101 protein-coding genes, 1 tRNA gene and 1 riboswitch (2 of these 103 running past the window's edge) are annotated in these 112,679 nt (G+C 70.4%); of the genes, 42 read left to right on the forward strand and 60 right to left on the reverse strand.

Features of this window, described 5'->3' with window-relative positions; translation table 11 throughout:
• The 3 genes from ACH4U7_RS29845 to ACH4U7_RS29855 form a co-directional block, all read right to left on the reverse strand.
• Positions 1-1,506, reverse strand: partial view of a protein kinase family protein gene (locus tag ACH4U7_RS29845; RefSeq protein ID WP_398530897.1) — the 5' portion only. The gene continues 210 nt to the left of window position 1, outside the view; only the first 1,506 of its 1,716 coding nucleotides appear in the window; the start codon lies at positions 1,504-1,506; its stop codon lies beyond the left edge, outside the window.
• Positions 1,507-1,616: 110 nt separating this feature from the next.
• Positions 1,617-4,016 (reverse strand): murein biosynthesis integral membrane protein MurJ, encoded by a 2,400-nt coding sequence (murJ, locus tag ACH4U7_RS29850; protein WP_398530898.1) that lies wholly within the window; start codon positions 4,014-4,016, stop codon positions 1,617-1,619.
• Positions 4,017-4,064: 48 nt separating this feature from the next.
• Positions 4,065-6,464, reverse strand: coding sequence for a DUF6049 family protein (locus ACH4U7_RS29855; protein ID WP_398530899.1), 2,400 nt, complete (start codon positions 6,462-6,464; stop codon positions 4,065-4,067).
• Between the two features lie 179 nt (positions 6,465-6,643).
• Here ACH4U7_RS29855 and ACH4U7_RS29860 point away from each other — a divergent pair, with 179 nt between their 5' ends.
• Positions 6,644-8,134, forward strand: a complete 1,491-nt coding sequence (locus ACH4U7_RS29860) for a CCA tRNA nucleotidyltransferase (RefSeq protein ID WP_398530900.1) — start codon at positions 6,644-6,646, stop codon at positions 8,132-8,134.
• Positions 8,135-8,155: 21 nt separating this feature from the next.
• On the opposite strand, the gene ACH4U7_RS29865 is transcribed toward ACH4U7_RS29860, so the two are convergent.
• From ACH4U7_RS29865 to ACH4U7_RS29875, 3 genes are all read right to left on the reverse strand, one after another.
• Entirely contained in the window at positions 8,156-9,487 is a 1,332-nt protein-coding gene (locus tag ACH4U7_RS29865; protein WP_398530901.1) for an MFS transporter, read from the reverse strand.
• Positions 9,488-9,644: 157 nt separating this feature from the next.
• On the reverse strand, positions 9,645-10,727 hold the full coding sequence (locus ACH4U7_RS29870; protein ID WP_398530902.1) for an inositol-3-phosphate synthase: 1,083 nt from the start codon (positions 10,725-10,727) through the stop codon (positions 9,645-9,647).
• 50 nt (positions 10,728-10,777) lie between these two features.
• Positions 10,778-11,506 carry a PadR family transcriptional regulator gene (locus ACH4U7_RS29875; protein WP_398530903.1) on the reverse strand — a complete coding sequence of 243 codons (729 nt, stop codon included), beginning with the start codon at positions 11,504-11,506 and terminating at the stop codon, positions 10,778-10,780.
• 356 nt (positions 11,507-11,862) lie between these two features.
• Between ACH4U7_RS29875 and ACH4U7_RS29880 the strand changes: the two genes are divergently transcribed.
• Together ACH4U7_RS29880 and ACH4U7_RS29885 are read left to right on the forward strand one after the other, a co-directional pair.
• Positions 11,863-14,532: a transglycosylase domain-containing protein gene (locus ACH4U7_RS29880; RefSeq protein ID WP_398530904.1), complete on the forward strand. Its 2,670-nt coding sequence runs from the start codon at positions 11,863-11,865 to the stop codon at positions 14,530-14,532.
• Positions 14,533-14,775: 243 nt separating this feature from the next.
• Entirely contained in the window at positions 14,776-16,260 is a 1,485-nt protein-coding gene (locus ACH4U7_RS29885) for a glycosyltransferase family 87 protein (RefSeq protein ID WP_398530905.1), read from the forward strand.
• 112 nt (positions 16,261-16,372) lie between these two features.
• On the opposite strand, the gene ACH4U7_RS29890 is transcribed toward ACH4U7_RS29885, so the two are convergent.
• The 3 genes from ACH4U7_RS29890 to ACH4U7_RS29900 all read right to left on the reverse strand — a co-directional run bounded on the left by ACH4U7_RS29890 (position 16,373) and on the right by ACH4U7_RS29900 (position 19,039).
• Positions 16,373-17,404: an alanine racemase gene (locus ACH4U7_RS29890; protein WP_089507390.1), complete on the reverse strand. Its 1,032-nt coding sequence runs from the start codon at positions 17,402-17,404 to the stop codon at positions 16,373-16,375.
• 81 nt (positions 17,405-17,485) lie between these two features.
• A complete protein-coding gene (locus tag ACH4U7_RS29895; protein WP_398530906.1) occupies positions 17,486-18,604 on the reverse strand; it encodes a lipid II:glycine glycyltransferase FemX in 1,119 nt (372 codons plus the stop codon).
• A gap of 117 nt (positions 18,605-18,721) precedes the next feature.
• Positions 18,722-19,039, reverse strand: a complete 318-nt coding sequence (locus ACH4U7_RS29900) for a hypothetical protein (protein WP_385630399.1) — start codon at positions 19,037-19,039, stop codon at positions 18,722-18,724.
• A gap of 230 nt (positions 19,040-19,269) precedes the next feature.
• On the opposite strand from ACH4U7_RS29900, the gene rpsF reads away from it, so the two are divergent.
• From rpsF to rplI, 4 genes are all read left to right on the forward strand, one after another.
• Positions 19,270-19,560 carry a 30S ribosomal protein S6 gene (gene rpsF, locus ACH4U7_RS29905; RefSeq protein WP_030827724.1) on the forward strand — a complete coding sequence of 97 codons (291 nt, stop codon included), beginning with the start codon at positions 19,270-19,272 and terminating at the stop codon, positions 19,558-19,560.
• Between the two features lie 82 nt (positions 19,561-19,642).
• Complete coding sequence (locus ACH4U7_RS29910; protein WP_398530907.1) at positions 19,643-20,230, forward strand: single-stranded DNA-binding protein; 588 nt, start codon at positions 19,643-19,645, stop codon at positions 20,228-20,230.
• Positions 20,231-20,334: 104 nt separating this feature from the next.
• Positions 20,335-20,571, forward strand: coding sequence for a 30S ribosomal protein S18 (rpsR, locus tag ACH4U7_RS29915; protein WP_003978893.1), 237 nt, complete (start codon positions 20,335-20,337; stop codon positions 20,569-20,571).
• A gap of 18 nt (positions 20,572-20,589) precedes the next feature.
• Positions 20,590-21,036 carry a 50S ribosomal protein L9 gene (gene rplI / locus ACH4U7_RS29920; protein ID WP_385630396.1) on the forward strand — a complete coding sequence of 149 codons (447 nt, stop codon included), beginning with the start codon at positions 20,590-20,592 and terminating at the stop codon, positions 21,034-21,036.
• 178 nt (positions 21,037-21,214) lie between these two features.
• On the opposite strand, the gene ACH4U7_RS29925 is transcribed toward rplI, so the two are convergent.
• Complete coding sequence (locus ACH4U7_RS29925) at positions 21,215-22,555, reverse strand: MATE family efflux transporter (RefSeq protein ID WP_398530908.1); 1,341 nt, start codon at positions 22,553-22,555, stop codon at positions 21,215-21,217.
• Between the two features lie 475 nt (positions 22,556-23,030).
• On the opposite strand from ACH4U7_RS29925, the gene dnaB reads away from it, so the two are divergent.
• Positions 23,031-25,745: a replicative DNA helicase gene (dnaB, locus tag ACH4U7_RS29930; protein ID WP_398531029.1), complete on the forward strand. Its 2,715-nt coding sequence runs from the start codon at positions 23,031-23,033 to the stop codon at positions 25,743-25,745.
• Positions 25,746-25,772: 27 nt separating this feature from the next.
• Here the strand turns inward: dnaB and trxA are convergent, their stop codons facing one another.
• Together trxA and ACH4U7_RS29940 are read right to left on the reverse strand one after the other, a co-directional pair.
• Positions 25,773-26,111: a thioredoxin gene (gene trxA / locus ACH4U7_RS29935; RefSeq protein ID WP_398530909.1), complete on the reverse strand. Its 339-nt coding sequence runs from the start codon at positions 26,109-26,111 to the stop codon at positions 25,773-25,775.
• A complete protein-coding gene (locus ACH4U7_RS29940; protein ID WP_398530910.1) occupies positions 26,108-26,563 on the reverse strand; it encodes a MerR family transcriptional regulator in 456 nt (151 codons plus the stop codon). The genes trxA and ACH4U7_RS29940 overlap by 4 nt, the downstream gene beginning before the upstream one ends.
• 115 nt (positions 26,564-26,678) lie before the next feature.
• Here ACH4U7_RS29940 and ACH4U7_RS29945 point away from each other — a divergent pair, with 115 nt between their 5' ends.
• Together ACH4U7_RS29945 and ACH4U7_RS29950 are read left to right on the forward strand one after the other, a co-directional pair.
• On the forward strand, positions 26,679-28,085 hold the full coding sequence (locus ACH4U7_RS29945; RefSeq protein WP_398530911.1) for a serine hydrolase domain-containing protein: 1,407 nt from the start codon (positions 26,679-26,681) through the stop codon (positions 28,083-28,085).
• Between the two features lie 210 nt (positions 28,086-28,295).
• Entirely contained in the window at positions 28,296-29,573 is a 1,278-nt protein-coding gene (locus ACH4U7_RS29950) for an SGNH/GDSL hydrolase family protein (RefSeq protein WP_398530912.1), read from the forward strand.
• A 3-nt stretch (positions 29,574-29,576) separates the two neighbouring features.
• Here the strand turns inward: ACH4U7_RS29950 and ACH4U7_RS29955 are convergent, their stop codons facing one another.
• Positions 29,577-30,029 carry a GNAT family N-acetyltransferase gene (locus ACH4U7_RS29955; protein ID WP_398530913.1) on the reverse strand — a complete coding sequence of 151 codons (453 nt, stop codon included), beginning with the start codon at positions 30,027-30,029 and terminating at the stop codon, positions 29,577-29,579.
• Positions 30,030-30,039: 10 nt separating this feature from the next.
• Positions 30,040-30,528, reverse strand: coding sequence for a MarR family winged helix-turn-helix transcriptional regulator (locus ACH4U7_RS29960; RefSeq protein ID WP_398530914.1), 489 nt, complete (start codon positions 30,526-30,528; stop codon positions 30,040-30,042).
• A gap of 143 nt (positions 30,529-30,671) precedes the next feature.
• Between ACH4U7_RS29960 and ACH4U7_RS29965 the strand changes: the two genes are divergently transcribed.
• Positions 30,672-31,895 carry an MFS transporter gene (locus tag ACH4U7_RS29965; protein WP_398530915.1) on the forward strand — a complete coding sequence of 408 codons (1,224 nt, stop codon included), beginning with the start codon at positions 30,672-30,674 and terminating at the stop codon, positions 31,893-31,895.
• Positions 31,896-32,009: 114 nt separating this feature from the next.
• Here ACH4U7_RS29965 and ACH4U7_RS29970 read toward each other — a convergent pair whose 3' ends face one another.
• Complete coding sequence (locus tag ACH4U7_RS29970) at positions 32,010-32,618, reverse strand: DUF2269 family protein (RefSeq protein WP_398530916.1); 609 nt, start codon at positions 32,616-32,618, stop codon at positions 32,010-32,012.
• A 117-nt stretch (positions 32,619-32,735) separates the two neighbouring features.
• Here ACH4U7_RS29970 and ACH4U7_RS29975 point away from each other — a divergent pair, with 117 nt between their 5' ends.
• From ACH4U7_RS29975 to ACH4U7_RS29985, 3 genes are all read left to right on the forward strand, one after another.
• Entirely contained in the window at positions 32,736-33,368 is a 633-nt protein-coding gene (locus ACH4U7_RS29975; RefSeq protein WP_398530917.1) for an HAD family hydrolase, read from the forward strand.
• Positions 33,369-33,701: 333 nt separating this feature from the next.
• Positions 33,702-35,279 carry a globin domain-containing protein gene (locus ACH4U7_RS29980; protein WP_398530918.1) on the forward strand — a complete coding sequence of 526 codons (1,578 nt, stop codon included), beginning with the start codon at positions 33,702-33,704 and terminating at the stop codon, positions 35,277-35,279.
• A 217-nt stretch (positions 35,280-35,496) separates the two neighbouring features.
• A complete protein-coding gene (locus ACH4U7_RS29985; protein ID WP_398531030.1) occupies positions 35,497-36,378 on the forward strand; it encodes a pyridoxamine 5'-phosphate oxidase family protein in 882 nt (293 codons plus the stop codon).
• Positions 36,379-36,436: 58 nt separating this feature from the next.
• Here the strand turns inward: ACH4U7_RS29985 and ACH4U7_RS29990 are convergent, their stop codons facing one another.
• From ACH4U7_RS29990 to ACH4U7_RS30010, 5 genes are all read right to left on the reverse strand, one after another.
• The gene (locus ACH4U7_RS29990; RefSeq protein WP_043490839.1) at positions 36,437-36,922 is read right to left on the reverse strand and encodes an NUDIX domain-containing protein; all 486 of its coding nucleotides are present in this window, start codon (positions 36,920-36,922) and stop codon (positions 36,437-36,439) included.
• 42 nt (positions 36,923-36,964) lie between these two features.
• Positions 36,965-37,861, reverse strand: a complete 897-nt coding sequence (locus tag ACH4U7_RS29995; protein WP_398530919.1) for a LysR family transcriptional regulator — start codon at positions 37,859-37,861, stop codon at positions 36,965-36,967.
• A gap of 255 nt (positions 37,862-38,116) precedes the next feature.
• Positions 38,117-39,316, reverse strand: coding sequence for a cystathionine gamma-lyase (locus ACH4U7_RS30000; protein WP_398530920.1), 1,200 nt, complete (start codon positions 39,314-39,316; stop codon positions 38,117-38,119).
• Positions 39,313-39,906 (reverse strand): low molecular weight protein-tyrosine-phosphatase, encoded by a 594-nt coding sequence (locus ACH4U7_RS30005; protein ID WP_398530921.1) that lies wholly within the window; start codon positions 39,904-39,906, stop codon positions 39,313-39,315. The genes ACH4U7_RS30000 and ACH4U7_RS30005 overlap by 4 nt, the downstream gene beginning before the upstream one ends.
• Before the next feature lie 24 nt (positions 39,907-39,930).
• Positions 39,931-40,311 (reverse strand): phage holin family protein, encoded by a 381-nt coding sequence (locus ACH4U7_RS30010; protein WP_358637692.1) that lies wholly within the window; start codon positions 40,309-40,311, stop codon positions 39,931-39,933.
• 66 nt (positions 40,312-40,377) lie between these two features.
• On the opposite strand from ACH4U7_RS30010, the gene ACH4U7_RS30015 reads away from it, so the two are divergent.
• From ACH4U7_RS30015 to ACH4U7_RS30025, 3 genes are all read left to right on the forward strand, one after another.
• Positions 40,378-40,695 carry a cupin domain-containing protein gene (locus ACH4U7_RS30015; RefSeq protein ID WP_014177917.1) on the forward strand — a complete coding sequence of 106 codons (318 nt, stop codon included), beginning with the start codon at positions 40,378-40,380 and terminating at the stop codon, positions 40,693-40,695.
• Positions 40,696-40,872: 177 nt separating this feature from the next.
• Positions 40,873-41,091: a DUF5326 family protein gene (locus tag ACH4U7_RS30020; RefSeq protein WP_358637690.1), complete on the forward strand. Its 219-nt coding sequence runs from the start codon at positions 40,873-40,875 to the stop codon at positions 41,089-41,091.
• A gap of 530 nt (positions 41,092-41,621) precedes the next feature.
• On the forward strand, positions 41,622-42,059 hold the full coding sequence (locus ACH4U7_RS30025) for an SsgA family sporulation/cell division regulator (protein WP_043487236.1): 438 nt from the start codon (positions 41,622-41,624) through the stop codon (positions 42,057-42,059).
• 115 nt (positions 42,060-42,174) lie between these two features.
• On the opposite strand, the gene ACH4U7_RS30030 is transcribed toward ACH4U7_RS30025, so the two are convergent.
• Positions 42,175-43,530 (reverse strand): YibE/F family protein, encoded by a 1,356-nt coding sequence (locus tag ACH4U7_RS30030; protein ID WP_398530922.1) that lies wholly within the window; start codon positions 43,528-43,530, stop codon positions 42,175-42,177.
• 69 nt (positions 43,531-43,599) lie between these two features.
• Positions 43,600-43,743, forward strand: a riboswitch (TPP riboswitch).
• Here ACH4U7_RS30030 and thiC point away from each other — a divergent pair.
• Positions 43,737-45,491, forward strand: coding sequence for a phosphomethylpyrimidine synthase ThiC (gene thiC, locus ACH4U7_RS30035; protein ID WP_398530923.1), 1,755 nt, complete (start codon positions 43,737-43,739; stop codon positions 45,489-45,491). Its footprint overlaps the riboswitch before it by 7 nt.
• Positions 45,492-45,572: 81 nt before the next feature.
• Here thiC and ACH4U7_RS30040 read toward each other — a convergent pair whose 3' ends face one another.
• From ACH4U7_RS30040 to ACH4U7_RS30050, 3 genes are all read right to left on the reverse strand, one after another.
• A complete protein-coding gene (locus tag ACH4U7_RS30040) occupies positions 45,573-46,577 on the reverse strand; it encodes a MerR family transcriptional regulator (protein WP_398530924.1) in 1,005 nt (334 codons plus the stop codon).
• A gap of 6 nt (positions 46,578-46,583) precedes the next feature.
• Positions 46,584-47,252: a HEAT repeat domain-containing protein gene (locus tag ACH4U7_RS30045; protein WP_398530925.1), complete on the reverse strand. Its 669-nt coding sequence runs from the start codon at positions 47,250-47,252 to the stop codon at positions 46,584-46,586.
• Positions 47,253-47,475: 223 nt separating this feature from the next.
• Positions 47,476-48,525, reverse strand: a complete 1,050-nt coding sequence (locus tag ACH4U7_RS30050) for a BRO family protein (protein WP_398530926.1) — start codon at positions 48,523-48,525, stop codon at positions 47,476-47,478.
• A gap of 160 nt (positions 48,526-48,685) precedes the next feature.
• Here ACH4U7_RS30050 and ACH4U7_RS30055 point away from each other — a divergent pair, with 160 nt between their 5' ends.
• Genes ACH4U7_RS30055 through ACH4U7_RS30065 form a run of 3 tightly spaced genes read left to right on the forward strand, consistent with a single transcriptional unit; the run spans position 48,686 to position 50,205 of the window.
• On the forward strand, positions 48,686-49,231 hold the full coding sequence (locus tag ACH4U7_RS30055; RefSeq protein WP_398530927.1) for a TIGR03086 family metal-binding protein: 546 nt from the start codon (positions 48,686-48,688) through the stop codon (positions 49,229-49,231).
• A gap of 36 nt (positions 49,232-49,267) precedes the next feature.
• Entirely contained in the window at positions 49,268-49,762 is a 495-nt protein-coding gene (locus tag ACH4U7_RS30060; protein WP_398530928.1) for a MarR family winged helix-turn-helix transcriptional regulator, read from the forward strand.
• Positions 49,759-50,205: a MarR family transcriptional regulator gene (locus ACH4U7_RS30065; RefSeq protein ID WP_398530929.1), complete on the forward strand. Its 447-nt coding sequence runs from the start codon at positions 49,759-49,761 to the stop codon at positions 50,203-50,205. The genes ACH4U7_RS30060 and ACH4U7_RS30065 overlap by 4 nt, the downstream gene beginning before the upstream one ends.
• Positions 50,206-50,222: 17 nt before the next feature.
• On the opposite strand, the gene ACH4U7_RS30070 is transcribed toward ACH4U7_RS30065, so the two are convergent.
• The 3 genes from ACH4U7_RS30070 to ACH4U7_RS30080 all read right to left on the reverse strand — a co-directional run bounded on the left by ACH4U7_RS30070 (position 50,223) and on the right by ACH4U7_RS30080 (position 53,981).
• Positions 50,223-51,194, reverse strand: coding sequence for a hypothetical protein (locus ACH4U7_RS30070; protein WP_398530930.1), 972 nt, complete (start codon positions 51,192-51,194; stop codon positions 50,223-50,225).
• A gap of 192 nt (positions 51,195-51,386) precedes the next feature.
• Entirely contained in the window at positions 51,387-52,649 is a 1,263-nt protein-coding gene (locus ACH4U7_RS30075) for a metallophosphoesterase (protein ID WP_398530931.1), read from the reverse strand.
• A 231-nt stretch (positions 52,650-52,880) separates the two neighbouring features.
• Positions 52,881-53,981, reverse strand: a complete 1,101-nt coding sequence (locus tag ACH4U7_RS30080) for a LacI family DNA-binding transcriptional regulator (protein WP_398530932.1) — start codon at positions 53,979-53,981, stop codon at positions 52,881-52,883.
• A gap of 481 nt (positions 53,982-54,462) precedes the next feature.
• On the opposite strand from ACH4U7_RS30080, the gene hisC reads away from it, so the two are divergent.
• The 5 genes from hisC (at position 54,463) to ACH4U7_RS30105 (ending at position 63,128) form a co-directional block, all read left to right on the forward strand.
• Complete coding sequence (hisC, locus tag ACH4U7_RS30085; RefSeq protein ID WP_398530933.1) at positions 54,463-55,542, forward strand: histidinol-phosphate transaminase; 1,080 nt, start codon at positions 54,463-54,465, stop codon at positions 55,540-55,542.
• Between the two features lie 240 nt (positions 55,543-55,782).
• Positions 55,783-57,384: a cytochrome ubiquinol oxidase subunit I gene (locus tag ACH4U7_RS30090; RefSeq protein ID WP_398530934.1), complete on the forward strand. Its 1,602-nt coding sequence runs from the start codon at positions 55,783-55,785 to the stop codon at positions 57,382-57,384.
• 28 nt (positions 57,385-57,412) lie between these two features.
• A complete protein-coding gene (gene cydB / locus ACH4U7_RS30095) occupies positions 57,413-58,420 on the forward strand; it encodes a cytochrome d ubiquinol oxidase subunit II (RefSeq protein WP_398531031.1) in 1,008 nt (335 codons plus the stop codon).
• Positions 58,421-58,442: 22 nt separating this feature from the next.
• Complete coding sequence (gene cydD / locus ACH4U7_RS30100; RefSeq protein WP_398530935.1) at positions 58,443-62,063, forward strand: thiol reductant ABC exporter subunit CydD; 3,621 nt, start codon at positions 58,443-58,445, stop codon at positions 62,061-62,063.
• Between the two features lie 252 nt (positions 62,064-62,315).
• Positions 62,316-63,128, forward strand: coding sequence for a hypothetical protein (locus ACH4U7_RS30105; protein WP_398530936.1), 813 nt, complete (start codon positions 62,316-62,318; stop codon positions 63,126-63,128).
• 91 nt (positions 63,129-63,219) lie between these two features.
• On the opposite strand, the gene ACH4U7_RS30110 is transcribed toward ACH4U7_RS30105, so the two are convergent.
• The gene (locus tag ACH4U7_RS30110) at positions 63,220-64,137 is read right to left on the reverse strand and encodes a Cof-type HAD-IIB family hydrolase (RefSeq protein ID WP_398530937.1); all 918 of its coding nucleotides are present in this window, start codon (positions 64,135-64,137) and stop codon (positions 63,220-63,222) included.
• A gap of 53 nt (positions 64,138-64,190) precedes the next feature.
• Here ACH4U7_RS30110 and ACH4U7_RS30115 point away from each other — a divergent pair, with 53 nt between their 5' ends.
• From ACH4U7_RS30115 to ACH4U7_RS30125, 3 genes are all read left to right on the forward strand, one after another.
• Positions 64,191-65,099: an LLM class flavin-dependent oxidoreductase gene (locus ACH4U7_RS30115; RefSeq protein WP_398530938.1), complete on the forward strand. Its 909-nt coding sequence runs from the start codon at positions 64,191-64,193 to the stop codon at positions 65,097-65,099.
• Between the two features lie 174 nt (positions 65,100-65,273).
• Positions 65,274-66,185 carry a zinc metalloprotease HtpX gene (htpX, locus tag ACH4U7_RS30120; RefSeq protein WP_398530939.1) on the forward strand — a complete coding sequence of 304 codons (912 nt, stop codon included), beginning with the start codon at positions 65,274-65,276 and terminating at the stop codon, positions 66,183-66,185.
• A gap of 6 nt (positions 66,186-66,191) precedes the next feature.
• The gene (locus ACH4U7_RS30125; protein WP_398530940.1) at positions 66,192-66,782 is read left to right on the forward strand and encodes a hypothetical protein; all 591 of its coding nucleotides are present in this window, start codon (positions 66,192-66,194) and stop codon (positions 66,780-66,782) included.
• Positions 66,783-66,814: 32 nt separating this feature from the next.
• On the opposite strand, the gene ACH4U7_RS30130 is transcribed toward ACH4U7_RS30125, so the two are convergent.
• Complete coding sequence (locus ACH4U7_RS30130; protein WP_398530941.1) at positions 66,815-67,027, reverse strand: DUF397 domain-containing protein; 213 nt, start codon at positions 67,025-67,027, stop codon at positions 66,815-66,817.
• The gene (locus ACH4U7_RS30135) at positions 67,011-67,853 is read right to left on the reverse strand and encodes a helix-turn-helix domain-containing protein (RefSeq protein ID WP_398530942.1); all 843 of its coding nucleotides are present in this window, start codon (positions 67,851-67,853) and stop codon (positions 67,011-67,013) included. Before ACH4U7_RS30135 ends, ACH4U7_RS30130 begins: the two co-directional genes overlap by 17 nt.
• 117 nt (positions 67,854-67,970) lie before the next feature.
• Between ACH4U7_RS30135 and ACH4U7_RS30140 the strand changes: the two genes are divergently transcribed.
• From ACH4U7_RS30140 to ACH4U7_RS30150, 3 genes are all read left to right on the forward strand, one after another.
• Positions 67,971-68,453: a hypothetical protein gene (locus ACH4U7_RS30140; RefSeq protein ID WP_398530943.1), complete on the forward strand. Its 483-nt coding sequence runs from the start codon at positions 67,971-67,973 to the stop codon at positions 68,451-68,453.
• 151 nt (positions 68,454-68,604) lie between these two features.
• On the forward strand, positions 68,605-68,775 hold the full coding sequence (locus ACH4U7_RS30145; RefSeq protein ID WP_398530944.1) for a hypothetical protein: 171 nt from the start codon (positions 68,605-68,607) through the stop codon (positions 68,773-68,775).
• Positions 68,772-69,029 carry a hypothetical protein gene (locus tag ACH4U7_RS30150; RefSeq protein WP_398530945.1) on the forward strand — a complete coding sequence of 86 codons (258 nt, stop codon included), beginning with the start codon at positions 68,772-68,774 and terminating at the stop codon, positions 69,027-69,029. Before ACH4U7_RS30145 ends, ACH4U7_RS30150 begins: the two co-directional genes overlap by 4 nt.
• Before the next feature lie 1,030 nt (positions 69,030-70,059).
• On the opposite strand, the gene ACH4U7_RS30155 is transcribed toward ACH4U7_RS30150, so the two are convergent.
• From ACH4U7_RS30155 to ACH4U7_RS30165, 3 genes are read right to left on the reverse strand one after another with little or no spacing between them, the layout of a single operon-like run.
• Complete coding sequence (locus tag ACH4U7_RS30155) at positions 70,060-74,538, reverse strand: putative T7SS-secreted protein (RefSeq protein WP_398530946.1); 4,479 nt, start codon at positions 74,536-74,538, stop codon at positions 70,060-70,062.
• Positions 74,538-75,059, reverse strand: a complete 522-nt coding sequence (locus ACH4U7_RS30160; protein ID WP_398530947.1) for a hypothetical protein — start codon at positions 75,057-75,059, stop codon at positions 74,538-74,540. Before ACH4U7_RS30160 ends, ACH4U7_RS30155 begins: the two co-directional genes overlap by 1 nt.
• Positions 75,046-75,456, reverse strand: a complete 411-nt coding sequence (locus tag ACH4U7_RS30165) for an SseB family protein (RefSeq protein WP_398530948.1) — start codon at positions 75,454-75,456, stop codon at positions 75,046-75,048. The genes ACH4U7_RS30160 and ACH4U7_RS30165 overlap by 14 nt, the downstream gene beginning before the upstream one ends.
• A 699-nt stretch (positions 75,457-76,155) precedes the next feature.
• Between ACH4U7_RS30165 and ACH4U7_RS30170 the strand changes: the two genes are divergently transcribed.
• From ACH4U7_RS30170 to ACH4U7_RS30185, 4 genes are read left to right on the forward strand one after another with little or no spacing between them, the layout of a single operon-like run.
• Positions 76,156-77,346 carry an ABC transporter ATP-binding protein gene (locus ACH4U7_RS30170; RefSeq protein WP_398530949.1) on the forward strand — a complete coding sequence of 397 codons (1,191 nt, stop codon included), beginning with the start codon at positions 76,156-76,158 and terminating at the stop codon, positions 77,344-77,346.
• Positions 77,336-78,235 (forward strand): ABC transporter permease, encoded by a 900-nt coding sequence (locus ACH4U7_RS30175; RefSeq protein WP_398530950.1) that lies wholly within the window; start codon positions 77,336-77,338, stop codon positions 78,233-78,235. Before ACH4U7_RS30170 ends, ACH4U7_RS30175 begins: the two co-directional genes overlap by 11 nt.
• On the forward strand, positions 78,232-79,158 hold the full coding sequence (locus tag ACH4U7_RS30180; RefSeq protein WP_398530951.1) for an ABC transporter ATP-binding protein: 927 nt from the start codon (positions 78,232-78,234) through the stop codon (positions 79,156-79,158). Before ACH4U7_RS30175 ends, ACH4U7_RS30180 begins: the two co-directional genes overlap by 4 nt.
• A gap of 26 nt (positions 79,159-79,184) precedes the next feature.
• Positions 79,185-79,913, forward strand: a complete 729-nt coding sequence (locus ACH4U7_RS30185; protein WP_398530952.1) for an ABC transporter permease — start codon at positions 79,185-79,187, stop codon at positions 79,911-79,913.
• 13 nt (positions 79,914-79,926) lie between these two features.
• Here the strand turns inward: ACH4U7_RS30185 and ACH4U7_RS30190 are convergent, their stop codons facing one another.
• A complete protein-coding gene (locus ACH4U7_RS30190; RefSeq protein WP_398530953.1) occupies positions 79,927-80,169 on the reverse strand; it encodes a hypothetical protein in 243 nt (80 codons plus the stop codon).
• Positions 80,170-80,288: 119 nt separating this feature from the next.
• A complete protein-coding gene (locus ACH4U7_RS30195) occupies positions 80,289-81,839 on the reverse strand; it encodes an MFS transporter (RefSeq protein ID WP_398530954.1) in 1,551 nt (516 codons plus the stop codon).
• Between the two features lie 139 nt (positions 81,840-81,978).
• Between ACH4U7_RS30195 and ACH4U7_RS30200 the strand changes: the two genes are divergently transcribed.
• Together ACH4U7_RS30200 and ACH4U7_RS30205 are read left to right on the forward strand one after the other, a co-directional pair.
• Positions 81,979-82,983: an Lrp/AsnC family transcriptional regulator gene (locus ACH4U7_RS30200; protein WP_398530955.1), complete on the forward strand. Its 1,005-nt coding sequence runs from the start codon at positions 81,979-81,981 to the stop codon at positions 82,981-82,983.
• Between the two features lie 214 nt (positions 82,984-83,197).
• Positions 83,198-83,647, forward strand: a complete 450-nt coding sequence (locus ACH4U7_RS30205) for a phospholipase (RefSeq protein ID WP_398530956.1) — start codon at positions 83,198-83,200, stop codon at positions 83,645-83,647.
• Here ACH4U7_RS30205 and ACH4U7_RS30210 read toward each other — a convergent pair.
• From ACH4U7_RS30210 to ACH4U7_RS30250, 9 genes are all read right to left on the reverse strand, one after another.
• A complete protein-coding gene (locus ACH4U7_RS30210) occupies positions 83,631-84,458 on the reverse strand; it encodes a Cof-type HAD-IIB family hydrolase (RefSeq protein WP_398530957.1) in 828 nt (275 codons plus the stop codon). The genes ACH4U7_RS30205 and ACH4U7_RS30210 overlap by 17 nt on opposite strands.
• The gene (serS, locus tag ACH4U7_RS30215; protein WP_398530958.1) at positions 84,455-85,732 is read right to left on the reverse strand and encodes a serine--tRNA ligase; all 1,278 of its coding nucleotides are present in this window, start codon (positions 85,730-85,732) and stop codon (positions 84,455-84,457) included. The genes ACH4U7_RS30210 and serS overlap by 4 nt, the downstream gene beginning before the upstream one ends.
• A 641-nt stretch (positions 85,733-86,373) precedes the next feature.
• Positions 86,374-87,309: a prephenate dehydratase gene (gene pheA, locus ACH4U7_RS30220; RefSeq protein ID WP_398530959.1), complete on the reverse strand. Its 936-nt coding sequence runs from the start codon at positions 87,307-87,309 to the stop codon at positions 86,374-86,376.
• A 67-nt stretch (positions 87,310-87,376) separates the two neighbouring features.
• Positions 87,377-88,702, reverse strand: a complete 1,326-nt coding sequence (efeB, locus tag ACH4U7_RS30225) for an iron uptake transporter deferrochelatase/peroxidase subunit (RefSeq protein WP_398530960.1) — start codon at positions 88,700-88,702, stop codon at positions 87,377-87,379.
• Positions 88,699-90,672: a copper resistance CopC/CopD family protein gene (locus ACH4U7_RS30230; protein WP_398530961.1), complete on the reverse strand. Its 1,974-nt coding sequence runs from the start codon at positions 90,670-90,672 to the stop codon at positions 88,699-88,701. The genes efeB and ACH4U7_RS30230 overlap by 4 nt, the downstream gene beginning before the upstream one ends.
• Positions 90,673-90,678: 6 nt before the next feature.
• Positions 90,679-91,164, reverse strand: a complete 486-nt coding sequence (locus tag ACH4U7_RS30235) for a copper chaperone PCu(A)C (protein ID WP_398530962.1) — start codon at positions 91,162-91,164, stop codon at positions 90,679-90,681.
• Entirely contained in the window at positions 91,161-91,820 is a 660-nt protein-coding gene (locus ACH4U7_RS30240) for an SCO family protein (protein WP_398530963.1), read from the reverse strand. The genes ACH4U7_RS30235 and ACH4U7_RS30240 overlap by 4 nt, the downstream gene beginning before the upstream one ends.
• Positions 91,821-91,908: 88 nt before the next feature.
• Positions 91,909-92,667: a YcnI family protein gene (locus tag ACH4U7_RS30245; RefSeq protein ID WP_398530964.1), complete on the reverse strand. Its 759-nt coding sequence runs from the start codon at positions 92,665-92,667 to the stop codon at positions 91,909-91,911.
• A gap of 100 nt (positions 92,668-92,767) precedes the next feature.
• Complete coding sequence (locus ACH4U7_RS30250) at positions 92,768-93,574, reverse strand: hypothetical protein (protein WP_398530965.1); 807 nt, start codon at positions 93,572-93,574, stop codon at positions 92,768-92,770.
• Positions 93,575-93,775: 201 nt separating this feature from the next.
• Here ACH4U7_RS30250 and ACH4U7_RS30255 point away from each other — a divergent pair, with 201 nt between their 5' ends.
• Positions 93,776-94,264, forward strand: coding sequence for an ATP-binding protein (locus tag ACH4U7_RS30255; RefSeq protein ID WP_398530966.1), 489 nt, complete (start codon positions 93,776-93,778; stop codon positions 94,262-94,264).
• On the opposite strand, the gene ACH4U7_RS30260 is transcribed toward ACH4U7_RS30255, so the two are convergent.
• The 3 genes from ACH4U7_RS30260 to ACH4U7_RS30270 form a co-directional block, all read right to left on the reverse strand.
• Positions 94,230-95,996, reverse strand: coding sequence for a PLP-dependent aminotransferase family protein (locus ACH4U7_RS30260; RefSeq protein WP_398530967.1), 1,767 nt, complete (start codon positions 95,994-95,996; stop codon positions 94,230-94,232). The genes ACH4U7_RS30255 and ACH4U7_RS30260 overlap by 35 nt on opposite strands.
• 125 nt (positions 95,997-96,121) lie before the next feature.
• Positions 96,122-97,636, reverse strand: a complete 1,515-nt coding sequence (locus tag ACH4U7_RS30265; RefSeq protein WP_398530968.1) for an aminopeptidase P family protein — start codon at positions 97,634-97,636, stop codon at positions 96,122-96,124.
• Positions 97,637-97,749: 113 nt separating this feature from the next.
• Positions 97,750-99,201 carry a PP2C family protein-serine/threonine phosphatase gene (locus ACH4U7_RS30270; RefSeq protein ID WP_398530969.1) on the reverse strand — a complete coding sequence of 484 codons (1,452 nt, stop codon included), beginning with the start codon at positions 99,199-99,201 and terminating at the stop codon, positions 97,750-97,752.
• A 572-nt stretch (positions 99,202-99,773) separates the two neighbouring features.
• On the opposite strand from ACH4U7_RS30270, the gene ACH4U7_RS30275 reads away from it, so the two are divergent.
• Positions 99,774-100,448 carry a bifunctional DNA primase/polymerase gene (locus ACH4U7_RS30275; RefSeq protein WP_398530970.1) on the forward strand — a complete coding sequence of 225 codons (675 nt, stop codon included), beginning with the start codon at positions 99,774-99,776 and terminating at the stop codon, positions 100,446-100,448.
• A 677-nt stretch (positions 100,449-101,125) separates the two neighbouring features.
• Here ACH4U7_RS30275 and ACH4U7_RS30280 read toward each other — a convergent pair.
• The 3 genes from ACH4U7_RS30280 to ACH4U7_RS30290 form a co-directional block, all read right to left on the reverse strand.
• Positions 101,126-102,094: a DUF5926 family protein gene (locus ACH4U7_RS30280; protein WP_398530971.1), complete on the reverse strand. Its 969-nt coding sequence runs from the start codon at positions 102,092-102,094 to the stop codon at positions 101,126-101,128.
• A 193-nt stretch (positions 102,095-102,287) separates the two neighbouring features.
• A complete protein-coding gene (locus ACH4U7_RS30285) occupies positions 102,288-102,956 on the reverse strand; it encodes an ATP-binding protein (RefSeq protein ID WP_398530972.1) in 669 nt (222 codons plus the stop codon).
• A gap of 65 nt (positions 102,957-103,021) precedes the next feature.
• A complete protein-coding gene (locus ACH4U7_RS30290; RefSeq protein WP_398530973.1) occupies positions 103,022-103,855 on the reverse strand; it encodes a glycerophosphodiester phosphodiesterase in 834 nt (277 codons plus the stop codon).
• Between the two features lie 216 nt (positions 103,856-104,071).
• On the opposite strand from ACH4U7_RS30290, the gene ACH4U7_RS30295 reads away from it, so the two are divergent.
• Positions 104,072-105,637: a trypsin-like peptidase domain-containing protein gene (locus ACH4U7_RS30295; protein ID WP_398530974.1), complete on the forward strand. Its 1,566-nt coding sequence runs from the start codon at positions 104,072-104,074 to the stop codon at positions 105,635-105,637.
• Between the two features lie 45 nt (positions 105,638-105,682).
• A tRNA-Ser gene (locus ACH4U7_RS30300) sits at positions 105,683-105,769 on the forward strand.
• A gap of 151 nt (positions 105,770-105,920) precedes the next feature.
• Here ACH4U7_RS30300 and ACH4U7_RS30305 read toward each other — a convergent pair.
• From ACH4U7_RS30305 to ACH4U7_RS30350, 10 genes are all read right to left on the reverse strand, one after another.
• Positions 105,921-107,324 (reverse strand): tyrosine-type recombinase/integrase, encoded by a 1,404-nt coding sequence (locus tag ACH4U7_RS30305; RefSeq protein ID WP_398530975.1) that lies wholly within the window; start codon positions 107,322-107,324, stop codon positions 105,921-105,923.
• A gap of 67 nt (positions 107,325-107,391) precedes the next feature.
• Positions 107,392-107,586 (reverse strand): helix-turn-helix transcriptional regulator, encoded by a 195-nt coding sequence (locus tag ACH4U7_RS30310; RefSeq protein ID WP_398531032.1) that lies wholly within the window; start codon positions 107,584-107,586, stop codon positions 107,392-107,394.
• A gap of 374 nt (positions 107,587-107,960) precedes the next feature.
• On the reverse strand, positions 107,961-109,502 hold the full coding sequence (locus ACH4U7_RS30315) for a YfjI family protein (RefSeq protein WP_398530976.1): 1,542 nt from the start codon (positions 109,500-109,502) through the stop codon (positions 107,961-107,963).
• Positions 109,499-109,693, reverse strand: coding sequence for a hypothetical protein (locus ACH4U7_RS30320; RefSeq protein ID WP_398530977.1), 195 nt, complete (start codon positions 109,691-109,693; stop codon positions 109,499-109,501). Before ACH4U7_RS30320 ends, ACH4U7_RS30315 begins: the two co-directional genes overlap by 4 nt.
• Before the next feature lie 152 nt (positions 109,694-109,845).
• Positions 109,846-110,751: a DNA primase gene (locus ACH4U7_RS30325; protein ID WP_398530978.1), complete on the reverse strand. Its 906-nt coding sequence runs from the start codon at positions 110,749-110,751 to the stop codon at positions 109,846-109,848.
• A gap of 88 nt (positions 110,752-110,839) precedes the next feature.
• Complete coding sequence (locus ACH4U7_RS30330) at positions 110,840-111,208, reverse strand: hypothetical protein (RefSeq protein ID WP_398530979.1); 369 nt, start codon at positions 111,206-111,208, stop codon at positions 110,840-110,842.
• Between the two features lie 8 nt (positions 111,209-111,216).
• Entirely contained in the window at positions 111,217-111,900 is a 684-nt protein-coding gene (locus ACH4U7_RS30335) for a hypothetical protein (RefSeq protein ID WP_398530980.1), read from the reverse strand.
• Between the two features lie 41 nt (positions 111,901-111,941).
• Positions 111,942-112,256 carry a hypothetical protein gene (locus ACH4U7_RS30340; protein ID WP_398530981.1) on the reverse strand — a complete coding sequence of 105 codons (315 nt, stop codon included), beginning with the start codon at positions 112,254-112,256 and terminating at the stop codon, positions 111,942-111,944.
• 43 nt (positions 112,257-112,299) lie between these two features.
• The gene (locus ACH4U7_RS30345) at positions 112,300-112,491 is read right to left on the reverse strand and encodes a hypothetical protein (protein ID WP_398530982.1); all 192 of its coding nucleotides are present in this window, start codon (positions 112,489-112,491) and stop codon (positions 112,300-112,302) included.
• 86 nt (positions 112,492-112,577) lie between these two features.
• Positions 112,578-112,679: the 3' portion of a hypothetical protein gene (locus tag ACH4U7_RS30350; protein ID WP_398530983.1), read on the reverse strand. It continues 45 nt past the right edge of the window; the window shows 102 of its 147 coding nt (coding positions 46-147); its start codon lies off the right edge, out of view; the stop codon is at positions 112,578-112,580.

The following is a 112,679-nucleotide window of genomic DNA, read 5'->3' on the forward strand; positions in this document are numbered from 1 at the left end:
AACCTCCACCTTCTGCCCCGCACGATAGAAGTCGACCTCGACGCTGGAAACGTTCTTGGCACTGCCGAGATCGACGATGATGCCGCTGCCATCCTTGCGTGGGCCCAGGTTGCCGAAGTTCGGGTAGTTGTAGAACTCCTTCGTCACCCAGGCGGTGCCTTCCTTGCTGTCGATAGCGGCGCCGACCTCGTCCGCAGCGAACGGCGCGCTCAGCGGTGAGAACTCCGTGGCGCTTTCGATGGCGAGGGTTTTGTACGCGGGCTTCTTGGCCCTGCCGTCGTCCTTCTGCCCAGCGGTCTTGCTCGGGCCGGACTTCTTCTCCTCCTTGAGGAGGGTATCGGCGAGCTGCCAGCTGCCGAGGCCGAGGGCCGCGATCAGCAGGGCCGAGACGGTCCACTTGAGGGCTTTGCCGGTGCGGCTCTGCAGCGGGGGCGGAGGCGGCACGGGGACGGCCGGGCCGGTGGCGGGGGACTGGCGGCCGTGGTGCGGCGGCCGGCCGTAGACGCCCTGCTGGTACGTGGTGCGCTGAAAGGCGTCCGGGGCAGTGAAGGCAGGCTCCGGCGGGCGGATCCGCGGCATGGCGGCGACGGCCTTGGAGAGCTCTTCGGGGGTGGTGCAGGGCTGGTCCTGCCGGGAGGCGGTGGCGCCGTCGTTGACGAGCGCGCGCATCGCCAGCTCGGACAGGCCACGGTGGACCCCCGCGCGGACCTGGTCGGGCGCGATCAGGCCGACGCCCTTGGGCAGCCCGGACAGGCCGTAGGCGTCCCTCTCGTACGGCCAGCGCTGGGTCAGGGCGGCGTACAGCAGCGCGCCGATGGCTTCGGTGTCGGTGCGCTGCGGGTGGTCGGAGCTGATGCCGCGCAGGGCGGCCATGACGGCGAGGCCACGGATGCGGTACTGGCCCGATTCGGTGCGCAGCACGGAGCCCGGGTTCAGCCGCAGATGCGCGAGGCCTTCGCGGTGGGCCGCGGCCATGGCCTGGGACACCTGGCTGACGAGCTGGTAGGCGTCATGCGGCTCGAGCGGCCCGGAGGTGAGTACGGCGGTGAGTTCGGTGGCGTCGGGAAGCCACTCGTGGACCACGTAGACGAGGTCGTTCTCCTCGACGGCGTCGAGGACTTGGACGAAGCGGGGATCACCGAGCAGCGCCGCCGAACGGGCGGCGGCCAGCACCGGGCGGGCCCGCGGATGGTCGGCCGGCAGCACATGGACTCCGACAGCGCGGCGAAGTTTCTCGTCCACGGCACGCCAGCTGCTGAATCCGTCCAGACGGGTGACGCATTCCTCCAGGCGGTAGCGTCTGGCCAGCTTGTGGCCGCTGTGCAGCTCGGGGGCGCTCGTATCGGCCGCGGCGCCCTTGGTGTCGGTGCCCGCGGCCTGCGCTTCCTTTTCGGCTTTCGTTTCGGTTCCCACCCCGTCGGACGTGGCCTTGCCCGCCTCGGCGGTCAGCGGCTCATCTCCGCTGTTGTCGGCCACGTCGACGGCAGCCGTGCTCCGTTCCGCCACCGTCGTTCCTGCCTCCCCATCCGTTGCGCCTACTCCGAGCCAAGACAATTGTGCCCACAGTCCGCCGCTATGCACGACACACGGTGGCAGACGATGGTTGTGCTGAACGATCAGCGACCAAGTCGTCCGCGGACCATACCGACCATGGCGGTCAGCTCTTCAATGCGCATCCGTTTCGCCGCAATGTAGAAGACCGCGATAAGAACGAGACCGCCACCGGCCAGAGCCGCTAGAGATCCAGCCACGCCGGAGCCCACGGCCCCGGTGATGACGTAGGCGGCCGCTCCGCCGATGAGGGCGGCCGGGATACCGGCTCCCACCAGACGGGTGTAGGTGCGGACGACGTGCCGACCGTCCAGATCGCCGCCCAGCTGCTTGCGGAGGCGCTTCCAGGCCACGCCCACGCCGATGGCGTAGGCCAGGCCGTAGGAGGCGGCCATGCCCGCCACGGCCCAGCGGGCGGGGAGAACGAGGTAGGAGAGTGCGGAGGCGGCGGCGTTGACGGCGGCGACGATCACCGTGTTGTAGAAGGGGGTGCGGGTGTCTTCGTAGGCGTAGAAGCCGCGCAGGACGACGTACTGCACCGAGAACGGGATGAGTCCGAGACCGAAGGCCATGAGGATGTAGCCCATGGAGCGGGCCTGTTCGGTGCCGGAGGAGCCGAACATCAGGGTGCACATGGGGATGCCGAGCGCGACGAACCCGAGGGCGAGCGGGACGATGGCGACGGCGGAGGTGCGCAGGCCCTGTGAGATGTCGTCGCGGACCGCGCCGGTATCCCCGTCGTGCGCCGCGCGCGAGATCCGGGGCAGCAGGGCGGCCATGACGGAGACGGTGATGATCGCCTGCGGCATACCCCAGATGAGCTGAGCGCTCTGGTAGCCGAGGAGGCCGGTGCCGGGGTAGCCCTGGTTGTCGGCCTTCGCGCCGGCCGCGGTGGCGAGCCGGGTCACCACGACGTTGCCCGCCTGGTTGGCGAGCACGAACAGTACGGTCCACTTGGCGAGCTTGGCGGCCTTGCCCAGGCCGTGGCCGCGCCAGTCGAAGCGGGGCCGGAAGCGGAAGCCGGCCGCACGGAGATAGGGGAACATCGCCAGCGCCTGGACGGTGAGGCCGAGGAGGGTGCCCACGCCCAGCAGCCGGACCCCTTCGTCGGTGATGTTGGTGACGCCCAACTCCGAGGAGCTGAAGGTGCCGAACACCCAGATGAACATGGCGAAGCTGGCGATGACGACGATGTTGTTGAGGACCGGGGTCCACATCATGGCGCCGAAGCTGCCGCGGGCGTTGAGGATCTGACCGACCACGACGTGCACGCCCATGAAGAAGATGGTGGGCAGGCAGTAGCGGGCGAAGGTGACCGCCACCTCGTTGGCCTGGGGATTGCCTGCGATGGACGGCGAGAGCATGCGGACGAGGGTGGGGGCCGCGAACACCGATACCGCGACGAGGACCGCGAGGACGACCATCACCAGGGTCAGCAGGCGGTTGGCGTAGGCGTCGCCGCCGTCCTCGTCCTCCTTCATGGAGCGGACGAGCTGCGGGACGAAGACGGAGTTGAGGCCGCCGCCCACGGTGAGGAAGTAGATCATCGCGGGCAGCTGGTAGGCGACGGCGTAGGTGTCGCCGAGGGTGGCCGCGCCGATGGCGGCGACGATCACCAGCTGGCGGACGAATCCGGTGAGCCGGGAGACCAGCGTGCCGGCCGCCATCACCGCGCTGGACTTGAGCAGGTTTCCCGCGCGGCCGCCCGAGCGCTTCTTCTCCGGCTCGGCCGTCTCAGGCTCGGCCACCGCCGCGGCCGCCCCCGCGGGGGCGGCCGGCTGGGCGGGAACGGGGCCGGGTGGTCCGGACAGCGGCGCCTGCCCCTGCGGGGACCCCGCGGGCGGATACCCGGCCGGGGGCTGCTGCTGGGGGCGCTGGGGCTCGTAGGGCTGCTGGTCGCGGAAGAGGTGCGCGAAGGCGTCCGGCTGCTGCTGTTCCCCGGCGGCGTAGCCGGCCTGCGGGCCGGTACCCAGATACTGCGTGGCCTCGATGTCGCCGCCGTACTGCTGGTGGGCGGGGCCCTCGGGGGCGGCGGCCTCGGCCGACCACAGCCGCGGATCGTGCCCCTGCGGGGGCGCGGGCTGCTGCTGGTAGGGCTGCTGGTAGCCGCCGGACTGAGGCTGGTGGTACGCGCCCTGGCCCTGGTCGTACAGCGGATCCGTCAGCGGGTCCGTCAGCGGGTCGTGGCCGTAGGAGTCCTGGCGCGCGGCGTAGGGGTCCTGCGCCGTGTACGGGTAGGGCGTGAACGAACCGGTGACGTACGGATCCTGCATATAGGGGTCCTGTACGTACGGCAGCTGGCTGTACGAGATGTCGCGGGGGTCCCCCAGATACGGATCCTGCTGATGCGGCTCCGGTCCGTAAGGGCTCTGGTGGGCGTACGGGCCGCTCTGCGGCGGCGGTACCCGGCCGGCGGGGTCGTTGCCCGCGCCCTGGCCGCGATCACCGTCATACGGCGCGTTCATCGCTACCCCACCTCATAGTCCGCTGCGGCCGGTCGGCCAGGCCATTGCTCAATGGTCCACTTTCTCACCTGAGCCGGAGGGGCCAGCGCTTTGCGATCCGGTGTCCGGCGCCGGGTCACTCGCCTGCCCGGGCACCAGGGTGTGCGGGCGCTCCCCCTCGCCGGGCTCGGTCGGCTCGTCCTCCGCCGCCTCTCCGTCCTGCTTCTCGCCGTTCCCCGCAGCGTCTTCGTCACTCCTGGCGGCGGACCGCTTGCGCTGGAGGTAGATCCGGATCCCGGCGAGAACGAGCAGCAGCACCCCGCCCGCGATCACCAGAATGACCGTGGACGTGATTTCGGTGACATTCACCTTGAACGACATCTCAGGGCCGTATGCCTGGCCGTCCACGGTGTACAGCTGGGCTGTCACCCAGGCGCGTCCGTTCGCGTTGGCTGTGGTGCCGAACTTCACCGACTGGCTGTGTCCACCCTGGACCGTGACCACCTGGGGGTCGCTGACCTCCAGGCGGTTGCCCTGCTGGGACCGGAGGACCAGCCGCAGCTCGACGGGTTGCAGCAGGTTGTTCTGGACGGTGACCGGAATCGTGGCGCTGCGCCCGGACAGGGTCATGTCCGTCTTGTTGATGAGGCGCACCTTCTCCGTGAGGTCCTGGAGGTAGGCCTGGACGGAGTCACGGAAGCCGGTCGAGCCTCGCAGGTCTTGGCGCCACGAGGTGGAGATCTCCCGCATGATCGCGGCGCCGAACGGGGTGACCACGCGGTCCTTGGCGGTGAGGATCACCTCGAACTTGTCGAGGGCGGCCTGGGTCAGCCGGATCTTCTCGAATCCGTCGGTGGGCAGCTCCTGGCGGCGCAGCGCGGCCGGGTACGAGCGGGCGGCGGGTACCCGGTGGGTGGCGAGCGGGTCCGGCTGGGCTTTGGCGGCCTGCCCCAGGCTGAGCGGCTGTGTCCAGCTTCCGGACAGGCCGTTCAGGGCCGCCGCCATGGCCTGCGCCTGGCTGGTGGTGGGCATCCGCTGCGGAGCCACGACGATGCTGCGCTGCTTGTCCGGCGCCTGCAGGGTGATCATCTGGGTCTGGGCGAGGAACTTCTGGACGGCCAGCGTGGCGTTCTCCGCCCGCGTCATGTCGCCCATGAAGGCGGTGGACAGCCGTGCGTCCGCGACCACCGCCGTGTTGCCTCCGCCGATCTGGCGGGCCGCGGTGGGGGTGTACGGCAGGCTGCTCGTCTCGCGCAGGCTGTCGCTGCGGGCGATGATGTTGTGCGCGCCGGCGGAGGTGGCAACGTCCACGATCGAGGAGTCGATCGCGCCGTTCACCGGCCAGGCGAAGTCCGTACGGGGCTTCACATGGAGAACGGTGTCCACGGTCGTCGAGGCGAGCGCGGTGGCGGTCTGGAGGTGGCTGAGGGCGCCCGTGTTCTTGCCGCGGTGCGCGAGCGAGGCGAGGTCGGGATCGGCGAAGGGCAGGGCCACCACCTGGTGTCCCTCGACGGCCTGCTGCAGGTCGTTGAGCCACTGCTTGGCCACGGCCTGGCCCCGGCCGTCCGTCGTCTCGTTCTCCGTCTGGCTCTGGACCTCGTACGGCTTGGTCATCGCGTCGACCGTGGCGAGCAGGTCCGGGTCGATCACCCAGGTGACCGGCAGGTTCTTACCGAGCGCCACGAGCTGCTGCAGCCGTCCGCCGGGGGCGAGCTCCGCCGTGAGGTCGTCGTTCTGGAAGATCGGCGTCTGCTGCTCATTGGCGCCCGTACCCGTCCGGGCGGCCAGGTGGGTGGAGGAGATGAGCGGCCACAGGAAGGTGAGCTTGCTCTTCTTGGTGGCGGCGGTCGGCTGCCAGGGCAGGAAGGTCCGCTCGATGCCCATCACCTGCGGCCAGGGCTGGCTCCGCGACTGGCCGGTGAGGGTGACACCGAGCTGATAGACGCCGTTCTCGCCGAGGGGGAGTTCCTTGACCGGTATGGAGAGGGTGAAGTCACGGCTGATGCCGGCGCGGAGGTTGCCGATCTTCTGCTTGTACTTGTCGGAGACCTCGGTGCCGTCGAGGCCGATTTCATAGCCCTTCCGCTTGGCGGCCGTATCGATGTCGTTGCGGCCGTTCATGGTCGGGCCGACCGTGAGGCCGACGGAGGAGGTGTTGATCGTCGAGCTGCCGTGGTTGGTGACGGTGCCGCTGACGGTGAGCGTGTCGTTCTTGGACGGTGTGGTGGGAGTGAGCGAGTCGATGGCGACGTCGACGGTGCGCGAACCGGTGGCCTTGGCCTGAGCCGGGGCGGTCTGCTGGGTGGGCGTGGTCCGGGCCGGGGCGGTCTGGGCGTGGGCACCGGGAGCCGCCGGGATCTGCAGCACACCCGCGAGCACGGGCGCGGCGGTGAGCAGCGCTGCCGTGCGCCGCAGCCAACGACGGGCGCGAGCGGAAGTTGTCCCCTGGAGCTCTGCCGGCTCGGCCACGCGCTCGCCCGTCCCTCGTCGTCAGTGATCGTCAGTCGTCCCGCAAAATGCGTCCACGAAATGGTAACGATGCCCGCTGTGATGAAGTGCTGTGGAGGGCTCCACAAGATCGTCACCGGTTCGATGCGTCGGGTCGGCGAGGAGGCTCCGGGGCGTGCGGCCACGTACCCTGTTCTGTTGTGCCGAACGCCAACACTGACAGCCACTACCCGCAGTCGAACAACGAGCTCAGCCAGGTGCAGCGCCGCGCCGTGGGCGAGCTCCTGCGGGTGTCTCCCGTAGCCGACGACCTCGCCCGCCGCTTCGAGGCGGCCGGGTTCGGCCTTGCCCTGGTCGGCGGATCGGTACGGGATGCGCTTCTGGGCCGTCTTGGTAACGATCTGGATTTCACCACGGACGCACGTCCGGAGGACGTGCTGAAGATCGTCCGTCCGTGGGCCGACGCGGTCTGGGAGGTCGGCATCGCCTTCGGTACGGTCGGCTGCCGTAAGGAGGGCGGGAACGGAAACGGGTCGAGTCAGAGCTTCCAGATCGAAGTCACGACTTATCGGTCAGAAGCGTACGACCGTACGTCGAGGAAGCCCGAGGTCTCGTACGGCGACTCCATCGACGAAGACCTGGTCCGTCGGGACTTCACGGTCAACGCGATGGCCGTCGCGCTCCCGCGGAAGGAATTCATCGACCCGCACAACGGCCTGGAAGACCTCGCCGCGAAGGTGCTGCGCACACCCGGCACCCCTGAGGAGTCCTTCTCCGACGACCCGCTGCGGATGATGCGCGCCGCGCGCTTCGCGGCCCAGCTCGACTTCGATGTGGCGCCCGAGGTGATCGCCGCGATGAAGGCGATGGCCGGGCGGATCGAGATCGTCTCGGCGGAGCGGGTACGTGACGAGCTCAACAAGCTGATCCTGGCCGCCCGCCCCGTCAAGGGGCTGCGGCTCCTGGTCGACACCGGGCTCGCCGACCATGTCCTCCCGGAGCTTCCGGCGCTGCGCCTGGAGCGTGATGAGCACCACCGTCACAAGGATGTGTACGAGCACACGCTGACCGTGCTGGAGCAGGCCATCGCCCTGGAGAAGGACGGGCCCGATCTGGTGCTGCGGCTGGCGGCCCTGCTGCATGACATCGGGAAGCCCAGGACGCGCCGCTTCGAGAAGGACGGCCGGGTCTCCTTCCACCACCATGAGGTGGTGGGCGCCAAGATGACCAAGTCGCGGATGACCAAGCTCAAGTACTCCAACGAGCTGGTGAAGGACGTCTCCCATTTGGTCGAGCTGCACTTGCGCTTCCACGGCTATGGCACCGGCGAATGGACGGACTCGGCGGTACGGCGCTATGTACGGGACGCGGGACCGCTCCTGGAGCGGCTGCACAAGCTGACCCGCTCGGACTGCACCACGCGTAATAAGAGGAAGGCCGGCGCTCTGTCGCGCGCATACGACGGGCTGGAGGAGCGCATCGCGCGGTTGCAGCAGCAGGAGCAGCTGGATTCCATCCGGCCGGACCTGGACGGCAACGAGATCATGAAGATTCTCGGGATCGGACCGGGCCCGCAGGTCGGCAAGGCGTACAAGCATCTGCTGGAGCTGCGCCTGGAGCACGGCCCCATGGGGCGGGACGACGCAGTCGCAGCGCTCCAGGACTGGTGGGCGGCTCAACCCCAGGAGTGACGCAGCCCCAGGGCTGACGCATCAGGTTTCACGTGAAACATCGGTCCGCTTCGCCTCGCGCTCGCCATGTTTCACGTGAAACATGGCGACGAGGGCGGTTGCCGCGTAGAGCATGGCCACCAGGATCACCAGGGTGACCGAGCGTCCGTCGGGGGGCAGCGTCAGTGCGGCGACCGCTGCTCCCCCGACGAAGGCCGCATTGAAGAGCACGTCGTACAGGGAGAAGATCCGGCCGCGGAAGTCGTCGGCGATCGAGGACTGCACCACGGTGTCGGTGGCGATCTTGGCGCCCTGGGTGACGAGGCCGAGAACGAAGGCGGCGGCGAGCATCGGAGCCGGTTCGAAGAACAGCCCCAGCCCCGGCACCAAAACGGTCGCCGCCGCCGCGCACGTCACCATCCAGCGCAGTCGGCCGTCCGAGTCGGAGGCAGGGCTCAGCCGGGCCACCGCCCCGGGCGTGACCACCGCCGCCGTGAAGAAGCCCGCGCCCGAGATGGCCACGGCGAATCCCAGGAGTGCCAAGCCCTCCGACTCGGTCTTGGCCCATGCGTATCGGCAGAGCATCAACATCATCACCGTCAGCGCGCCGTAGCAGAAGCGCATCGCTGTCATCCCCGCCAGAGCCACCGTGGGGTCTCGGCGCTCCAGGAGATGGCGCACACCGGCGACCAGGCCGCGTACGGTGCTCAACAGGGCCGCACGCAGACGCGGCTGGAGCGCCGACGGGTCGGGCCCCAGCAGTCCGGGCGCCATCCTCAGCGCAGCGATCGCGGCGCTGAGATAGAGCGCCGCGCCCATCAGGACCACAACGGCGTCCGACGACGCGCCGTACGGGACCGCGATGCGCACGACGAGGGCCAGGGCGCCGCCAAGGGTGGCCGCGAGCGTTCCCGCGGTCGGGGACAGGGAGTTGGCCATGACCAAGCGCTCCTGGCTGTCGACGACGCGCGGCAGCGAGGCGGAGAGCCCGGCCAGTACGAAGCGGTTGACGCCCGTGACCGACAAGGCGGAGACGTAGAAGAGCCAGTCGGGAACCTGCGCGAGGATCAGAACGGCCGTCCCGGCGGCCAGTGCGGAACGCAGGGCGTTGCCGTGGAGAAGGACCTGGCGGCGGCGCCACCGGTCCAGCAGGACCCCGGCGAAGGGGCCCAGCAGGGAATAGGGGAGCAGGAGGACCGCCATCGCGGAGGCGATCGCCGCGGCCGAGGTCTCCTTCTCGGGAGAGAAGACCACATGGGCGGCCAGCGCGACCTGGTAGACGCCGTCGGCCGTCTGGGACAGCAGGCGAACGGCCAGAAGGTGCCGGAAGTCGCGCAGCTGTAGCAGTACGCGGAGGTCACGCACAACGGGCATGGCGCCAGCCTCACACACCACACGGGCCTCCGGGTGGATTACCCGGAGGCCCGTGATCAAGCCGTGTTAACGCACAGCGCTTTGTCTCGCTCAGCGCACAGCGCTTTGTCTCGCTAGCGCGGCGCCTTGTCTCGCTAGCGCGCGGCGCCTTGTCTCGCTAGCGCTCGACTTCACCCTTGATGAACTTCTCGACGCTCTCCCGCGCCTGGTCGTCGAAGTACTGCACCGGCGGCGACTTCATGAAGTACGAGGAGGCCGAGAGGATCGGGCCCCCGATGCCGCGGTCCTTGGCGATCTTCGCGGCGCGCAGCGCGTCGATGATGACGCCCGCGGAGTTCGGGGAGTCCCACACCTCGAGCTTGTACTCCAGGTTCAGCGGGACATCGCCGAACGCGCGGCCCTCGAGCCGGACGTAGGCCCACTTGCGGTCGTCCAGCCAGGCCACGAAGTCGGACGGGCCGATGTGCACGTTGTCGGCGCCCAGCTCGCGGTCCGTGATCTGGGAGGTGACGGCCTGCGTCTTGGAGATCTTCTTGGACTCCAGACGCTCACGCTCCAGCATGTTCTTGAAGTCCATGTTGCCGCCGACGTTCAGCTGCATGGTGCGGTCCAGGACCACACCTCGGTCCTCGAACAGCTTGGTCAGCACCCGGTGCGTGATCGTGGCACCGACCTGCGACTTGATGTCGTCTCCGACGATCGGCACGCCCGCCTCGGTGAACTTGTCCGCCCACTCCTTGGTGCCGGCGATGAAGACCGGAAGCGCGTTGACGAAGGCGACCTTGGCGTCGATGGCGCACTGGGCGTAGAACTTCGCGGCGTCCTCGGAACCCACCGGGAGGTAGCAGACCAGAACGTCGACCTGCTTGTCCTTGAGGATCTGGACGACGTCGACCGGGGTCTCCTCGGACTCGTCGATCGTCTGGCGGTAGTACTTGCCCAGACCGTCGAGGGTGTGGCCGCGCTGGACGGTGACACCGGTCGAGGGCACGTCGCAGATCTTGATGGTGTTGTTCTCGCTGGCGCCGATCGCGTCGGCGAGGTCGAGGCCGACCTTCTTCGCGTCCACGTCGAACGCGGCCACGAACTCCACGTCACGCACGTGATAGTCGCCGAACTGGACGTGCATCAGACCCGGCACGCGGGTATCCGGGTCGGCGTCCTTGTAGAACTCGACGCCCTGCACCAGCGAGGCGGCGCAGTTGCCCACGCCGACGATGGCTACACGAACCGAACCCATTCCGGTTGCTCCCTGTGTGTACTCGACGAAGCCCTGCGGGATGCGGGGCCTCACTTGGCGGTGTCATCGGACGGATCCGGCCGGGAACCACCCCGGTGCCGGGGCAGGCCGCCCGTATCTCCTGACTGGTCCTGCTCTCCTGGCGGGGCCAGCTCGGGTGACCGGTCCAGCTCCTGCTCCTGAGACCGGTCCTGGCCCGCGGGTCCGTCGCGCTGATCGCGCCCGGCCCGCTCGCTCTCAATCAGCTCGTTCAGCCAGCGGACTTCACGCTCCACCGACTCCATGCCATGCCGCTGCAACTCGAGGGTGTAGTCGTCGAGCCGCTCACGGGTACGGGCCAATGAAGCGCGCATCTTCTCCAGGCGCTCCTCGAGGCGGCTGCGCCGCCCCTCCAGGACCCGCATCCGCACATCCCGCGACGTCTGCCCGAAGAAGGCGAAGCGGACGCCGAAGTGCTCGTCCTCCCACGCGTCCGGGCCGGTGTGGGCGAGCAACTCCTCGAAGCGCTCTTTCCCCTCCGCCGTCAACCGGTAGACGATTTTCGCGCGGCGGCCGGCGAGCGTCGCCGCGAGAGCTTCCTCGGGTGCGCTGCCGGGTTCCTCGATCAACCAGCCATTGGCGACCAGCGTCTTGAGGCATGGATAGAGGCTGCCGTAACTGAACGCACGGAACACCCCAAGCGAGGTGTTGAGGCGTTTCCGCAGCTCATAACCGTGCATCGGGGACTCGCGGAGCAGGCCGAGGACGGCGAACTCAAGGATGCCCGAGCGTCTGCCCATTCCCGCCTCTCCTGTCTCCCAGTCCTTTATGCCGAGCTGATGTATCGGCTCGATACATCCAGACGATAGAACCGTGATCCTGCTGGGAACAAGGGGAGCCATGGTGAACGGCGTCACATCATCAATTCGTGGGACGCGAACTGACTGTTATGGAGTGAAGATCACGCCTTCGCGGGTTTTGACCGTGCGTACTCTGTTCGCCATGCACAGCACTGGGAACCAAGCGACGCCCGCAGGCGTCCTCGTCCTGGATGCAGTGTGCCCGGTTGCCGGTGGCGGCCGGAGCGCACATCGGGGGGACCGGAAGCCACCTGCCGCTTTCAGGCGATAGCGCCTGCCCGAGGAGTAGTCGTTCCATGAGCGAGCACCGTCGCAAGCCGCCGCAGCCACAGAGCGGCGGACGAGCAGCGGCCCGGCGCGCCGCGCAGCAGTCTTCAGGCCGCCGCGCGGCCCAGCCGCATAGCGCCACCGGGTCGGAATCCGCCCCGCACGGGGAGGAGCGTCCTTATGGCGGCCGGGCCGAAGCCCGGCGCGCCGCACAGCGCGGCACCAGCCGCAGACGAGGAGCCGATCCCGATGCCGGGGGCGCGGGCCGCGGTGGCCACGGCGGCGGCCGGCGTGCCGGCGGCGGTCGCGGCCGCGGAGCGGGGGGGGATGGGCGCCCCGCGAAGAAGCGCTTCATCGACTACCCGCGAGCGGGCAAGGACGGTTTCCGGCGCTGGGTCCCCTCCTGGAAGCTGGTGACCGGTACCTTCCTCTTCTTCTTCGCGATGCTCCTCGGCGCCGTGGGCATCGGGCTGTGGCTGGTGGAGGTGCCCACGGCACAGGCCGCCTCCCAGGTCGAGAAGAACGTCTACTACTGGGCGGACGGCAAGCAGATGGTGGTCTCGGGTGGCGGTGACTTCAACCGCCAGATCGTGCCCATCAGCGAGATCCCCGAGGAAATGCAGAACGCGGTGATCTCCGCGGAGAACGCCAGCTTCTACGACGACGCCGGCGTCGACCCGATGGGCATCGCGCGCGCGGTCGTGAACATGGCCAAGGGCGGGGCCACGCAGAGCGGTTCCACCATCACCCAGCAGTTCGTGAAGAACACCTACCTGGATCAGTCGCAGACGCTCACGCGCAAGGTCAAGGAGTTGTTCATCTCCGTCAAGGTCGGCGCGACCATGGACAAGGACGACATTCTCGCCGGCTATCTGAACACCGCGTACTACGGGCGGGGCGCCTACGGCTGCCAGGCGGCGGCCCGCGCGTACTACGACATCGACTGCAAGGACCTGGATCCGAGCCAGAGCGCCTTCCTCGCCGCGACCCTCAACGGCCCCAACCTCTACGACCCGGCCGGCGGCTACGGCCCCGCCGCGAGCAAGGAGGCGAACACCAAGCGGGCCAAGGCGCGCTGGGAGTGGATCCTCAAGCGCGAGGTCGAGGTGGGGAGGATGAAGGAGGCCGACAGGCAGAAGGCGGGAGAGAAGTTCCCGATGCCCCGGGAGCCGAAGGTGGCGACGAACAAGGAAGGCCAGATCGGTTATCTCACCGACCTCGCCGACAACTACATCATCGCGAACACCAAGATCACCAAGAACATGCTGGACAAGGGTGGCTACCAGATCCACACCACCTTCGACCGCAAGAAGATGGACCAGCTCGAGACGGCCGTGAAGAAGGTGACCAAGGAGAACATCAAGCCGGATGTGCGTGACGAGGACAAGTACGTGCAGTTCGGCGGGGCCTCGGTGGAACCCAAGACGGGCAAGATCGTCGCCATATACGGTGGCAAGAACGCCCTGGAGCACTACACCAACAACGCCGACTACACCGGCGTCCAGGTGGGCTCCACCTTCAAGCCCTTCGTGCTGGCCGCTGCCATGAGAGACGGCGTGCGCGACAAGGAGGGGGAGCGCGAGCAGCCCGACTCGATGCGTACCCCCGTCTCCCCCAACAGCGTCTACGACGGCGACAACAAGCTGACGCTGCGGGACTACAACGGGACCGTCTGGCACGACAAGGACGGCAAGGAGTGGCACCAGCGGAACGACGGTGACGAGGACCGGGGCAAGATCACCCTGCGCACCGCGATGCAGTGGTCGGTGAACACCCCCTTCATCCAGCTCGGCATGGACGTCGGCACCGACAAGGTGCAGCAGGCGGCGCTCGACGCGGGTCTCAATAAGGACCAGCTGGCCTCGATCACCCCGACGTTCTCCCTGGGCACCTCGGCCCCCAGCGCCATCCGGCTCGCCGGTGCGTACGCCACCTTCGCGGCCAGCGGCAAGAAGGCCGATCCGTACTCGATCGACTCGATCGAGTACAAGGGCCGGGAGGTCTACAACCACGAGGGCGACGCGAAGCTCACGACGGCGTTCGACGCGAACGTGGCCGACAACGTCACCAGCGTCCTGGAGAACGTCGTCGAGAAGGGCACCGGTACCTCGGCGCAGATCGGCCGTCCCGCCGCGGGCAAGACCGGCACCACCGACGAGAACAAGTCGGCCTGGTTCTCCGGCTACACCCCGCAGCTGTCCACCGCGATCGGTATGTGGCGGGTGAACGACAAGGCCAAGAAGCAGGAATTCCTCTCCATGCGCGGCGTGGGCGGCCAGAAGACGATCCACGGAGCCTCGTACCCGGCCGAGATCTGGGCCGACTACATGCGCGAGGCGATGAAGGGCAAGGAAGTCGTGAACTTCCCGAAGCCCGGCCCGATCGGCAAGAAGGTCTTCGGCGACGGAGCGAGCCCGACCCCGCCGCCCTCCACGACCACCACGGAGCCCCCGTCCGAGACGCCTTCCGAGTCCCCGACCGAGACGCCGTCCTCGGAGACGCCGACCAACAGCCCGTCCCCGACGCAGACCTGTGACCCGCTGGACATCAGCTGCAACAACAACGGCGGAGGCAACGGCAACGGAGGAAACAACGGCGGAGGCAACGGAGGCAACGGAGGCCCGGGCGGCGGCTCCAGTACGCCGACCACGGAGCCCCCGAGCAGCGACAACGGCGGCTGGTTCGGCGGAGGCGGCTGAGCCCTCCGGCGAGCGACCCTCGCCCCACCACGCGGCGGCCGCGCCGGAGCGTCACTCGCTCCGGCGCGGCCGCCGCCGTTGTTCTCCGGGTCCTGGCCCGCATGGGCCTTCCCAGGGGTCTCCAGGGCCCTCCCCGGCCCTCCCCTGGCCCTTCCTGGGCCCTTCCTGGGCCCTTTGCTGTCCGGGGCTCTGGGGGGGGCGGGCCTCACGGCCTTCGCCCGGCTCGTACGGCAGGATGGGTCCATGACGAGCGTGCGCAGGGACCCGGGGGCCGAGCCCGTACGGCCGACCGCCGAAGACGCGGTGGCGGCGGCCGGCAGCGAGCTGATCGGCGGACCGGCCGGGCGCCGGGCGCTGCTCGGGGTCAGCTGGTGGACGCCGGTGCGGATCATCGCGCTCGTCGCCATTGGGATGTTTGCCCTCGGCATGGTGCAGAAGGTGCCCTGTTACAACGGCGGCTGGTTCTTCGGAGCCACCACCCAGTACACCCACGCCTGCTACTCCGATATGCCGCACCTGTATGCGGGCCGCGGCTTCGCGGAGAACGTCGTTCCGTACTTCGACCGCATACCGGGCGCCGCGGACGGGATGGACTACCTGGAGTATCCGGTCCTCACCGGCCTCTTCATGGAGGTCGCCGCCCGGCTCACCCCGCACAGCGGATCCCTCCAGCACCAGGAGCAGATCTACTGGATGGTCAACGCGGGCATGCTCATGGTCTGCGCCGCGGTCGTCGCCGTCTGTGTCTCTCGTACGCACCGCCGCCGCCCCTGGGACGCCCTGCTGGTCGCCCTCGCCCCCGCCTTCGCGCTCACCGCGACCGTCAACTGGGATCTCTTCGCGGTCGCGCTCACGTCCGCCGGCATCCTGATGTGGTCGCGCAGCCGTCCGCTGGCGGCGGGCATCCTGCTGGGGCTGGCGACCGCCGCGAAGTTCTATCCGGTGCTGCTGCTCGGGGCGCTGCTGGTGCTGTGCCTGCGGGCCGGCCGGCTGCGCGCCTTCGGGACGGCGCTGGGCGGGGCGCTGGGGGCCTGGCTCGTCGTGAACGTGCCGGTGATGATCAGCAGCCGCGGGGGGCTGCACATCCGCGAGGGCTGGCTCACCTTCTACACCTTCAGCCGGGACCGGCCCGTCGACTTCGGCTCCATCTGGCTGGTCGTCTCCCAGCGCACCGGGGACCCGCTCGACAACGTCAATGTGTACGCCACGCTGCTGATGGTGCTGGCCTGCGCCGGCATCGCAGCGCTCGTCCTGTGCGCGCCGCGGCGTCCGCGCCTGGCGCAGATCGCGTTCCTGATCGTCGCCGCCTTCGTGATCACCAACAAGGTCTACTCGCCGCAGTACGTGCTGTGGCTGATCCCGCTGGCGGCCCTGGCCCGGCCTCGGTGGCGCGACTTCCTGGTGTGGCAGGCGTGCGAGGTGATGTATTTCCTCGGGATCTGGATGTACCTCGCGTACACGGGCAGCGGCGACCAGCACCGTGGGCTGCCGCCTGAGGGGTACCAGCTGGCGGTGATCGCCCATGTGCTGGGGACGCTGTACCTGTGCGCCCTGGTCGTGCGGGATGCGCTGGTGCCCGAGCGGGACGTGGTGCGCCGGGACGGGTCGGACGACCCGTCGGGCGGCGTGCTGGACCGGGCCCCGGACGCGTTCGTCCTGGGGGAGGCGCGGCACGCGGCGGCGTACGAGGGGCCGGCGCGGGTGGAGTGGGGCGTCAGACGCGAGTGAGCTCCCGCCGGACGGGACGAGAACCGCGAAGGGCCCGAAGCCGCGATCGTCGCGTGGCTTCGGGCCCTGACCGTTGTGGCCTGTGCTGTGTGCGGGGGCTGTGCCGGGTGGCTCAGCGGTCGACCAGCCGGTCGAACTGGGTCGTGGTGTGCCGCAGGTGGGCCACCAGCTCGTCGCCCACCTGCGGGGGCGCTACATCGCCCGGTACGAACAGGATGGACACCTGCATATGCGGCGGCTCGGCGAACCACCGCTGCTTGCCCGCCCACACGAACGGCGAGAGGTTGCGGTTGACGGTCGCGAGCCCGGCGCGGGCGACGCCCTTGGCCCGCGGCATCATGCCGTGCAGGGCCTTGGGGGCCTCCAGCCCGACGCCGTGGGAGGTGCCGCCCGCCACGACCACCAGATAGCCGTCGGAGGCCGTCTTCTGCTGGCGGTAGCCGAAGCGGTCGCCCTTGGCGACCCGGGTGACGTCGAGCACCGCGCCCCGGTACTGGGTCGAGTCGTGGTCGCCGAGCCACAGCCGGGTGCCGATGCGGGCGCGGAACCGGGTCTGCGGGAACTGCTGCTGCAGACGGGCCAGCTCCTCGGACTTGAGGTGGCTGACGAACATGGTGTGCAGCGGCAGCCGGGCGGCGCGCAGCCGGTCCATCCAGGCGATGACCTCCTCGACCCCGTCCAGTCCGTCGGTGCGGTCCAGGGGGAGGTGGATGGCGAAGCCCTCCAGCCGGACGTTCTCTATCGCGGCGTGCAGCTTCGGAAGGTCCGCCTCCGAGACGCCATGGCGCTTCATGCTGCTCATGACCTCGATGACCACGCGCGCGTTCACCAGGCCGTACACCCCGTCGACCGACGAGACCGAGCGGATCACCCGGTCCGGCAGCGGCACGGGTTCCTCGCCCCGGCGGAAGGGGGTGAGCACCAGCAGGTCACCGCTGAAGTAATCCTTCATCCGGGCGGCCTCGTACGTGGTGCCCACCGCGAGGATGTCGGAGCCGATGCGGCTGGCTTCCTCGGCCAGCCGCTCATGGCCGAAGCCGTACCCGTTGCCTTTGCAGACCGGGACTATGCCGGGGAACTGCTGGATCACCATGTGCTGGTGCGCCCGCCAGCGCGCGGTGTCGACGTAGAGGGTGAGCGCCATTGGCCGGTCCCGGAACCTTTCTCGTGGCCGCGGTGTATTGGAGGTATGCAGCGTAGGTGGAGAGTCGAGAAATCGGGAAAGTCAGCGTCGCGACATGTAGATGTCCAGCGCCTTGTGCAGCAGCTTGTTGAGGGGGAAGTCCCACTCGCCGAGGTATTCGGCCGCCTCACCGCCGGTGCCCACCTTGAACTGGATGAGGCCGAACAGGTGGTCGTTCTCGTCCAGCGAGTCGCTGATGCCCCGCAGGTCGTAGACGGTGGCGCCCAGCGCGTAGGCGTCGCGCAGCATGCGCCACTGCATCGCGTTCGAGGGCCGGACCTCGCGCTTGTGGTTGGCGGAGGCGCCGTAGGAGTACCAGACATGGCCGCCGACGATCAGCATGGTGGCGGCGGCGACGGCCTCGCCCTCGTGAATGGCGAAGTACAGCCGCATCCGGTTGGGGTCCTCGCTGTTGAGGGCCTGCCACATGCGCTGGAAGTAGCTGAGCGGGCGGGGGCGGAAGTGGTCGCGCTCCGCGGTGATCTCGTAGAGCCGCTGCCACTCCGCCAGATGCTCGTACTGGCCCTGGACGACCTCGACGCCGGCCTTCTCGGCCTTCTTGATGTTGCGCCGCCACAGCTGGTTGAAGCCCTTGTGGACATCTTCCAGGGAGCGGTTCTCCAGGGGCACCTGGAAGACGTACCGTGGCTGGACGTCACCGAAGCCGGCCCCGCCGTCCTCGCCCTGCTGCCAGCCCATGCGGCGCAGCCGGTCGGAGACCTCGAAGGCCCGAGGCTCGATGAAGGTGGCCTCGATATCGCGCAGCCGCTTGACATCCGGGTTCTGGATGCCGGACTTGATCGCGGCGGCGTCCCAGCGGCGGATGATGACCGGCGGGCCCATCTTCACCGAGAAGGCGCCCTGCTGCTTGAGGTGCGAGAGCATCGGGCGCAGCCAGTCCTCGAGGTGCGGCGAGTACCAGTTGATGACCGGGCCCTCGGGCAGATAGGCGAGATAGCGCTTGATCTTGGGCAGCTGCCGATAGAGGACGAGGCCGACGCCGACCAGCTGGCCGCTGGCGTCGAACCAGCCGAGGCTCTCCGAGCGCCACTCCGTCTTGACGTCCGCCCATGCCGGGACCTGCATGTGGCTGGCCGCGGGCAGGCTCTGGATGTACGCCAGATGCTGCTCTCGGCTGATCGTCCTCAGGGTCAGGCTCATGCGGGGCGCTCCTCGGCAGGTTTGTCCCCATGGTCGGGGCTCCGGCTCTCGCGCCGAAGCCTACTGCGACAAGGGAGCGCCCCGTTTGGGCCCGGGGGCAAGGGACCGGGCCTGAGCTCAGCCCAGCACACCGCCGAAGAGGCCGCCGTGTGCCATGCCGAGATAGAAACCGACGCCTGCTGCGCCGAGCCCGATGATCAGCAGGAAGCGCTCCCCGGTGGTCGCGGAGATCAGCTGTCCCCACAGTCCGGTGATGATGCCGGCCAGGCCCATCCACGAGCTGACCAGGTGGAGATGGGGGAAATGAGCGGTGATGAACGCGATCACGCCGATCAGCAGGGTCGCCGCGGCGAAGGAGTTCTCGACGGGATGGGGCTTGCCGTCGGTGTCGAGGAAGGAGAGGAGTCCGTGGTGCGGTCGTGCTGCCTGTGCCATGGGGCACCTCCGTATAGGCGCATATGGCAAAGCGGCGAAAACTGTAACGCCGCTCACACCCGATGTGTACAGATTGCGGCGGCAGGCGGCCGGATTTCAACCCGGCGGCGGTCGGCGGGTAGTGTGTACCGTCCGCGGTGGTGTCTGCGCAGACGCCGAAGCGGTACGCATCACGACCCTCCTGCCACGGATCGACCGTGGCCGCTGAGTCCAAAGGAGGTGGGTTCCACATGCGTCACTACGAGGTGATGGTCATCCTCGACCCCGATCTCGAGGAGCGCGCTGTCTCCCCGCTGATCGAGAACTTCCTTTCCGTCGTCCGTGAGGGCAACGGCAAGGTCGAGAAGGTCGACACCTGGGGCCGTCGTCGTCTCTCGTACGAGATCAAGAAGAAGCCCGAGGGCATCTACTCGGTCATCGACCTGCAGGCCGAGCCCGCGGTCGTCAAGGAGCTCGACCGCCAGCTGAACCTGAACGAGTCGGTCCTCCGGACCAAGGTCCTCCGTCCCGAGACCCACTGACCGCGTAAGCGTTCAGCGGTCATCGGGCCGAATCGCAACGAGTAGCAAGCAGCCCAGCAGTACCCGCCGAGAGGTTCCCCCAATGGCAGGCGAGACCGTCATCACGGTCGTCGGCAATCTCGTCGACGACCCCGAGCTGCGCTTCACCCCGTCCGGTGCGGCGGTCGCGAAGTTCCGTGTCGCGTCCACTCCCCGTACGTTCGACCGGCAGACCAACGAGTGGAAGGACGGCGAGAGCCTCTTCCTCACGTGCTCGGTGTGGCGTCAGGCCGCGGAGAACGTCGCCGAGTCGCTCCAGCGTGGTATGCGCGTCATCGTGCAGGGCCGGCTGAAGCAGCGGTCCTACGAGGATCGCGAAGGGGTCAAGCGCACGGTCTATGAGCTGGATGTCGAAGAGGTCGGCGCCAGCCTGCGCAACGCCACGGCGAAGGTCACCAAGACCACCGGCCGCGGCGGCCAGGGTGGATACGGCGGCGGCCAGCAGGGCGGTGGCGGTGGCGGCTGGGGCGGCGGCCCCGGCGGCGGCCAGCAGGGCGGCGGCGGGGCTCCGGCCGACGACCCGTGGGCGACCAGCGCCCCCGCCGGCGGCCAGCAGGGCGGTGGCGGTGGTGGCTGGGGCGGCGGCTCCGGCAACTCCGGCGGCGGCTACTCGGACGAGCCGCCCTTCTAGGCCCGGATGTGCTGTTTCACGTGAAACCGCTGTTTCACGTGAAACGGTGCCCGGTCTGGTCAGGGCGACCAGCACAAACTTCTTGATCACACTGGAGAGAGACAATGGCGAAGCCGCCTGCTCGCAAGCCTAAGAAGAAGGTTTGCGTGTTCTGCAAGGAGAAGATCTCCTACGTCGACTACAAGGACACGAACCTGCTGCGGAAGTTCATTTCCGACCGCGGCAAGATCCGTGCCCGCCGGGTCACCGGCAACTGCACCCAGCACCAGCGTGACGTCGCCACGGCCGTGAAGAACAGCCGCGAGATGGCGCTGCTGCCCTACACCTCCACCGCGCGATAAGGGAAGGGTGACCGAGTCATGAAGATCATCCTCACCCACGAGGTCTCCGGCCTCGGCACCGCCGGCGACGTCGTGGACGTCAAGGACGGTTACGCCCGTAACTACCTGGTCCCCCGTGGTCTGGCGATCCGCTGGACCAAGGGTGGCGAGAAGGACGTCGAGCAGATCCGCCGCGGTCGTCGCATCCGCGAGATCGCCACGATCGAGCAGGCCAACGAGGTCAAGTCGCAGCTCGAGGGCGTCAAGGTGCGCCTGAAGACCCGCGCCGGTGACGCCGGCCGTCTGTTCGGCTCCGTCACCCCGGCCGACATCGCTTCGGCGATCAAGGACGCGGGTGGCCCCGAGGTGGACAAGCGCCGGATCGAGGTGGCCGCCCCGATCAAGACCCTGGGCGCTCACCAGGTGTCGGTGCGTCTGCACGCCGAGGTTGCCGCCAAGGTGGGCGTCGAGGTCGTCGCCGCCTGACGGATGCTCCCCCAGCTACCGCTGGGAGGTTCCCCCTCCCAGCTACCGCTGGCGGGGCACCTCCAGCGGTAGCTGGGGGAGCTCGCTGTACAGCACGACTGAGGGCCGCGACCCACGCCGGGGTCGCGGCCCTCAGTCATCTCCCCGGTCTCTGTAACGATCTCTGCCGGTCGGCGGCCTAGCCGCGCACCGCGCCGGTGACGATCCAGCGGCCCGAGCGGGTGCGCACCCACAGGGTGACCAGCCGGACCGTCATCATCAGCGCCATGGTCCACCACAGGGCCGTCAGGCCACCGCCGAGCGAAGGCACCAGCAGCGCGACCGGGGCGAAGACGGCCAGGGTGACGATCATCGCCCCAGCCAGATAGGCACCGTCCCCCGCACCCATCAGCACCCCGTCCAGGACGAAGACGACCCCGGACACCGGCTGGATGAAGGCCGTCACCAACAGGGCGGGCAGCAGGGTGTCCCGTACCGCAGGGTCCGAGGTGAACAGCGGGATGAACAGCGGGCGGGCCGCGATGACCAGCAGCCCGAGCACCACCCCGGAGGCGATGCCCCACTGGACCATCCGGCGACAGGCGGCGCGCGCCCCCTCGGCGTCGCCCGCCCCCAGATAGCGCCCGATGATCGCCTGGCCGGCGATCGCGATGGCGTCCAGGGCGAACGCCAGCAGGGTCCACAGGGAGAGCACGACCTGATGGGCGGCGATCTCGTCGTCGCCGAGGCGGGCCGCCATCACGGTCACGATCAGCGTGATGGCGCGCAGGGCCAGGGTGCGGACCAGCAGCGGCACCCCTGCCTGGGCGCAGGTTCGTATCCCGGCCAGGTCCGGGCGCAGCGTGGCGCCATGGCGCCTGGCGCCCCGTACGACCACGGCGAGATAGACGGCGGCCATGGCGCACTGGGCGATCACGGTGCCCCAGGCGGAGCCCGCGATGCCGAGTCCGGCGCCGTAGACCAGGGCGGCGTTCAGGGCGCCGTTGGCGATGAAACCGCCGATAGCGACGTACAGCGGGGTCCGGGTGTCCTGGAGACCGCGGAGCACACCCGTGGCGGCGAGCACGACCAGCATCGCGGGGATGCCGAGCGAGCTGATGCGCAGATAGGTGATGGCATGGGGGGTCGCGGTGCCCGAGGCGCCGAAGAGGCCGACGAGCTCCGGGGCGGTGGGCAGGGTGACGGCGATGACGGCGCCGCCGAGGAGGAGGGCGAGCCAGATACCGTCAAGACCTTGGCGGAGCGCTCCGGCCAGATCGCCGGCGCCGACGCGGCGGGCCACGGCCGCCGTGGTGGCATAGGCGAGAAAGATGAAGATGTTGACGGCGGTGGTGAGAAGGGCGGCGGCGACGCCGAGCCCGGCGAGCTGCGGGGTGCCGAGGTGGCCGACGATGGCGCTGTCGACCATCACGAAGAGGGGTTCCGCCACCAGTGCGCCGAAGGCGGGGAGGGCGAGCGCGACGATCTCGCGATCGTGTCGCCGGGCGGTCTTCCGCTCGGTCGCGGGGGCCAGAGTCATGAGGGCAATCTAATCTTCCACAGGTAAGAGACACAACCCAATCTCATCCCTTACATGCGAGGTGACGGGGCGATCTCCTCTGCGCCGTTTGTCGTGATCTTGATCCAGGTGGAGAAGTTTTTCTCCTGCACAGCCCCTGGATGAAGAAAGCGCAGGTCAGGGCCGTAAGTCTGGGGTGATTGTGTGTTTGTCCACAGCGCTGTCCCCCGACCCGTGCACAGGATCGCGGGACTTCTCCACAGGATGGCCCCCGTCATCCACACACCCTGTGGATAACCAAGTTGGCTGAGGAGGGAGAGGGGCCTACCGTGGTCCGGCGCCCGCCGCCTGTTCCGGCCTGGATTCCACCGAACCCGCTGCGCCGGAACCGGAAGTTGGGCGCCCTGTTTGTCATAGCCGTGGCGTAAGAAAGAGACGCGCGGTGAGGTCCGCACCGCGGACGGGAGGAGGTGGCGGGGTGAGCATGCCCGAGCCCATGGACGACCCCTGGGCGGACTCCGGCCCGGTCGACCGGTTCCCTTCCCCTCGGTTCCGTCGCGGCGAAGGCGGCCGCGGCCGTGATGAACAGCATGAGCGCGGCCGGGAGTCGGGCGCCTGGGAGGGGGCGGGCTTCGAGCGCGTTCCGCCACAGGACCTGGACGCCGAGCAGTCGGTTCTGGGCGGCATGCTGCTGTCCAAGGACGCCATCGCCGATGTCGTCGAGGTCCTCAAGGGCAACGACTTCTACCGCCCCGCCCATGAGACGGTCTACCAGGCCATTCTCGACCTCTACGCCAAGGGCGAGCCGGCCGACCCGATCACGGTCGCCGCCGAGCTCACCAAGCGCGGCGAGATCGCCCGCGTCGGCGGCGCCTCGTATCTCCACACCCTCGTCCAGTCGGTCCCCACCGCCGCCAACGCCGAGTACTACGCCGAGATCGTCCATGAGCGCGCGGTGCTGCGCCGCCTGGTCGAGGCCGGCACCCGCATCACCCAGATGGGATACGCGGCGGACGGCGATGTGGATGAGATCGTCAACAATGCCCAGGCGGAGATCTACGCCGTCACCGAGCAGCGCACCAGCGAGGACTATCTGCCGCTCGGCGACATCATGGAGGGCGCGCTCGACGAGATCGAGGCCATCGGCTCCCGCAGCGGCCAGATGTCCGGCGTGCCCACCGGCTTCACCGACCTGGACGCGCTGACGAACGGGCTGCACCCCGGCCAGATGATCGTCATCGCCGCCCGCCCGGCGATGGGCAAGGCGCTGGCGCTCGATACGCCGCTGCCCACCCCCACGGGGTGGACCACCATGGGCGAGGTGCGGTCCGGTGACTATCTGCTCGACGCATCAGGGCAGCCGACGCGGGTAGTGGCCACCACCGACGTGATGACGGGGCGGCCGTGCTACGAGGTGGTTTTCGACGATGGCACGACTGTCGTTGCCGATGCGGACCATCAGTGGCTCACCGACACCCGGGCCTCGCGCAGGTCTGCCCAGGCCGCCGAGGCCCAGCACCATGGCCACCGCACTCAGCGCACCTTCGCCTCGGTCAAGACCACCAAGGAAATCGCCGCGACCCTGCACTGCGACACGGCTGATGGGCGCAAGAACCACTCCGTGACGAACGCGGCTCCTCTCGAGCTGCCGCATCGGGAGCTGCCTGTTCCGCCGTACACGCTGGGTGCATGGCTGGGCGACGGCAGCAGCGACGCGGCGAGGATCACGTCGGCGGATCCAGAGGTCGTGCGGCGCATCGAGGAGGACGGCTTCGAGGTGAGACGTCTGGGGTCCTCCATCACCTATGCCCTCAGGCTCTCTGTCCACAAGCCCGAGCTGCTCGAGCGGTCCTGCGTGGTCTGCGGCAAAGCCTTCGTCCCCAAGCTCGCCCACGTGAGGAGTTGCGGGCGCTCGTGCGGGGGGAGAGCGAGGTTCGTCTCCGCTCCGGTGTCGCATACGACGTGTGTGGACTGTGGTGAAGCATGTTTCTCTCCCTTCTCGGAGCCTCGCTGTGCCCCATGCACCAGGAAGCACGGCAGCCTCCATACGCGGCTGCGGGACATGGGTCTCCTCGGCAACAAGCACATCCCGCAGGAGTACCTGCGCAGCTCCATCGCCCAGCGCAGGGAACTGCTCGCCGGGCTCCTTGACACCGACGGAACCGTGACGAACACCGGGTCTGTTCAGTTCACCGTCACCAACAAGGCGTTGGCCGAAGGCTTCCGTGAACTGCTCGTCAGCCTCGGCTACCGCTGCGGCGTGCGGAGGAAGCCGGTCAAGGGTCGCTCGGAGAAGACCTCCACCGCCTACCGGGTCAACTTCACACCGACCGACGACGTGTTCGGGTTGGAGCGGAAGCGGCGCACGCATGAGGAGCGCAGGCGCCCGGGCACCCCGAAGCTGAGGCAGCGGTTCATCACTGACGTCCGGGAGATCGAGAGCGTCCCGGTCCGCTGTGTCCAGGTGGACAACCCGGATCATCTCTATCTGGCCACGCAGTCGATGGTGCCCACGCACAACTCCACCCTCGCCCTGGACTTCTCACGCGCCTGCTCCATCAAGAACAACATGCCCAGCGTCATCTTCTCCCTGGAGATGGGGCGCAATGAGATCGCCATGCGTCTGCTGTCCGCCGAGGCGCGGGTGGCGCTGCACCATATGCGGTCCGGAAGCATGACGGACGAGGACTGGACGCGGCTGGCCCGCCGTATGCCCGATGTGTCCGCCGCGCCCCTCTACATCGACGACTCCCCGAACCTGTCGATGATGGAGATCCGGGCCAAGTGCCGCCGTCTCAAGCAGCGCAACGATCTGCAGCTGGTGGTCATCGACTATCTCCAGCTGATGCAGTCCGGCGGCGCGCGGCGCCCCGAGAGCCGCCAGCAGGAGGTCTCGGACATGTCGCGAAACCTCAAGCTGCTGGCCAAGGAGCTGGAAGTCCCGGTCATCGCGCTCTCACAGCTGAACCGTGGACCCGAGCAGCGCACCGACAAGAAGCCCATGGTCTCGGACCTGCGTGAAAGTGGTTCCATCGAGCAGGACGCCGACATGGTCATCCTGCTGCACCGGGAGGACGCGTACGAGAAGGAGTCGCCGCGCGCGGGCGAGGCGGACCTGATCGTGGCCAAGCACCGTAACGGCCCGACGGCCACGATCACGGTCGCCTTCCAGGGGCACTACTCGCGCTTCGTGGACATGGCCCAGACCTGACCGCTCAGGCCCGGTGCCCCAAAGCGGCTAGATCACGTCGGCCAGCTCCTCCAGCAGCCGCCGCTTGGGGCGGGCGCCCACCATCGACCGCACCGGCTCACCGTCCCGGAACACCATCAGCGTCGGCATGGACAGCACGCCGTACGCCGTCGTGGTGCCCGGATTGGCGTCCACGTCCAGCTCGACCACCTTGAGCCGGTGCGCCTCCTCCCGCGCCACCTCCGCCAGCACCGGCGCGATCATCCGGCACGGCGGGCACCACGAGGCCGTGAACTCCACCAGCACCGGCAGCCCGGACTCCAGCACCTCCCGCTGGAAGGTCTCGTCCGTGACCGTGACCACTCCCGTGGTCCGAGTCGACGTCATCCTGCTCTCCTCTCCGTCGCTTCGTCTCCGTCATACGGGCCCAGCTCGCAGCGCGGGTCGGGTCCCCCCGGTGCCGTCGCCGCGGCATCCAGGGAGGCCATCGCCCGCTCCGCTTCGGCGAGCTGCGCCCCGACCTGCTGCCGTACGCCGTTCAGATGCGCGATGCACTCGTCCAGCTCGGCCAGCTTGCGGCGGTACACCGCGAGCGAGGCCGGGCAGGAGTCGCCCGCGGGGTGCCCGGCGCGCAGACACTCCACGAACGGCCGGGTCTCCTCCAGGCCGAAGCCGAAGTCCCGCAGCGTCTGTATCTGCCGCAGCAGCCGCAGGTCGTCCTCGTCGTACGCCCGGTATCCGTTGCCCGCGCGGCGCGCGGGCAGCAGCCCGAGCGTCTCGTAGTAGCGCAGCGTGCGGGTGGTCGTACCCGCCCGTTCGGCCAGCTCTCCGATCCGCATGGCCACGACGGTAGACCTTGACGCCGACGTCAATGCCAGGGCTGGTCAACTGGCCTGTGGAACCGACCGGTCGGACATGGGTCGCGGGACATGGCGCGGCACATAGGGTGCGGGCATGACCGCGCCCATGGATGAGACCGCACAGCCCCTGCCCGCCACTCGCCGCGCCCTGCTCCGCCGGGTCGCCGTCGCCCAGACCGAGGGCCGCGCGCCGTCCCTCGTGGGCGCGGTGGTGCGGGACGGGCAGCTGTGGTGGGTGGGGACGCGCGGGGAACTGGGCAGGCGCACGCCCGATGCCAACACCCAGTACCGCATCGGGTCGCTCACCAAGACCTTTGTGGCGGTGCTGGTGATGCGGCTGCGCGACGAGGGGCTGCTGTATCTCGGCGACCCGCTCTCCCGCCACCTGGACGTACCGGAGGCCGGGGACGCGACCATCGCCCAGCTGCTCTCCCACACCTCGGGCCTGGCGGCGGAGGCCCGCGGCCCCTGGTGGGAGCGCACGCCCGGCGAACTGCGCCCCGAGACGGCCGACATCTTCGGGGAGCGCCCGCTGCGCCACCCCGCCGGCCGCCGCCACCACTACTCCAACCCCGGCTTCGCGCTGCTGGGCGCGCTCGTCGAGCGGCTGCGCGGCGCGCCCTGGGACGAGGTGCTGCGGCGTGAGGTGCTGGAGCCGCTGGGGATGGCGCGCACCTCGCCGCTGCCCCAGCCCCCGCACGCCGAGGGCTGGGCGGTGCACCCCTGGGCGGATGTGCTGCTGCCCGAACCCGCCGTGGACACCGGCCGGATGGCCCCGGCCGGGCAGCTGTGGTCGACGGCGGCCGACCTGGCCCGGTACGCCGCCTTCCTGATGGACGGGGACGAACGGGTGCTGGACCCCCGGACGCTGGCCGAGATGCGGGCCCCGGCGGCCGCCCCCGAGGACGACGACTGGGACGCCGGCTATGGCCTCGGCATCCAGCTGACCCGCCGCGACGGCCGCCTCCTCATCGGCCACACCGGTTCCATGCCGGGCTTCCTGGCCGCCCTGTGGGCCGGCCCGGAGGACGGGCTGGCCGGGATCGCGCTGGCCAACGCCACCTCCGGGCCCACGGTCGGTGCCGTCGCCGCCGACCTCGTACGGATCGCGGCCGAGCACGAGCCCCCCATGCCCGCGCCCTGGCGCCCGCTGCCCGAGGCCGATCCGGAGCTGGTGGCCCTGACCGGGCCCTGGTACTGGGGCCCCACCCCCTTCCTGCTGCAACTGCGCCCCGAGCGGGGGCTCGAGCTGCGCCCGCTGAACGGGAGGGGGCGCGGCTCGCGGTTCCGGGCGGAGCCGGACGGCACCTGGACCGGGCTCGACGGCTACTACGCGGGGGAGACGCTGCGCGTGGTGCGGGGCGCGGGCGGCGGTCCGTACGGCGGGGCGGACAACGTCCACCTCGATCTGGGCACCTTCGTCTTCACCCGGGAGCCGTATGAGGCCGATGGCGCGGTGCCGGGCGGGGTGGACCCGCAGGGGTGGCGCCCGGGGGCGTGAGCCCGCCCGGGGGCGTGAGGCGCGCCCCGGCTCCGGCCCGTGCCTGAGACTGCCCGTGCCTGAGACCGGCCGTGCCTGAGACTGGCGGTGCCTGACCCTGGCGGTGGTACGCATCGGCGGGGGCTGGGTGGGCCCCGCGCACCGCCACAGGCTGATCTCCGTACACACGTCCGGCGGCCCCGCGTCCGCCACGTCCGAAGGAGATCCGCCATGCGCTCTTCAGCGCTGCGCGTCGGTGCGTCCCTGCTCGCCCTGACCGCGGTCATGGCCGCCTCAGGTCCGGCCACCGCCCGAACCGCGACTGACCGGCCCGGGAGCGCCCGGCCCGGGACCACCTGGTCGGCGGGGTGGGCGGCGCCCGTCCAGCGTCCCAGCGAGGGCTTCGAGGAGAACTGGGCCCTCAAGGGCTTCGCCGACCAGACCGTGCGCCAGGTCGTGCGGGTGACCGGCGGTGGCACCGCGGCCCGGATCAGGCTGTCGAATCTGTACGGCAGCGAGCCGCTGCGCATCGCGGGCGCGACCGTCGCCCGGACCGCGGGCGGCGCGTCGGTCGAGGCCGGGAGCGTGCGCAGGCTGACCTTCGGGCACCGGCGGTCGGTGACGATCCCGGCGGGCGGCGAGACGGCCAGCGACGCGGCGCCGGTGCGCGTGGCGCCCTTCGAATCGCTGACGGTGACGCTGTACTTCGCGGAGCCGACCGGTCCGTCCACGTTCCACGCCCAGGCGTATGCGAAGAGCTACCGCGCGGAGGGCGACCACGGCGCAGACCGTACGGGCGCGGCCTTCACCGCGTACACCCACTCCTGGTACTACCTCTCGGACGTGGAGCTGGCCGGCGGGGGCGCCGGACGGCGCGGCTCCGTGGTCGCCTTCGGCGACTCCATCACCGACGGCTTCGGCTCGACCTCAGACGCCAACAGCCGCTGGCCGGACCTGCTGGCGGAGCGCCTGGCGGCGGCCGGCACCCCGCGCCCGGTCCTCAACTCCGGGATCGGGGGGAACCTGCTGCTGCACGACTCGCCCTGGTACGGGGACCGGGCGGGCGCCCGGTTCCGGCGCGATGTGCTGGACAAGCCGGGCGTCAGGTCGGTGATCCTGCTGCAGGGGCTCAACGACATCGGGTTCAGCGAGGTGGATCTGCCCACCTACAAGCCCAATCCGCAGGTCTCGGCCGAGCAGGTGATCGCCGGCTACCGCGAGCTGATCGCGCGGGCCCACGCCAGGGGGGTGCGGGTCGTGGGCGCGACGATCCTGCCCTTCAAGGGCGCCGAGTACCACACGGCGCGTTCCGAGGCGAAGCGCGCCGCGATCAACGAGTGGATCCGCACCTCAGGCGAGTTCGACGCGGTGGTCGACTTCGCCGAGGTCATGGCCTTGGCGTCGGATCCGCTGGCGCTCGACCCGGCGTACGACAGCGGGGACCACAAGCACCCCAACGACGCGGGCTACCGGCGGATGGCCGAGGCGATCGACCTCGGCGCGCTCTGAGTCCTAGAGCGTGAGCTTGAATCCCACGTGCGAGGCCTCGAAGCCGAGGCGCTCGTAGAAGCGGTGGGCGTCGGTACGGGTCGCGTCCGAGGTGAGCTGCACCAGTACGCAGCCCTCGCGGCGCGACTCGTCGACGGCCCACTGGATCAGCTGGGTGCCGAGCCCGCCGCCGCGCTCGTCGGCGTGGATGCGGACGGCCTCGATGATCGAACGGGTGGCGCCGCGCCGGGACAGGCCGGGGATGACGGTGAGCTGGAGGGTGCCGACGGTACGGCCGTCCCGTACGGCGACGACCAGACGCTGGCCCGGGTCGCGGTCGATCCGCTCGAACGCCGCCTGGTAGGGGGCCAGGTCGTCCGGGGACTCGCGCCGGGCGCCGAGCGGATCGTCGGCCAGCATGGCCACGATGGCGGGTATGTCGTCGGCGGTCGCCCGGCGGATCTCGAAGTCGCTCATGGCGGGCAGCCTACGCGGGGGCCCACAGCCCTTCGACGGCCGCGACCAGCGGGGCCAGCTCGGGCCGTGCGGCGGCGTCCTGGAGGGCGTCGCGCAGTGCGGCGTCGTTGGTGGGGCGGGCCTGGTCGAGCAGTTCCCGGCCGGCCGAGGTGACGTTGGTGTAGATGCCGCGGCGGTCGTCCGGGCAGATGTAGCGGGACAGCAGCCCGCGGTCCTCCAGCCGGGTGACCAGGCGCGTGGTGGCGCTCTGGCTGAGGACGACGGCGTCGGCGAGCTGGCGCATCTGGAGATGCCCGCCCGGGCCGTCGTGCTGCTCGCTGAGCACGTTGAGCACCGAGAACTCGCGGACGCTCAGCTCGTGCCGGGCCTGCAGCGCGCGCTCGACGTGGGTCTCGATGCGGCCGTGCAGCGAGGACAGGGCGCACCAGCCCTGGGCGAGGGCCCGCCCGCCGGGCAGCGGCTCCTCCGGGGGCGGCGCGTCGGTCGGCGCATCCGGCATGGGTCCCCTCCTTGGGTGTGGTGCCCCCAGGGTAGTCCACTCGACGAAAAAGTCGGCGCTTGCAAGTAAAGCGCGTCTGCAATTATTGTCGACGCGTTCAAAGCTTCCATGCAATCGTCCGCTCGTTCTGAGGACCCCCCGACATGCCCCTCGCCCTGCTGGCGCTCGCCATCGGCGCCTTCGGTATCGGCACCACCGAATTCGTGATCATGGGACTGCTGCCCGAGGTGGCGGACGAGTTCCATGTCTCCATCCCCACCGCCGGATACGCGACCACCGGCTACGCCCTCGGCGTCGTCGTCGGCGCTCCGCTGCTGACCCTGCTCGGCACCCGGCTCACCCGCAAGCAGATGCTGACGACGCTGATGGGGCTGTTCATCGCGGGCAATCTGCTCTCCGCGTTCGCCCCCGCCTTCCTTCTGCTCCTCGCCGGGCGGGTGCTCGCCTCCTTCGCGCACGGCGCCTTCTTCGGCATCGGCGCGGTGGTCGCCGCCGACCTGGTCGCCCCGCACAAGCGGGCCCAGGCCATCGCCACCATGTTCACCGGCCTGACCGTCGCCAACGTCATCGGCGTACCCATGGGCACCTGGATCGGCCAGACCTTCGGCTGGCGCGCGTCCTTCCTCGCCGTCGCCGGCCTCGGCGTGCTCGGCCTGGCCGGCATCGCCGCCCTCGTACCCAGCACGCCCGGCCCGGCCGCCGCCCGCCTCGGCCAGGAGCTCGCGGCCTTCCGCAATCCACAGGTGTGGCTGGCGATGATCATGACCGTGCTCGGCTTCGGCGGGGTCTTCGCCGCCATCACCTACATCACGCCGATGATGGTGGACGTGGCCGGCTACCCCGGCTCCGCCGTGACCTGGCTGCTCGTCCTCTTCGGCCTCGGCCTGGTCGGCGGCAACCTGATCGGCGGGCGCTACGCCGACCGGGCGCTGATGCGGATGCTGTACCTCACCCTCGGCGGACTCGCCGTCGTCCTCGCCGCGTTCGGCTTCACCGCCCACAACAAGATCGCGGCCGCCGCCACCCTCGTCCTGGTCGGAGCCTTCGGCTTCGCGACCGTGGCCCCGCTCCAGAAGCGGGTCATGGACCAGGCCCCGGACGCGCCGACGCTCGCCTCGGCCGCCAACATCGGCGCCTTCAACCTGGGCAACGCCCTGGCCGCCTGGCTCGGCGGGATCGTCATCTCCGCCGGAATGGGCTACACCGCGCCCAACTGGGTCGGCGCCCTGATGGCCGCGGCCGCCCTCGGCACCGCCGTCCTCTCGGCCACCCTCGAACGGCGCACCGCACGCACCGGGCGGATCGTCGCCGCGGGCGGGTTCTCCGCCGCCGACGAGCCGAGGGAGGACGCGACAGCCGTACGCTGACCCGCCCGCCCGTCGCCCACCACCACCCTCAACGGAGGCGCTACGCGCCCAGCCCGCCCGCCCGTCGCCCACCACCACCCTCAACGGAGGCGCTACGCGCCCGCGGCCCGCTCGTCACGCCCGCGAGCGGGCCGGGGAGCGGCTTGCCGTTCGGCGGCCGGACCGCGCTCCGGCCCCGGCCTTGTCCCCGGCTCCGGCTCCGGCTCCGGCTCCGGAGGAACGGCGTCCGGCCTGCCACCGACGGCCGCGCGCCGTCAGCCCCCACGGCTTGAGGACCGAGATGGCGGTGAGGAACAGATAGACGCCCAGCGCCACCGAGGGCGCGATGACGAGATCGGCGGTGGACGGCACGGCCCGCCCCGCCGAGGCATCGCCCGCGGCCGACGCGATCTCGGCCCGCAGCGCGAAGACGGACGCGCCGACCGCGGGCACCGTCAGCCAGAACTTGATGTACACCCAGCGGTACCGGGCCAGCCCCCAGGGCGTCCCGAGCGACAGCGCCACCCCGCTCAGCAGGGACGCCAGGCTGATCGGCGCGATCAGCCAGTCGCCGAAGATCTTCATGGCGCGATAGGCGGCCTCGGCGGTGTCAGCCGATCCGGAGGCCGCCCCAGCGATGCCCAGCGCGAGCAGACAGAGGGTGAGCCCGAGCCAGCCGACGGAGACGACGACATGGACGACGAGAAGGGCCCTGCGGGCGGGCCGCGAAAGGTTCGGCTGCATTCCTCCACGGTCGTCCGCGGCGCTCCGTACCGCGTCTGACGGCGGGAGTATCCGCGCGTACTCCCGCCGTACTCCCGCCGTACGCCGTGCCGCTCAGGGCCCCTAGGCTCAGCTTCCATGACCAGACTGCATCTGTTCGATCTGGACGGGACGCTCATCCACGGCTCGGCCGCCGCCGTCGAGATATCCCGTCAGCTCGGGGTGGAGCCGGAGATAGCCGAGCTGGAGCGGGCGTTCGCGGATGGGGAGCTGAGCACCGCCCAGTTCGCGCAGCGGGCCTGTGCGCTGTGGGGGGAGCTGACGGAGCGGCATGTGGCGGCGGCGTTCGCGGGGGCGCCGTGGCTGGTGGGGATCCGTGAGGTGTGGGCGGACATCCGGGGGCGTGGCGAGCGCTGTGCGGTGATTTCGCTCTCTCCCGGCTTCTTCGTGGAGCGGCTGCTGGAATGGGGCGCGGACGCCGCGCGGGGGTCGCGCTGGCCGGCCGTGCCGTTTCGGGAGCCGCTGGAGCCGGAGGGCATCCTCACTCCGGCGGCGAAGGTGCGCATCGCCGATGAACTCTGTGCGAGGTTCGGTCTGAGCAGGGAGGACTGTGTCGCTTACGGCGATTCGATGTCGGACGCGGAGCTGTTCGCCGTGGTGCCGGTCTCGATCGCGGTCAACGCCGACCACCATGTGAGCGAAATCGCATCGTGCGGCTATACCGGCCGCGATCTGCGGGAGGCCTACGAATTGGCTGGTAACTACCGGTAATTACGATGGTTCCCGGGTGTAACGAAGCCGCGGGACTTGGGGCTTGTTAATTCATCCGGGCCCGGTAGGGTCGGGTCCGGGTTCTGCGCGGCGGCTGTGTCGCGGGGCTACATCGGGGCAATCCAGCCTAACGGAACACGGGTGCCGTTACCTGGAGTTCCGGCTATGTGTCCTGTCCGGCGAACAAGCATGGCATGCTGCCCATGGAGAAGTACGGGGCGGGCCGTCCGGACCAATCTCATCTCAACCAGTGGAACAGAGCGGGGAATTGCGGGCACATTCCGGCTTCGGAAGTGCGAAGACCGACAGAAAGATGTTCGAGGCGAGGCAACCATGGACGCTCCGACCACCACGCCGTCGGCCGGCAACGACGGTACCGGCGGAAACAGTGGCGACTGGGGCTGGTTCACCCCGAGCAAGAAGCGGGACGAGGACGCTTCCCCGGGCACGGACCAGGATGACGGTCGGCGGGCGCCAAGCCGCCCGGTGAGCCCGATACGGCCGGTCGGCACGGGCGCCGGCCGCCGTACCCCGCCTCCGCCCCCGGCGCCGCCCGTGCACGTCGCGCCGCCCCCGGCACAGACCGCGCCGCCCCCACCCCCGCCCGGGGCCGGGGCGCCGCCGCCCTCCGACGAGTGGCGGAGACCCGCCCGGCGGGACCACGCCCCGCCCGTCGACGCCCGGCAGCCCGCCGTACGGGAGCACGAGGAGCACCAGCGCCCCGACGAGGCGCCCGGCGGGCAGGACGTACGGCCGGCGGGCTCGTTCTCCGAGGACCCCACCGCCTCGCCCGACGCGATCCTCATCCGCCGCACGATGGCCGAGATCGAGCCCATCTCGGACAAGGTCACCTCGTACTTCTACGCGCTGCTCTTCGTCCAGCACCCCTATCTGCGCCCGCTGTTCCCCGCCGCGATGGACGCCCAGCGCGACCGGCTCTTCAGGGCCCTGCTGACCGCGGCCAAGCTGGTGGACGACCCGGACATCCTCACCGAGTACCTTTCGGGGCTCGGCCGCGGCCACCGCAAGTACGGCACCCAGCCGGAGCACTACCCGGCCGTCGGCGAGTGCCTGATCGGCGCGCTCACCCGCTATGCGACCGGGACCTGGAGCGATGAGGCGGAGGGCGCCTGGGTCCGGGCGTACACCGCCATCTCGCAGATCATGATCGACGCGGCGGCCGAGGACGAGCTGCGCGCGCCCGCGTGGTGGCAGGCCGAGGTGGTCGGCCATGAGCTGCGCACCAAGGACATCGCGGTCGTCACCGTGCGCCCCGACCAGCCGTACCCTTTCCTCGCCGGCCAGTACACGTCCCTGGAGACCCCCTGGTGGCCCCGGGTGTGGCGGCACTACTCCTTCGCCTCGGCGCCCCGCCCGGACGGTCTGCTGTCCTTCCACGTCAAGGCGGTTCCGGCCGGCTGGGTGTCCACGGCGCTGGTGCACCGCGCCCGCCCCGGCGATGTGATCCGCCTCGGCCCCCCGGCCGGCTCGATGACGGTCGACCACTCCACCGACAACGGCCTGCTCTGCCTGGGGGGCGGCACCGGCATCGCGCCGATCAAGGCCCTGGTCGAGGACGTCGCCGAGCACGGCCGCAACCGCCCGGTCGAGGTCTTCTACGGCGCCCGCAGCGACCACGACCTCTATGACATCGACACCATGCTGCGGCTGGCGCAGGCCCATCACTGGCTCTCGGTCCGCCCGGTCGTCTCCGACACCCCGACGAACGGGCTCAGCGGCCGACTCCCGGACGCCGTCCGCCAGTACGGCCCGTGGAACACGTACGACGCCTACCTGTCCGGCCCGCCCGGGATGATCCGCAGCGGTGTGGACACCCTGCGAGGCATCGGGATCCCGTCCCACCGCATACGGCACGATTCGCTCGAAGAGCTCGTCGTGGCGGGGGAATAGCGGGGCGACTGCAACAGGGCGGGGGGCCTTGACGCAGTAGTGACTAGTGAGGAGCAGGGGACTGGGGGCCGGGAGAGCAGTGCATCACTGACTCGAGCGATCGCAGGATGAGGGACAAGTGAGCGTGGACGACGTCGAGCACGAGAGGGCGACGACGGAGACGACGGCGAGGGCGGCGACGGCATGGACCGCGCCGGCCGACGCCCCCACGGCCGATATGGACCGTACGAGACGTCCGGGCAGCGACGGCGAACACCGGCTGCAGCGGCGCCTGGACACGGGCGACCGCGCCGACCGCTTCTACGACGAGCAGGTGCTGGACCGGCTCAACGACCGGATGCGGGAGTTCGTCGGCCGCCAGGAGATGTTCTTCCTGGCGACGGCCGACCGGCACGGCGAGTGCGACAGCACTTTCCGGGCCGGACCGCCCGGCTTTCTGAGGGTGTTCGACGACCAGACCCTGGCCTACCCCGAATACCGGGGCAACGGCGTCCTGGCCAGCCTCGGGAACATCGAGGAGAACCCCCACCTCGGCATCCTGATGATCGACTTTCTGCGCGACCGGATCGGTCTGCACATCAACGGCCGGGCACGGGTGGTGGAGGACGCCGAGATGCGCGCCACCCACCCCGGGCTGCCGGTCGACCCGGTGCCGGGGCGGCGGGCCGTGGTGTGGGTCGAGGTGACGGTCGAGGAGGCGTACATCCACTGCGCCAAGCACATCCCGCATCTCCAGAAGGCGCCCGCCCAGCGGCGGGTCGCGGCCAGGGTTGGCGCCAGGGCCGGCGCCGTGGACGGCGGCACGGATGGCGGCTTGGACGGGAGCTTGGACGGCGGCGGCGTCGCCGACCGGGACCGTGACGACTGGGGTACGGACGACTTCAAGCGCAAGGGCGGCGACTTCTTCGGCGCCGCCGCCGACGTACGCGAGGGCCGGCGCAGGCCCGTGGCCGGCCGGGAGCCGGAGCCGGAGGCCGACCACGGCTCGGGGCCCGCGCGCCCCGAGGAGTGGCAGCAGGAGGCCGAGCGGGTGCTGGCCAGGGCGCGGGAGCGGGCACCGGAGGGGGCTGGGCAGCCGTTCAGCGGCTGGTTCCGGTAGCCGACGGCTGTCGGCAGCCGCTTGTTGCCGTAGTGGCCGCTTTGGTGGGGCGGCGGGGTCAGCCCAGGTCGTCGGCGAGCAGCGCCAGCACACCTTCGATGTTCGCGTCGAGATACGCGCGCAGCGACGGCGGCACCACCCCCACCGAGGCGATCCCCGCCCGGGTGAACGGGACGCGCACCACTTCGTACTCCCCGCAGGGCTCGTCCACCTCCGGGCCGTGCCGCCGCGACAGGTCCATGGACCCCAGCCGGCATACGAAGAAGTGCTGCACCTTCACACCGGGCGAGGACTCGTCGGGGTGCGGGACGGTGTCGACGAAGGCGGGCACCACGTCCGTCACCTTCGCGCCGAGCTCCTCGTCGACCTCGCGGTGCAGCGCGTCGACGACCGTGGCGTCCTCGGGCTCCACTCCGCCGCCCGGCGTGATCCAGTACGGCTCCTCGCCCGGCTTGGTGCGCTTGATCAGGACCAGCCGGGGCTCGGGGCCGCCGTCGAGCAGGATGGCGCGGGCGGTGCGCTTGACCACAGGTCGTTCGGTCATGGTGGAGATCTGCCGCATGCGTCGCCCGGTGAAACCCCATACTCACCAGTCAACAGCGGCGCGCAGCAGCCACTCGTGCGCCCGCGCGATATGCGGCAGGGCGAGCGCACCGTTCCGGATCACCAGGAAGTACGTGCGCAGCGGCGGCACCGGCGGGTTGAGCAGGGCGACGATCTCCCCCGCGTCCAGCGCGTCCATGCACAGATAGCGCGGCAGGACGCCGAGCCCGACGCCCTCCACGACACAGGTGAGCACGGCCCGCAGATCGGGGGCGATGACGGTGCCCGCGGTGATCGGCGGGGTGTCGAAGACGGCCGACCAGTAGCGGGTGATCAGCGGCAGGCTCTCATGGACCTCGACGACCGGCAGCCGCTCCAGCGCGCTGACGCCCTTGACCTGTAACACCGCGGGGCCGCCGAGCCGGGCCGCCCAGCGCGGCGCGGCGACCAGCACATGTTCCTCGTCGCACAGCGGGGCGGCGGTCAGCAGCCGGCCGCGGGGCCGGGCGGTGGTGACGGCCAGGTCGTGGTGGCCGGCGGCCAGCCCCTCGAACAGTTCCTCCGCGCTGCCGAAGGCGCAGCGCACCGCAAGACCCTGGCTGATGAGCGGGGCGAGGGCGGGCAGGACGCGCAGCGCGGTGAACTCCGGGGGGCCGGCGAGATGCAGGGTGCGGTTGGCGGAGCTGTCGTCGAGCCCGGCCTCGGCTATCTCCAGCAGCGCGTCGAGGTGGGGCGCGGCCTTGTGGGCGAGCTCTTCGCCGACGCTGGTGGGGACGACCCCGCGCGCGGTGCGCAGAAACAGCGGGCGGCCCAGCTGACGCTCGAGGGTGCGGATCTGGCCGGTGACGGCGGGCTGGGAGAGCCCGAGCAGAACGGCGGCACGGGTGAACGACCCGGCCCGATGAACCGTGACAAATGTGCGTAAGAGGGCCAGATCCATGCGGTTCCCCTCCGCTCGACGCACCCCCGCCGCAGGCCAACTATAAATATGCCGATAGGTCCATGTCGCTACTGTGATTGGACACTGACGCTGAGTCAACTAGCCTTGTTCAAGCGGTTCTCCATGAGGGAACCGGGGCGTCTCAAGCCACGAGGGGGGAGGCTTGAGACGCCCGCCCGGTATGGCCTGATTCCGAGGGGCGCGCGGTCGGCCGCAGCCACCTCCGTCACTGCCGTCGCCCCTGCACCGCGCCCCTTACTTCATCGAGGCTTCATCGAGTGCCCGCAGCACATCCGCGATCAGGTCGTCCGGGTCCTCGGCGCCCACCGAGAAGCGGATGAAGCCGTCCGGCACGGCGTCGCCGCCCCACCGCCCGCGCCGCTCGGCCGTGGACCGTACGCCGCCGAAGCTGGTCGCGTCGTCGACCAGGCGCAGCGCGGCCAGGAAGCGATCGGCGTGCTCCTGGCCGGGGAGGACGAAGGACACCACGCAGCCGTAGCGCCCGCCGCGCATCTGCGCCGCCGCGACGCGGTGCGCGGGGTCGGTCGGCAGCCCGGGGTGGCGCAGCCCGGTGACCTCGGGGCGCTCGCGCAGCGCCTCGGCCAGGGCGAGCGCGGTCCGCGCCTGGCGGTCGACGCGCAGCTGGAGGGTGGCCAGGGAGCGGTGCGCGAGCCATGCCTCCATCGGGCCGGGGATCCCGCCGGCCATCTTGCGCCAGGCGCGTACGGAGGCGGCCAGCCCCGGGTCGCGGCAGGTGACATAGCCGAGCAGGACATCGCCGTGGCCGGTGAGCGCCTTGGTGCCGCTGGCGACGGAGAAGTCCGCGCCGAGATCGAGGGGGCGCTGGCCGAGCGGGGTGGCCAGGGTGTTGTCGACGGCGACCAGCGCGCCCCGCTCGTGGGCGGCGTCGGCCAGCCGGCGGATATCGCATACGTCCAGGCCCGGGTTGGCCGGGGACTCGATCCACAGCAGCTTCACAGGCCGCGGTTCGTCAGGTCCGTTATGGGGGCCGCCGCCCGCGTCCGGCGCGCCGTCCAGGAGGGGCAGCTGGGCGTCGCCGCCGGTGGGTGCGGTGCGCACCTCGATGCCGTAGCCCCTCAGCCGCTCGCCGAGCGGGGCCAGGAGCTGATACCCGTCGGAGGGCAGGACGGCCGCGTCGCCCTGCCCCAGCTGGGACAGCAGCACCGCGGAGATCGCGCCCATGCCGGAGGCGAAGACCACCGTCTCGGCGTCGGCGTCCGGCGATTCCAGCTCGCTGATGGCCCGCTCCAGCCGGGTCCAGGTGGGGTTGGCGTCCCGGCCGTAGGTGTACGGGCCCTGGTGGACGTCGGCGTCGCCGGGCAGGTGGTAGTGGGCGGCGAAGGCCGGGCCCGGCAGGGTCGGCTCGTACGCCTCGGGCTCGGGCAGCCCGGCCCGTACGGCCCGTGTGCCGTCGCCCGTGTGCTTGCTCGTCATGCGGTCTCTTCAGGGGCGGTCGGTGTGACGGAAGTAACAGGGGTGGCTGGGGCGGCCGGTGCGGGGGTGTCCCGGGCGGCGAGGGCCTTGCTCACCGCGTCCAGCAGCCCTTCGCTCGCCGCCTCGATCATCTCCAGGCACGCCTCGAAGTCGTCCGGCCCGCCGAAGTACGGGTCGGGCACGTCCAGGGCGGCCGGTGCGTCCGGGTCTGTGTCCGGGTCTGTGTCCGGGGCGTATTCGCGCAGCAGCCGCACCTTCGCGGCGTCCTCGGGCGTCGGGGCGAGGGCGCGCAGCTCCCGCAGATGGCCGCTGTCCAGGGCGATCACCAGGTCGAGGGTGGAGAACCACGTGGACTGGAACTGCCGGGCGGTGTGGTTCTGCTCATAGCCGTGGGCCGTGAGCGCGGAGATGGTGCGCCGGTCCGCCCCGTCGCCCTCGTGCCAGGGGCCGGTGCCCGCGCTGTCCACCTCGACAAGACCGTCGAGCCCGGCTTCCTCGGCGTATGCGCGGAAGACGGATTCGGCCATCGGCGACCGGCATATGTTGCCGGTGCAGACGAAGCAGACGCGGTAGGGCGACGGGGCTCTCATGCGTCCCATCATGCTGGACGGCGCTCAGTCCTTGTCATCGGGCAGGACGACATGCAGGGCCCAGGCGACGATGGAGATGATCAACGCGCCTATGACGGCCGTCCCGAAGCCCTCGACATGGAAAGCCAGGTCGAACTTGTTGGCCAGCCAGGAGGTCAGCAGCAGCATCAGGGCGTTGATCACCAGGGTGATCAGCCCGAGGGTGAGAATGAACAGCGGAAAGGCCAGCAGTTTGACCACTGGTTTGACCACGACGTTCACCAGGCCGAACACGAGCGCCACAAGAATGAGCGTGATCGCCTTGCGGCCGGCGTTCTCGCCGTTCAGCGTGATGTCCTTGAGGAGCCAGATGGCCACCCAGAGGGCGCCCGCGTTGGCGATCGTCTTGACGAGAAGATTCTTCATGGTTGAGATCGTCGCAGAACAGGCCCCGCGCTGGGCAGGGCCGGGGAGCAAGGGGCGGAGAGGCGAATGAAGGCGTTCCGGCTGGACGAGCTGGAGGCGGAGCGTGCCGCGAACGACGGCGCGTATCTGCAGTTCCTGCGCGAGCGGAACATGTCCGTCGGGCTGTACGCGCTGGACGCGGGCCAGACCGATCCACAGCAGCCGCACGGCCAGGACGAGGTGTATCTGGTGGTGAGCGGGCGGGCGTCGATCACGGTGGGGATGGAGACCACACAGGTGGCGCGCGGCAGCGTGGTGTACGTACCGGCCGGTGTGGCGCACAAGTTCCACCACATCACGGAGGACCTGCGGGTCATGGTCGTCTTCTCCCCGCCGGAGAGCTGACTCTCCGACTGGGAGCTGATGCGCCCGCCCCGCGTCCCGTAGGGGTTCGGTCAGGGGAGGACGGGGGACGCGGGGCCCGTGTTCGCTTGTCGGCCGTCCTAGCATCGAAGGCGGGGAGCGGACCGGCGCCAAGGCCGGTCCGGACCGACTCGCTCAGCGAAGAAAGCAGGGACCGACGTGGCGACGAAGGGCATATTTCAGGGCTTGCCGTGGTGGGTGACATGGGTCGCGGTTCCGATCCTCGTGCTGGCCGTGTTCGGCGGGCTGATCGTGAGCGTGGTCGGCTTCGTGGTCAATCTGGTCTTCAAGGCCCTGCTGCTGGTGGCGCTCGTCGCCGGTCTGATCTACCTGGTGCGGAAGTTCAGCTCGTCCTCGTCGTCCCGCGGCGACTGGTGACCTCTCGCGGCGGCTGTGCCGCCGCGGGGCTCGGGTACGCCGCGTGGGGGATACGCGCGTTCCAAACCTCAGCTTGACGGCACCGTTCCGGTTAGAGTTCGAGTGCTCGACGTCTCCCGTTCCGGGCGTCTGCCTCGCAACACACCCCGGGGGTGCCTGTTGACGAAAGCGATCATGGCCGCGGCCGGTGAACCGGCTCCGAACTCCCACGTCATAGGCCGGCGCCGCCCCGCCCGGCCCGGCGAGCGGATGCGCCCGCCCGCGCCGATTTTCTTGATCGCAGCCGCGCGAACAGCCGCGGCAACTCTGGCCATTTCCAGTCCCTCACATGAGGCAAACCGACTCCGCCCCGCAGTCGAGTCGCTACGCTCCAGAGTCGGCCGAGATATCAGCACCCTCTCAATCCCTATCAATATCTGAAAATTCACTTCTTATGGCCCGCTGGAGCTAGGCGGACCATGGCGTCAAGAGGCCAGGCCGTTCAAACCTGGCCATTCGCAATCAACTCGGGGCGGCGAACGATGCGTGACATGCGTGACACAGTCCAGGCAGAAGTGACGATGACCTTCCTGGTCTCCCAGGACCTCTCCTTCCGGATCCCGGTCGAGCTGTCCTATGACAGCAGCGACCCGTACGCAGTCGAGATCACCTTCCATCTGCCCGGCGACGCGCCCGTCAGCTGGGCCTTCGCCCGGGAGTTGCTACTGGACGGATTGAGTAAACCCTCGGGTGAGGGCGATGTGCGCATCGCCCCCGCCTCACCGGAGGGGCTTTCGGACGTCTTCATCAGGCTCCAAGTGGGGGCCGAGCGGGCGCTGTTCCGGGCCGGCGCCGCCCCGCTGGTGGCCTTCCTGGACCGTACGGACCGGGTGGTTCCGTTCGGCCAGGAGCAGGCGGCCTGCGATCCGGTCGGCGACCTGGACGCGGAGCTCGACCGGATCCTCGCGGAGGACCGGTACGCCGGCTGACGCGGGCACCCCTTTTTGAGGGCTCGGTTCTCCCCCAGCTACCGCTGGGAGGTGTCCCCCGTTTCAGGGCTCGGCTCTCGCCCGGCCACCGCCGGGAGGTGCCCCCCGCCGGGGCTTATCGCCCGCGCGCCCGGCGCCGCCGTCCGCGCCCGGCCCGGCCCCCGTGGCCCCCCTGCTCCGCGCCGCCCTGTGGCGCGCGGTCCGCGGAGACCACGAGCGCGGCAAGCGCGGTGGTCACCGGCACCGAGGCGACGAGGCCGATGCTGCCCACGAGCGTCCGTACGATCTCCTCCGCGACGATCTCGCTCGTCGCCACCGCTCCCACTCCGCTGTCCGCGATCGAGAACAGGAGCAGCAGCGGCAGCGAGGCGCCCGCGTACGCGAGCACCAGGGTGTTCACGACGGACGCGATATGGTCCCGTCCGATGCGCATCGCGGCCGCGTACAGCTTGCGCCAGCCCGCCGTGGGGTCCGCCTCCCTGAGCTCCCACACCGCGGAGGTCTGGGTGACGGTCACGTCGTCCAGCACCCCCAAAGACCCGATGATCACCCCGGCCAGCAGCAGACCGCGGATCTCGATATTCGGATAGAGGCCGTGGACCAGCCCCGTCTGGTCGTCGGTGTTGCCCGTCAGGCTCGCCCAGCCGATGAACAGCGAGCCCAGCAGGCCGATCAGCAGCAGTGAGATGAGCGTGCCGAGCACGGCGACCGATGTACGCGCCGTCAGCCCATGGCACATATAGAGCGCGATGAGCATGATCGCGCTGCCCCCCACGATCGCGACGACCAGCGGGTTGGAGCCGTCGAGGATCGCCGGGAGGATGAACAGCGTCAGCACCCCGAAGCTGACCGCGAGCGCCACCAGCGCGAAGACGCCGCGCAGCCGCCCGACGACCACGACCGCGAGCGCGAACAGCCCGGCGAGCAGCGCCATGGGCAGCGCCCGGTCGACGTCCGAGACGGAGTACTGCAGATTCTTGGGCGCCTTGGGCGCGTACGCCAGCTTCAGCTTCTGACCGGCGTCGTACTTGCGGGACGCGTTCGGCTGGACGATTTCTTCAAACGTGCGGCCTTTGTCCTTACCTGAGGTGACCTCGATGGTCGCCTTCTCGCAGATGGTGTCCTTGCCGGATCCGCCGGCCGCGCCCGCCGCGTTCTCCTGGTCAGCGGCATCCTGCCCCGGCTCGGTGGGCTGCTGCGGCTGGGCGTTGACGTCGGCGCAGTTGACCTCCTCGACCTTCACCACCCGCCCGGCCACGGTCTGCTGGTCGAAGCCGAGCCCGCTGCGCTCATGGGCCTTGTGGTCGGGCGTACCGCCCGGCCACAGCACGATCAGCCCGGCGACGACGGCCGCGGCGAAGGGGATGAGGACCGCCGCGATGACCTTGCGGAGGTGGGCGGAGACAGGCGTGGCCGGGCCGTGGCTGTGCGAATGTCCGGGCGCATGGCTCTCCTGCGATGTCGAGGTCACCGTCAGATCATCGCAAGAGCGAGGGCCCTCTGTTCAGCGCCGCCGGACAACCGTTAGCGTGGGTGACACCTTTGCAATCGCGGGAGCTCGGAGCACCGGGCTGAGAGGGCGCTGATTGTGTCGGCCCGGGGACGGCTCCCGGGCCCCATGCTGCGCCGACCGCTGAACCTGTTACCGGGTAATGCCGGCGTAGGGAGTGGGTCTCAATGACTCTGCAGGATGCACATACGCCCGAAATGCGCGAGTTTGGCTGGCATAAGGGATATGTCACCGGCTCGCGACCGGACCTTCAGGTCCCGGTCCGCCGAGTGCACCTCACCAATGGCCAGGACGTCACGCTGTACGACACCTCCGGCCCGTACACCGACCCCCAGATCGAGACAGATGTCCGCCGCGGCCTCGCGCCGCTGCGGCAGAACTGGATCCTCGCCCGCGGCGACACCGAAGAGTACGCGGGCCGCCCCGTCCGCCCCGAGGACGACGGCATCAAGCACACCACGCCGCGCGGCGGGCTGCGCAACCTCGACGCGGTTTTCCCCGGCCGCCCCCGCCAGCCCCGCCGGGGCCGGGACGGCGCCGCCGTGACCCAGCTCGCGTATGCGCGCCGGGGCGAGATCACCGCGGAGATGGAGTACGTGGCGCTCCGCGAGCACGTCTCCCCCGAGGTGGTCCGCGAGGAGATCGCGGCCGGCCGGGCGGTCCTTCCGGCCAACGTCAACCACCCGGAGATCGAGCCGATGATCATCGGCAAGCGATTCCTGGTGAAGGTCAACGCCAACATCGGCAACTCCGCCGTCACCTCCTCCATCGAGGAGGAGGTCGAGAAGATGACCTGGGCGACCCGCTGGGGCGCCGACACGGTCATGGACCTCTCCACCGGCCGCAATATCCACACCACCCGCGAGTGGGTGCTGCGCAACTCCCCCGTCCCCATCGGCACGGTGCCGCTCTACCAGGCGCTGGAGAAGGTCGACGGCAAGGCCGAGGAGCTGACCTGGGAGATCTACAAGGACACCGTCATCGAACAGGCCGAGCAGGGCGTCGACTACATGACGGTGCACGCGGGCGTACGACTGCCGTACGTCCCGCTGACCGCCCGCCGCAAGACCGGCATCGTCTCGCGCGGCGGCTCCATCATGGCGGCGTGGTGCCTGGCCCACCACAAGGAGTCGTTCCTCTACACCCACTTCGAGGAGCTCTGCGAGATCCTCGCCGCGTACGACGTCACCTACTCGCTCGGCGACGGACTGCGCCCCGGCTCGATCGCCGACGCCAACGACGAGGCGCAGTTCGCGGAGTTGCGCACGCTCGGCGAACTCAACCGGATCGCCAAGCGGCACAACGTCCAGACGATGATCGAGGGCCCGGGCCATGTCCCGATGCACAAGATCAAGGAGAACATCGACCTCCAGCAGGAGATCTGCGAGGAGGCCCCCTTCTACACCCTCGGCCCGCTCACCACCGATATCGCCCCCGCCTACGACCACATCACCTCGGGCATCGGCGCGGCGATGATCGCCTGGTGGGGCACGGCGATGCTCTGCTACGTCACGCCGAAGGAGCACCTGGGCCTGCCCGACCGCGACGACGTCAAGACCGGCGTCATCACGTACAAGATCGCCGCCCACGCGGCCGATCTCGCCAAGGGCCACCCCGGCGCCCAGGAGTGGGACGACGCCCTGTCCGACGCCCGCTTCGAATTCCGCTGGGAGGACCAGTTCAACCTGGCCCTCGACCCGGACACGGCCCGCTCCTTCCACGACGAGACGCTGCCGGCGGAACCGGCGAAGACGGCGCACTTCTGCTCCATGTGCGGGCCGAAGTTCTGCTCGATGAAGATCAGCCAGGACATCCGGCGCGAGCACGGGGGCGCCATGGACGCGGCCGAGGCCGGGATGGCGGAGAAGGCGAAGGAGTTCGCAGAGGCGGGGCACCGCGTCTACCTGCCTGTTACGGACTGATCTTCTGGCGTCTCAGCGCCTTCTTGTCGGTGGGGACCAACAGCAACTGGTCCCCACCGACAGGGCCACGGGAAAGATCCATCATCGTGCGTCGCGCATCGTGAGAATGTAGGCCGCGGTAAGCGCGACGACACGGTCTTCGTCGTGTGACAGATCCGCGAGGGCACGTGACGCTGTGATTCCCGGGATATCCGCGAGCGCCTGTGTCAGCCGTCGACGTGCGGACGATTCGGTGACGCCGTGGGCAAGACTCTCCACGAGCCGGGTGGCGATCTGATCCGCCAACGCCGGACGACTCGCCAGCGCGCTCAGCGCATCGGCCGCATCGACGTCGTTCGCGTCCTCGACGACCATGTCGATGAGCGTCGGGACCGCATCGGCCACTCCACGTGCCCCGAGCGCCATGGCCGCACACCTGCGGACCACGATGTCGGGGTTCGTGAGGGCGTCCTGCAGCAGTGCGGTCGCCTTACGGCTCGGAATCTCAGCGACGCACTGGACGGCACGTTTCCGCACCTCGGCCGCTGGTGAGTCAAAGCCCTCGGCCAGCAGCGCCAATCCGCCATCGCCCGATTGCGCCAAAGCCCATCGAAGGGCTCCGGCGACATTCGCATCCGTCTCGTTCAGGGCTGCCTCGACCAGTGCTTCCGTTGGCACCGGAACCCCATCGACTGAGGACAGGGCCGCGCGCTGGCGCTTCCCAGCGCTCTCCGAACCCAACGCCTGGAGGAGTGCGACGATCCGGAGGACGTCTTCCCACCCGTCGGGTTCCGCGGCACCGATCCGACGCAGCCGTGTGAGCAGCTCCGTCTCAGCTGCGATGCGTTCTCGCGTCTGGCGGATGAGGTCGTCGACGAGATCCGAGGGCATGAAGCCGGGATCATCGAGCGCGCGCCTGACGTCACGCAGCGACAGCCCCAAGGACCGCAGGCTCTCGATATGGAAGATGCGCCGGATGTCCTGGTTGGAGTACTCGCGATAGCCGGCGCCGGTACGATCCGTCGGCCGCAGCAGGCCGAGCGATTCGTAATGCCTGAGCATGCGGGCGCTGACTCCGGACCGTCGGGCCACATCACCGATCAGCACTGCCCATCACCCCTTCTGGCTGGTCGGGCCGAGGGCAACAGCGCGCTTCGCCTCCTCGATCGCGAATTCGAATCCGGCATCCGGGTTGCGCAACAGCCGTTCCGTGGCGACCGCGTGCGTGCGCACGCGAGGGTCGAGATCCGTCATCGCGGTGCACAGAGCTGACAAGATTACGTCACCGAGCGCGATCAGTGCCCGGCTGAGGCTCAGCTGTGTCTCACGCTCGCCGCGCCCGAGCTGTGTCGCCAACGCTGCGGCCAACTCGGCCTTTTCATCCGCGGGTACGAGTACGACCGCTGCTCGCCAAGCGGCCCGCGCCACCTCGTCGTCGGCGTCGAACAGAAGCTCCCGTGTGATCGCCGGCCACGTCTGCGGATCCGCGATCTTGGACAGCGTGTGCAACGCCTGGCTTCGCCCCTGCGCACGCTTCGAGTGGAGTTCTTTGAGGAGCCTTGGCACTGTCAGTGACGGTGAGTGGCGGGTGAGCGCCCACGTGAGCATTTCGCGCACGTAGAACTCGGGCTCGATCGCGCATCGCTCGATGAGCTTGTCGACGAACCCCGGGTCAGGGGTCGTGCCGACCGCCAGCGCCGCCCGCAGCCGTACCTGCGAGCGGCTGTCCTCCAGCGCCTGGAGAGCTCGAGTCGTATCCGTGTCCTGACTTCGCACGGCCATCGGGACCACCTCCTTGGCTGGAGTGAAGCCCTTGTCACTGTGTCAAGGTCAAGCGGGCAGTTCGCGGCGGCGGGCGGGCAATCGCGTATATCTGTCGATCGCGGACTGAGGGGCGGTAATGTGCGGGGGCCCGAAGCCGCAACTTCGGATTGCGACTTCGGGCCCCTGTGCCGTGTTTGTGCGGTGGGCTACTTCAGGACGTACACCGGAGCGCCGTCCGGAGTCACCCCAGTCTGCCGGATGCAGCCGCGCTTCTGCAGCATGCGCGGGGCGTCATGCACACGGTGATAGGTGAGCCCGTGTTGGACGCGATGGTGCCCAGCGGATACAGACATTCGCCCTGGGCGATGATCGCGGGCAGGATATACAGGGCCACAGCCCAGATGTCGGCGGTGACGACGAGGTTGCGCTCACGCCATCCGGCGATCACCGAGGCCGGCGTCACCGTCTTGGGCGGCTCGGGCAGGTCCCGTCGGTCGGGTGTGCGGTCGGCGAGCCGGTTGATCGCCACGGGGATCTCACTCATGCACTGCATCAGCGCATGAGCGGCGGTCTGTCCGGCGGCGATCGAATCCCGCTGGGCGGCGGTGGACTCGCGGATCGCCTCGATCATCTCGCGCTGAACGCGCTCCGCTTCGCGCTGCGCTTCGAGGGCTTCCCGCTGTGTCTCCACGGACTTCCGCATCATCTCGATGCTCTCGCGGCGCAGCTCCTGGGTCTCGCGCTGCATGGCGAGCATCTGCGCATCCATGTCGAGGTTGTGCTCCTCGAGCCGGACGATGGCGTCGGCGACGTCCTTCGGCATGGCGTAAGCGGTGGGGGCGTCCGGGGTGGTGGGCTGTACTTCGGCCTTCTCGAGCTCGTACGAGCCATGCTGCTGAACGGCGACCACGACGTCGGTCACCCAGTTCTTGAAGGGCTCGGACTCCGGCTTGGTGCAGCCGTTGACCAGTCGGATGAGGCCTTGCAGATTCACCATCTGCATAGACTTCTTGAGTCCGTGACCTGCAATTTTGCGCGAAGCGTCTAGGCCATAGACGCTTTGCGCAAGATCTCCGAGACTTACGCAACCTTCGGGGACGTGCCAGGTGATTGCCTGACGGGTGTTCGTGTAGCCCAGGTCTTTGGCCACATCGACTGCCGGGAACCAGTGGGTCCCGTCCGGCAGCGTGATTCGCCGAACCCGGGCTCCGGTCGCCGCGTAGACGAAGTCGTTGATGTCGATCGCGTCCTGCTTGCCCGCCGGGGTCGGCGGAATGTTTTGTGTGCTCATGAAAGCATCACCTCCATGACGGACGTTATGCATCCCAGTACGCAAACAACCCACGATTAAGGGCGAGTTCGCCCAAAAGGTGGGGAGTGAACCATTCCGCTGGCGCGAGATCACAGGCCCTGAACCACAGACTCTGAACCGCCGACTCCTGGAGCAGCCAATGGACAACCGACACGCACTCCGCGTCGTCAACGCCCAGTTCGCCGAAATCCTCAGCAAAGCGAAGGAGGAGGACTGGGAGCTGCCCACCCCCTGCAGTGAATGGAGCATCCGCGATCTGGTGGGCCATGTGATCGGCGGGCACGTCATGGCGACCTCTCTCCTGACGGGTGAGGAGCTTGTCGCCGCGCCCGGTGACACCGTCGAGGTGTGGGCGGCGCGGGTGGAGCGGGCGGCGGAGGGGGAGGGGGTGTTGGAGCGGGTGGTGCGGCATCCGGTGTTCGGGGAGCTGAGCGGGGACGCCGCCGTGATGATCCGCTGGGGGGATGTGTGCGTGCATGCCTGGGACCTGGCCCAGGCCCTGGGCGTGGACTTCGTGCCGGAGCCGGGGCTGGCCGAGGCCGCGTTGGAGTGGCTGGTGCCGTTCGGGTCGGCGCTCAGCGCCTCGGGGAGGTTCGGGGAGGGGGCCGATCCGGGGCCCGGGGCCGATGCGTTCGCGCGGGTGCTCGCGATCACCGGGCGGGGTGCTCGGCCCACGGGAGAATAGTAGCCATGTACATAATGGCCATGTATTGTATTCGGTGTGAGTTCAGCAGCTGAGAGCGCCACGGCAGGGTTCCTGGTCTGGCGCTTGTCGATGAAGTGGCGGGTGGCCGTCGACCGGGCGGTCGCACCGCTGGGCCTGACCCATGCCCAGTACTCGTTGATGGCATCGCTCTACGGCATGTCGCGCTCCGGGCTGCGGCCCAGTCAGCGTCGGCTCGCCGACCACACAGGGCTCGAGCCGTTGTACGTTTCCAAGCTCGCCCGCGCCCTGGAGGCCGCCGGGCTCGTCGCCCGCACCCGGGACCCGAGCGATCCACGCGCCATGCAGCTGTCGCTCACCGAGCAGGGGCGCGATGTCACACGCCGCGCGATCACGGTGGTCCAGGGTCTGCTGGACCAGTTGCTGGAGCCGCTCGGGGGGCAGGACAGCGCGCGCACACGGCAGTTCAACCGCGAGCTGGCGACCCTGCTCGACGTACCTCTTGACGCACCTCTTGATCCGCACACCGAGAACGACAAGGAGCAGTCATGACCACCACCGCACCCACGGTCAATGGCCGAGCCATAGCCTTGGCGCACTATGCCGGGCGTGCCCTCGTGGAGGGCGTGCTGGCTCGCCACGGCGCCACGTTCCACCAGAGTGTGACACTCGTGGCCGTCGTGCGCGCGGGCGAGTCCATCGGCCGGGAAGAGCTTGTCGGCGATGTCACCGGCTCACTGAAGACCGACGAGTCGGTCGTGCGCGGCGTGATCGAGGAGCTGACGGTCGCGAAGCTGCTGGAAGAGGACCCGGCGGAGGTGTCCCGGGTGCGGCTCACGGACGCCGGACGGGAGCTGTACGAGAGCACCTCCGCCGAGACCGCCGAGATCTCCGCCCGGCTGTACGCCGGGATCCCGGCCGAGGACCTTGCCGTCGCGGGCCGCGTGTTGGCGCTGGTCACGGAGCGCGCGAACGCCGAGTTGGTCAGCGCCTGAGGTTCAGGAGACGCGGCCTAGTCGGGCTGGTGTTCCGGGCCGCCGTAGTCCGGGCTGGTGAAGTCCGGGCTGCTGAAGCGGGGGCGGGTCTTGGGGACGTCGCCTTCCGTGGAGAAGCCGGGGCGGCTGTAGCCGAGGTGAGGCGTGCGGCCGGTGGCCTCGGACCGGCTGGGGGCGTAGGTCGACGAGGGGCGCGTCGGGGAGGACGCGGGGGGCGGGGCCGGGGAGGTGTGGGCGCCGTCGGCGGCCGCCGGGTCGGCGAGCGCGTCGCGCAGGAAGGGCACCACGCCTCGCTCCAGCAGCGCCAGCCGCCAGGCTTCTCTGGTGCGGTCCACCTCTTCCCGCTGCGCGCTGCGCGCGCTGCCCCGGATCGCGCCGGTGCCGTTGCGCATCGCGGTGAGCAGAAGGCCGACGGCGGCGATCAGCAGGCCCGCGGCGGTGAGCGCGGCGAACAGCCAGCCCGCCGTGACCATCGGCTGGGCTATCGATGGTGTGGGGTTGAGCAGGTGCAGCAGATAGCCGGCGAGGAGAAAGATGACCGCCGCCGTGCCGGCCAGGACCGGGGCCAGGACGGAGAGTACGGCGACGAGTCCCGCGCCTGACGCGGCGTCTCCCACTGTGGCGGCGAACCCGCCCGTGGTGGTCGCCGCGCCCACGGTCGTCGCCACGCCCGGTACCTCGCCCGCCGTGCCGTCCCGTTCCATATCCGTAGCGGTGAACTCGTCGCCCACGGTGTCGGGCCAGCCGGACGGCGCCGGTTGGCGCAGCTTCTCGCGGGCGGTCACATAGTGGTGGTATTCGTCGGCCGCGCACGCCGCTATGGCCGCCGCGGCGTTCATGGCCATGGTGCGCAGCTGCTCGGTGCTGAGCCGCTGCCCGACGCCGCTGAGGTCCGCGCGGCGGTCCGCGGTGCGCAGCGCCTCGTCGAGAACCCGCTCGAACTCCGGGCGGTCCTCGATCAGCAGGTGCGGAGCGGTGTTCATGTGCATCCCCCGATGCTCCGTAGGGCCTTGGTGCCGGCTGTCACCGGGCAGTGGGGCGGAAACGGAGGAGAGCCTGCTACGGATAAGCCGATGGTAGAGCCGATCCGGCGCGGGGTGACAGTAGGTTTCCCGAATTCGCTCCGCGTCGGTGAAACTGTCTATCTTCCCCGCGCGGCGTGGTATGAATCCTAGGAATCCTCAGACATTCAGCGGGAGTTGGACGACCAACAGCTTTCCGGCCATTGTGACGCCGCCGTCCATGGCGACCGCGAGGTTGTCCGCGTAGACGTGCGGGCCCTCGACGGTCGGCGCGCCGCCGTCCTCGTCGTCCTCGGAGCCGACCTCGCCGAGGAGATACGGAATCGGGCTGTGGCCGTGGACGATGCGCTGCCCGCCGTAGGTGTCGAGCAGTTCGCGGACGGCCAGGGGGCCGGCTTCCTCGTCGCGGAAGGCGAACCGCTTGGTGAACTTGCGGAACAGGTCCCAGCACTCGTCGGCGTCGCTGCGCTGCAGCGTCTCGGTCACGGTGTCGTTGACGGCCTCGATGGAGTCGCCGTATTCGAGGTAGGCGGTGGTGTCGGAGTGCACGAGCAGATGGCCGTCCTGCTCGGTCATCGCGTCGAGCCGGGACATCCACTGGAGGTGGTGGTCCTCGAGCCGTTCCATGTCGGTGCGCTGGCCGCCGTTGAGGAGCCAGGCGGCCTGGAATGAGGCGGTGCCGGCGCCGGAGTTGACGGGGGTGTCGCCGAAGCGTTTGGCGCCGATGAGCAGCAGTTCGTGGTTGCCCATCAGGGCCTTGCAGTAGCCGCCGGCGGCCGCGGCCTCGGCGGAGAGCTGCATGACCAGGTCGATGACGCCGATGCCGTCGGGGCCGCGGTCGGTGAAGTCGCCGAGGAACCAGAGCCGGGCGTTGCCCGCGGACCAGCTGCCCTTGGCGTCGATCAGCCCTTGGGCGGCCAGCGCCTCGCGCAGCTCGTCGAGGTAGCCGTGCACATCGCCCACCACGTACAGCGGGCCGGGCCCGTCGTCCTCGGGCGCCTGGGAGCGCTCGGGGTCGGGGACCGGGGTGAGCTCGACGGTCGGCCGGTCCTGCGGGGGCACCAGCGGGGTGTCCGGGAGGGTGTGACCGGGGCCCATGACCGGCAGGGAGCGCTCGGTGGGCGTGTACTCCGCGGGCGGCCGGGCGGGCGCGGCAGGGCGCTCGGGGGCAGCGGGGCGCTCGGGCGCGGCGGGCGGCGTGGGGTGCGCCGCGGGCGCCGGAGGCGGGGCGGGCTGGGCCGGATCGCGGGGGACCCGGCCGTGCGGGACCGCGCCGTAGGGCATCCCGCCGTACGGGTTCGGGGCGGGGGGGACCGCGCCGCCCGGGAGTGGGCCGGGCGCGGCGGACGTTCCGTACGCGGATACGGGCGGGACTGCCGCCGTGGTCCGTGCCGTGGCTCCCAGACCGGCCCCCTGAGTCATCGACCCCTCCACCATCGCGCCGCCGTGCCACCGTGTGGACCATGCCTGGTCGAGGGCGGTCCGCGGTGTCGTCCGCCCATCATAGGAATGACCGTACGGGCTTGTGACGCACCAGGGGGCCGTCAATCGGGGCGCAATCCCGGTTCGGCGGTCTTTTATCCCGGATTGGCCCGGTAGGGAAAGCGGATCGGGTTCGGGTGCGTCTCGCGTCATCCTCAAGTCTTCCTCAGGTCAACCTCCGGCACGGCTGCGCGGCGCGCTCACCGTGGTGCGTGGCGGACGCCGTTGCGAGGACGTCCGCACGATCAGTTCGGTGGGTATCACCCGCTCGACGGGGTGCTCGGCACCCGGTCCCTCGATGGCGTCGATCAGAAGCTGCACGGCGGCGGTGCCGATCCGGCGGGGCTTGAGCGAGAGGGTGGTGACGGGCGGCTCGGTGGTGCGGTAGATCGCGGACTCGCTGCAGCACACCAGCAGCAGATCGTCGGGGACGCGCAGACCGTGGCGGCGGGCGGCGGCCAGCAGATCGGTGCCGTTGGGGTCGAACAGGCCGTAGACGGCGTCGGGGCGGTCGGGGCGGGCCAGCAGGCGGTCGGCGGCGACGGCTCCGGCACAGGGGTCGTGGGCCGGGTACTCCTCGTACACCGGCTCCTGTCCGACCCGGTCGCACCAGTGCAGATACGCGGTGGTGGACAGCCGGGTGTAGGTGTCGGTGGTGGTGCCGGTGAGCAGTCCGACGCGGCGGGCGCCGGAGTCGGTGAGGTGGTCGAGCAGGCCGAGCACGGCGGCCTCGTGGTCGTTGTCCACCCAGGCGGTGACGGGGAGGGTGCCGGCCGGGCGGCCGTCGCTGACCACGGGGATGCCCTGGCGCAGCAGCTCGGTGACGACGGGGTCGTGGTCGGAGGGGTCGATGACGACGGTGCCGTCGAGGGCGACGTTGGACCATACGTCGTGGCGGGAGGTGGCGGGCAGGATGACGAGGGCGTAGCCGCGGGCTAACGCGGCGGAGGTGGCGGCGCGCGCCATCTCCGCGAAGTACGCGAATTCGGTGAAGGTGAAAGGTTCATCCCCGTAGGTGGTCACGGTCAGGCCGATGAGGCCGGACTTGCCGGTACGGAGGGTGCGGGCCGCGGCGGAAGGGCGGTAGCCCAGCCGGTCGGCGACCTCGCGGACATGGCGGCGGGTGGCGTCCGGGAGCCGGCCCTTGCCGTTGAGCGCGTCGGAGACGGTCGTGATCGAGACCCCGGCTGCGGCGGCCACGTCCCGGATGCCCGCCCGTGTCAGCCGGCGGCCGGTCGACCGGCTCACCTGGTGCTTCCCTGCTGCTGTCATGGCGAGCCGATAGTAGGGCGAGGGTGGCCCCTTCGCGCGGGGGTACGCTCGGCTCTGCGAAGGCACGTTTCTGCATGAGCGCTTCGGCCAATTCCCTTGGAAATCAAGCCAGTTGACGGTTCGGGTGGGTCAGTAGTCGCCTCTGGCATATCCACGCCTGTCGATTGGTCGTTGTCTCGAAGAGGTCTCAACTCACCTGCACGGGTGATGCGCGCCAGGGCGCTCGCCACCGGCGCGCGGCAGAAGCGGAATCGCTCCCCCTCAGCTGTACGCGATCCCGCGCCGCGGTCGGCCGGCCCCGTGTGCCCGGTCCTCGCACCCCGCGCGCCGGGATTCTCGCACCCCCGGACGCGGGGCTCTCACGGCCCGTGCCCCAGGGCTCGCCCACCGCGATACGCCGGGCTCAGGATGCCTCATACAGTGTGAGGTATCGACGTGCGTGGGCGCCGCGCACGGACGGGACGGTCGAGGAGGAGCCGCGGTGACTGAGAAGAGCCCCAAGCTGCGTGGAGCGCTGGACGGCATTCCGACGTACAAGCCCGGTAAGCCGGCCGCGGCGGGCGGGCCGACAGCCTTCAAGCTGTCCTCGAACGAGAACCCCTATCCGCCGCTCGCGGGGGTGCTGGAGACCGCGACGGCCGCCGCCGCCTCCTTCAACCGCTATCCCGATATGGCCTGCACGGCCCTGATGGCCGAGCTCGCCGAGCGCTTCGATGTGCCGCCCGAGCACCTGGCCACCGGCACCGGCTCGGTCGGCGTGGCGCAGCAGCTGGTGCAGTCGACGGCCGGGCCGGGCGACGAGGTGATGTACGCCTGGCGGTCCTTCGAGGCATATCCGATCATCTCGCAGATCTCCGGGGCGACGTCGGTGCGGGTGCCGCTGACCGACGGCGAGGTGCACGACCTGGACGCGATGGCGGACGCGGTCACCGAGCGCACCCGGCTGATTTTCGTCTGCAACCCCAACAACCCGACGGGCACGGTGGTGGGCCGGGACGGTCTTACGCGCTTCCTGGACCGGGTGCCGAACGATGTGCTGGTGGTGCTGGACGAGGCGTATATCGAGTTCATCCGGGACGAGCGGGTGCCGAACGGCATCGAGCTGTACCGGGATCGGCCGAATGTGTGCGTGCTGCGCACCTTCTCCAAGGCGTACGGCCTGGCGGGGCTGCGCGTCGGCTTCGCGATCGCGCATGAGCCGGTCGCGGCCGCGCTGCGTAAGACGGCGGTGCCCTTCGGGGTCAGCCAGCTGGCGCAGGACGCGGCGGTGGCCTCGCTGCGCAGCGAGGACGCGCTGCGCGAGCGGGTGGAGGCGCTGGTCGCGGAGCGGGCCCGGGTGAGCGAGGCGCTGGCCGAGCAGGGGTGGACGGTGCCCACATCGCAGGCGAACTTCGTCTGGCTGCGGCTGGGGGAGCGCACGGTGGACTTCGCGGCGGCGTGCGAGGCGGCGGGCGTGGTGGTGCGCCCGTTCCCGGGCGAGGGGGTTCGGGTGACGATAGGCGAGGACGAGGCGAACGACGTCTTCCTGCGCGTCGCCGAGGAGTTCCGCAAGGAGTTGTGAGGCGCCACGGGGTCGCCGGCGAGTAGCCGACGAGCTGCCAATGCCCCGCAACCAGCAGAGATGCCGATCGGATCCTACCGATACGTTCCGCTTACGCCCCTTCCACCCCCCCGGTGAGAAGGGGCGTATGTGTGTGCGTATCATTGCTTGTGAATGTGAATACGTTCACAAGCTCCCCCTTGTGGGGCCGCGGGCGAACCCTGCGGGCACGACCGGGCAAGACCGTAAGGAGAGATTCCCGTGGATCTGGCTCTGGCGCCGGAGACGCTGGCGCGATGGCAGTTCGGCATCACCACCGTCTACCACTTCCTCTTCGTCCCGCTCACGATTTCTCTCGCGGCCATGACCGCCGGTCTGGAGACGGCCTGGGTCCGCACCGGCAAGGAGAAGTACTTCCACGCGACCAAGTTCTGGGGCAAGCTCTTCCTGATCAACATCGCGATGGGCGTGGTCACCGGCCTCGTCCAGGAGTTCCAGTTCGGTATGAACTGGTCGGACTACTCGCGGTTCGTCGGCGATGTCTTCGGCGCCCCGCTCGCCATGGAGGCGCTGCTCGCCTTCTTCTTCGAGTCCACCTTCATCGGACTTTGGATCTTCGGCTGGGACAAGCTGCCGAAGAAGATCCACTGTGCCTGTATCTGGATCGTCGCGCTGGGCACCGTCCTGTCCTCGTACTTCATCCTCGCCGCCAACTCGTGGATGCAGCACCCGACCGGCTACGCCATAGACAAGGCCACCGGCAAGGCGCGGCTCACCGACATCTGGGCGGTGCTGACCCAGAACACCACCCTGGTCGTGGTCTTCCACACCCTCACCGCCGCCTTCCTCACCGGCGCCGCCTTCATGGTGGGCATCTCCTCCTTCCACCTCTGGCGGGCCAAGCGCCGCCAGGACCGCGGCGAAGAGCTCGGCGAGAAGCAGCGGAAGCAGGTCGGGGCGATGCGGGCGTCGCTGCGCGTCGGTCTGGTCGTCGCCGTGATCGCGGGTATGGGCACCGCGATCAGCGGCGACCAGCTCGGCAAGGTGATGTTCGAGCAGCAGCCGATGAAGATGGCCGCGGCGGAGGCGCTGTGGGACACCCAGGCGCCCGCGCCCTTCTCGGTCTTCGCCGTCGGCGATGTGAGCAAGGGGCACAACAGCGTCGAGCTGGAGGTCCCCGGGATGCTGTCGTTCCTCGCGCACAGCAACTTCACCGACTCCGTCCCCGGCATCAACGACGTGGCCGCGCGGGAGGCTGCCGCCTACGGCGGGCAGCCCGAGGACTACATCCCCAGCATCTTCATGACCTACTGGGGCTTCCGGCTGATGATCGGCTTCGGGATGACCTCGTTCGTCGCCGCGCTGATCGGGCTGTGGACGACCCGGCGCAAGAAGTGGCTGTCGCCCGCCTTCCGCACCGGGGAGGACGAGGTGCCGCGGCTCATGCTCACCAAGGGGCGCGAGATGAGCCCCCTGCTGACCAAGTGGTCCTGGCGGATCGGCATCCTGACCATGGGCTTCCCGTTGATCGCCAACTCCTTCGGCTGGATCTTCACCGAGATGGGGCGTCAGCCGTGGGTGGTGTACGGGCTGATGAAGACCGCCGACGCGGTCTCCCCCGGCGTCAGCCGGACCGAAGTCCTCATATCCCTGGGCGTCTTCACGCTGCTGTACGGCGTGCTCGCGGTCGTGGAGGTGCGGCTGCTGACCAAGTACGCCAAGGCCGGGCCGGACACCGATGAGAAGCCGCCGGCCAAGGACCCCCGGCTGCGGCTGCCCTCCGGCGGACCGGGCGCCGGGGCGGCGGGGGAACACGATGCCGCCGGCGACGACGCCGACAAGCCGCTGACCTTCGCGTACTGAACGTACTGAACCGGAGAGAGCCATGTCACTGCATCTTCACGACGTCTGGTTCGTACTGATCGCCGTCCTGTGGACCGGCTACTTCTTCCTCGAGGGCTTCGACTTCGGTATCGGCGTGCTGACCAAGCCGCTGGCCCGGGACCGTACGGAACGCCGGGTGCTCATCAACACCATCGGCCCGGTCTGGGACGGCAACGAGGTCTGGCTGATCACGGCGGGCGGCGCGACCTTCGCGGCCTTCCCCGACTGGTACGCCACGCTCTTCAGCGGCTTCTACCTCCCGCTGCTGGTCATCCTGGTCTGTCTGATCCTGCGCGGCGTCGCCTTCGAGTACCGGCACAAGCGCCCCGAGGAGCGCTGGCAGCGCAACTGGGAGAACGTGATCTTCTGGTGCTCGCTGCTGCCCGCGTTCCTCTGGGGCGCGATCTTCGCCAACATGGTGCGCGGGGTGCCAATCGGGCCGGACAAGAACTACGCCGGCGACCTCCTCGATCTGGTCAATCCGTACGCCCTGCTCGGCGGGGCGCTCACCCTGGTGCTGTTCACCTTCCACGGCGCCGTGTTCGCCTCGCTCAAGACGGTGGGGGAGATCCGGACCCGGGCGCGGCGGTTCGCGGCGGGGCTCGGCCCGGTCGCCGCCGTGCTCGCGGTGGCCTTCCTCGGCTGGACGCAGCACGACAGCGGCAATGGGCGTTCGCTGGCCGCGCTGCTGGTCTCGGCGGTCGCGCTGCTCGCGGCGCTGGTGATGAACCGGCGCGGCCGGGAGGGCTGGGCGTTCGCCCTGTCCGGGGTGGCCATCGCCGCGGCGGTCGCGATGCTCTTCCTGGCGCTCTTCCCGGATGTCATGCCGTCCTCGATGGACCCGAGGTGGAGCCTGACCGTGGCGGACTCGGCGTCCAGCCCGTACACGCTGAAGATCATGACTTGGATCGCGGTCGTAATGACCCCGCTGGTGATGGCCTACCAGGCATGGACGTACTGGGTCTTCCGCAAGCGGATCGGCACCCAGCACATTCCCGAGCCGGCCGGTCACTGACCCCGCGGGTGGTGTGTTTCACGTGAAACCAATCGACCCCCGGCTGCTGCGCCAGGCCCGGGCGACCCGTCTGTTCCTTGCCGCGTCCGTGGCGTTGGGACTGGTGTCGGCGGGGCTTGTGGTGGCACAGGCCATGCTGATCGCAGAGGTGGTGGTCGCCGCCTTCGTCCACGGGGCGGCGCCCGGGGAGCTCGGGCGCCCGCTGGCGCTGCTGGCGGCCGTCGCCGTCGGCCGCGCCGCGGTCGCCTGGCTGACGGAACTGGCCGCCCATCGGGCCGGGGCGGCCGTCAAGTCCGAGCTACGGCTGCGGCTGCTCGCACATGCGGTGCGGCTGGGGCCTGAGCGGATGGGGTCCGAGCGGCCCGGGCCCGATCGGCTGGGCGCGCCGGGTGGTACGGGCAGTACGGGTGGTACGGGCGGTACGGGCGAGCTCACCACCCTCGCCACCCGGGGCATCGACGCTCTGGACGACTACTTCGCCCGCTATCTGCCCCAGTTGGGCCTGGCCGTGGTGGTGCCGGTGGCGGTGCTCGCCCGTATCGTCACCGCCGACTGGGTCTCGGCTCTGATCATCGCCGCCACGCTGCCGCTGATCCCGCTCTTCATGATCCTCATCGGCTGGGCCACCCAGTCCCGGATGGACCGTCAGTGGCGGCTGCTGTCCCGGCTGTCCGGGCACTTCCTGGACGTCGTCGCCGGACTGCCCACCCTCAAGGTCTTCGGCCGCGCCAAGGCCCAGGCCGCGTCGATCCGCGCCATCACCGCCGACTACCGGCGGGCCACGCTGCGCACCCTGCGGCTGGCCTTCCTGTCCTCCTTCGCGCTCGAACTGCTCTCCACCGTGTCGGTCGCCCTCGTCGCGGTCGGCATCGGCATGCGGCTGGTCCACGGCGAGCTGGACCTCTATACGGGGCTGGTGGTGCTCGTCCTCGCCCCCGAGGCGTATCTGCCGCTGCGGCAGGTGGGTGCGCAGTACCACGCGGCGGCGGAAGGGCTGACCGCCGCGGACGAGGTCTTCGCGGTCCTCGAACGGGAGCCCAGGGCCACCGGCGCCGAGCCCGCCCCGGACGCCCGGGGCGCTGCGCTGAGCGTGGCGGGGCTGGTGGTTCGCCACCCGGGCCGCGCCGAACCGTCCCTGGCCGAGACCTCGTTCGAGGTCCTGCCGGGCGAGACGGTGGCCGTCGTCGGCCCCAGCGGGGCGGGCAAGACCACGCTGCTGAACGCCCTGCTGGGATTCGCCGAGCCGGCCGCGGGCCGGGTGCTGGTCGCGGGCCGGGACCTGGCGTCGCTCGACCTCGACAGCTGGCGCGGCCAGGTCGCCTGGGTGCCCCAGCGCCCGTATCTGTTCGCCGGGACGGTCGCCGAGAACGTACGGCTGGCGCGGCCGGACGCCGATGACACCGCCGTACGGGCCGCGCTGCGGGACGCGGGCGCGCTCGGCTTCGTCGACGCGCTGCCGCACGGGGCCGACACCCGCCTCGGCGACATGGGCGCGGGCCTGTCCGCGGGGCAGCGGCAGCGGATCGCGCTGGCGCGCGCGTTCCTGGCCGACCGGCCGGTGCTGCTGCTCGACGAGCCGACCGCGGGCCTGGACGGGGAGACGGAGGCGGCGGTCGTCGAGGCGGTACGGCGGCTGGCCGAGGGCCGTACGGTCCTCCTGGTCGTCCACCGCCCGGCGCTGCTGCCCCTCGCCGACCGCGTGGTGCGGCTGCCCGGCCCCACCGCCGCGCCCCCGGTTGCGGCGGCCCCGAGCACCGTCCCGGCGGACGGCGCACACCAGGGCGCCGACCGTGAAGCCCCCGACGCCCTGTCTGCGTACGAGGAGCACCAAGTACCTGAGCGCCGCTCGCCGCTGGCGTGGGTGCGGGAGTCGGGGCGGGCCTGGCGGGGGCGGTTCGGGCTGGCGCTGCTGCTCGGCACCCTCGCGCTGGGCAGCGCCGTCGGGCTGATGGCCGTCTCCGGATGGCTGATCTCCCGCGCGTCACAGCAGCCCCCCGTGCTCTATCTGATGGTCGCGGTCACCGCGACCCGCGCGTTCGGGATCGGCCGGGCCGTCTTCCGCTACGCCGAGCGCCTGGTCTCGCACGACGCCGTGCTGCGGGTGCTGGCCGAGCTGCGGGTCGCGGTGTACCGCAGGCTGGAGCGGCTGGCGCCGGTCGGGCTGAAGGACACCCGGCGCGGCGATCTGCTCTCCCGGCTGGTGGCCGATGTGGACGCCCTTCAGGACTACTTCCTGCGCTGGCTGCTGCCCGTCGGCGCCGCGCTGGCCGTGGGCGTGGCCTCCGTCGGCTTCACCGGCTGGCTGCTGCCGGAGGCGGGCGCCGTGCTGGCGGCCGGACTTCTGGTGGCGGGGATCGTGGCGCCCCTTGTCTCCGGGGCGGTGGCCCGCCATGCGGAGCGCCGGCTGGCCCCGGCGCGCGGCGCGCTGTCGGCCCAGGTCGTGGATCTGCTCACCGGCACCGCCGAGTTGACCGTCGCCGGTGCGCTGCCGCGCCGGCTGGACGAGGTGCGCCGCGCCGACGGCAACCTCACCCGGATCGCCCGGCGGGCCGCGGCCGCCACCGGTGTGGGCGCCGGACTGTCCGCGCTGGCCTGCGGGCTGACCGTGGCCGCCGCGGCGCTCGTCGGTGTGCGGGCGGTGGCCGACGGCCGGCTCGACGGGGTGTGGCTGGCCGTTGTGGTCCTCATGCCGCTCGCAGCGTTCGAGGCGGTCGCGGGGCTGCCACCGGCCGTGCAGCACCGCCAGCGGGTGCGGCGGGCCGCGCGGCGGGTGTGCCACGTGGCTGACGAGGCGGACGGGGCGCCGGAACAGGGCCCGGCCGGCCCGGCCCCGGCGGCCACGGAGACCCCGCAGGGGGCGTATCCGCTGGTGCTGAGCGGGATCTCGGCCCGGTATCCGGGGCGGTCGGAACCCGCCCTGAACGGGTTCGACCTGGAGCTGCGCCCGGGCCGCCGGATCGCCGTCGTCGGCCCGTCCGGCTCGGGCAAGACCACGCTCGCCCATGTGCTGCTCCGCTTCCTGGACCCGCGGACGGGCGCGTACACCCTCGCGGGCCGCGACACCGCGGCCATGGACCCCGACGCGGTACGGCGGTTGGTGGGGCTGTGCGCCCAGGACGCGCATATCTTCGACAGCTCGCTGCGCGAGAACCTTCGTCTGGCCCGCACCGACGCGAGCGACGGCGAACTGCGCGAGGCGCTGGCCGCGGCCCGGCTGCTGGAGTGGGTGGACGGGCTGCCCGACGGCCTGGACACGCTGGTCGGCGAGTCGGGCGCCCGGCTGTCCGGCGGGCAGCGCCAGCGGCTCGCCCTGGCCCGCGCACTGCTCGCGGACTTCCCGGTGCTGGTGCTCGACGAGCCCGCCGAGCACCTGGATCTGCCGACGGCCGACGCGCTGACGGCCGATCTGCTGTCCGCCACACGGGGGCGTACGACCGTGCTGATCACCCACCGGCTGGCGGGTCTGGAGGCGGTCGACGAGGTCGTCGTGCTGGACAGGGGCCGGGCCGTGCAGCGCGGTCCGTACGCCCAACTCGCCGCAGAGGAGGGCGCGTTCCGGCGGATGCTGGAGCGCGAGGCCGGGGAGGGCCGCGCCCTGGCGGCGGCTGCTCCCCCGGTGGGGGCCGCGGCGGGCGTCAGGTGACTTTTCCCGGCGGAGGGTTTACGCGGCGGCCTCGACGGACCGGATGAGGACCTGGCCGACCCGGAGTTAGCCCGGTCAGGGCAACTCCTCACCTGGGCGGGGCAACTATCGCTGCGTCAGCATGCGCGCTCCCTTAACGGGCAGTGGGATGAGCTTCGCGGGCCGCTTGGTCAGCTTGTCAGCTTTTCCCTCTTATCGTCCCATCGCACTCCGCGACAGTCATTGGCCCGACGCGGGGAAGGAAGTCATCACGTGAACAGCCAGAGCGCAACCTCCAAACGATCCCGGGCGCGCTTCCGGGCCGTCTTGGCCGCCGCAGTGAGCGCGGTGGCCCTGAGCAGCCAGTTGCTGACCGCGGCCCCCGCCGCCATCGCGGACGAGAGCCCCCTGGGCGACGGTCGCCCCAGGCCGCCCAGACCGCCGGAGTACCCCACCGTCCTGCACGGGGTGCGCGAGTTCACCGCGAACGGGATCTTCACGCCTCCCCCGGGTGTGACCTCGGTGCACGTCCAGGCCTGGGGTGCTGGTGGCGGCGGCGGTGGTGGCGGTGGCGGTGCCACCCCGACCGGTACCGGTGTCGGCGGCGACGGTGGTGGCGGCGGCGCCGGTGGCTTCACCTGGTGCGTCATCCCGGTCCAGGCCCTGCAGAGCTACACGGTGAACCTGGGTGGCGCCGGCACCGCCGGTACCCTCGGGCCCATCGGTGGCAACGGTGGCAACGGCGGCACCGGTGGCACCACGAGCGTGACCGCTCCCAGCAGCGCCCTGCTCCTCAGCGCCACCGGCGGTACTGGTGGCGCGGGCGGTGGCGCCGGGGTGGGTGCCACCAACGGCGCCGACGGTGCGGGCGGCGCCGGTGGCACGGGCACGTGCACCACGGGCGGTGTGAGCCGGACCGGCGACAGCGGCACAACCGGAGACGGGGGCGGCGAAGAGGTCGACGGCCTCGTCGATCCGCCCGGGATCCGGGGCGAAGGCGGCGACGGCGGCCTGGGCGGCGCTGCCGGAGCGCCCGGCACGGCGGGCGACGCCGGTGGCGCCGGATACGCCGTCTTCTTCTGGTAAACCGATTCGGTCGTACCGATTCCGGGCTTGCGGAACCGTCCCCCGGCCACCCGGCCGGGGGACGGCCCGCCCCGGATCCGCCCCGAGCGCCTCAGCCTTCCTGGATCCTTTCCTGGACCCCCTCCTGGATCTCCTCCAGGATCCGCTCGATGACGGCCGCGACGCCGTCCTCCTCGTTGCTCGCGGTGTGGCTGGTGGTCGAGGCCAGCACCTGCGGGTGGGCGTTGGCCATCGCGTACGAGGTGCCCGCCCAGGCCAGCATGTCCAGGTCGTTGGGCATATCGCCGAACGCCACGACCTCCTCGGGGGCGATGCCCCGGCGGGCGCAGCACCGGGCCAGGGTGCTGGCCTTGCTCACCCCGAGCCCGCTGACCTCCAGCAGGGCGGTCGGGCTGGAGCGGGTGAAGTCGCCGTGTGCCCCCGCCACCGTGCGGCCCAGCTCCAAAAAGGCGTCGGGCGCCATGGCGGGGTGGTGGGCGAGCAGTTTGAGGACCGGCGTGCCGCCGCATTCGCCGTCTTCGTCCAGCAGCTTCTCGGCGGCGGCGATGATCGCGCTCGGGTCGCGGTGGAAGGGCGGGTAGTCCGGTTCGTATGCGATGCCCTCGGTGCGCTCGACCGCGAAGGAGGTGCCGGAGGCCGCGCCGCGCAGCGCCTCCACGATGGCCAGCGCCCGGTCCACGGGCAGCGGGCGCGCGTCGAGCAGCCGGCCGCCGTCGTGCAGATCGACGACGGCCGCGCCGTTGGCGCAGATGGCCAAGCCATGGCCGTGCACATGTTCGCTGACCACGCCCATCCAGCGGGCCGGCCGGCCGGTGACGAAGAACACCTCGATACCCGCACGCTCCGCCGCGGCGAGGGCGGCGACGGTGCGGTCCGAGACCGTTTTGTCATTGCGCAACAGGGTGCCGTCGAGGTCGGTGGCGATCAGCCGGGGTCGGGGTGTGGTGGAGTGGGATCTGCCTGCGGCCGGGGTCTCGGACTGCTCGGTTGCTGGAGTCACGGCAACCATCCTCCCGCATATGCCGCGCACGAGTGCCTTCAGGCTGGCCTAGGCTCGGCGGTATGCGACTGAGCACCGTGATCCTTCCCGTACGCCGCTGGTCCGAGGGCGGCCGCCAGGTGTGGCAGCGCGCCGAGGAGCTGGGTTTCCACGCCGCGTACACCTATGACCACCTGTCGTGGCGCAGCTTCCGTGACGGACCCTGGTTCGGGGCGATCCCGACCCTCACGGCGGCGGCCGCGGCGACGTCCCGGCTGCGGCTTGGCACCCTGGTCACCTCCCCGAACTTCCGCCACCCCGTCACGCTGGCCAAGGAGCTGATCTCCCTGGACGACATCTCCGGCGGCCGGATCACCCTGGGCATCGGGGCGGGCGGCTCCGGTTTTGACGCGACGGCGCTGCTGTCCGGTGACGAGGAGGCGTGGACGCCGCGTGAGCGGGCCGACCGTTTCGGTGAGTTCGTGTCGCTGCTCGACCGGCTGCTGACCGAGGACGCGGTGACCCAGGAGGGCCGGCATTACAGCGCGCGTGAGGTGCGCAACATCCCCGGCTGCGTCCAGCGGCCCCGGCTGCCCTTCGCCGTCGCCGCCACCGGCCCGCGCGGGCTGCGGCTCGCGGCGCGGCACGGGCAGGCGTGGGTGACCACGGGCGACCCGAAGATCTACGAGACGGGGACGCCGGCCGAGTCGGTGGCCGCCATCGGGCGCCAGATCGACCGGCTGGGCGAGGCGTGCGCCGAGGCCGGGCGGGACGTGGCGGAGCTGGACAAGGTCCTGCTCACCGGCTTCACCCCCGATCCGAAGCGCCCGCTCTCCTCCGTCGACGCGTTCGTCGACTTCGCCGGGGAGCACGCACGGCTGGGCATCGACGAGATCGTGCTGCACTGGCCGATCCCCGATTCGGTCTTCGCGGCGGATCTCGCGGTCTTCGAGAAGATCGCCACGGACGGTCTGGCGCAGCTCGACGGGTAGCCGGAGAGGCCCAGCCCCTGGTCCCGCAACCTCAAATAGTGCGAATGGATCAAAGGCCTTCACTCCTATGTGACTGGTTTTGTCAGATCGAGGCGGATTTACTCTGACAAGACGGCTATAGGGCGCAGAATCGGGTGTAGAGATTCCGGCCACCACCGTTGCTGGGAGGCACCCATGCCACGCACCCGATACGCCCCTGACCGGGGGCTGACCACCCGCATGGTGACCACGATGTTCTTCATCGGTCTGCTCTACGTGGTCTTCGTCGGCGTGCTGCTGGCCCTGCTGCGCGGGGCCTGGCCGCTGATCCTGCTGATCGCGGGCGGGCTGTTCGTGGCGCAGTTCTGGTTCAGCGACCGGATCGCGGCGTTCTCCATGGGCGCCCGGGAGGTCACCCCCGAGCAGGCGCCCGAGCTGCACGGCGCGGTCGACCGGCTGTGCGCGCTCGCCGATATGCCCAAGCCGAAGGTGGCCATCGCCGACTCCGATGTGCCCAACGCCTTCGCGACCGGCCGCAACCAGCGCAACTCGATGGTCTGCGCGACGACGGGGCTGCTGCGGAGGCTGGAGCCGGAGGAGCTGGAGGGCGTGCTCGCGCATGAGCTGTCGCATGTCGCTCACCGGGATGTGGCGGTCATGACCATAGCCTCGTTCCTGGGCGTCCTGGCGGGCATCATGACCCGCGTCGCCCTGTGGGGCGGCCTGAGCAGCCGTAACAGCCGGGACCCCAACACCGCCATCGCGGTGCTGATCATCCCGCTGGTGAGCGCCGTGGTCTACGCGATCAGTTTCCTGCTCACCCGGCTGCTCTCCCGCTACCGGGAGCTGAGCGCCGACCGCGCCGGTGCCCTGCTGACCGGCCGTCCCTCGGCGCTGGCCGCCGCGCTGACCAAGGTGACCGGGCAGATAGCCCGAATACCCACCCGCGACCTGCGCCGGGCGGAGCCGTTCAACGCCTTCTACTTCGCCCCGGCGCTGAGCGGGGAGAGCCTGAGCCGGCTGCTGTCCTCGCACCCCACGCTGGAGCAGCGGCTGGACCAGCTGGCCCGTATCGCCGCGCAGCTCGGCCGGGCGGAGAGGAGCTGAGGAGCCATGGGGTTCTGGGACGCCGTCCTCGGCCGCAGCAGGCCCGTACGGCCCGACCTCGACCAGCTCTTCGCGCTGCCATCGGCCGCGGTGACGCTGGAGGCGGGGGCGGGGTTCACCCCCACGGGTCTTGGCTCGGTGTGCTTCGCGAGCGTCGAGGGCGGCGCCTTCGACCGGCTCCAGGAAGAGGTACGGGCCCTGCTGGACGCGGACACCGAACGCGGCGGGGTGCCCGTCGAGTTCAGCCGCGACGAGTACGGCTACACCTGGCTGCTGGCGCGGCAGCCACGGGACGATCTGGCGGCCCTGGTGAGCGATCTGCACGCGGTCAACACCCTGCTCCAGGACGCCGGTTTCGGCCCGCAGCTGCTGTGCTCCCTGGTCGGCTTCCGGGACGCGGAGGCTCGGCCGCTCGCGCTGGTGTATTTGTACAAGCGCGGTACGTTCTACCCCTTCGCCCCGCTGCCCGCCCGCGGCGAGAAGCGCGACAACGCGCTGGAGCTCCAGGTGCGGGGGCTGCTCGGCGACGACCTACGGGTCGAGGAGGACCTGAGCCGCTGGTTCCCGGTGTGGGGCGCGCCCGGTATGGCCGGCTGAGCGCCCCAGGGGCTTCCCGCTGCGGGCGGGTGTCAGATGTCGCGCGTCTTGGCGAAGGCCACGAATGACGCCCAGGCGGCGGCCTCGAATATGAGCGCTGGGCCGTCGGGGGTCTTGGAGTCCCGGACAGGGACCAGTCCGGAGGCGGCGATGTTCGGCGCCCACTCGACGCACTGAGCCCCTCCGTTGCCGGAGAACGAGGACTTGACCCACCGAGCACCGGTGAGGTCAGGGGTTGTGCTCATCAGGAAGTGCCTCCAAAACGGACCGGATGAACCCCGCCGACTGCTCGGGGGACAGCGCCGAAGCGCTCAGCAGATCGTAGGCCCGGATGCGGGCCCGGACCTCTTCCTTTTCTTCGACGAGTGTCCCAGTTGTCGTGGCCTCTTCATAGGCTACGGGGGAGTCATCATCGAGCGTCAGCAGGGACAACGCTCCGCCTGCAAGGGCATGGCCTCCGTGCTCGAAGGGAAGCACCTGCACGAACGACGCAGGAGTCAGCGCCAACTCGGTTAACCGGCTGAGCTGTTCCCTCATCACGGCCCAACTGCCGTACCGACGCCGTAGAACGCCTTCATCCAAGATTGCCGCGTAGTGAGGCTGGGGTTCCTTCGAGAGCAGTTCCTGACGGCTGAGCCGGGCCGTGAGTAGTTGCTCAACCTCATCGTCGGAGGCGTCCGGCAGGTGTACGCGGAACTGAGCTTCGGCGTACGCCGGAGTCTGTAGCAAGCCGGGAACGATCTGAGGTGAGTACTCCCTGATCCGGATGGCTCGGGCCTCCAGCTCCATGCGTCGTCGGAACTTGTCCGGATGGATCTCGTGACGAGCAAGGGCGTAGAGCTTGCCGAAGATGCCATCCGTTCCAAACGCCACGTCGAGCATGGGCGGCAGTTCCGGCGGAATCATGGATTCTGCCGTCTCGAACCGCGCCAGCGAACTCTTGCTGAACTTGGTGACCCCGGCCAGGGCCTCAAGAGACATCCCCGCCGCTTCACGCAATCGGCGCATCTCCGAACCGAACAGGTGGCGGGCGGAGCGATCTGGCGTCAGTGCGCGTGGCCGAGCTGGCATCGAGCAACCTCATTTTCCCGATGGGCCGGTTGGGACATCAATGACTTCAGATCGTACGCGCGGGGCGACAGGCTGTGACCACGCAAGGTGACTACTGGTCACGAGCAGGAGTGCCAGATGAAAGAAGGCCCCCTGATGATGGTTCCCCCCGAACAGATCATCGACTCCGCGTCAGACGCTGCGAACACGAGTGACCTCCGATTCGTGTCTGTCCCCATAGCTCACCGGCTACAGGACGCCGCACTTCGGTCGCTCGAATCGCTGCGAGCGGGCTGGATGTCGGTGAAGCGCCGCACGGTGAGCGCAACTGGAGAACTGCTGCGGCGCATGCGGCACGTCATCGCGACCGAACAGGGTCGGCATAGCGCGGCACACATGGCAGCTCGCCCGGTCCACCCTCCTGTACCGCCGCCTCCGATGCCCGTCGCCGACACCGTCGAGCTCTCCGCGTCCTCATCTGTCGTCTACGAGGACCCGCCCACGCTCCCCCTCCCGCGCATCCCTGCTGCTGAGCGCTTCCCGATCGTCTGGGATGCCGACCCTGTGGGGTTGTACGTCGTCCAGTACGAGCGTGAGCGGGCGTTGGGAATGACGCGATGAGCGCCGGGACACCTCCACAGGAAACGCCGGGAGGTCCCGGCCCGCGCCCCACTCTCAAGGAGCTGGAGCAGCGCGCGGAGGCTCTGGCCAAGGCGATCCGTAAGCACCTGGAGCGGGGGACTCGGCGGTGAGGTCGTTGATGGCGCGGGGCATGACCGCTGGAACTCGGGGCTGCGCGAAGTGCAGGGAGTACACCGCGTTGCGCGAGAAGGCCAAGCAGGACGGGGACTTCGGCCAGGCGACCGCATACGAGATCTTGCGTCGCCGCCACCCGTCCCACGAAACACCGAGTCGTACGGCCCGCTGGGGGTTGCCCGCATGAGTCGGCCGACTCCGTACAAGGGCCCGAAGGTGGGCCAGGAACCGTACGACGCCGCCACGGGGCGCGTTGGTGTCCTCCAGGACATCTGTCACGTTGACGATCTCATCTTCGACCACAGGATGCCGGGGCCCCGCGTCGCCTTCCTGCGTCCGGCCGCAGGCGGGCTGGAGTGGATGACCGACGCCGGAAACGTCCAGTTTCCGGAGGAGGCGAAGAAGCGTCCCGATGTCTACGACGGGCCACGGCGGGAGTGACGTCGGCATATGGATCTCTGTCTCGTCCCGCCGTAGAGGCCAGGCCGACAGGTGAAGGCCCGGAGGCGCTTTGACAGGCTCCCAACCGGGTCGCCCGGGCCCGTGCTACTTCCTGTTACGTCTGTGACGGGCGGGGCCGCGTAAAGCGCCGCTGGCTGAACGTCTGATCTCCCGTCCGGCGGGCGGGCGACGGGGCGCTGGCGTGGTCAGAGTCAGCTCACCAGCACCCCGCCACACCAGAAAACCCCGTCCATCTCTCCGGTCGTGAGCTGCGGATGCACCCGGAGGCACTGCTGGATGGCCGCGGTGTCTGCGTGGAACTTGTTCTCCTGCACGGTCAGCAGCGACGCGTCTGCGTGCCCCGCTCATCCGCCAGCTCACTTGCTCCTCGGACCCCACTGCAGTGAGGCATCTGATGTCCGATGTATCGGGCGGGGCCGCCGTCGAAGTCGGACGGCTACAGATTCTCGTACTGCTTGCCCTGGCTTTGCTGAACCTTTATGAGCCGGGATACTCACTCGGCAAAGGGGCTCGAACGGGTTCCGCACGTCTCGCCTATCGATCGAAAGAAGCGACTCATCTAGCGCAACGCGCCTTCATATCGATATAGACGGGGCGACCGTGAGCCCACTCTGTGGGGCGCTATTGATTTACTTCGCGGATGGCCGATGACAGACCCGCAGCAAGCCCGATGAGATTCTCCCTATAGGCTCCGACTCGCCTATGGAAGGTCTCCTCGGTCGAGAAGAGCGACGGCAAGCAGATCAGAAGAGCGTAAATGGAGTGCGCTTCCTCGCAGCTAACGTCCAACACGATTCGGCTGCCAGCCTCGGCGGGCACAGCAGCTGAGAACAGTTCCTCTAGCCTAGCGCCAGCTGGCCCAAGCATGAGATCTAGTTCACCTGGATATTGGATGCTCTCCAGCATGGCCGAAAGGGAGTTAACCAAGAGCCAATGCTGTGCCTTGGTTAGTCGAATCTGGTACCCTGCGTTCTTCCTTTCGAGCTTCACTTCTGTTCTCATTGTCACCTCATCCAATGGATTCGTAGCGTTTTGCGAAGGCCTCTGGGCTCATTTTATAGCCATGGATCATATAGGCATTCTTGATGATGGCTACACCCTTATCGGCGTCATAGAGAGCATACGCCTGAGACGTCCCCTCATTGATTTTGGTATCAATGTGGGTGAATTCTGCATTTTTGAATCCTGCGAAGTACTCGGCGAGTGCTCGGGCATCTTTTCCGACCCCTGGAATTGTGTGACTCGCCGCGCGATCCCCGTCCCGCCCATTCATGACCTGAAGATTATAGTCAACACCATCGGCGATGTCCGGTCCGTATTTGGAGTCGATCTCGTCGTAAAGGTCATCAGAGATCCCGCACCCGAATAGGCCTAGCGGGTCGATACGGATATGGGGGTTGTCTACGTAGGTTGTGGGGTTTGGTGCTGGTTCGAGGCCGAGGGGGTCCGGTGAGGTGTAGCGGGCGGTTTCGGGGTCGTAGTGGCGGAAGTAGTTGTAGTGGAGGCCGGTTTCGGGGTCGGCGTATTGGCCGGGGAATCGGAGGGGGCAGTCGGCTGTGCCGGGTGGGGTGGGGAGAGGGGTGCCCCAGAGGGTGGTGCGGTGTTGCCAGGCGAGAGTGCCGTCGGGGGTGACCAGTTCGGTGGGGGTGCCGACGAGGTCGGTGATGATGGCGTGGAAGCGGGCGTCGTACTCCGATTGGGGGGTGCTGTCGGCCGCGTGGAGGATGGATGACGCTTGCTCCTCCGTTGGATCCAGCGGAGTTCGGCGCTCGGTTTGGGATATGGGGCGGTGGGTTCCTGGGGCATAGTCCCAGGTTGTCGTGGCCCCGTCCCTTGTGGTTTGTTCGGCTAGGCGGGTGCCGTCCCAGGTGAAGTGGATCCGGTCGGCGGCTGTGCCGTCCTCGGCGAGGCGTTGTTTGGTGGTGCGGCGGCCCAGGGGGTCGTAGGTGTAGGTCCACTCCTCGCCGCCCGGGGTGGTGGCGTGGGTGAGGCGGTCTTCCGCGTTCCAGGTGTAGGTCCAGGTGCGGGTCTGGCCGTTGAGGAGTTTGCGGGTGCGGCGGACCAGGCGGCCCTGGGCGTCGTGTTCGTAGGTGGTGCGGCCGGCGCGGTGGATGATCGTGCCGGTGAACTGGCGGTCGCCGGGGGCCTCGTGGTTGGGGGCGGTGGCGTGGGTGAGGTTGCCCGCGCTGTCGTAGGCGTAGGTCTCGGTCCAGCCGTGGGCGTGGACCGCCGTGACGCGGCCGACCGGGTCGAGGTCGAAGCGGCGGGTGCCGGAGGTCAGCTCGCGGATTTCGGTGAGGTGGTCGTCCTGGCGGTAGGCGTACTCCCGGTGCTGGAGCAGCGTGGACGTGTCGCCGTGGGTGAGGGACTGGGTCGTCAGGCGGTCCAGGGCGTCCCAGGTCTGGGTCAGGCTTACGTCGTCGCCGAGTGTGCGCGAGGTCTCGCGGCCCGCCGTGTCGTAGGCGAAGTGCAGCGCGTTGTCCGCCGTGGTGAGCCTTGTGGGGCGGCCCGTCGCGTCGTGTGTCCATTCCGAGCGCAGGCCGCTCGGGGTGATCCGTTCGGTGCGATTGCCCGCATGGTCGTAGGCGTAGATGGTGGTCTCGTCGTTGACCGTCTCGGTCAGGACCCTGCCCCGCGCGTCATAGGTACGGCGCAGCTCCGCGTCCGGGTTCGCCGCCTGCGTCAGGCGTCCTACGGCGTCATACTCGAACGTCGTCTCCGTGCCCTCCGCCGCGCGCGACGCGATCGTGCGGCCCAGCGTGTCGCGGGCGTAGGTGAGGGTTTCGCCCGCGCCGTTCTCCCGGGATATCAGGCGGCCTGCGGCGTCGTGCGCGTACCTGAGCGTGCGGCCGTTGAAATCTGTCTCGGCTGTGACCTGGCCTGCGCCGTCATAGGTGTAGGTCCACGTCCGGCCCCGGGGGTTGGTGACCGTCGTCAGACGCAGCTCGGTGTCGTACGTGAAGGCGTACGTCGCTCCGTCCGGGGCCGTGCGCGTCGCGGGGAGGTCGAAGTGGGTGTGGGTGTAGCGGGTGGTGTTGCCCGCCGGGTCAGTGTGTTCGACGAGGTTGCCCTCGGGGTCCCAGGTCCAGGTCTCGCGGGTGCCGTCGGGGCGGGTGCGCCAGGAGGGTTTGCCTTCGATGGTCCAGCCCTGGCGGGTGACATGGCCCAGGGGGTCGGTGATGCGGGTGATGCGGCCGTGGGTGCCGCGGCGGACGGTGGTCGTGTTGCCCAGGGCGTCGGTGACCTCGACCGGCAGGCCCGCCTCGTTGCACACAACGTTCGTCGTGTGGCCGAGCGGGTCCGTGACGGAGCTCAGGTTGCCCGCCTCGTCGTACGTGTAGTGAGTCGTGGCGCCTGTGGGGTCCGTGGTTCGGGTGCGGTTGCCTCGGTCGTCGTATGTGTGGCGCCAGGCCGCGTTGTCGGGTTCTCGGACTTCCAGCGGCTGGCCGTAGGCGTTGTACGTAGCCGTGGCCGCCGTGCCGTCCGGGCGGTCCACGCGTATGAGGTTGCCGGTGTCGTCGTACGCGTAGCGCGTGGTGTGGCCCAGCGGGTCGGTCACCGACAGCGGGAGGCGGTTGTTCTGCGGGTGCCACTGGGTGTGGGTGGTGTGGCCCAGCGGATCGGTCTCGGTCACCACCTTGCACGCCTCGTTGTAGACGTAGGTGGTCCGGTGGCCCAGTGAGTCGGTGTAGATGGTGGTGCGGGCCGATTCGTCGTAGTGGAAGCGGCCGGTCATCATGTTGTCCGAGCCGATGGTGCGCAGCACTCGGCCCCGGTGGTCGTAGACGTATCCGAAGCTGGTGCCGTTGCGGTCGGTCCAGGATGTGATGCGGTGCTGGTCGTCGTAGGTGAACCGCAGTGGCTCGTCGGTGGAGTTGAAGATCTCGGTCAGGTCACCCGCGCCGTTGTAGCCGAAGGAGACCAGCGTGGTGCCCGCCTCCGTGTTGCCGATGCCCAGCAGGCGCAGTGCGGTGATGCGCAGCAGCTCCGGGTCGGTGTCGATCGCGATGCGGTAGCCGCCGGAGTGCACCACCTCGCGCGGGGTGCCATCCGGATCGTAGACGAAGGTGATGGACCGACCGTTGTGGTCCTCGATCATCTGGAGGGAGAGTTCATTACCCGCCAGTGGTGTGAAGTGCAGGGTGCGGGCCTGCTCCGGGATCTCGATCCGCATCGTGCCGCCCGCCGTACCGTCCCAGCGCAGCGGCCAGCGGGGGCCCCGCACCGGGTATGTGTCCTCCCCGGGACGGGGCACGGCGTAGCGCAGCAGCATGCCGTCGGCCGCGACGAACACGATCCCGTCCGCGTCCAGCTCCAGCCGCTGGTCGAGGGTGGCGGCCCAGGAGCGGCCGAACCAGCCGCCGCAGGTGTGGCCGGAGACGAAGGTGCGTTCCAGGACCAGCGGGAGCGCGCCGGGCAGGGACACGTCCGTGGCCGACATGACCATCTCCCCGGTCACCACGTCGACCGGGTCGCCGCACTCCTTCTTCTCAGGCCCGCACTGGTCGTGCGTGCCCTCGCGGTCCGCCCGGTCGTGCGCCTCGCCGTCCCGGCCCAGCTCCTTCTTACGCAGCGCCAGCCGCTCGGCAGGGGTCTTGCCGACGTTCTTCAGCTCCTTGCGCAGCACGCTCGAACCGCCCGTGGCCACGGCGAGCAGCAGCGACGGGGTGATCTCGCCGGCCGCGCGGATCGGGTCCTTGGACCACATGTCCCAGTTGGTGGCCGCCTTCACGAACTCCTTCGGGTGCGCCGCCGCGTACGCCGCGCCGTCCAGCATGCCGGCCAGCAGCATCGAGAACCCTGCGCCGTCGCCTTCGAGGAGCGAGGCGGGGATGCTGCCCAGATCGAGGATGGCGTAATGGACCTTCCACAGCCCGTCCTTGAGGCTCTCCCCGGCCCTATGCCAGTTGCTCGGCTTGTTCGGGGCCTTCTCCGCCGCTTTGTCGATCTTCTTCTTCGACGCGTCGACGACCAGCTGCAACTCGGCGACCAGCTTGTCCAGCCGACCGACACAGTCCTCCATCGCGGAGATGCCCGGATCAGTCTCCGCGGGCTTCTCCGGCAGCTGCTCGTCGCCGCGCGTCACCGCGTCGTTGTAGGTCTCGACCTTCTTGTTGTGCGCCTTGGACGCCGCGCGCGCCGCATCCGCGTCCTCAATGATCGGCTCACAGCGCTTCTGTACGGAGCGCAGCTTGGTCGCGTACGACGCGAGCGCACTCGCCGCGTGCGTGAACTGGTCGTGGCCCGAGGTCAGTTCCCTCGGCAGCCGGTCGACAGCCTTCCTGAACTCACCCGCCCCCCTGCCCTGCCAATCCTCCAGATCCGCCGGCCGCAGCTTGTCCTTGCCATCCTGGAACGCGCCCGCATACGCGCGTAGCTCCAGCACCAAGTCGTCGACATCGTCGGGATTGCCGGGGATCAGGTCCTTGGGCTTGGCGCCCACCGGTATGCGTATCTGCGGCGGTCGCACCGCATCCGGGTCCGCCATCAGGACTCATCCTCGTACCCGGCCAGCGCCTTGCGCGCGAGCTTCGCCAACGCCGTGTCTCCCGGGCGCTTCTCCATCTCCGGCGCGCCCACGTGCTCCCAGGACCACTTGCCCGCCGCGCCCGACGGGAGCTTGGCCATATTCGCGTCCGAGGGCCAGAAGTCCTTCACCCGCATCAAGTCCGCCAGCATGTACCCGGCCATGGCCTCGTACAGCCGCTCCACCACCACATCCGCGTGGTCCGCCAGCTCACCCATGCCAAAACCCCACGCCTTGACGAACGCCTTGCCTGACTCCAGGAGATCGGGCGCGCCACAGTGCTGGAGATAAGCCGTCAGCTTCTCCTGGCCGTTCTTCACCGCCCGGGCCCCGACCACCGACTCCTCCAACGGGCTGATCAGAGCCTTCACCGCAGCGATCTCGATCTTGTAGCCGTCAGCGCCCTCGTTGCCGCCGTACTTGCCGTCCGGGCCACCCTCGCTGGGGGCCCGGTTCACATTCCGCGCGTCAGGATCCGCCATCGTCAGCCCCCTTGCCCTGGTCCTCGTCCTCTGCCTCGCGCAGCGTCTGCGCGTCCAGCAGGAACGGGTGCTTGCCCAGCGGGTCCACCAACGCCCGTACGCCCTCGGGCAACAGCCCCACCAGGTCCTCGACCGTCGTGGAGGCCCATCCGCACGCTCCCGCGAAACGCGCAAGGCCCTCGATCGAGGTGAAGACCGGCACGAGCGGGCCGGCCTCCGCCGTCTCCGAGACCAGGAAGCCCGGGTTCTCCGGGCGCTGGAAGTACAGCCGCGCCTTCCGAAGCGCTGCCCACTTCTCCCGCTCCGACAGCTGCGCGGCGGTCTCCTGGCGGACCAGGTCGGCCAGGCTTGCTTTGCCGCCCTGACCTGGCGGTCTGGTGTTCCCTCCCCCAAACATGAGGGCTATCTTCACACAGGTGACCGACACTTTGGGTGACTGACACGCATCTCTTCGCAACCACATGCTAGGAACACGAGGTGACCCACGGCCCCACCCCCTGCTGCAGGTCGCGGAGCCTGAGCGCCGCTGGGCGGCATGCGGCTCCGGCGGGTGCGGGCATCGTCTCGCGCCTTCGGCAAAGCGGCCGGCAGCGGGAAGGGGAGGGGCGGTACGCCGCCGTCGCCGTCCGGCGGCCCGGCGGGTCGGCGGGTCGCGGCGGCGGGAAGCAGCCCCGGTTCCCTTCCCAGTGGCGTTGCGCCGAGCGGGGGACCGAAGTCCAGGCGCGGGCCTCCCTCCACCCCCTCTCAGAAAAACGTTTGACGTAGAGCAAGCATTTTTTAAGAGGGGGTGGGGAGAAGCCCGAACCGGACCGGCGTCCACCGCTCCGGGCGGCCATGCGCAGTTCCACCGCTCGCCAGCCGGTGACGTCGCCCTCCTGGGCAGGACGGCGACGATGCCTCCGGCACCCCTCCCCTCCCCTCCCCGCTGCCGGTCGCTTTGCGCCGAAGGCGCGAGACGATGCCCGCACTCGGCGGACGGAGCATGCCGTCCAGCGGTGCTCGTCCGCGAGGGCCGACCCTGTCGAAAGTGCTGTCCCTTACGGGACCGTCAGACCCGAGAACTAGGGAAAACCAGCCGTCTGGACTGACGCCCGCTGTGGCGCACGCCACTACGGTCGAATACGTGACTGTGATCGCCACCGAAAGCCTGAGCAAGCGGTTCCCCCGGGTCACCGCGCTCGACCGGCTCTCCGTCGACATCACGCCGGGCGTCACCGGCCTGGTAGGTGCCAACGGGGCCGGTAAGTCCACCCTGATCAAGATCCTGCTGGGGCTGTCCCCCGCCAGCGAGGGGCGTGCCACCGTCCTGGGCCTCGACGTGGCCAAGGACGGCAGCGCCATCCGTGAGCGGGTGGGCTATATGCCCGAGCACGACTGCCTGCCGCCCGATGTCTCGGCGACCGAGTTCGTCGTCCATATGGCGCGCATGTCCGGGCTGCCGCCCGCCGCCGCCCGTGAGCGGACCGCCGACACCCTGCGCCATGTGGGGCTCTACGAGGAGCGGTACCGCCCCATGGGCGGCTACTCCACCGGTATGAAGCAGCGCGTCAAGCTCGCCCAGGCGCTGGTCCACGACCCGCGGCTGGTGCTGCTCGACGAGCCCACCAACGGCCTCGACCCGGCGGGCCGCGACGAGATGCTCGGCCTGATCCGCCGGGTCCACACCGACTTCGGCATCTCGGTCCTGGTCACCTCGCATCTGCTCGGCGAGCTGGAGCGCACCTGCGACCACGTCGTGGTCATCGACGGCGGCAAGCTGCTGCGCTCCAGCTCCACCCGTGACTTCACGCAGGCCACGGCCTCGCTCGCGGTCGAGGTGACCGACACCGCCGCCCACCCGGACGGCACAGCCGCGCTCCGCGCCCACCTCGCCGAGGCCGGTCTCACGGTCCGGCCCGCGGGCCGGACCGGCGACGGGGGGCCCGGCTCCGACCATGTGCTGCTGGTGGACGTCGTGGGTGACGAGACGTACGACGCGGTCCGGGACGCCATCGCCGGACTCGGCCTCGGCCTGATCCGTATGGAGCAGCGCCGCCACCGCATCGCCGAGATCTTCCGCGACGACGCGCACGACGACGCGCACGACGACGCGCACGACGACGCGCACGAGGATGCGCACGAGGATGCGCACGACGACGCGCACGACGACGCGCAGGATGACGCGCAGGAGGACGCCGCGGACGACGCGCACGGCCACGCGCCCGACGACGCCCCCGACGGAGACAGGAACGCCACGCGGCGGAGCCGCACATCGAACGGAAGCGGAGGTGCCGCCGATGCCGCCTGAGTCCGCGACCCAGCAGCGCGCCGATGTCATTCACAACATCGGCTACCGCCACTACGAGGGCCCGCGCCTGGGCCGCGCCTACGCCCGCCGTTCGCTGTTCTCCCAGAGCCTGCGCGGCGCCTACGGCCTCGGCCGCTCCGCCAAGTCCAAGGTCGCGCCGATGCTGCTGGCCGCCGTGATGTGCGTGCCCGCGCTCATCATCGTCGCGGTGGCAGTGACGACCAAGGCGAACGAACTTCCCGTCGAGTACACGAGATACGCGATCATCATGCAGGCCGTCATCGGCCTGTACACCGCGGCCCAGGCCCCCCAGTCCGTCTCAAGGGACCTGCGCTTCAAGACGATCCCGCTCTACTTCTCCCGCCCCATCGAAGCGGCGGACTATGTGACGGCCAAGTTCGCCGCCATGGCCTCCGCGCTCTTCGCCCTCACCGGCGCTCCGCTGGTGATCCTGTACGTGGGTGCCCTGCTCGCCAAGCTGGACTTCGCCGATCAGACGAAGGCCTTCGCGCAAGGACTGGTCTCCGTGCTTCTGCTCTCGCTCCTCTTCGCCGGCATCAGCCTGGTCATCGCCGCGCTCACCCCGCGCCGCGGCTTCGGCGTGGCGGCCGTCATCGCCGTACTGTCCATTTCGTACGGCGCGGTGTCCACCCTGCAGGCCATCGCATGGGACCAGAACAACACCGACGCGGTCAGCTGGATCGGCCTGTTCTCGCCGATCACCATCATCGACGGAGTCCAGACGGCCTTCCTCGGCGCCTCCTCCGCCTACCCCGGCGGATTCGGGCCCGGCACCGGGGCCGGACTCGTCTTCCTCCTCGTCCTCCTCGGCCTGATCGCCGGCTCCTACGGCCTGCTCCTGCGCCGCTACCGAAAGGTCGGGCTGTGACCACGATCGCCATCGACAATGTCTCCCGCTGGTTCGGGAACGTCGTCGCCGTCAACGACGTGACCATGAGCATCGGCCCCGGCGTCACCGGCCTCCTCGGCCCCAACGGAGCGGGCAAGTCCACCCTCATCGGCATGATGGGCGGCTTCCTGGCGCCCTCCACCGGCTCCGTCACCCTGGACGGGGCCACCGTCTGGCGCAACGAAGCGGCCTACCGCCAGATCGGCATCGTCCCCGAGCGCGAGGGGATGTACGACTTCCTCACCGGCCGCGAGTTCGTCATCGCCAACGCCGAACTGCACGGTCTGCCCGACCCCCGCGCCGCCGCCCGCAAGGCGCTGGAGACGGTCGAGATGGACTTCGCGGGCGCCCGCCGCATCGCCACGTACAGCAAGGGCATGCGGCAGCGGGTGAAGATGGCCTCCGCGCTGGTCCACGAGCCGTCGGTGCTGCTGCTCGACGAGCCGTTCAACGGCATGGATCCACGCCAGCGGATGCAACTCATGGAGCTGCTGCGGCGGATGGGGGACGAGGGCCGTACCGTCCTGTTCTCCTCGCACATCCTGGAGGAGGTCGAACAGCTCGCCGCGCATATCGAGGTGATCGTCGCGGGGCGGCACGCCGCCTCCGGGGACTTCCGCAAGATCCGCCGCCTGATGACCGACCGTCCGCACCGCTATCTGGTGCGCTCCAGCGACGACCGCGCGCTCGCCGCAGCCCTCATCGCCGACCACTCCACCGCGGGCATCGAGGTGGACGCGAGCGGCGGTCCCGAAGCCGGGCTGCACATCCAGGCGGTCGACTTCACCCGCTTCACCGAACTGCTGCCCCGCGTCGCCCGCGATCTGGGCGTCCGGCTCCTCACGGTCTCGCCTTCCGACGAGTCCCTGGAGAGCGTCTTCTCCTACCTCGTCGCGGCCTGAGCGGCCGGAAAGGAGCCTTGAAAGCGATGTCCTCGCTCTACCATCCCACCGTCGCCCGGCTCACCTACCGGGCGCTGCTCGGCCGCCGCCGCGCGCTGATCCTGTTCAGCCTGCCCGGGCTGCTGCTGGTCATCGCGGTGGCCGTACGGGCGCTGTCCGGCGCCGACGACCAGACCGCCGACGCCGTGCTCGGCGGCTTCGCGCTCGCCACGATGGTCCCGCTGATCGGGGTGATCGCCGGTACGGGCGCGATCGGCCCGGAGATCGACGACGGTTCGGTGGTCTATCTGCTGGCCAAGCCCGTCAAGCGGCCGACGATCATCTTCACCAAGTTCATCGTCGCGACCGGCGTCACGGTCGTCTTCTCGGCGCTGCCCACCCTGCTGGCGGGCTACGTCCTCAACGGGAACGGCCAGCAGCTGGCGGTCGCCTACGCCCTCGCCGCCACCGTCGCCTCGATCACCTACAGCGCGATGTTCCTGCTGCTGGGCACCATCACCCGGCACGCGGTGATCGTGGGGCTGGTCTACGCCCTGGTGTGGGAGTCCCTGTTCGGCAGCCTGGTGGGCGGAGCCCGCGACCTCAGCGTCCAGCAGTGGTCGCTCGCGCTCGCCCAGAAGGTCGCCGACGACGGGGCGGTCACCTCCGAGGTCGGCCTGCCCGCCGCGGTGGTGCTGCTGCTGGCGGTGACCGTGGCCGCGACCTGGTACGCGGGCCGGAAGCTGCGGACCTTGACCCTCGCGGGCGACGAGTGACCCCGTGTTCCGGTTACGGACGCCAGCGGGCCGGGGCCGCCGTGAAACGGCCCCCGGTCTCGGCGGTGGCCGCCGCACTCGGCGCGGCCACCGCCACCGTCTTGTGCCCCGGGGCCGCGTTGGCCTGGTCCAGGGCCGAGGCCACCGTGGCGGACGAGCCGAGCACCACGGTCGCCGCCACGCAGGCCACCGTCCACGGTGCCCGCAGCATCCGCACCCACCCCGACGTACGCTTCACACCCGCCGTGCCGCTCATGCCGTCCTCCGATCCTCGTCGGTGCCGATGAGGCGATCCTGACGGGCGGAGTTGTCGATCGGCCCTGCGTCACCTACGGGGAAGCTGTGGACCGGGCGCTCGGCCGTCGGCAACCGGCCTCAGGTGCGGGCCGGTTCCGCCGGGGACGCGGTCTTCGCGGGGGCGTCGGACCTGGTCGCCGCGGACGGGCCGCCGCGGACGACGGCCAGCACCAGCAGGCCCGCCGCCAGCGCGGTGATCCCGGATATCACGCAGATGCGGTCGAGCCCCGCCACGAAGGACTCGTGGACCAGCGCCTTGGCCGCCGCCGTACGTCCCGCCGGAGCGGCGGCGATCACCGCGTCGGCGTGGCCGCCGCTGATCGCCTCGGACGCCTGCCCGGCGGCGCGCCCCGGGATGGTCCCGCTGTCCTCGACGACGTCCCGTACCCGGGCGGCGAACACCGTGCCCAGGACCGCGATCCCGAGCGCGTACCCCAGCTGCCGGAAGGTGTTCACCGCGCCGCTGGCCATCCCGGCGCGCTCCGGCGGTGCCGCGCCGAGCGCCGCCGAGACCAGGACGGGCATGATCAGACCGATGCCGAGGCCGCCCAGCATCAGTCCGGGGACAAAGGCCGTCCAGTCCGAGCCGGGCGTCAGCCGCGCGGCGGTGACCAGCGCGCTCGCGCCCACCAGCAGCAGCCCGCCGCCGAGCGCGCGCCCCGGAGCGACCCGCTCCAGCACCCGTCCGCCCGCCGCGCCGACGACCAGCGCCACCCCGGCCATCGGGGTCACCGCGAGCCCGGCCTGCACCGGGCTGAGCCCAAGCACCGACTGGAGCCACATTCCCGCGTAGGTGAGGTATGGGAAGGCCGATGCCTGCACCAGCAGGGCCGCCGTCATCAGCACCACAAAGGTCGGGCGGCGCATCAGTGCCAGATCCAGCAGCGGCTGCCGCTTCCGGCGCTCCACCAGGACGAAGACGACCAGCGCGAGGGCGGAGACCACCAGCGACGCGATCGTGCCGCTGTCGGACCAGCCCTCCTCGCCGCCCCGTATCAGCCCGTACGTCAGCGCGCCGGCGCACAGCGTGAAGAGGGCGGCGCCCGGCCAGTCGATCCGCGCCCCGGGCGCGCCGCGCGACTCGTCGACCGTACGGATCGTGATCCACACCGCGATCGCGGTCAGCGGCAGGTTGACCAGGAAGATCGCCCGCCAGTCGGCGTACTCGGTGAGCAGCCCGCCCAGGATCGGACCGACCGCGGCGGCGGCCCCGCTGGTTCCGCCCCATACGCCGAAGGCGACGCCGCGGTCGCGCCCGCTGTAGGTGGCCATCAGCAGCGGGGTGTTGGTGGCGAACATCGCCGCCGCCCCGACGCCCTGCACCGCACGGGCGGCGATCAGCACCCCGCTGTCCGGGGCGAGCCCGCAGGCCAGCGAGGAGAGCGCGAAGACGGCGAGCCCCCACAGATACAGCCGCCGCCGGCCGTAGACGTCGGCTGCCGATCCGGCGGCCATCAGCAGGGCGGCGAGCGCCAGCGCGTAGATGTCCATCACCCACTGCAGTGAGGTGAAGGAGGCGTCCAGGCCCTGCGCCACTTCCGGCAGCGCCGTGTTCACGATCGTGACGTCGATCAACAGCATGAAATTGCCGAGGGTGATGGCCGCGAGCGGCCACCATTTGCTCCGCATGACGAACTCCGAGTTCCACAGAGAGTGGGGCCCGGCCCGACGCCGTACCCCCCGTGAGCCCAAAGTCCGTCAGCGGACCCCGCCGCTTCCAGCCAACACCGCGTCTGTGGCGCTATCCGACAACGGCTAGCCTTCTGCGGTGAATTCCGACGCGTTCGACGACCTGGACCGGCAGCTCGTCCAGGCTCTCCAGCTTGACGGCCGGGCCCCGTTCAGCCGGATCGCCGATGTGCTCGGCGTCTCCGACCAGACCGTGGCGCGCCGCTACACCCGGCTGCGCACGACGGGGACGATCCGGGTGCTGGGGCTCACCGACCCCGCCGCGCTCGGCGAAGTCGTCTGGCTGCTGCGGGTGCAGTGCACCCCGGACGCGGCCGTGTCGGTGGCCGAGGCGATGGCCCGCCGCTCCGACACCTCATGGGTGAGCCTGATGTCCGGCGGCACCGAGATCTCCGGCATCACGCGCGCGGCGTCCGGCGAGGACAGCGACGCGCTGCTGCTGCGCAAACTGCCGGGTACTCCACGGGTGGTGGGCGTGACCGCGCACTGTGTGCTGCACGAGTACTTCGGCGGGCCGCAGGGGCTGGTCAGCAAGTCGGGCACGCTGACGCCCCGGCAGATCGAGCGGCTGGTCGTCCCTGTCGTCCAGCGCCCGCCGGACGGCCGCGCCCGGCTGGACGACGGCGACCGTCAGCTTCTGGCCGTGCTGGCGCGCGACGGGCGGGCGGGGCTGGCCGAGTTGGCGGCCGCCACGGGGTGGTCGCAGTCGACGGTACGCCGCCGCCTGGCGGAGCTGCGCGCCGACGGCACCCTCTACTTCGACGTCGACTACCACCACCGGATGTTCGGCCATGGCTCCACGGCCGTGCTGTGGCTGTCGGTGCTGCCAGCCCACCTCGCCGCCGCCGGGGAGGCGGTGGCGGAGCACCCGGAGGCGGCCTTCGTCTGCGCGACCACCGGGCCGCACAATCTGCTGGCGGTCGTGGTGTGCCGGGACGTCCGGCATCTGTACGAGTACCTGACCACGCGGGTCGCCGCGCTTCCGGGGGTGCGGGGCATGGAGACCTCCCCGACGATCCGCCGGGTCAAGGGCGCGGGGCCGCTGCCGCCGTCTCCGCGGGGCCCGGCGCGGCGCGTTCCCTGACCTTGCCGCTGAAACCCATGGTCAGCAGGGTCACTTGGAGGAAAATCCCAACTCCCGTTGGTTGAACTCTGTTCAAGCAGACGACTCAATAAATCTTGACGATTGTCAGGGACCTGCCGAACTCTTGGCGTGCACCAGCGCAACTCCTCGTACCCGTTCCAACTCCCTTCCCTACGGTCCTGATGAGGGGCCGTCAGAGACATCGGAGGAACCGATGCGTCGTCTTGCCACGAGCCTCGCCGCCACCGCGGTCGCCGCGGCCGCCACCGTGGCCCTCTCCGGGCCCGCCCAAGCCGCCCCCGCGGACAAGCCGCAGGTGCTCTCCAGCTGGACCCAGACGAGCGCCAGCAGCTACAACGCCTGGCTCGCGGCGCGGAACAACCAGAGCGCCTGGGCCGCCTACCAGTTCGACTGGTCGACCGACTACTGCAGCAAGTCCCCCGACAACCCCTTCGGCTTCCCGTTCAAGACCGCCTGCGCCCGGCATGACTTCGGCTACCGCAACTACAAGGCCATGGGCACCTTCAGCGCGAACAAGGCCCGTATCGACAGCGCCTTCTACGAGGACCTGAAGCGGGTGTGCAACGGCTACAGCGGGGCGTCGAAGACCGCCTGCAACAGCACCGCCTGGACGTACTACCAGGCGGTCAAGGCGCTGGGCTGAACAGCCGCTCCAGGACGAGGGCGATACCGTCCTCCTCGTTGGACGCGGTGACCTCGTCGGCGACGGCCTTGAGTTCGTCGTGGGCGCCCGCCATGGCCACGCCGTGGGCCGCCCAGCGGAGCATCGCTATGTCGTTGGGCATATCGCCGAAGGCGATGGTGTCCTCGGCGGTTAGGCCGAGGCGGCGGGCGGCCAGCGAAAGGCCCGTCGCCTTGGTCAGCCCCAGCGGCAACAGCTCCACCAGGCCCTCGCCCGCCACGGTCACCCCCACGAGGCCGCCCGCGGCCGTGCGCGCGGCATCGGCCAACTCGTCGTCGCCCAGCCGCGCGTGCTGGATGTAGATCTTGCTGACGGGGGCGGACCACAGGTCGGCCCGGTCCTCCAGCGACCGGGCCGCCCGCTCCGCCGGATGCACCCGGTAGCCGGGCCCGAAGAGCACCTTGCCGTCGAGCCCGTCGCGGGCCACGGCCAGGAAGAGCGGGCCGATCTCCGACTCGATCTTCTCCAGCGCGAGCGCGCCGAGCTGCCGGTCCAGCGTCACGGAGGTCAGCAGCCGGTGCTCGCCCGCGTGGTAGACCTGCGCGCCCTGCCCGCACACCGCGAGCCCCTGGTAGTCGAGGTCGTCGAGGATGCCCCGGGCCACCGGCACCGTCCGCCCGGTGACCACGATATGCGCCGCGCCCGCCGCGGTGGCCGCGGCGAGCGCCGCCCTGGTGCGCTGGGAGACCGTGTGGTCGCCGCGCAGCAGGGTGCCGTCGAGGTCGGTGGCGATGAGTCGATAGGGCAGGGGCACCGAGGGGCTGTCGCTCATCGGGCGACCGGCTCCAGGACCTCGCGCCCGCCCAGATACGGGCGCAGCACCTCGGGCACCCGCACCGAGCCGTCGGCCTGCTGGTGGTTCTCCAGGAGGGCGACGATGGTCCGCGTGACCGCGCACAGCGTGCCGTTCAGCGTCGCCAGCGGGCGGACCCGCTTGTCCTCGCGCATTCGGATCGACAGCCGGCGCGACTGGAACTCGGTCGTGTTGGACGTCGAGGTCAGCTCGCGGTACTTGCCCTGCGTCGGGATCCACGCCTCGCAGTCGAACTTCCGCGTCGCCGAGGCGCCCAAGTCGCCCGAGGCCAGGTCGATCACCCGGAACGGCAGCTCGAGCGAGGTCAGCCACTGCTTCTCCCACTCCAGCAGCCGCTGGTGCTCGGCCTCCGCCTCCTCCGGCGTCGTGTAGACGAACATCTCGACCTTGTCGAACTGGTGCACCCGGAAGATGCCGCGGGTGTCCTTGCCGTACGAGCCGGCCTCGCGGCGGAAGCAGGAGGAGAATCCGGCGTAGCGGCGCGGCAGCTGCGACACGTCCAGGATCTCGTCCATGTGGTACGCGGCCAGCGGCACCTCGGAGGTGCCGACCAGGAAGAGGTCGTCCTTGTCGAGGTGGTAGACGTCGTCCGCGGCCTGGCCGAGGAAGCCGGTGCCCTCCATGGCCTTGGGCTTGACCAGGGCGGGGGTGAGGACGGGGATGAAGCCCGCGGCGGTGGCCTGCGCGATCGCGGCGTTGACCAGCGCGAACTCGAGCAGCGCGCCGACGCCCGTCAGATAGTAGAAGCGCGAGCCGGACACCTTGGCGCCGCGCTCGGTGTCGATGGCGCCGAGCAGCTCGCCGAGCTCCAGGTGGTCCTTGGGGGTGAAGCCCTCGGCCGTGAAGTCGCGCGGGGTGCCGACCGTCTCCAGGACGGCGAAGTCGTCCTCACCGCCGACGGGCACGTCCGGGTGGACCAGATTGCCGAGCTGGAGCAGCAGCCGCTGGGTCTCCTCCGCGGCCTGGTCCTGCTCGGCGTCGGCGGCCTTCACCGCGGCGGACAGCTCGCCCGCCTTCTTCAGCAGCTCCGCCTTCTCGTCGCCGGAGGCCTTGGGGATGAGCTTGCCGAGCGACTTCTGCTCGGCGCGCAGCTCGTCGAAGCGGACGCTGGACGACCTGCGCCGCTCGTCGGCGGAGAGCAGGGCGTCGACGATGGCGACGTCCTCTCCACGGGCGCGCTGAGAGGCGCGCACACGGTCGGGGTCCTCACGGAGCAGACGAAGGTCAATCACCCCACCAGGTTACCGGTGTGCACATCCGGCGCTCGATCCGATATTCCCTTTCATCACGCTTCACCCCGTTTGGAACGGTATGGATTCGTGGAAATTCGCCCGTCCGTGCATCCGCATGCCCGTCGATGAAAGCCCGCGCGCTCCCCTGAAAGGGATAAAGGAGAAAAGGGGCAAAGGGGTGGGTGTGGGTGTCCGGCTTCCCTTATGCGAAGGGGGAGTTGGCCTCGCGTTGTCCACAGGCGGGGATGGTTCCGGCCTGAGTTATCCACAGGCTGTGTGTGAGTTCTGTGGATGTCGGGCTGATCATCTGGTACGCGAAGTGCTCGGCGATGGATTCCCCACTCAAACCTGGTTCACACACTCTTTCGGGTGGGATTTGCTCACACCGGAGCGTCGGTCAAGAGAAAAGTGATGACGTGGGTGATAGATGTGATGGTAGGTGGGTTGAGGCGAGCTGGGTGATACGTCGATTACGTCGGGTTGATGTGTCGACTTGTCCCCAGCCCGCGCCTCAAGCCTGTGGATAACTCACCCAGGCCCTGGTCTGGCCGTCAGGCCCGGCGTCCGGCGAGGCCCCGGCCGTCCTCTCAAGCCCGGCCGTCCTCTCAAGCCCGGCCGTCCTCTCAAGCCCGGCCGTCCTCTCAGGCCCGGCCGTCCTGGCAGCGGGCCAGCCACTCCTCCGCCACCGCGAAGTCCTCGTCCGCGGTGCCGTTCCGCAGCGGGGACATCTCCGTCGGCCCGAACCCCGCCCGCGGGTAGGAGCCCAGGAACCGCACGTTCGGGCAGATCCGCTTGAGCCCCATCAGGGCGGAGGCGACCCGCCGGTCCGTGATGTGCCCCTCGAGATCCACTGAGAAGAAGTAACGGCCGATGCCCTGACCCGTCGGGCGCGATTCGATGCGCACCAGGTTGACCCCGCGCGCCGCGAACTCCTGCAGCAGCTCCAGCAGCGCCCCCGGGTGGTCGTCGCCGAGCCAGATCGCCACGGACGTCTTGTCCGCGCCGGTGCGGACCGCGGGCCGCGCCGGGCGGCCGACCAGTACGAAGCGGGTCGTCGCGTTCTCCGCGTCGTGGATGGCGCTCACCAGGGGCTCGAGCCCGTACGTCGCCGCCGCGAACTCACCGGCGAACGCCGCGTCGTAGCGTCCCTCCTGCACCAGCCTCGCCCCGTCCCCGTTCGAGGCGGCCGACTCCCATACGGCGTCCGGCAGATTCGCCGCCAGCCACTTCCTGACCTGCGGCTGGGACACCGGATGGCCCGTCACCGTCTTCACATCGGTGAGCTGGGTGCCCGGCCGCACCAGCAGCGCGAAGGCGATCGGCAGCAGCACCTCGCGGTAGATCATCAGCGGTTCGCCGGTGGCCAGCTCGTCGAGCGTGATGGTCACGCCGCCCTCCACCGAGTTCTCGATGGGGACCAGCGCGGCCGCCGCCGCCCCCGACCGCACGGCGTCCAGCGTCGTCGGCACCGAGACCATGGGCATCAGCTCGCGCGTGGCGGCCTCGGGCAGCGAGCGCAGCGCGGCCTCCGTGAAGGTGCCTTCGGGACCGAGGTAGGTATAAACACTGGCCGACATCACGCTGACTCCCTGGAACGGACGAGAACCGTCACGATACCCAGCGTCCGGCCCCTGACGTTCCGGTTCACCCTTCCAAGAGTGCCTGACCGACGTACTCTCCGGGGGCGCAGCCGCCCGGCACCGCGAAGAGCGCGCTCGCCTCATGGCGCAGGAACCGCGACAGCCCGTCCCCCCGGTCCAGCTTCCGCTGCACCGGGACGAAGCCCTTCATCGGATCCGCCTGCCAGGCGACGAACAGCAGCCCGGCGTCCGGCGCGCCGTCCTCGCGGAAGCCGTCGTGGTACGAGAAGGGGCGGCGCAGCATCGCCGCGCCCTGGTTCGAGGCCGGCGCGGCGACCCGTACGTGTGCGTCGCCCGCGATGGCCAGCGAGCCGTCCGCGTTCACCTTGGCCAGCTCGACCGGTGTGGTCTCCGTACCGCCGGACAGCGGGGCGCCATCCGACTTGCGGCGGCCTATCACCCGCTCCTGCCGCTCCAGGGAGAGATGGTCCCAGGAGTCCAGGAGCATCCGGATCCGCCGCACCACCGCGTACGAGCCGCCCGCCATCCAGTCCGGCTTCCCCTTCGCCGGGACGAAGATCCGCTGGTCGAAGTCGTCGTCCGTGGGCTTGGGGTTGTTCGTGCCGTCGACCTGCCCCATCAGGTTGCGCGCCGTCATGGGGCGGGAGGTCGCGCCGGGCGTCCGGTTGAAGCCGTTCATCTGCCAGCGCACCCGGGCCACCCCCCGGGCCCCGCGCTGCAGCGCGCGCAGCGCGTGGAAGGCGACCAGCCCGTCGTCGGCGCCGATCTGCAGCCACAGGTCGCCGTTGCTGCGCTTCGGGTCGAGTACGTCGGCCGAGAAGTCGGGCAGCGGGGCCAGCGCCTCGGGCAGCCGCTCCTTCAGCCCCACCTTGCCGAAGAAGGCGCGGCCGAAGCCGAAGGTGACGGTCAGCGACGCCGGGCCCGCGTCCAGCGCGATACCGGTGTCGTCGGCCGGGGCCTTGCCCGCGGTCAGCTCCTCGGCCGACTTCGACCAGCGGCGCAGCAGCGCGGCGACCGCCTTGCGGTCCGCGCCGGGCGCCAGGTCGAGGGCGACGAGGTGGCCGTGCGCCTGGAGGGGGGTGGTGATGCCCGCCTGGCGCTCACCGTGAAAGGGAACGGTGGTCGAGCCGACGGAGCTGAGCGGGTCGGGGTCGCTGCGTACCGACTCGGCGGCGTACGCCCCGGCCGCGCCGCCCGCGACGAGCCCGGCCGCGCCGACGGCGCCGGCCGTGCCCAGCAGGCGGCGCCGGGAGATCGGGGAAGGGGGTTCCGGCTGGGTGTGCGCGGTGCGCTGGGTGTCCGAGGTGCGCTGGGTGTTCGGGGTGCGCTGGGTGTTCGGGGTGCCTTGGGTGTTCGGGGTCTTGCTCATTGGCCGATCTTCAGGGTCCTGGTCTCCGTCACCTGGTCGATGTCGGAGGTCCGTACGGTCAGGGCGAGCCGCCAGGTGCCGCCCATGGGCAGCTGGAAGCTCTTCGCGCTCCAGTGGCCGGTGGCGACGTGCTCCAGCGGCACGGACAGCGGGCCGATGTTCTTCTTCGGGAGCGTCAGGGTCACCTTCGCCTCGGCCGCGTCCACGGGGCGGTCGGCCAGGTCGAAGGTGAAGACATGGATCAGGTTGTCGCCGGGGAGGGCCGGGTCCAGCATGAAGATCGCCTTGCCGCGGCCGCTCTTGGGCCCGGTGTTGTACGGGATCTCGACGCTGATCGGGTCGACGGTGGGGCTGGTGTCCGCGGCCGTGCCGCCGTCCTTGGCGCTCGCCACGGCGCTCGCGGCCCGGCCGGGCTGGGTCGTGCTCAGCTGGGTGGCGACGGCGAGCAGCACGACGGCCACGACCGTCTCGGCCAGCACGGAGCGGTAGAGCGAGCCGCGCGCGAGGTCGCCGTAGCGCGCGCGGAGGGTGGTGGCCTTGGCGACCGCGGCCTTCTGGCGGGCGAGCTGGGCGGTGCGCACGGGGTCGGCGGCCGTCCCTTCCGCCGTCTCGTTCCCGGCTTCCTCTTCTTCCGCGCCCTCTTCGGTGGCCTTCTCGTCGGCGTTCTTGCCGGCCTTCTGGTCGGTCTTGTCGGCCTTGTCATCAGCTCCGGCCGCAGGCGCGTCCACGAGGCGGCCCGTCCAGCGGCGCGAGACGGAGGCGATGGCGATGAGCACCGCCACGAGGCCGACCTTGACCAGCAGCCAGCGCCCGTATTCGGTGTCGGTCAGCGCGTCCCAGGAGCCGACCTGCCGCCAGGACTGGTAGACGCCGGTGAGGACGAGGACGACGACCGAGCCGAAGGCCAGCCGCGAGAAGCGGTGTACGGCCGACCGCCCGATCGGCTCCCCCGCGCGCAGCGTGACCACGAGCGCCGCGAGGCCGCCCAGCCACACCCCCACGGCGAGCAGGTGGACCACGTCGACCGGCATCGCGACCTTGGCTTGGATGCCGACCGAGGCGTGCTCGGCCATCGCCCAGGTCGCGGCGATGCCCACCGAGAGGACGGTGCCGCCGAAGGCGAGCCCGAAGGCCAGGTCCTGGCGCCGCCCCTGGTCCTCGTCCGCGGCGCGGCGCGCGTACGAGCCGAAGAGAACGGCCAGGAAGAGCGCCGCCGCGCCGAGCAGCAGCAGCCGCGACAGCAGCGCCGCGCCCGGCTTGGTGGACAGCACATCGCCCAGGCCGCCGAGGTCGAAGACCCCGCCGATGCCCTCGCCGTTGGTGTACGGGGCGCGCAGCAGCAACAGCAGCAGGGTCGCGGAGAAGAGCGCCACCCAGCCGCCGACGGCGAGCTTCTGGACCGCGCGTGAGGAGCGGCACAGCCCGGCGAAGACGCAGCCGCCGACGAGCGCCGCGAAGCCGCCGTAGGCGACGTACCGCACGATGTCGTACAGCGTCCCGACCGTGCCGTCGGCGCCCGCGTCCGAGGGGACCTTCGCCTTCGTCTTGGACGGCGCCCCGATGGAGAAGGTGAACGCCCCGGCGACCGGGTGGCTGTCCTCCGAGACCACCTTCCAGGCCACCGTGTACGTGCCGTTGGGCAGCCCGGGGCGCAGCGCGACGGCGGCCGTCGACGACTTGCCGCCCACATGGGCGGGGTTGCCGGTGTCCACCCGGTTGCTCTTCGGGTCGAGGATGCGCACCGAGTCGCGGGACAGCAGCACCCCCTCCGAGAAGGTGAGCCGCACCTGCTCGGGCGCGGTCTTGACCACCGCGCCGTCGGCGGGGTCGGTCGCCGTCAGCGCGGCGTGCGCGGCCGCGGGGGACGCGCCGAAGCTCAGCGCGCACAGCAGCGCGGCGAGCAGGGCACCGCAGACCGACAGCAGTCGCCTGGTGGCCGGCCTGGTCAGGGAGGGGGTGCGCGAGGTCATCGGGCGTCAGTCCTTGGGGCGGTACGTCGTCGGCTCGACCGGGACCTTGATCTCGACGGGGTCGGAGGAGGCGAAGTGCAGGGTGAAACTGACCTTGTCACCGACCTTTGGCTTGTGGGTCAGATTTGTCAGCATCAGATGATCTCCGCCGGTGGCCAGCCTGAGCTCGCCGTCCGCCGGGACCTTCAGCGATCGCACCTGCTTCATCCGGGTGCCGGTGGTGGTGTGCATGGTGACCTCGGCGGCCAGCGGGGTGGTGACGGAGGTCAACTCGTCGTCGGCGCCGCCCTTGTTGGTCACCGTCACATAGCCCGCGGCCATGTCCGGTGTCGCGGGCTGGGGTACGTACGCACCGCTGACGGACAGCTTCGGGCTGTCGCCGCCGTCCTCGCCGCCACAGGCGGCGAGGACGGCGGACAGGCCGAGGACCAGCGCGGCGGCGGCCGTCCGCCGCCGCACGCCGGTCGCCGACCCCGCCCCGGTCCGCGTCACGGGTTCTGCCCCTCGATGATCTTGGGCAGGTCCTTCACGTACTGGTCGGCCGTGGTCTCCGTGGTGTAGAGCCAGTGGTTCTTGTCGTCCTTGGGGGAGAAGGCCAGCACCTCGGCGCCGTGGTTGACGGTGATGCTGCCGTCCTTCTCCTTCTTCGGCTTCTCGACGAGGATGCCCAGCGGCCGCGCGGCGGCCTGGATGGTCTCGATATCGCCGGTCAGGGCGACGAAGTCCTGCCCGCCCTGACCGTTCAGCCAGGAGCGCATCCTCTTGGGGGTGTCCCGCTCGGGGTCGGTGGTGACGAAGACGACCTGGAGCTTGTCGCGCTCGGCCTTGGGGAGCTTCTTCTCCGCGATGCCGATGTTGCTCATGACCAGGGAGCAGACATCAGGGCAGTACGTGTAGCCGAAGTAGATCAGGGTGGGCTTGCCCTTGGTCTCCTTCAGCAGGTCGTACTTCTTGCCGTCGGTGTCGGTCAGGACCAGATCGGGCTTGGCCTTGGGCTGGTCGAGGACGATCGCCTGACCGGGCTTGCTGCCGCCGGAGACCTCGGCGGCCTTCTCTGTCTTGTCGCTGTCGCCGTCGGAACTGCCGCAGGCGGTGAGGGTGAGCGCGGCGGCGGTGACGAGGGCCGCGCCCAGGGATTTGGTGCGCATGGAGTGGTTCTCCGAAGAAGACGGATGGATCGGTGGTACGGGGGTGGCGGGCACAGTGCCCGCCACCCCTCAGGGCCCTTTAGGGGGCTCAGGCGTTGCGGCGGCGGCCGGCGAGGACGCCGAAGGCGACACCGGCGATGCCGATGACGATGCCCACGATGCCCAGCACGCGGGCGGTGGTGTCGCTGCTGTCACCGCTGGAGTCGGAGGCGGTCTCCTCCGTCTTCTCGGCCTTCGCGTTCTGGGCGGCGCTGTCCGTGCCGCCCGAGGCGGCGGAGCCGTGGCCGTCGGAGCCCTCGGCCGGCTTGACGAGCTTGAGCACCGGCGCCGGGTTCTCGGGCTCCGGCGCACCGTCCTTGGGCGCCTCGATCCAGCGCACGACCTCCTTGTCGTCGTACGTCTGGAGGGCCTTGAAGACGAGCTGGTCGGCGTCCTCGGGCAGCTCGCCGACCGACAGCGGGAACTGCTGGAAGGTGCCCGGCTCGATCTTGCCGCCGGTCCAGGTGACCTTGGTGACCGCCTCGCTGATCTTCTCGCCGTGCACCTCGACCGGCTTGGCGAGCTTGGTCTTGGTGAGCTTCACGTCCCAGCCGGGCACCGGCTGCGCCATGACCGAGGCCAGCGGGTGGTCGGTGGGCAGGGTCACCTCGAGCTTGACGGTCGAGGCGTCGTCCTTCTCGTTCGGCACCTTGAAGGCGATGGTGCTGTAGCTGCCCTGCTCGGCCTGGCCCGGCTGCACGCTGACGTGCGCGAAGGCGGGGGTGGCCGCGAGCACCACCAGGGCTCCCGCTGCGATGCCGCCCATCATCGGAAGACGGCGTAGACGGCGAAGACGCATGGCGTTCATGACAAGACACTCCATGGACAGGAATGAATCAGGGTGGGTGGGTGGCGCGCGTGCGGCGACAGCGCGAACGCCCCGGGCCCGCCGGAGTGCGCCGCGTCGGTCAAGCCGCGAGGGCGAAGCGCGGCGGGCCCCGCCTGATCACACTGTGCTGGAGTACGAACGTCTTGGCCCCGGCGGCACCGTCATCGTCTCGTCCGGGCGTGCGCGGACGGCGTACGGAAGCAGGGTCCGGCTTGCGCTGACCAGCGCGCAGCGCGCGTACCAGCCGCAGCGCGGCGCGCAGCGCCCGTACGAGCGCGGCCTCCGCGACCCCGCGCGCCCCGTCCGCCGACAGCCGCACCGCCCGCCACACGGCCACCTCGCCGCGCCGCAGCAGCCAGCCGACGGCGAGGGCGGCGAGCAGATGCCCCAGCACCATCGGCGGCGACGGCAGCAGGGCGCCCGGGTGCGCGGCCTCGATGACCGGCCCGGACGGCGTCTGGTGCGCCGCGGCGGGGTCGAGCCCGGCGTGGCGGACGATCCGGTGCGCCGTGGCGGCGTCCAGCCGGACGGGGCCCGCACCGCACAACAGCCTTCCGGCCATGGCGGTCACCCCGCCCTCGGAGCCGCCCGTGCCCGGGGTCATGGGTGTCTGGGTGGTGCTCTGCCCGAGCGCGAAGAGCGCGTGCAGCGCGAGCTGGCCGACGCCCAGGAGCGCCGCGATGCCCGGCAGCAACCGCTCACGCCCGGCCAGCGGGGCGACCACGGCGAACAGCACCGCGCAGCCCACGCCCACCGTCCACAGCGGCACCGTCGTACAGGAGGCGAGCATGTGCCCGCCCGCGGACAGCACGACGCAGACCGCGGTGAAAACCGCGGCCCGCAGTATCCGCAGATCGGCTCCGGCGCGACCGTGGGGGGCAGACATGGCCGCGCCATCATCCCACTGGGCCCGGATTTCCCCTACGGCGGGTGGGGCGTACCGACGCACACCTGGACAGCCCCATACACCGGTATGCGGAATTCGCGCTTCCGCCGAATGAGCGGAGTCACGTCAATCACACGCTTACGGACCATGGACCCAGGCAATACGTAACGGTATGTCGAGCCGTGGCCGGGAGGCTGGAGCATGAGCATCTGGTGGTCACTCCATCTGCCGCGTGAGGCGGCGAGCGTCCCGCTCGCCCGGCGCCTGCTCCTCGGCACCATGGAGACAGCAGGGGTCGATCCCGAAATCTCTTACGACTTGTCGGTCGCCCTCTCCGAGGCCTGCGCGAATGCGGTCGAGCACGGCGGTGGCGCGGACGGCGCGGGCGGGGACTACAGAGTCACGGCCTATATCGACGGCGACACCTGCCGCATCGAGGTCACCGACTCCGGTCCCGGATTTCCCCGCCGCCCCTCCCGTCCCGACCGGGGCGACTGGGCCAAGACCCCCCAGGCCCAGTCCACCGCGAGACAGCCGGCCCCCGCCCAGGCAGAGCATGGGCGAGGGCTTTTTTTGATCGAGGCGCTGACCGACCGGGTCCGCTACCGCGACCGCCCGGGGCACGGCGGTGTGGTGGTCAGCTTCGACAAGATCCTCAAGTGGCGCGAGGACTCCCTGACGGGTGTGTGACAGCCCCGTCGTCCCTCCCGCTTGTTGTGGGTGCGGTCGTCGTGGTCATGGTCTGCGGGGTCGCGGTCGGGGTTGCGGTGGAGTCGCCGAGGTCGGGTGGGAGCCCGCGGCACAGCGCGTCCAGCGCGCCCGTGAAGGAGTGGTCGGGCGGGGTGGCGTAGCCCACGACCAGGCCCTCGCGGGGCGGACCCGGGGCGTCCGGGTGGCGGTAGTCGGCCAGGCCCTCGATGGCGAGGCCCTGCCAGGCGGCGGCCTGGACGACGGACCGCTCGGTGCCCGGCGGCAGTTCGAGCACCGCGTGCAGCCCCGCCGCCACACCGCTGACGCGGATGTGCGGGGCGCGTTCGGCGAGGATGGCGACCAGCTGGTCCCGGCGGTGGCGGTAGCGCTGGCGCATCCGGCGGATGTGCCGGTCGTACCCGCCCGATTCGATGAAGTCCGCGAGAGTCAGCTGGTCGAGCGCGCTCGCCCATGCCTCCCGGTCCCCCTTGGCGGCCAGGACCTCGTCCACGAGGTGGTCGGGCAGCACCATCCAGCCCAGCCGCAGGGCCGGGGACAGGCTCTTGCTGACCGATCCGACGTACAGGACATGGTCCGGGTCCAGGCCCTGGACGGCGCCCACGGGCTTGCGGTCGTAGCGGAACTCGCCGTCGTAGTCGTCCTCCAGGACCAGCCCGCCGCGGGCCCGGGCCCAGTCGACGGCGGCCGCCCGGCGCCCCGGGTGCAGCGGCCCGCCGGTGGGGAACTGATGGGCGGGGGTGAGCAGCACGGTCCGTACGCCCTGGTGCGAGGCCAGCTCCTCGGTGCGGGCGCCGTCCGCGTCCAGGGACAGCGGCACGGTGCGGATCCCGGCGGCGGTGAGCAGCGAGCGGTGGAAGCCGAGGCCGTACGCCTCCACGGCCGCCGTGCCGCGCAGCGCCGGCGTTCCGGCCAGCAGCCGCAGCGCGTGGGCGTACCCGGAGCAGATGACGATCCGGTCGGCGTCGGTGCGCACCCCGCGGACGCGGGCCAGATACTCGGCCAGGGCGAGGCGCAGCTCCGGGCGCCCCTGCGGGTCGCCGGGGCCGAAGGCCTCGTTGGGCGCGGCAGTCAGGGCGCGGCGGCCGGAGGCCAGCCACGCGGTGCGGGGGAAGGAGGCGGCGTCGGGCTGGCCCTGCAGCAGATTGTGGACGGGCTCGGGAGGGCGCGCGGGCACTCTCCGGGCAGCCCGTACAGGCCCGCCTCCGGCCGGCGCGGCGGCGGGTGGGGCGCCGGTACCCACGGCCGGGCGGCCCCGCCCCTGCTCCCGTCCCCGGGCACCGCCCTCTTTTTGAGGCTCGGTTCGCCTCCGGGGCGCTACAGCCGCTGTCGACGGTCGACCGTGCTCGGCCCCTCGTTCCTCGGGGCCTCCGCGCGCTCTCCCTTTCGACAGCGGCGCGCCCCTTCGGCTCACTCGCCTGGGCGGGGGCGGGGCGGCGCGGGGTGCGACCCGGGTGCCGGAGCCCTGGCGGGCGGTCAGCCAGCCTTCGGCGACCAGCTCGGCGTAGGCGTCGGCCACGGTGTTCCGGGCCAGGCCGAGGTCGACGGCGAGGGAGCGGTACGGCGGCAGCCGGGTGCCGGGGGCGAGCCGGCCACTGCGGATGGCCTCGCGCAGCGCCCCCATCAGGGCCGCCCGGCGGCTGCCCGTACCGGACAGCTCCAGGTGGAGGTCACTGCCGAGGCCGTCTGCCGAATTGACCCAGGATTCCGCCATGGAACCGGACGATACCGTTGGTCACCAGCACCGCAAGCCCTGACCGGCCGCTGCCCGAGTCCTGACCGGCCGCTGTCCGGGCCCTGACCGACCGCTGTCCGGGCCCTGACCGAACCCCGCGGGTCTTACGAGCCCTGCGAGCCCTGAAGGAGCGCGGCCATCCATGCCTCGACGTCATCCGAGGTGCGCGGCAGGGCGGCCGAGAGGTTCCGGCTGCCGTCCTCCGTGACCAGAATGTCGTCCTCGATACGGACGCCGATGCCCCGGTACTCCTCGGGCACGGTCAGATCGTCGGCCTGGAAGTACAGGCCGGGCTCGACCGTGAGGCACATACCGGGCTCCAGGGTGCCCTCGGCATACGCCTCCCGGCGGGCTGTGGCGCAGTCGTGGACGTCCATGCCGAGCATGTGGCCGGTGCCGTGGAGCGTCCAGCGGCGCTGCAGGCCCAGCTCCAGGACGCGCTCGACCGGGCCCTCGATCAGGCCCCACTCGACCAGCTTCGCGGCCAGGACCCGCTGGGCGGCGTCGTGGAAGTCGAGGTACTTCCCACCCGGCTTGACCGCGGCGATGCCCGCCTCCTGCGCCTCGTACACCGCGTCGTAGATCTTGCGCTGCAGCGGGGTGAAGCGGCCGTTGATGGGGATCGTGCGGGTCACATCGGCGGTGTAGAGCGTGGGGGTCTCCACGCCCGCGTCCAGGAGCAGCAGCTCCCCGGAGCGGACCGGGCCGTCGTTGCGCACCCAGTGGAGCGTGGTGGCGTGCGGGCCGGCGGCGCAGATGGAGGCGTAGCCGACGTGGTTGCCCTCGACGCGGGCGCGCAGGAAGAACGTGCCCTCGATATAGCGCTCGGAGGTGGCCTCGGCCTTGTCGAGGACCTTGACCACGTCCTCGAAGCCGCGCACGGTCGAGTCGACGGCCGCCTGCAGCTCGCCGATCTCGAACTCGTCCTTGACCAGGCGCTGCTCGCTGAGGAACGTCCGCAGCTCCGCGTCGCGCTCGCCGGTGACCTTGTCCGTCAGCGCCGCTTCGAGACCGGCGTCATGGCCGCGCACGATGCGCACCGGGCCGGTCGCGGCCCGCAGCGCGTCGGCGAGCTCGCGCACGTCCTTGGCCGGCAGGCCCAGCAGCTGCTCGGCCTCGGCGAGGCTGTGCCGGCGGCCGACCCACAGCTCGCCCTGGCCGTCCAGCCAGAACTCGCCGTTCTCGCGGTTGGAACGGGGCAGCAGGTACACGGTCGCGGTGTGGCCCTCGGCGCCGTCCGGCTCCAGGACCAGGACGCCGTCGTGGGTCTGGTCACCGGTCAGATACGCGTACTCCGTGGCGGCGCGGAACCCGTACTCGGTGTCGTTGGAGCGGGTGCGCAGATTGCCCGCGGGGATGACCAGGCGCTCCCCGGGGAATCGTGCGGAGAGCGCGGCGCGGCGGCGGGCGGTGTGCGGCGCCTGCTCGATGGGCTCCAGGCCGCGCAGCTCGGTGTCGTCCCAGCCTGACCTCATGTTTTCGGTGAGCTCGTCGGAAATGCCTGTGTAAAGGCTGTTCTTCCGCTGCTTGATGGGCTGCTCCCCGGCCTCTGGGGTCTCCAGGGCCTCGGAAGTGGGCTCCTCGGTCACGTCATCCTCCTCGAGCTGGACCGTGTCCATGGTAGGTGGGGGGTATGACAGCCGGGATGTGCATGATCCACCGGTGATCGCGGGCTATGGCCGGTTTCAGGTGGTTGGTGGCGGGTCGGCTGGTTGATGGCGGCGCGGCGCGGTCAGTCGAAGCGGGCGACGAGCAGGACGACGTCCTCCGTGCCGTCGTCCGCGTCCGCGCCCTGGCCCGCCTCGCCCCTGGGGAGGACCGTGCGCAGCAGATGGTCCGCGAAGCCGTCCGGGTCGCTCCGTACGGCCCTGGGGGCGCTCGCGGCGGCCGTGTGCAGCCGTGCGAAGGCCCGGTCCATGGGCTCTCCGGTGCGGTGGAGCAGCCCGTCGCTGTAGAAGAGGAGCGTTTCTCCGCGGCCCGGTTCGAGCTCCACGCTGGGCGCTTCCCAGCAGGAGAGCATGCCGAGCGGCGCCGACAGGGCGGTCTCCACGAACTCGGTGCGCCGCTCGCCGGTGATCAGCGGCGGGCAGTGTCCGGCCCCGGCCAGTACCACCCTGCGCGGTAGAGGCTCGTAGTAGGCGAAGAGCGCGGTCGCGGAGCGGGCGGGTTCGGTCAGCCGCAGCAGCAGTTCGAGGTCGGAGAGCACGGCCACTGGATCCTCGCCCTCCATCACGGCGTACGCGCGCAGGGACGCCCGCAGCCGCCCCATCGCGGCGACCGCGCTGGGGCCAGATCCGGTCACCCCGCCGACGGACAGGCCGAGCGCGCCGTCGGGCAGCGGCAGCGCGTCGTACCAGTCGCCGCCCCCGCGGGGAGCGGCGCGGTGGCGTACGGCGAGGCGGACCCCGGGGATCCGGGGCAGCCGCGTGGGCAGCAGCTCCTCCTGGACGGTCGCGACGGTGGCGCGGGCGCGGGCGAGCTCGACCAGCCGGGCGAGGTGCGCGGCGGCGTAGCGGCAGTACAGGCCCACGAGGTGGCGCTGGCGCTCCGCGGGCTCGGCCGGTTCGTCGTACAGCCAAGCGGCCGCGCCGAGCCGCCCGAGGGGTCCCGTGGCGCCCGTGTGACCGTTCGAGGCGGTGCTGGGGTCGGCGAGCGGGTCCAGGGCCACGGCGTAGCTCGCGGAGTAGCCCAGGCGGGCGGCGACTTCGCGGTGGCGCGGGTCGAGTTCGGCCTCGCCCGGGATGTCGGGGTGGGCGACGCCGGGCCGCGGCTCGCCGTCCGGCTCGGGCAGCCCGTCCAGGAGGTGGCCGGCGGACGCGGTGCCGCGCGGGATCGTCTCGATATGGCCGAGGTCGGCGCGCCCGAGGCCGAGGCCGACGGTGGTGACCGGGCCGAGCCCGTCGGCCGGTTCCAGCGCGACCAGCCCGCGCCGGGCGCCGACGAGCGAGGCTCCGGCGCGCAGGAGTTCGTCCAGCGCGTTGTCCAGCGTGCCCGTAAGGGCGAGCCGCTCGGTGAGTTCGTGGAGGGTGGTCAGGTCCGAGAGCCACCCGGCCAGATGGTCCTGGATCGCGGGATCGGGGGCGGGGTTGGGGGCGTGGGGCGGCGTGACGGGGTCGGAAGTGTGCGTGGGGGCGGGGAGGGAAGGATCGATTCCGGCCACTTTCGGCGGGTGAGGTGAGCTCATGGCCCACTGCCTTCGCACGCGGCCTCCGGCTTGCTCAATAGCATCGCAAACCCCCTGTCGTGCTGCGCCGCTACGGTGCCGCTACTGTCTCCAGATGTACACGCACCCGAGAGGCGATGTCCAGCATTGCCCCGGTGGTCTTGTTGGTGTCTGTGCTGAATTGAACTTGGCTGAAAAGAGGTCGTTACGTTGCCTATTTAGGGTCGACTGGCGTCATTCGACAGCGCGTCGTCTCCGCCGCGGCGGGTACACATTCGGAGAAGGGCAGGGGCAGTTGGGACCGCCCCGGAACCCTGTGGCCGGTCCAGGCGTCATAGACGGCAACGGCCGGCGCCCATCCCCGAGTGGCGAGGGAAGCACCACCGAAGACGGCAAGCGCCATGCGCGCGCCACCCTTCGCCACGTTCCACGCTCGGCCTGAGGCGTGATGCGCTGCCTTGTACGCGCAGTGACTTGTGATCCACGTGGTGTGACGGGCCGAACATCTCCGGACAGCGCCACGTAGTGCCATGTGAAGTGCCATGTAGTGCGACGGAACAGCCCTCGGCGTTAACGGAAAGGAACGAGCGCTCATGCGCGAGATCCTCGGAAGGCGACGCAAGTTCTCGCTGCGGCGCGGTGCGCGATCGCCGCTGCTCCGTGCGGCGCTCACCTGCGCCACCGAGTGGCAGTGGCCCGTGCTCCCCGGCGTGGGCCTGGCGCCCGGCAGCGGCCGGCCGCGCGAGTGCGGATGCCCCCAGCCGGACTGCGCGGTGCCCGGCGGCCACCCCTTCGACCCCGTACTCCTCGCGGCGACCACCGACCCGCGCATGGTGCGCTGGTGGTGGACGAACCGCCCGACCGCGCCCGTGCTCCTGGCCACCGGAGGGCGCGGCCCATGCGCGGTGAGCCTGCCGGCGGTCGCCGGGACGCGGGCCCTGGACGCCATCGAGCGGTCCGGCGTACGGCTCGGCCCCGTGATCGCCACGCCCACCAGGTGGGCGCTTCTGGTGGCCCCGTACTCCCTCGAAGAGCTCGGCGATCTGCTGTACCGCCAGGACTGGGTGCCCAGCTCGCTGCGGTTCCACGGCGAGGGCGGCTATCTGGTGCTGCCCCCGTCGCAGATCGGCGCGGGCGGGGTGCGCTGGGAGCGGGCCCCGCTGCGCCGCGGGGGGCGGCCGTGGTTGCCCGAGGTCACCACGGTGGTGGACGCGCTGGTCGAGGCGAGCACCAGTGCACCCGACGGCGGCAGCCGGCTCGCCTACTGACGACGTCTGCCGTGCCCCTGAGGCCCCCTAAGGCCTCCTGACACCGCCTGCACTCACGCCTCTGACGCCTCCCGGCGCGCCTGTTGACCCCGCCCCGCCGTACGTGCGCGCGGGGGATCTTGGCGCGGCCCGGTGGCGCACGCGGCCCGGTGACGCGTCCGGCGATGGCGCCCCGGCGGCGCGCCCCGGGGATGGCACGCCTGGGGATGGCGCCCGGGGATGGCCCGCAGAACGCCGGAGAGGCGGCGAGCGGCGCCGCGGGTGCCGTCCCCGGGGCCCGGTGGCCGCGAGGCCGCCCGCGGCGCGGAGACGGCCGTGTGTGCCCTCGCGGTTGCGGTTGCGACGGGAGCGGTCCGCGGTCGCGAGGAGAACCGTCCGAGGTCGCGGCGGGAGAGGTCTGCCGAGGCCGCGCGGTACGGGAGTCAACTCACGGCACCGCGGGGGGCGTTGGCCGCCCCGTGCGCCTGCGCGGGGCGCGGGCCGCGGAGCGGACATGGAAGCGCCCGGTCGCTGGCGACGGGGGATGCACCAGCGACCGGGCTTTTAAAACCGTAACAAGAGATCGGCGGTTCGCAAATTCGATCGCGGATTTCCGGACGCGTAATTGCAGGGTGTAGCGGAGAGTTGTGAGCAGTGTCACGCGTACGGTCTCCCCGCGCCCGAGCCCGGTATGACCGTCAGCTGAGCGTCACCTGACGGTTGGTGAGACCGCCGCGCGCCCGCCGCTGTTCGGCGGTCAGCGGGGTGTCGGAGGCCAGCGCCTCGGCGAGCCGCTCCGCGAACGCCTCGGCGGGCTTCTCCGTCTCCTCCGCGCCCATCGCGCCGGGCAGGTCCCACACCGGCACGGTGAGGCCGTGCGCCCGGAAGGAGCCGACCAGCCGGGTGCCCTCGCCGAGCGAGGAGGCGCCCGCGGCGTGCAGCCGCGCGAGGGCGTCGAGCAGCTGCTCCTCCGGGTGGGACATCACCCAGCGCAGGTGGTTCTTCTCCGGCGTACGGCACCAGTACGCGGCCTCGACACTGGTGAGCCGGGCGGTCGGGATGGCGGCTGCGTTCGCCCGTTCGAGGGATGCGGCGACCTCACCGGTGGCGCTCGCGGCGTCCTCGAGCCAGAACTCGAACCCGTCGTGCAGGGTCGGCGAAAAACCGCCCTTCGGATCGAGCAGATCCTGCAGCCGCGGGCCCTCTCCGGCGACCCGTTCGGCGGCGACCGGCGTCCCCGGCTCGGCGGTCAGGGCGCGCTGCAGGGTGTCGGCCAGGTCGCGGCTGATGTCACCGGAGGCGGTGTCGTTCTGCAGGCCGAGCAGCACGGCGCCGTTGTCGCGGCGCAGCGCCGGCCAGGCCATGGGCAGCACGGTGGCGAGGGTCACGGACGGGACGTCCTCGGGCAGGCCCTCGACGAGATTCAGCTCGACGGTCGCGGCGGGTACGAGCTCGCGCAGCGCGACCCAGTCGCATTCGCCGGGCAGCCCTTCGAAGGGGCGCTGCACCAGCTCGGTGACGGCGTGCGCGGCCTCCCGGCCGTGGCAGGCCTTGTAGCGGCGGCCCGAGCCGCACGGGCAGGGTTCGCGCGCCCCCACCACGGGGATCTCCGCGCTCGTGACCCGCGGTCCGGCCTTCGTCGTCTGGGGGCGGCGCTTCTTGCCCATGGCGTGGCTGTCTCCCGATCGTGCGGCTCGTGGCGTCCTCGTACGGCCGCGTGCGTCTCGTACGGCCGCGGTCGCTCCGCACGGCCCGTACGACTGGTACGGGCGGGAGCCTAGCCCTTTGGCCGAACCCAGTCGGCGAACCCCGTCGGCGAGGCCGACCGTATGCCTTGGGCGAGTGCCCTGGGTGGGTGCCCTAGGCGAGCTCGTCCAGATCGGCGAAGTCGAGATCCGGGCCGAGATCCGGGCCGAGGCCGGGATCAAGATCGGGATCAAGGCCGGGATCGAGATCGGGGCCGAGATCGGGGTCGAGCGTCGGGAGGAGGGTGATGGGCCTGTTGAATCCGTCACGGAAGCCGTCATGGGCGGGGAGCGACGCCCATACGGTCACTTCCCCGGTGTCGTCGCGCACCCCCCAGTCCGCGGCGAGCGACGTGATGATGTTGAGCCCGCGGCCGCCACGCGCAGTGATCGAGGGATTGGCCGGAACCGGCCTTGTCGGTCCGCCGCCGTCGGTCACTTCGACGGTCAGCCGGCCATACTCGTCGACATGCCAGGCTGCCCGGACGGTCCCGTCGCCAGCGTCGGAGCCCAATGGCCGACCATGTCGCCATGCGTTGCTGAGTAGTTCCGAAAGGATCAGTACCGCATCGTCTATGACCGAATCCGATACCCCAGTCCTGCTCAAATCGTCACGCATCCGGTGCCGTGCCGCACCTACGCCCGCAGGACCATGGGGTACGGCCATGGTCGAAGACGTCGGCACCTGCCGTGCCACCACCAACGCCACCCCCGAGACCTCCTTAGCCCCACGCCACGGGATGGATGCCCCGCAGGGCTGGAGCAGAAACAGGCCATGTGGCATCTGGTGACGCACTCGTCACGATCAAATACGTACCGAACGCGCCGGTGCACGCCTTGTAATGCCCATTATGAGCGTCCGAGTTGGGACAGTACCTGTTTGGGGCGGTTCGTAATCACCGCGTCGACGCCCAGATGAGCGCACAGTTCGACATCGGCTGGATCGTCGACGGTCCATACGTGCACTCGGTGCCCCGCGCGGTGCAGGCGCGCCACATAGTCGGGGTGATTGCGTACGATCCGGATGCTCGGCCCCGCGATGCGCACCCCGCGCGGCAGCGCGCCGTCCCGGTGGCGCGGCAGCAGGAACTGCATCAGATAGACCGTGGGGACCGCGGGCGCGGCCGCGTGCACCCGGTGCAGCGAGCGCGCCGAGAAGCTCATGACGCGCACGCGCGAGGGCTCGCCGGGCGGCGGGGAGTCGAGGCCGTAGCGGCGGAGCAGGTCGAGCAGCCGCTGCTCGACCTGGCCGGCCCAGCGGGTCGGGTGCTTGGTCTCGATGGCCAGCTCGATGCGGCGTCCCGCGTCGGCGACGAGCTCCAGGAGCCGTTCGAGGGTGAGGACCGCGGTGTTGTCGCGGCTGTCGCGGTCCGGCTCCTCCTTGTCGCTCGCCTGCCCCTTCCAGGAGCCGAAGTCGAGGGCGGCGAGATCGGCCAGCTCGAGCGTGGAGACGGCGCCCCGGCCGTTGGAGGTGCGGTTGACGCGGCGGTCGTGGACGCAGACCAGGTGCCCGTCCGCGGTCATCCGGATGTCGCATTCGAGCGCGTCGGCGCCGTCCTCGATGGCCCGGCGGTACGCGGCCAGGGTGTGCTCGGGGGCGTCCTCGGAGGCGCCGCGGTGGGCCACGACGGAGGGGGTGTGCGGACCGGGGCGGATGTCCCGGTCCGGGCGCTCATAGGTCACCGCGTTATGGTGCCACCGCCCGGTGCGGGGCGTCGCAGGAGGTCCCGTCCACCGTCGCGCGGATTGGCGGCGGTCCGTTTTGTCCGGGATAAAGGTTGGTAGCCCGCGGGGCCACCGCTCCTTACAGCGGTCTGACGCGCGGTGGGAAAGGCTTACGTCGGACATTCGTAAGCGTGGGCCGCCGAAGCAAACTGTCGTGCACATGAGGAGAGAGCTGTGAGCACCGAGAACGAGGGCGCTGCCGTTCCGCCTGAGGCCGGGTCGCGTCCGGCACCTCCGACGCCGCACCCCGACCCCGCCGTACCCCCGGCGCCAGAGTTCAAGCCGGCGGTCGGCGCGGCCCCGGACGCCCCGTCCGGGCCCATAGGCCCGCCGGGCGAGTCGGCGGCGGGATCCCGCCTGCCCGAGCCGGCGCCCCCGGCCCCCACCCCGCCCGCCTCGCCCCCGGCCGTCGCGGCCGACGGCGCCCCCGTCGCCTCGGGCGCCGGACGCCCCCTCCCCGACCCGGCCGCGGGCTCCGGCGGTACGGCGGCGTGGTGGGCCGAAGGCGGCGGCCAGGCCGCCCAGGACGGCCCGCAGGCCCTCCACGGCTCCCCCGGCGGCCCGGCCGACCCATGGGGGACCGTTCCCGCCCCGCCCTCCCAGCCCCCGGCGCGCAAGCGCTCCGGCGGGCTCGTCGCCGCCCTCCTGGCCGCCGTCCTCGTCGCCGGAGGCATCGGCGGCGGCATCGGCTACTGGGCCGCCGACCAGAGCGACAGCGGCGACTCGACCACCATCTCGGCCCTCGGCAACCCGAAGTCGGAGAGCCGTACGCCCGGCTCCGTCTCCGACATCGCGGGCAAGACCCTGCCGAGCGTGGTCACCATCGAGGCCCAGGGCAGCAACGGCGAAGGCGGCACCGGCACCGGCTTCGTCTACGACACACAGGGCCACATCCTCACCAACAACCACGTCGTCGCCTCCGCCGCCGACAACGGCAAGCTCACCGCCACCTTCTCCAACGGCAAGCGATACACCGCCGAGGTCGTCGGCCGCGCCCAGGGCTACGACGTCGCCGTCGTCAAGCTGAAGAACGCCTCGGGCGCCAAACTCACCCCGCTCCCGCTCGGCAACTCCGACAAGGTCCAGGTCGGCGACGCCACCGTCGCCATCGGCGCCCCCTTCGGCCTCTCCGGCACCGTCACCACCGGCATCGTCAGCGCCAAGAACCGCCCGGTCGCCTCCAGCGACGGCGGTGGCGGCAACGCCTCGTACATGAGCGCCCTGCAGACCGACGCCTCCATCAACCCCGGCAACTCCGGCGGCCCCCTGCTGAACGGCGACGGCGGTGTCATCGGCATCAACTCCGCCATCCAGTCCGCGGGCAACGGCGGCGGCCTCGGCGGCGAGACCCAGCAGTCCGGCAGCATCGGCCTCGGCTTCGCCATCCCCATCAACCAGGCCAAGCACGTCGCCCAGCAGCTGATCAAGACGGGTGAGCCCGTCTACCCGGTGATCGAGGCCACGGTCAACATGAAAGACACCGGTGACGGCGCCACCATCGCCGGCAACGGCACCGGCGGCAGCCAGGCGGTCGTCCCCGGCGGCCCGGCCGACAAGGCCGGCCTGAAGGCCGGCGACGTCATCGTCAAGCTCAACGACACGGTGATCGACAGCGGCCCGACCCTGATCAGCGAGATCTGGACCCACAAGCCGGGTGACAAGGTCACCATCACCTACAAGCGCGACGGTAAACAGTCCACGACCGAGGTCACCCTGGGACAGCGCAAGGGTGACAGCTGACGCGCTAGGCTGATCCCCGCGCCGCCCCAGGCGGGCCCGGCGCGAGGAGGCTTGCCCGAGCGGCCTAAGGGAACGGTCTTGAAAACCGTCGTGGCAGCGATGTCACCGAGGGTTCAAATCCCTCAGCCTCCGCCCAGGTGAGAAAAGCGCAGGTGGGAGGGGTGCCCGGAGTCTCCGGGCACCCCTCCCACTGGCTTTCTGTCTCAGCCTGTCCCACCTGGATCCCAGCGTTGACCAGCGTGTGCGGCCAAGCTGTGGCCAGGCAGCAGGCCACTACCGTGCGTCATTCGGCCTTGTCGGGTGGGCCGTTGAGCGCGTCGTCGATCAGCCGGTTCGCCCGGTGCTGCTGCCCGCGCAGAAGCTTCGCGTAGAACTTCCACAGCACGGCGATGCTGTGGCCCGCCCGCCGGGCGACCTCCACCGGGTCCACACCCGCCTTGATCCACAGCGAGACGCCCGCGTGCCGCAGCGAGTACGGCACCTCGGCCAGCGGCGTCTCGGCCTCGTCGGCGGGGAGCGCTTTGCCGCGTGCCTCCTGCCAGACCTCGGTGTACTCCGTGGACCGCACCCGGCCGCCGCGCACCGCCCGGAACAGCCGGCCGTCCGGCGCGGCGCCGTACTCGTCCAGGTGCCGCCGGAGCAGCTGCACGAGCGCGGGTGGGATCGGCACCGGCCGGGTCGTACGCCGAGCACGGCGCTTGAGTCCGCGCACCTCGTACGACTTTCCGTCGTCCGTCCACCCGGCGCCGACCTCGGGTCGGCTCCCTGCGAGGATCAGCTCGCCCCAGCCGGATGCCGGCAGCTTGCAGTCCCGCTTGGTCAGCGCCGCGACCTCGGAAGGGCGCATGGCGGCGTAGTACAGGCAGCCGAAGAACGCGTGCAGATGCTCCCCGCGCGGCCCCTGGGCCCTGACGGCGTCCAGGAGCGCCCGCACCTGGTCGGGGGCGGGGACGTAGCGGAAGTCCACTTCGTCGTCGGTCTCCGGCGGGTCCCAGTCGATGCGGGTCAGCGGATTCACGGTCAGCCGGTCGCGCTCGACCGCGTAGCGGAGCACATTGCTCAGCACCGTGCGCTTGCGCCGGAAGGTGTTGTCGGCCGCCGGCTTGCCGTTGAGCTTGAGGGAGAGGGCGCGTACGGCCCGGCGAGTCTGTTCCGAGTCGGCCAGGTCCGCGACCTTGACCGAGTGCTTCGCGATCCATTCGAGGGCGGCCTCGATCTCCTCCGGCGGGTCGTCCACGTCCTTCCGCGCCGCGAACTCCCCGCCGTCGTCCTGGGTGAGCTGGAACGCCCACTCGCGGAGAGCTCTCCGCAGCACCGTCGAATCGGGTGCGCCTTTCCTCGGGGCGGACACCAGGACGGGCGTCACGTTGGTCAGCGCCTCGGCGATGCTCGCGCGATGCTTGGCGGAGATCTTGGGCCATTTCATGACCACGTAGTCGCAGGCGTGCTCATACCAGGTGGGCGAGTTGAGCTGCCGGAGCTCGGAGGCGGGCAGGCCCGTTTCGATGTCGAACTGCTCGCCCTTCCGTATGGCCGACATGAGTTCGGCCCGGCGCCCATCGGCGAGCGGTTGGCTCTGGAACGGCTGCTGATGTGTCTCGCCGCCCACCAGCCACCGGAGTTGGTAGGGGGCGCTCTTGCTGTTGCGCTTCCGGATGCCCCAGATCCGTACGTCGTAGGTCAACACGAGGTGTCTCCTGAACAGGCGAAAAGGGGCGCGCCGTGACGGCGCGCCCCTAGGAACGGACTTGGGGTCAGACGGACGCTTCCTCGTTCGCCTCCCACCAGGCGTCGAGGTCCACGCGGCGGACCCTGAGCTGCCCGTTCGGGAGCTTGATGCACTTCGGCCCCTTACCCCTGGCCTTCATCCGGTAGAAGGCGGACCGGGACATGTCGATCTCTGCCAGTACTTCCTTGAGCTTGAGCTTCTGACCGCCGCTCCTGGTCACGGTGGATGCGGCCGACGTGCGCCTTTTGCCTTGGCTCACAGGGTTCTCCTGTTTGAGGTGTCGGGATGGGCGAACAGGGCGGCGGGCTGTCCTTGGCCGGGGCCGCCGCCCTGGAATCGGTGACAGAACTGACAGAACCTGGGTCATAGCCTTCTGACCTGCTGCTTCGGGCTCAGAGACGGCTGTGACAGAACTCGCGGAAACTCTGACAGAACCTCCGAGCAAGGGGTTCTGTCACAGCAGTCCCGTCTGAGCGGTTGGGGTTCTGTCAGAGTTTCCGGAGGTTTTGTCACAGGCCCCGATCCGGCTGTTTCCGCTGGTCAGCGGCCTTCGGATGGGGTTCTGTCAGTTCTGTCGGTCTGCTGGGGGTTGTGTCAGGCGCCTCGGGTGAGGCGGGGGTGGGTGTCGTAGCGGGGGGATGGTGGCCGGCCGCCGCGTGTGGTGCGGGGCGGTGAGGGCTGCTGGCGGACCCAGCCGTGGTCTTCCAGGAGGTTCAGGGCGGGGTCGAGGTCGCCCATGGCGGGGAACTCGCCGCGGGGCATCGCGCGGAAGAGGTCGCGCTTGGTGAAGGTGGTGGCCCTGGTGTCGCTCAGGTGGGTCAGGAGGGTGTGGGCGGCTTCCTGGGCGGGGTCGGCCTTCATGGCGTTGAAGACGTCGAGGGCGTGGGCGGTGAAGTAGTCCCCGATCTCGGTCGCGGCGGCCATCGTTGCGGCCTCGATCGGCCGGGTCCAGGCGTCCTCGGGGTGGGCGGCGAGGTGGAGGAGTCCGGCGATGCGGGCGACGGCTCCGTCTCGCTTGCTGGCCCAGTTCACGATCGGCCTGAGCGTCCCGTCCTTGCGGAGGCGGGATTCGGTGACGCGCTGGTAGGTCAGGAGGACCGCGTCGGCCTCGGGGGTGAGGGTGAGTTCGGCGGTCTCGGTCCAGCCCGCGAGGGTCAGCGCCAGGCCTCCGAGCTTCTTCGCGTAGGTGTCGGCGGTGTCGGAGCTCAGGAGCTCCGGGGTGAGGTTGCGGTAGCCGACGAGTGACTCGGGCTTGGAGTAGAGGAACCGGGCGAGCAGCCCTCGGCCGTCGGCGCCCTTGATCTGCCCGATGGCGTCGAGGACCTCCGGCTGTACGGCGAGGCCCATGGTGATGGCGGGGTTCTCGATGTACTGGGCGTCTCTGGCCTGGCGGTTGACGCGGGTCATGTCTCCCGCGTGCCCCTTGAGGAAGATCCCCATGTTCGGGACGCCGGAGTAGCGTCCGGCGATGATCTCGAAGATCTCGCCCTCGGGGGACAGGATCGAGATCCGCCCGTCCTGCTGGGCGAGCAGGGTAGTCAGGCTTTCGGCGGTGACATCGTCGGCGACGAGCTGGGGCTCGGCCGGGATGACGGCCCGCTCGGCGGCTTCGGACAGGGAAATGGCTTGGGCGGTCAGGGCGGCCAGCTTGTCGGCCTCGGCGTTGGCGGCCAGCTTCTCGGCCTTCTCCGCTGCGGCTTTCGCGATCCGCGCGGAGGCGGCGGCCTCGGCCCGCTGCGGTGCCGTGAGCTCGATCAGGGCCTTCTCGGCGGCGAGGAGCGGCTTTGTCATGAGCCCGAACACGGCGCTCTTGCGGTTGCCGGGCGGGAGCGCGACAGCGGTGTAGAGGGTGACGGGCTCGCTCCACTGGCCGCGCACGGTCACGGTGAGGCGACCGCCGGCGGCGGTGCCGATGGAGGCCAGCGCGAGGCATCCGGCGAGGTCGACGGGCGTTTGGGTCTCCTCGGCGACACCGGCCGTCATGGCGGCGAGCCAGTCGGGCAGCGCGTCGACGGGGAAGGTCGGAAGCTGCCCGCGCGGGTTGAGTGGTACGGGCTCGTCCCAGACGGGCCCGGTGACGTCCTCGGCCGACAGTGCGTCGAAGCCTGCCCACAGATCGGTGTCCGGTGTCGTCATGCTGCCTTCCTCCCTTCCTTCGTGCTGGTGGTCGTGATGCGGTGAGGGCAGGCGCCCACGCTGACGCGTTCGGTCAGCTCGGCCACGGCGGTATGGCCGCGGGCTCGTTCGTGATGGCCGCAGGTACACAGCCAGTCCGCGACGGGGATGCCTTCGACGCGGACGTGCAGGCCCGGCTGGATGCCGGCCACCGTGGTCTGTTGCGGGTCAGGGCGAAGAGCAGAGCGGACGCCCTGACGGGCGGCGCCCTTCGGCTCGCCTACGGCAATCCGGGGCGGAGCCTGTACGGCGCGCTGAGGCCCGTTCGCGACGGCGGGAAGGCCGTGCATGTGGGGACGGGAGGTCACGCTGCCCTCCCCGGAGCGGCATCGAAGCCGTTGGCAACGGCGCGGCGGGCGTACGGCTCGGGCACGCCGACGGACACGGCGGCGGCGACGATCTGTTCCCCGATGCCGTCCAGGTCACACGGCCCGGGGCACTGTGCGTGCTGGGCTCCCAGGAACCGGGCCACCCCGAACGCCTGCGATCCCGCGCCCGTTTCGGCGTGGCTGCGCACCTTGGCCAGCCCTCGCTCCAGGCCGTTGGTCACGTACCGCTCGGTGTGCCTGCACCCGGTCGCAACGGTCCGGTTCCACTGCGCGCGCTGGGGAGATGAAGAAGCCACCCGCGCCCGGGCGGGGGTGGCCTCTTCCCTCGCGACCAGCGCGCGGACGGCGGGCGGCAGATCCACCATCGTGCCTGTTCCGGGCCCCAGCCAGCGGGCGTACTGCATGAGCGACTTGACATCCACGTCCGGCTGGACCCCGTTGGCCGAGTGCATCGGGCCCCGGTAGATCCAGTGCTCGCCGCGCGTCGTCGGCACGGTCCGGGTGGGCGGCAGAGTTTGGCGCGCCCACGCGACGGCGGCCGGGCTGTCGAGGTCCATGACGGTGAGCCCGGCCCCGCCGGGGTGGTAGGCGACGGCTACGGCCTGCCGCCAGGCCGGGGCCCATGCGGCGGAGGTGATCACGCTGGGGTCGGTGGTGGCGGCGGCCCAGGCGTGGCAGACCGAAGGGCACTGGCAGGGGCCCGGGGCCTTCATGTTGGGGCGTCCGCCACAGGCGGTGTCGGCGCATGCACGGCAGTTCCTGAACGGCACCTTCCCGGCCCGCAGAGGAAGCGCCGGCATACCGGCCTTGGCCAGTTCCAGCGCGGTCCGTAGATGGGAGCCGCCGGGGGCGTCTCGCATGATGGGGGCGGGTTGGGTCATGCTGGTGGTCTCCTGTTCCGTTGTGGATGGGCAGGGGAAGCCGGGGCGGTGGGCTGTCCTTGGCCGGAGGCCGCCGCCCCGGGCGTAGCTATTCGGCGTAGCCGATGGGGCTGAGGGCGTTGTGGGCCCGGTTCAGGGAGACGTGCAGGGCTTCGGCGCAGCGTCGTGCGGCGGCGATTCCTTCGCGCAGGTCCTCCAGGCGCGTGGCGAGGTCGCCGGGCCCGTTGTCGCTGCGCAGGTGACCCTCGTGGCCCAGGCGGTCCATGAAGACGCGGATCTGGTCGAGGGACTGCGGCAGGCGCATGGCGAGGGTGGAGAGGTTGGCGACGGTGCTGTAGGCGTCGCCGGGGTACTCCAGCCCGCCGTCGGTCTGGCGGGTGAGGTGGTTGAGCTGGCGGATTGCTTCGGCTGCCGCGTCGGAGAGTTCAGCGGCGGTGGTGCTGGTCTGGCTGGTCATGGTGTCCCTCACTGCTCCTTGCTGCTGCGGGCGTGCTGGGCGCGGGGCTCGAGCAGTGCGAAGTGGAGTGCGGATTCGGCGAGCTGGCCGTAGGCGTACGCGGCGTCCGGCGCCCCGGTGGCGGTGTCGATGGCCTCGTGGAGTTCACCGGCCTCGTGGTCGGAGAGCGGGCGCCGCTCGTCGAGGTATTCGGCGAACAGGCCCGCGTCCTCGCAGATGGCCCACCGGGCATGGGCTTGGACGAACTTCTTGTAGTCGTTCCAGCGCTCCAGGCCCGGCATGAGCGGCGGGATCGGGGACAGCTCACCGGGGATGACGTAGAACCCTTCCCGGCTGCGGCCGAGCTGGACGGCGTCGGGCTGCTGGCCGTCCAGGACGCGCAGGATGGCCCACGCGGTGCCGTAGGCGTAGCCCTCGGCGGTCTGGGTGTAGAGGGTGCGCAGCTTGTTCGCCTGCTCCATGAGGGCCTTGCCGATGGTGAACAGGGCGGCGTCGTGCGGGCGGAACGGCACGCCGCCCGGGTCCCGGCCGTCGAGACGGACTTCCCCGTCCACCGGCCGCAGCCGGTCGAGGTCATAGGCTTCGCGGGCCAGTTCGGCGGTCCGGGCGGCGCGCTGAGCCTCGCGGGCCGCGGCGCCGAGGGCGTACACGCTGTCGGCGAGGGTTTCGAACCAGGGCATGGGGCGGGTCACGGTGGTGTCCTCCTGTTGCAGGTCAGGCCGAGCTGTGTCGGCTACTTGTTCTTGGACTGGAAGAGCTTCAGAGACAGGCCGAGCCCGATCGGCCCGGTGGTGGAGCCGATGAGGGCGGCGGTGCGGACGGCGTAGTCGAAGACCGCGACGGCGGCGGCCACCAGGCCGAGGACGCCAGCGGTTCCGGCGAACCCGATGGCCAGCGGCACCGCCCACCTCCCCACGGAGCGGGTCGGCGCCGGGGCGGGGGCCTGGATGATGACGACCTGGCGGCCGTCTAACTGCCGGTAGAGGTCGGCGGGTATGTGCGGGGCGAGGTTGCCCGGGATGGTGTGGTGTGGGTCGGGCTGCTGCATAGCTGCCTCCGGTGCCGGTTGGTGCGGGGATGGTCGAGGCGCGTCAGCCGATCTGGCTCAGCGAGTCCGCGAGGGACTGCAGCGCGTCGTTGATCGCGGGGGCCGCGCCGGTCGAGGCGAGGCAGAAGCCGAAGAGCGCGGCGATGGTGGCGCCGCCGGTGCCGAGGGTGCGGTTGCGGAGCATGAGGCCCAGGACGGCCCCGAGGAGGAGCACGGAGGACAGAGAGACGATCACGGCAGCTCCCTACTGAACGTGACAGGACATGCGAAGACCCCGGAGGCTTTGCTCTCCGGGGTCTTCGTGGGTGGGCTGTTGTTGGGTTATTCGTCAGGGGTGATGTTCGTGGCGCCGCAGTTCCAGCAGTCCCATTCGTCCGGCAGCCGGTAGCGCTGCTCCCAGAAGCCCACCGGCTTGCCGTAGAC

Source organism: Streptomyces sp. NPDC020845, from assembly GCF_044334165.1.
GTDB lineage: Bacteria > Actinomycetota > Actinomycetes > Streptomycetales > Streptomycetaceae > Streptomyces.

Bases quoted from the DNA above. Each gene is read 5' to 3' on its own strand.
- murJ (WP_398530898.1), bottom strand. From the start codon at position 4,016: ATGAACGCGCCGTATGACGGTGATCGCGGCCAGGGCGCGGGCAACGAC.
- ACH4U7_RS29865 (WP_398530901.1), bottom strand. From the start codon at position 9,487: ATGCCCGTTGTGCGTGACCTCCGCGTACTGCTACAGCTGCGCGACTTC.
- ACH4U7_RS29870 (WP_398530902.1), bottom strand. From the start codon at position 10,727: ATGGGTTCGGTTCGTGTAGCCATCGTCGGCGTGGGCAACTGCGCCGCC.
- ACH4U7_RS29875 (WP_398530903.1), bottom strand. From the start codon at position 11,506: ATGGGCAGACGCTCGGGCATCCTTGAGTTCGCCGTCCTCGGCCTGCTC.
- ACH4U7_RS29880 (WP_398530904.1), top strand. From the start codon at position 11,863: ATGAGCGAGCACCGTCGCAAGCCGCCGCAGCCACAGAGCGGCGGACGA.
- ACH4U7_RS29885 (WP_398530905.1), top strand. From the start codon at position 14,776: ATGACGAGCGTGCGCAGGGACCCGGGGGCCGAGCCCGTACGGCCGACC.
- ACH4U7_RS29890 (WP_089507390.1), bottom strand. From the start codon at position 17,404: ATGGCGCTCACCCTCTACGTCGACACCGCGCGCTGGCGGGCGCACCAG.
- ACH4U7_RS29895 (WP_398530906.1), bottom strand. From the start codon at position 18,604: ATGAGCCTGACCCTGAGGACGATCAGCCGAGAGCAGCATCTGGCGTAC.
- ACH4U7_RS29900 (WP_385630399.1), bottom strand. From the start codon at position 19,039: ATGGCACAGGCAGCACGACCGCACCACGGACTCCTCTCCTTCCTCGAC.
- rpsF (WP_030827724.1), top strand. From the start codon at position 19,270: ATGCGTCACTACGAGGTGATGGTCATCCTCGACCCCGATCTCGAGGAG.
- ACH4U7_RS29910 (WP_398530907.1), top strand. From the start codon at position 19,643: ATGGCAGGCGAGACCGTCATCACGGTCGTCGGCAATCTCGTCGACGAC.
- rpsR (WP_003978893.1), top strand. From the start codon at position 20,335: ATGGCGAAGCCGCCTGCTCGCAAGCCTAAGAAGAAGGTTTGCGTGTTC.
- rplI (WP_385630396.1), top strand. From the start codon at position 20,590: ATGAAGATCATCCTCACCCACGAGGTCTCCGGCCTCGGCACCGCCGGC.
- ACH4U7_RS29925 (WP_398530908.1), bottom strand. From the start codon at position 22,555: ATGACTCTGGCCCCCGCGACCGAGCGGAAGACCGCCCGGCGACACGAT.
- dnaB (WP_398531029.1), top strand. From the start codon at position 23,031: ATGGACGACCCCTGGGCGGACTCCGGCCCGGTCGACCGGTTCCCTTCC.
- trxA (WP_398530909.1), bottom strand. From the start codon at position 26,111: ATGACGTCGACTCGGACCACGGGAGTGGTCACGGTCACGGACGAGACC.
- ACH4U7_RS29940 (WP_398530910.1), bottom strand. From the start codon at position 26,563: ATGCGGATCGGAGAGCTGGCCGAACGGGCGGGTACGACCACCCGCACG.
- ACH4U7_RS29945 (WP_398530911.1), top strand. From the start codon at position 26,679: ATGACCGCGCCCATGGATGAGACCGCACAGCCCCTGCCCGCCACTCGC.
- ACH4U7_RS29950 (WP_398530912.1), top strand. From the start codon at position 28,296: ATGCGCTCTTCAGCGCTGCGCGTCGGTGCGTCCCTGCTCGCCCTGACC.
- ACH4U7_RS29955 (WP_398530913.1), bottom strand. From the start codon at position 30,029: ATGAGCGACTTCGAGATCCGCCGGGCGACCGCCGACGACATACCCGCC.
- ACH4U7_RS29960 (WP_398530914.1), bottom strand. From the start codon at position 30,528: ATGCCGGATGCGCCGACCGACGCGCCGCCCCCGGAGGAGCCGCTGCCC.
- ACH4U7_RS29965 (WP_398530915.1), top strand. From the start codon at position 30,672: ATGCCCCTCGCCCTGCTGGCGCTCGCCATCGGCGCCTTCGGTATCGGC.
- ACH4U7_RS29970 (WP_398530916.1), bottom strand. From the start codon at position 32,618: ATGCAGCCGAACCTTTCGCGGCCCGCCCGCAGGGCCCTTCTCGTCGTC.
- ACH4U7_RS29975 (WP_398530917.1), top strand. From the start codon at position 32,736: ATGACCAGACTGCATCTGTTCGATCTGGACGGGACGCTCATCCACGGC.
- ACH4U7_RS29980 (WP_398530918.1), top strand. From the start codon at position 33,702: ATGGACGCTCCGACCACCACGCCGTCGGCCGGCAACGACGGTACCGGC.
- ACH4U7_RS29985 (WP_398531030.1), top strand. From the start codon at position 35,497: ATGGACCGTACGAGACGTCCGGGCAGCGACGGCGAACACCGGCTGCAG.
- ACH4U7_RS29990 (WP_043490839.1), bottom strand. From the start codon at position 36,922: ATGACCGAACGACCTGTGGTCAAGCGCACCGCCCGCGCCATCCTGCTC.
- ACH4U7_RS29995 (WP_398530919.1), bottom strand. From the start codon at position 37,861: ATGGATCTGGCCCTCTTACGCACATTTGTCACGGTTCATCGGGCCGGG.
- ACH4U7_RS30000 (WP_398530920.1), bottom strand. From the start codon at position 39,316: ATGACGAGCAAGCACACGGGCGACGGCACACGGGCCGTACGGGCCGGG.
- ACH4U7_RS30005 (WP_398530921.1), bottom strand. From the start codon at position 39,906: ATGAGAGCCCCGTCGCCCTACCGCGTCTGCTTCGTCTGCACCGGCAAC.
- ACH4U7_RS30010 (WP_358637692.1), bottom strand. From the start codon at position 40,311: ATGAAGAATCTTCTCGTCAAGACGATCGCCAACGCGGGCGCCCTCTGG.
- ACH4U7_RS30015 (WP_014177917.1), top strand. From the start codon at position 40,378: ATGAAGGCGTTCCGGCTGGACGAGCTGGAGGCGGAGCGTGCCGCGAAC.
- ACH4U7_RS30025 (WP_043487236.1), top strand. From the start codon at position 41,622: ATGCGTGACACAGTCCAGGCAGAAGTGACGATGACCTTCCTGGTCTCC.
- thiC (WP_398530923.1), top strand. From the start codon at position 43,737: ATGACTCTGCAGGATGCACATACGCCCGAAATGCGCGAGTTTGGCTGG.
- ACH4U7_RS30045 (WP_398530925.1), bottom strand. From the start codon at position 47,252: ATGGCCGTGCGAAGTCAGGACACGGATACGACTCGAGCTCTCCAGGCG.
- ACH4U7_RS30050 (WP_398530926.1), bottom strand. From the start codon at position 48,525: ATGAGCACACAAAACATTCCGCCGACCCCGGCGGGCAAGCAGGACGCG.
- ACH4U7_RS30055 (WP_398530927.1), top strand. From the start codon at position 48,686: ATGGACAACCGACACGCACTCCGCGTCGTCAACGCCCAGTTCGCCGAA.
- ACH4U7_RS30065 (WP_398530929.1), top strand. From the start codon at position 49,759: ATGACCACCACCGCACCCACGGTCAATGGCCGAGCCATAGCCTTGGCG.
- ACH4U7_RS30070 (WP_398530930.1), bottom strand. From the start codon at position 51,194: ATGCACATGAACACCGCTCCGCACCTGCTGATCGAGGACCGCCCGGAG.
- ACH4U7_RS30075 (WP_398530931.1), bottom strand. From the start codon at position 52,649: ATGACTCAGGGGGCCGGTCTGGGAGCCACGGCACGGACCACGGCGGCA.
- ACH4U7_RS30080 (WP_398530932.1), bottom strand. From the start codon at position 53,981: ATGACAGCAGCAGGGAAGCACCAGGTGAGCCGGTCGACCGGCCGCCGG.
- ACH4U7_RS30110 (WP_398530937.1), bottom strand. From the start codon at position 64,137: ATGGTTGCCGTGACTCCAGCAACCGAGCAGTCCGAGACCCCGGCCGCA.
- ACH4U7_RS30115 (WP_398530938.1), top strand. From the start codon at position 64,191: ATGCGACTGAGCACCGTGATCCTTCCCGTACGCCGCTGGTCCGAGGGC.
- htpX (WP_398530939.1), top strand. From the start codon at position 65,274: ATGCCACGCACCCGATACGCCCCTGACCGGGGGCTGACCACCCGCATG.
- ACH4U7_RS30125 (WP_398530940.1), top strand. From the start codon at position 66,192: ATGGGGTTCTGGGACGCCGTCCTCGGCCGCAGCAGGCCCGTACGGCCC.
- ACH4U7_RS30130 (WP_398530941.1), bottom strand. From the start codon at position 67,027: ATGAGCACAACCCCTGACCTCACCGGTGCTCGGTGGGTCAAGTCCTCG.
- ACH4U7_RS30135 (WP_398530942.1), bottom strand. From the start codon at position 67,853: ATGCCAGCTCGGCCACGCGCACTGACGCCAGATCGCTCCGCCCGCCAC.
- ACH4U7_RS30140 (WP_398530943.1), top strand. From the start codon at position 67,971: ATGAAAGAAGGCCCCCTGATGATGGTTCCCCCCGAACAGATCATCGAC.
- ACH4U7_RS30145 (WP_398530944.1), top strand. From the start codon at position 68,605: ATGACCGCTGGAACTCGGGGCTGCGCGAAGTGCAGGGAGTACACCGCG.
- ACH4U7_RS30150 (WP_398530945.1), top strand. From the start codon at position 68,772: ATGAGTCGGCCGACTCCGTACAAGGGCCCGAAGGTGGGCCAGGAACCG.
- ACH4U7_RS30155 (WP_398530946.1), bottom strand. From the start codon at position 74,538: ATGGCGGACCCGGATGCGGTGCGACCGCCGCAGATACGCATACCGGTG.
- ACH4U7_RS30160 (WP_398530947.1), bottom strand. From the start codon at position 75,059: ATGGCGGATCCTGACGCGCGGAATGTGAACCGGGCCCCCAGCGAGGGT.
- ACH4U7_RS30165 (WP_398530948.1), bottom strand. From the start codon at position 75,456: ATGTTTGGGGGAGGGAACACCAGACCGCCAGGTCAGGGCGGCAAAGCA.
- ACH4U7_RS30175 (WP_398530950.1), top strand. From the start codon at position 77,336: ATGCCGCCTGAGTCCGCGACCCAGCAGCGCGCCGATGTCATTCACAAC.
- ACH4U7_RS30185 (WP_398530952.1), top strand. From the start codon at position 79,185: ATGTCCTCGCTCTACCATCCCACCGTCGCCCGGCTCACCTACCGGGCG.
- ACH4U7_RS30190 (WP_398530953.1), bottom strand. From the start codon at position 80,169: ATGAGCGGCACGGCGGGTGTGAAGCGTACGTCGGGGTGGGTGCGGATG.
- ACH4U7_RS30195 (WP_398530954.1), bottom strand. From the start codon at position 81,839: ATGCGGAGCAAATGGTGGCCGCTCGCGGCCATCACCCTCGGCAATTTC.
- ACH4U7_RS30205 (WP_398530956.1), top strand. From the start codon at position 83,198: ATGCGTCGTCTTGCCACGAGCCTCGCCGCCACCGCGGTCGCCGCGGCC.
- ACH4U7_RS30210 (WP_398530957.1), bottom strand. From the start codon at position 84,458: ATGAGCGACAGCCCCTCGGTGCCCCTGCCCTATCGACTCATCGCCACC.
- pheA (WP_398530959.1), bottom strand. From the start codon at position 87,309: ATGTCGGCCAGTGTTTATACCTACCTCGGTCCCGAAGGCACCTTCACG.
- efeB (WP_398530960.1), bottom strand. From the start codon at position 88,702: ATGAGCAAGACCCCGAACACCCAAGGCACCCCGAACACCCAGCGCACC.
- ACH4U7_RS30230 (WP_398530961.1), bottom strand. From the start codon at position 90,672: ATGACCTCGCGCACCCCCTCCCTGACCAGGCCGGCCACCAGGCGACTG.
- ACH4U7_RS30240 (WP_398530963.1), bottom strand. From the start codon at position 91,820: ATGCGCACCAAATCCCTGGGCGCGGCCCTCGTCACCGCCGCCGCGCTC.
- ACH4U7_RS30245 (WP_398530964.1), bottom strand. From the start codon at position 92,667: ATGAACGCCATGCGTCTTCGCCGTCTACGCCGTCTTCCGATGATGGGC.
- ACH4U7_RS30250 (WP_398530965.1), bottom strand. From the start codon at position 93,574: ATGTCTGCCCCCCACGGTCGCGCCGGAGCCGATCTGCGGATACTGCGG.
- ACH4U7_RS30255 (WP_398530966.1), top strand. From the start codon at position 93,776: ATGAGCATCTGGTGGTCACTCCATCTGCCGCGTGAGGCGGCGAGCGTC.
- ACH4U7_RS30260 (WP_398530967.1), bottom strand. From the start codon at position 95,996: ATGGCGGAATCCTGGGTCAATTCGGCAGACGGCCTCGGCAGTGACCTC.
- ACH4U7_RS30265 (WP_398530968.1), bottom strand. From the start codon at position 97,636: ATGGACACGGTCCAGCTCGAGGAGGATGACGTGACCGAGGAGCCCACT.
- ACH4U7_RS30270 (WP_398530969.1), bottom strand. From the start codon at position 99,201: ATGAGCTCACCTCACCCGCCGAAAGTGGCCGGAATCGATCCTTCCCTC.
- ACH4U7_RS30275 (WP_398530970.1), top strand. From the start codon at position 99,774: ATGCGCGAGATCCTCGGAAGGCGACGCAAGTTCTCGCTGCGGCGCGGT.
- ACH4U7_RS30280 (WP_398530971.1), bottom strand. From the start codon at position 102,094: ATGGGCAAGAAGCGCCGCCCCCAGACGACGAAGGCCGGACCGCGGGTC.
- ACH4U7_RS30285 (WP_398530972.1), bottom strand. From the start codon at position 102,956: ATGCCACATGGCCTGTTTCTGCTCCAGCCCTGCGGGGCATCCATCCCG.
- ACH4U7_RS30315 (WP_398530976.1), bottom strand. From the start codon at position 109,502: ATGACGACACCGGACACCGATCTGTGGGCAGGCTTCGACGCACTGTCG.
- ACH4U7_RS30325 (WP_398530978.1), bottom strand. From the start codon at position 110,751: ATGACCCAACCCGCCCCCATCATGCGAGACGCCCCCGGCGGCTCCCAT.
- ACH4U7_RS30330 (WP_398530979.1), bottom strand. From the start codon at position 111,208: ATGACCAGCCAGACCAGCACCACCGCCGCTGAACTCTCCGACGCGGCA.
- ACH4U7_RS30340 (WP_398530981.1), bottom strand. From the start codon at position 112,256: ATGCAGCAGCCCGACCCACACCACACCATCCCGGGCAACCTCGCCCCG.